Source organism: Streptomyces actinomycinicus (assembly GCF_016741775.1).
GTDB lineage: Bacteria > Actinomycetota > Actinomycetes > Streptomycetales > Streptomycetaceae > Streptomyces > Streptomyces actinomycinicus.
The window spans coordinates 226,496-341,838 of the sequence record NZ_JAERRK010000004.1; the positions used below are offsets into that span (position 1 = coordinate 226,496).

Consider the following 115,343-nt stretch of genomic DNA (forward strand, 5'->3'; position numbering starts at 1 on the left):
ACGCCGCTCGGTGTGACCACGCGCATCGACTCCACCAGGTCGTCGATGTGCGTGTACAGGGTGGCGTAGTGGCCGCCGGCACGCGTGGCGAGCCAGCCGCCGAGCGTGGAGAACTCGAACGACTGCGGGAAATGACGCAAGGTCAGCCCGTGCGGCCTCAGCCGGCTCTCCAGGTGCGGCCCGAACACGCCGGCCTGTACGCGCGCGGCCCGGCTCGTCCGGTCGATCTCCAGGACCCGGTCCATGCGTCCCATGTCCAGGGTGACCGCGCCGGGGCGGCCGTCACAGCGCGGTTCGACACCACCGACCACCGAGCTGCCGCCGCCGTACGGGACCACGGCGATGCCCTCGCGGGTGCACCAGTCCAGGAGGTCGGTCACCTCGCGCTCGTCGCGGGGCCGGGCGACGAGGTCCGGCACATGACGCAGGTCGCCCTGCAGGTTGCGTACGACGTCCCGGTACGCCTTGCCGTGCGCGTGGGCGGCGCGGTCGGCCGGTTCAGCGGAGCACAGTCCGGCGAGCGAGGCCGGTGCGGTCACCCGGGGCTCGGGCAGCCCCAGCGAGGCGATGTCCGGCGGCCGGTGATCGGTCAGCTCGCCCGGCATCAACGCCCGCACGCGCCCCAGCAGTTCATTCAGTTCGGCGCCGCGCACCGCGTCCTCGTCATTGCCCCATCCCCACCACGACCGCGCCATGACTCTCCGCCCTCGCGAATTGACCTTCGGGTAAATTACCTTCGGGTCATATCGTGGGCTACAGTGAACCCATGGGCAAGGCCGGTACCAAGGGCGTCTCCCGCACCGACCGGGAGCGGCAGATCGTCGACGTGGCCGTGGAGGAGTTCGGGCGGCACGGGTACGCGAGTGTGTCCGTCGCCGCGGTCGCGCGGCGCGCGGGCATCTCCAAGCCTCTGGTCTACAGCTACTTCGACTCCAAGGACGGCCTGTTCCTCGCCTGCGTCCACCGGGTCGGCGCGCTGCTGGCCGACGCCGTGGCCGGTGCCGGGTCGCGCCGCGGATCGACCGGTCACGCACTGGACACCCTCTCCGCGATCTTCACCGCGGTCGAGCACTGCCGGCACGCCTGGTCGGTCCTCTACGACCCCGCCCTGCCGCCGTCCGGTGAGGTGCGCGACGCCGTGAGCCTGTACCGCGGGCGGCTCGCCGCCATGGGCGCGGCGGGCGCCGCGGGGCTCCTGACCCGTGCCGGGCACGACGATCCCCTCGACCACGAACTCCTCAACGGCGTCTGGCAGTACGCCGTGACGGCCGTCATGCGCTGGTGGTCCGAGCACCCGGAGCAGAGCGCGGCCGCGATGACGGCCCGCTGTGCCCGCCTCCTCACCGCGCTGGGCACCGGCTGACCCACCCGTCCCGCCTGGCACGCCCGAAGCCTCGGCCACAGGAGTCGGCTGGCCGGATCACCCGGGAGTGTGGCTGGAATTGACATCTGACGGGCCGTCGAACACGGCGATACTCGGCCTGGGCAATTCGCCCCCCACTCGCGTCTTCGGAGGCCACCGATGTCTCAGACCAGCGTTCACACCACCGCAGTCCTCGAAGCCTGGCTGTCCGGTGCGGAGAGTGCGTACGGCCAGCTCAACCCGGCCGGTCCGCTGTACGTCGGCGGTGCCGCCGCGGAGGCCGCGCTCACCGACCCGAGCGACTCCCTGTACGGCTTCTGTTCCAGCCCGAGCGGCTCGCGCGGCAGCTGGTGCTGCTGACCGCTCACTTCCTGAACCGTGCCGCTGATCGTCCGCGGCCCGGCCAGGCCCCGCGGGGAACCGCGCGGCACGCCCGACAGGTCCGCCCCGCACGCCGGACGCGGAACCGGCAGGGCGTGCCCGCGCTGTTCCCCGCGTCTTTTCCGGGCGTGCCCGAGCGGGCGCGCCGTACCGAGGCAGGGAGGGTGAAGGGTGAGCGGGTCGGCGCCGGACGGTGACGAGCAGGTGGAGTGGTTCTCCGAGCCCCTACGCGGCATCGCGAGCCCGTGGCGGGAGGACCTGGCCCGGCGTCTCGCGGCCGTGCGCGCGCTGGACCGGCCGGAGCGGGACGTGCTGCTGGAGGCCGGGCACACCGCGCTGCTCAGGTCGCTGCACGCCAAGCTCTCCCGGCTGTTCCTGCTGGAACTCCACGCCCTGCGCCTGGCGCGGGGCGCCGGCGCTGCGGCCGAACCGGCAGGACCCGAAGGGGACACGCGCACCTGGGCCGCGTTCATCGAGCAGGCCTGCGAGGAGGGCTACCTCGACAAGCTCGCGGACCGCTATCCGACCCTCGGCCGGCGGATCGCCGCGGTGGCCCGCATGTCCGTGGCGGCCACGGCCGGTCTCGCGGAGCGACTCGCCGCCGACCGGCACCTGCTGGCACCGCTGCTCGGTGCGCCCGCCGGCCGGATCCGCGCCGTGACGTTCGGGGCGGGGGACAGCCACGGCGGCGGACTGACCGTCAGCCGGCTCGACCTCGCCGGCGGGACCGTCATGTACAAGCCACGTCCGTCCGAGGCGGACGTCGCCCTCGGCGCGCTGCTGGACGAGCTGTTCGCGGACTTCCCCGGTGCCCCGGCACCGCAGGAACGGATCCGGGTGCCCCGCACCCTGGCCCGCGAAGGCTACGGCTGGGCCGAGTTCGTCCACCACCGCTACTGCTCGGACGGCTCGGAACTCGCCGCCTTCTACCGCAACATGGGCCACTGGCTGGCCGTCCTCCGCTTCGCCGGAGGCACCGACATGCACGCGGAGAACATGATCGCGTCCGGCCCGGTGCCGGTCGTCGTGGACGCCGAGACGCTCTTCGACGCACCCGCCCCCTTCCCGCCCAGTGGCCGGGGGGACGCGGTGGACGTGGCGGCAGCGGCCATCCGCCGTACGGTCCTGCGCACTGGTCTGCTGCCCGTGCGCGGCACCGGATTCGCGCTCGGCGGCGTCGACATCTCCGGTGTGGGCGCGCTCCCCGGCCAGCAGCCGCTGATCCCGAACCCGGTGATCGCGGGCGGCGGCACCGCAGCGGCCCGGTTCGAGGTGGACCTGGTGGCGATGCCGACCGCCGGCAACCACCCCAGCCCCACCCCGGTGCTCAGCGCGTACTGGGACCGGATCCTGGCCGGCTTCCGCGAGATGACCGCGCACCTGCGCCGGCCCGGCACGGACCCCGCGCAGCTGCTGCGCCGTTTCGAAGGGGCCCGCGCCCGGCGGATCCTGCGGCCGACCCAGGCGTACGTCGACATCGGCCGCATGCTCTGGCACCCGGCGTCGCTGCACGACGAGGCCGCGGCCGTGGAGCGGGCCCGGGACATCCTGCGGCGCAACGCGGACGTGCTGCCGGGGGCGCCGACGGACCGCGAGACCATCGACGGCGAGATCGCCGACCTGCTGGCGGGTGACGTGCCGATGTTCGGCTTCACCGTCGACACGGAGGCCGTGCGCAGGACGGTCGAGGACTGGCGCACCGCCGACTTCGCGCTGGAGGAGTCGGTGATCCAGGACGCCCTGGTGGGCGCCTACCTCAACGAACGTTCCCTGCCCGCCCGGGTGCAGGCCGCGGCGGACCGGCCGCACGCCCGGGACCGCGAGCGGCGCCGGCGGCGGCTGGCCGCACAGCTGGTGGGCCGGCTGTGCGCGGGGGCGGTGCGCGGAACGGACGGCACGGCCACGTGGATCAGCCCCGTCTTCACCCCGGCCGGCTGGTCCATCAGGGTCCTGCCCGCCGACCTGTACACCGGGCAGGGCGGGGTGGCCCTGGTGCTCGCGGAGTACGTGCGCGAGGTCCGGGCCGGCCGGGCGGACGAGGTGCCGGGCGTCGCGGAGACCTTCGACGGCGCGCTGCGCGTGCTGACCGGTACCGAGGAGCAGACACCCACACCGTCGGCAGGGGCGTTCAGCGGGGCCGCGTCGCAGGTGTGGACGTGGCTGGCGCTGCACCGGGTGCTCGGGGAGCAGTGGCCGCTCGCCCGGGCCGCCGAGCGGGCCGCGCTGCTCGAAGGCCCGCTCGTGGACGACGACATCGAAGTGGACCTCCTCAACGGGGCGGCCGGTGGCATCGTCCCGCTGCTCGGCCTGGCCGAGGCGACCGGACAGGACCGCTGGCTCGCCGCCGCCGCGCACATCGGCCGCCGGCTGGAACGGCTGGCCACCGTCGACGCACAGGGAGCCCGCTGGACGACCCGGCTCAACCCCGAGGGCATCGGCGGCTTCGCACACGGCGCCACCGGCATCGGCTGGGCACTGGCCCGGCTCGCGCTCAGCGCGGCGGGGACCGCGGCCGAGCGAGACGCCTGGCAGCATCTCGCCGGGCGGGCCTTCGCCTTCCAGGAGTCCCTGTGGCAGCCCGGCCAGGGCAACTGGCTCGACGTCCGCATCGGCGCCGAGGAGGACTTCTTCACCAGCTGGTGCCACGGCAGTACCGGGGTGGGCCTCGGCATGCTGGATCTCCATCGCCGCGCGGGCGATCCCGCCCACCTCGACATGGCCCACCGGGCCGCCCGCGCCTGCGCCGCCGAGGGGTTCGGCTGGAGCCACACGCTGTGCCACGGTGACCTCGGCCTCTGGCAGTTCCTCACCACCCTGGGCTTCGGCGACCGGGACGATCTCGACGGGGAGATCCTCACCGGGCTGGAACAGCGCGGCCCTGTCGGCGGCCTGGCCCGCGAGGCCTTCTCCCCCAGCCTGATGTCCGGGCTCGCGGGCGTCGTCCACACCCTGCTGGGCATGCACCGGTCGGCTTCCCTGCCCGATCCGCTGCTGCTGGGCTGACCGCAGCCCGGACTCCGCCGGGTTCCGGTCGGGGCGCCCCCGTCCCACCGGCCATCGGGGTCGGGACGCCCCCCAGGATCTGCCCCGGCCACCCGGGGCGCGCATCGAGCCAGGACGTGCCTGGATCGCGGCGTGCCTCGGGTCGGGGCGTGCCTCGGGTCGAGGCGTCCCTCGGGTCGGGGGCCTCCCTTGGACCGGGGGCCTCCCTTGGACCGGGGGCCTCCCTAGGACCGGGGGCCTCCCTCGGACCGGGGGCCTCCCTCGGATCGGGGGCCTCCCTCGGATCGGGGCGTGCCCCGGATCGGGGCGCCTCGAATCGGGGGGCGCCCCCGCTCTTCGTCGGCCTTCGCCGGCCTTCGCTTCGCGCGCTGTCCTCAGCCGTCGTTCGGCATGACCTTCCGTACCTTGCCCTTGGGATCCGCCTCCAGGTATCCGGTCTCGCTGTAGGCGTTGCTGAGGTACACGGACATGCCCGCGGGGTCGCCGAAGACCGGGTCCGGCGTGTTCAGCACCAGGTACCGGGTGGTCACGTGGTCGACGTTGAGCTTCTTCTCGGCCTCGCTCAGCAGCGCCGGTACCGCGTTCCAGTCGAACCCGTCCAGGCTGACGGGTGATTCGGTGCTCGGCAGCTTCCCGCTGATGATGCCCTTCTCCACGCCCTGGCCGACGCGGTAGGTGTACGTGTCGTACTTGGTGTCGCTGCCGTCGACCATCATCTCGGCGATGGCGTACTGCGGATACACCGTGAGGCTGCCGAAACGGTCCCGGCCGGACTCCTTCTTCAGGGCCGCCACGGCGGTACGGACCCCGGCCGGGGTGAGCAGGTCTCCCTTGCCCGTCCCGCCCTTGTCGGCCTCCCCGGTGTCCGTCTCCCCGGTGTCCGTCTGCTCCTTGCCCGCGGGTGCGGCGGAGTGAGCCGTCGCGTCGTGCGACGGTGAACGGCTGGAGGTGCCGGCGGACTTCGGGCGCCCGGAGGAGCTGGAGACCTCCGCGTCGCCTTCGGGCCACAGCGTCCCTATGAGCGCGCCGGCGAGAGCCACCCCGGCGATGGGCAGGCCCACCAGCACCCGGCGCCGGCGCGGACCGGGCCGCACGGGCACGGGCGCGGTCATGGCCGGGGGACGCGCGTCCTCGGGCCCCGCCGGCATGGTGTGCGCGGGACGGGCGTCGTACGGTCCCGTGGGCATCGCGGGCGGCGGACCGAAGCCCGGAGCCGTCGCGCCGAGGGCCGGCCCCGGTGCGGCGGAGCCGGGAGCCGGTGCGGCGGGCGGGGGCTGGAGCGGGTAGGAGGTGGGGGTGGTCCCGGCCGCCTGGGCCGCCGTGTCGAGCATCCGCTCGAGTTCCGTCGCACCGGGTCGTGCCGCGGGGTCACGGACGAGGAGCCGCTGCAGCACGTCGGTCAGTGCGCCCGCCCGGACCGGTGGCGGGATCTCTTCGCTCAGAACGGCGGCGAGCGTCGCCAGGGTCGTGCCCCGGCGCAGCGGGTGACGGCCCTCCACGGCGGCGTAGAGCATCATGCCGAGCGACCACAGGTCCGAGGCAGGGCCGCCGTCCTGACCCGAGACCCGTTCCGGAGCCATGTAATCGGCGGTGCCGATGATCGACCCGGTGGCGGTGAGGGCGGTCGACTCGCGGATCGCCGCGATGCCGAAGTCCGTGAGCACCGGACGTCCGTCCGGGCGCAGCAGTACGTTGGCCGGTTTCACGTCACGGTGCTGGATGCCGACCTCGTGCGCCGCACGCAGCGCGGCCAGCACCTCCCGGCCGATCAGCGCGGCTTCCGGCGGATCCATGGGCCCACGGGCGAGCCGGTCGGCCAGGGAGCCCCCGGTGACGAGTTCCATGACGAGCCAGGGGTAGGTGCCGGGGCCGCCGTCCACGATGTGGTGGATGGTCACCACGTTGGGGTGGTCCACCCGGGCCAGGGCGCGGGCCTCCCGCAGGACGCGCTCGCGGAGCATCCGCGCGGCTTCCGGGTCGTACTCGGCGAGGTCCGGATCGGGCGGCCGGACCTCCTTGACGGCCACGTTCCGGTGCAACACCAGATCCCGGGCCAGCCACACCATGCCCATACCGCCACCGCCGAGCCGTTTCTCCAGCTCGAACCGCCCGTCGACAACTCGTCTGCCGCTGTTGTCGCTGCCCGCTTCGCTCATGCGGGGGAGCTTAGTTGCCCCTGCCGACAGCGAGCGCACGGCCTGGGCGCCGGACGGCCCCGGAAGTCGAGGCCCCTTCCGCACGCGAGTCGGGGGACGTGCGCGCGTCGATCGGAAACACCCGTTGCATCCTCTATGTTCGGGTATCTCCCCTCCCCCGTCTCCTCGCCCCTTTCCTCCCTTCGCCTCTCGCCCCTTCTCACCCTTTCTCGCCCCTTCGCTGCCCAGGAGGTCCGGTCATGACCACTTCTCCGCCGCCAGGACGGGCCGCCGGAGACGGCCACTACGGCGAGGACCTGTTCGAACCGGAACGCCCCGGGGAAGCGGGGCGGATCGACGCCGCCGCACTGGTCTACGACCCCGTGACCACCCGCCGTCTGCGGGCTATCGGCGCCGGGCCGGGCAGCCGCTGCCTGGAGGTGGGCGCCGGGACCGGGACCGTGGCACGCTGGCTGCTGGAAGAGGCGGGCGTCGACGAGGTGGTCGCCCTGGACCGGGACACCAGCGGCCTGGAACCCCTCGCGGGCCGGCGCCTGCGCGTGCTCACCGCCGACCTCACCGACGAGTCACTGCGGCCCGGCGGCTTCGACCTCGTCCATGCGAGGTTCGTCCTCATGCACCTCCCCCAGCGCCGCCGGCTCATCACCCGGCTCGCCGGGTGGCTGAATCCCGGAGGGTGGCTGGTGCTGGGCGACGCCCTGGAGGTGCCGAACCCGCTGGACGCCTCCTCCGCGTACCGGCGGACCATGGACGCCATGTGGCAGGCGCTGCGGTCCACGATCGGCACCGACACCTCCTCGGTCCCGGCGTACCCGCACTTCCTGCGGGAGGAAGGCCTGCACGACGTGGGTGCGGAACTCTTCGCGCCACCGCTCGTCGCGGGCAGCCCCCTGGTCCGGTTCTGGTCCGAGACGTGGAGCCGGATGCGCCCCGCCCTGGAGGAAACCGGTCTGGTGGACGCGGCAGCCGTCGACGAAGCACTCGACTACCTGGCCTCGCCCCGATTGGCGGAGCTGGGGCCCGGAATGGTGACGGCCTGGGGGCAGCGGCCTCGGGGCGAGGGCGAGACGGGCCGCTGACCGGCTTTCAGGGGCCGCCGTTCACCTGCGGGCGCCTGGCCTCCGGCATGCCGTGGTGCCGCCGGGGAACCGGCAGCGCGTGCGCTTGCCCGCCCGCGCCGGGCAGGGCCGGGGTTCCGGGTGGGCGCGCTCGTTCCAGCCACCTCCGGTAGACCGGCGCCTCATGGGCCACCGCCCAGTAGGCCTGCTCCAACTCCGGGTAGGCACCGTCCAGTTCGCTTTCCGTGCGGGCCGCGAGCAGCAGGCGTACTCCTATCGGGTCGCCCTGCAGAGGGCGGATCGCGAGGTCGGGGCGGGGGTGGGCGGTGGGCTGGCTGACCGTGACCACCTCGCCGGTGGCGGCCAGTGAGTAAGCGGTGAGGTAGTCGCCGTGCAGCATCTCGGAGTCGAGGCCGGCGGCCCGCAGCACCCGGCACAGTGCGTCCCACTCGCCGTCGACCGTGGCGTCGACCATCCAGCGGTCCCCGGCGAGGTCGGCCAGGCTCACCTCCGTCCGTGCCGCCGCCGGATGGTCCGCGGCGAGCGTGACGAACTGCGGTTCGCGCGCGACGAGCACGCGCAGGCACAGGCCCGCGGGAATGCGCAGCGGGCAGCCCTCCACCTCGTGCACGAACGCCATGTCCAGCCGTCCCGCGGCGACCATGGCCAGCAGGGCGTTGGCGGACACGTTCATCTGCAGCGTCGGTTCGATCCGCGGCACGCGCGTCCTCAGCAGCCGCAGCCAGCCCGGGATGGCCCGGCTCGCGGTGGCGCCGATGCGGAGGTGGAAGCCACCGGCGGCCCGGGCGGCCGCCGCCCTGGTCTCGGTGACGATCGCGGCGAACTCCGCCACCAGCGGCCTGGCCCGGCTCAGCACCGCCAGCCCCAGCGGAGTGGGCCGGCAGCCGGTCCGGTCGCGCAGGAAGAGCTGAGCACCGAGGGCGCGTTCGATGCGCCGCAGCTGAGTGCTCAACGAGGGCTGCGCCAGGCCGAGTCGGCGTGCCGCTTTGTGCAGGCTGCCGGTGTCGGCGATGGCGCAGAGAACGCGCAGATGCCTCACCTCGAGCTCCATGGGGGGAGCGTAAGGCGGTGCCGCATGCCGCACCAGCTGTTCAAGTTCCAACGAATGTGGAGGAGTTGGCCGCCGATAGCTTCGCGTTATCCCCAGTTGCCATCATCCCCGGTCCCGTTGGTCTCCCCGAGACTCACTGGCAACCGATCGTTCAACCCCACAGAACGAGTAGGAGCCCCCACATGGTGTCGTTCCGTACCCGCAACGGATCGAAGAACTCCCGGAGACTCGCGGCCCTGGCGCTCGGCCTCGGCCTGGCCTCCGCCGCGCTGGGCACCGCGAGCCCCGCGAGCGCCGAGAACACCGCAGCAGTACCCTCCCCCGCCACCGCCGCCGGCTACGTGGGCACGGCCGAGAACGCCGGGAACAAGGCGTTCTTCGACGCCGTCCTGAAGTCGGTCGCCGAGCGGCAGGCCGCCCAGCCCTCCCTGAAGGTGGTGACCGTCTACTACAACGCCTCCCAGGCCCCGAGCTTCCGCTCCCAGATATCCAGCGCCGCGTCCATCTGGAACAGCTCCGTGTCGAACGTCAAGCTCCAGGCGACCACGGGCAGCGCCGACTTCGCGTACTACGAGGGCAACGACCCGCGCGGATCGTACGCCTCCACCAACGGCCACGGCAGCGGCTACATCTTCCTGGACTACGCGCAGAACCGGCAGTACGACTCGATACGGGTCGCCGCCCACGAGACCGGCCACGTGCTGGGGCTGCCCGACCACTACAGCGGCCCGTGCAGCGAGCTGATGTCGGGGGGCGGTCCCGGCCCGTCCTGCACCAACCGGTACCCGAACGCCACCGAACGCTCCCGGGTCAACCAGCTCTGGGTCAACGGCCTCGCCAAGGCCGTCGCGCAGCTGAACAGGGCGGGCTCTACCCGCTGACCGAGCCGGGCCGGCCCCCCACGCCGGCCTGACCCGCCCACGACGACGGTACGGACCGCGGCGCCGATCCGCGGTCCGTACCGCTGTCGGGCACGACGGTGAACCCTCGTCCCGGGCCGAGGCTCTGAGCCTCCTCAAGTCGCTTGGCACCGGCAGGACCCGGCAGCCACGATGATCCACATGAGGGGATTCTCAGGGCTGAACAAGAAACTCGACTACGTGCTGGTCATCCGGGACTCGGAGCTGACGACGGCGTCCCTGCGCCGGGCCCTGGCCGAGGCTCCGCCGGAAGAGCGCGCGGGACTGGAGCGTGCCGCCGCGCTCGTCGAGTCCACGGCCGCCGCCAGCGACGTCCAGCTGCGCGCCCATTGGGTCCGTTCCCGGCTGGCCGCCGTCGGCTTCACCGGAGACATCGCCTCCGTGGCGGCGGTGCGGGCCCTGCGTCAGGCGGAGCCCCGGCTGAGTCTCCTGGCGGCGGTCCAGCTGCAGAAGGACGCCGTGGCCGACACGCGGTGACCGCCGGACCCGAGAGGGCCGCGCAGGGGGCTCGCACGTTCCGCGTCAACGGTCCGCGTGCGAGGCGCGCCGTCGGGGGAATCTCCCCGCGCCGGGGACGCCGGCACGCTTGCCGTGTGCCAGGCTGCCGTCGAACGCCCCGGTTCGGTGTCCGGGCCCGGTTCAGCGCAGGAGGCAGCGACCTTGACGGCCCACGAAGACCCCCTCGGCTGGGAGACCTCCGCGGCTGCCGACGCCTACCGGGGCCGTGACATGCGGCTGGCCGAGCAGCTGATCTTCCCGGCGGTGCTGGAACGGCTCGGCGGCGGCTCCGGCCCCAGGCGGCTGGCGCTGGACGTCGGATGCGGCACGGGCGCGGTCGCGGCGCGGCTCGTGGGTACCGGGCAGTGGACGGTCCAGGCTCTCGACCCGTCGGCGGACATGCTCGGCATCGCCCGCGCCGACCGCCCCCACCCTCGCATCGCCTACCGGCAGTTCGACGGCCGCTCCCTGGACTGGCTCGCCGACGGCAGCGTCGATGCCGCCGTGTGCTGCCTGGTGTACTGCACCGACCCCGACGACGGCCGGCTGGCCGGCCTCACCGCCGAGATCCGCCGCGTCCTGCGCCCCGGCGCCCCGTACCTCCTCGCCGACCTCAACCCGGCGGCGACCGGTGTCGCCTTCTCCACCTTGCGGCACGGCGAGCCCGGAGTCGTGTACTCCGACGGCGACACCGTGGCCACGATGCTGCGCCTGCGTGACGGCAGCATGATGGCCGGCGCGACCCACTACCGTTCCCTCGACCGGTACCGGTCCTTCCTGACCGACGCCGGCTTCCCCTCCCCCGCCGTGGACCTGCCCACCCTTCCTGCCGAGGGACCCCCGGGAGAGGCGCCCGCGGAGTGCCGGATCGCGCCCTACATGGTCCTGACGACCCACGCGTGACGCGGCCGCCCCCGGCTTCGCCGGCGCCGCGCGGAACCAGTTCGTCCTGCCCGGCTGAAGTGGGGGTGTGACCGAGGTACGCGCCGAAGGGGCACCGGGATGCTCTTGATCCAGGCTGCCTGAGCCGTGAGGGAACCAGCTGGTGGCGCCCTTCACGGGAGCGGGCCGGTGTACCCCAGAATCCTGCTGCTTCAGTGAAGATCCGGCTGGACCTCGGTCAGTCGATGCCTTCGACGATGCGGAAGTCGCGCTCGACGCCGTCGGAGAGGGCGACCAGCGCCTCCTGGTAGGCCGCACTCTCGTGCGCCGCGACGGCCCGCTCGAAGCTGTCGAACTCGATCAGGACGGTGCGCTCGGCGATTCCGGCGTCATGCGCCACGACCCGACCGCCACGGGCAAGAACCCGACCGCCTCCGGCCCTGACGGCCGGACCGGCCAGCTTGTTGTAAGCAGCCAGCTTCTCAGGGTCTGAAATGGTGCGGTAGACGCTGACCCAGTAGCCCTTGGGCATGGAACCTCCAGTGTCGGGGTGAGTGCATCCGGCTTACGGCTTGGTCTCGGACGAGTGGCGGCGGCCGTCCTTGTTGGTCTGCTGACCACCGCGAGTCGCCTTCGTGTCAGCCGAGCCGGGGAAGGCGGACGGCGCGCGCGATTCCCGCGGCGCCGCCCAGGCGGATCAGGGTGCCGGACGCGCTGCGTCGTGCGTTGGCGATGATCGTGGACGGATGGCCGAGGTGATCGCCCATGTCGACCGCGATGCCGGTGACGCCCTGATCCGCGAGATACGCGGCCAGACATGCGGTGCTGTTGGCGTTGGCGACATCCTCGGGGACGCCGATCGACGGGGCGAACATCCGGGCCGCCGCCCGACCGTCCGCATCGGGGATCGAGTAGGCGTAGCAGCCCAGCAGTCCGTAGCGGTCACAGGCATGGCGCAGTGCCGTGAAGTCCGGACGGAGTCCGGCCAGCACGGTGCGCGATCGCACGGGCAACAGGACCGTGGCCGGCCGGGTGAGGCCACGCAGGCGCCGTCGGGAAGGGCTTCGCTCATCAGGCCGAGGGGGGTCGCGATCGCCCGGAGTTCGGGTTCCCCGGCGTCCCGCGGGCTGATCGGGCCCGGGTCGAAAGTAGCCGTCAGGTCGTCGTGTTCTCGCTGCGCCCTGCCGCCCTGGCCCTGCCGCCGGCACGCGTCGACGATCGTCACCTCGGGCATGGCGCCGCGTCCATCGTGATCAGCATCGTCAGGTCGAGCGCGGGCGCGCTGTGCGTCAGGGCGCCGATCGAGACGAGGTCGACGCCGGCATCGGCAATGGCGCGAACCCGGTCCAGGGTGACGTTGCCGGATGCCTCCAGGAGAATCTCCGAACCGCCGGAACGGCCGGCCGTCATTCGCATCACTTCTTGGATGTCGGCCACCTCCATGTTGTCGAGCATGAGCCAGCCAGCTCCCGCTTCCATGGCTTCGCGGGCCTGAGCGACGGTCTGCACTTCGACGTCGATCGGTACGCTCGTCCCGGAATCGGCCATTCCCTTCCGGACCGCATTGATCGCCGCGGTCACCCCGCCCGCCGCGGTGATGTGGTTCTCCTTCAGCAGGACCATCGCCGCCAGGGTGAGCCGGTGGTTGCTGCCGCCGCCCGCGGTGACGGCGTACTTGTCCAGCGCCCGCAGCCCCGGGGCGGTCTTGCGGGTGTCCAGGATCCGCGCCCGGGTTCCGGCCACGGCTTGGACGAAGCCGTCGGTGACAGTGGCGATGCCGCACAGGCGCTGCAGGAAGTTCAGCGCCGTGCGCTCGGCGGTGATCAGGCTGCGAGCCGATCCGGTCAGCCGCACCAGGACGTCCCCGGCCTGCACCCGCTCGCCGTCCGCGACCAGAGTCTCGACCTCGACCTCCGGGTCGGCCTGGGCGAAGACTTCGTGGACCACGGGGATTCCTGCGGCGACACCGGGCTGGCGGGTGCTGATCTCGGCGGTGGCGATCAGATCGGCCGGGACGCTCCACAAGGTGGTGATGTCGTCGGCGGCCCTGTCCTCCGCCAAGGCGGCGGCCACACTGGCCCGCGCTGCCGCCGCGGGGAAATCGGCGATCTTCATGGGTGGTTCCTCAGCTCTCAGAGATTGGTCAACGGACCGACGAGGCCGTGGACGGCTTCCTGACGGCTTCCCAGAGCGTCGGCCGGGCATGGATGTTCCTGGCGATCTCGTGTGCTGTGAGGCACGCGCCGCCCCAGTACTTGGCCTCGACCACCGCAGTGCGCAGCCGCGGCTGTGTCGCGCGGATGGCCGCGGTACAGCTGCCAGGTCCGGCACCGAGGACGACGACGTCATAGCGGGTAGCGGCGGCAACGATCCCGACGCCGGCGTGGGAAAAGGATTCGTCCACGACGTGTTGCTCCGTTCAACAGGACCGGATCGATGGTTCGGCCCAGTGAAACCTCCGCGATCCGGTCCACGCCAATAGCCCCGCGAGGCCACCCCATAGGCTCGGACCTATAGCGAGAGCAAGGAGCGGACATGCACGACCATCAAGGCGTCGAACTTCGTCATCTTCGCTACTTCGTCGCCGTCGCCGAGGAGGGCACGATGACGGAGGCCGCACGGGTGCTGCGGATCGCGCAGCCCAGCCTGAGCCAGCAGATCAGCGCCCTGGAACGCCGAGTCGGGGCCAAGCTGTTCCACCGCAGGCCCAAGGGGATGGAGTTGACCGAGGGCGGCCGGATCCTGTACGCGAGCGCCAGTCGTACCCTGGCCGAGATCGAGTCTTCGCTGGTGCAGGCGCGCGACGCGCGCTGTCCGGTGCACGTAGGGGTCTGCGGCACCGTTCCGGAGCACCTGCTGGCGCGGGTCGAGCGGGTCCTGGCCGAAGACGGACCCCTGGACGTCGAGTTCACCGAGGCCGACTCCCCGCAGCAGCTCGACCTGTTGCGGACCGGCACCCTGGCCTTCGGGGTGATGCGCGTCTTACACGACATCGACGACCTGGCCACGCTGACCCTGGCCGACGAGCCGCTCGGCGTACTGCTGCGCCCCGACCACCCGCTAGCCGACCACGCGGCCCTGTCCTGGGCCGACCTCGCGGGCCAGGAACTGCTGTGGTTCCCGGCCGAGCGTAACCCCCACTTCACCGAAGGCCTCCTGGCCCACCTCGCCGCCCACGGCTGGTCGCCACGGCTGCGTACCGCCGACGCGCACAGTCGGGCCTTGTACCGCCACCACCTGCGCAACAGCCAGAACCTGGTCACCCTGCGAGCCCGGACCGCCGTCACGGCGGATGCCGGGATGGCATGGCGACCGTTCGTGTCCGACCCGCCGCGCGAACGCTTCGTGCTGGTCACTCTCGGCGACAGCCCTTGGGCGGGGTTGTTGGCTCGCTCGGGCGGCCGGTCATCCGATGACGGCGGCATCGGTGGACCCGGTCAGCGCGCGACGAGCATCCCGAGCGCCGCCACGTCGGCGCTGCCGGGCCCGGCCTGACAGACCGTCATCCGCTGGCCGTCGTCGCCGAACCGCACGACCTCGATGACCAGCGTCAGGTCGCCGGCCTCGGGGCGCCGGAAGTGCCGGGGGCTTCAAGATCATCTCGTTGCCCCTTTGGCGGGTATCTCGGTCACACCCCGAGTGGCGGCAGGTCTCGCGTCACGGCAGTGTCCGGTGGAGGAAGCGCCGGACGGTGCTCGCCACGTCGTCCAGGTGGCTCTCCAGGAGGAAGTGCCCGCCGTCGAGGAGGCAGATCTCGGCGCCGGGCGCGTCATCGGCGAAGGCGAGCGCGCCCCCTGGGCGGAAGATCTCGTCGTTGCGGCCCCAGACGGCCAGCACCGGGACCCGGCTGTCGCGCAGGTAGGCGTGCAGCTTCGGGTACAGCGGAACGTTGCCGGCGTAGTCGGCGAACAGGTCCAGCTGCACGAGGTCGTTCCCGGGCCGGGACAGCAGGGCGAAGTCGTGGTGCCAGGTGTCGGGGCTGACCAGGCTCTCGTCCGGTACGCCGTGCAGGTACTGCCACTGCGTGGCCTCCAGGGTCAGCGCCTGGCGCATGGCGGCCTCGGTCCGCGGGTTCCGCTCCTGCCAGTACTCCCGGACCGGCTTCCAGAACTCCTCCCCGAACCCGGCCTCGTAGGCGTTGCCGTTCTGGGTGATGATCGCCGTGACCGCGTCCGGGGCGGCGAGGGCGAGCCGCCAGCCGACCGGCGCCCCGTAGTCCTGGACGTACAGCGCGTACCGGGTGACGCCGAGCCGCGCGAGCAGGTCCGACGTCAGGTCCGCCAGGGCGTCGAAGGTGTAGTCGAACTCGTCCGCCGGCGGTGCGTCCGACAGACCGAAGCCCAGGTGGTCCGGGGCGATCACGTGGTACCGGTCGGCGAGCAGCGGGATCAGGTGGCGGAACATGAACGAGCTGGTGGGGAAGCCGTGCAGCAGGACCACTGCCGGCCCGTCCGCCGGCCCCGCCTCCCGGTAGAACAGCCGCTGCCCGCGGACCGTGGCGTAACGGTGGTGGATCTGCGTCATGTCTGCTCCCTGCGATGCCGGACCGGCCGGCCACGGCCGATCTCTAACCAGCTTGTGCAATTTAAGGGGTTAGCCATGAGTCAAGCACCGCAGGGCTAACCTGTCAATGGCATAACAGTGGTTAGGTGAGAGCGGCGGAGCGCGGACGCTCAGAAGTCCAGGAGGTCGAACAGGGCCGTCGGATCGGGTTCCACCACGCGGTCCAGCGTCTGCTCGGCCCAGATGACCTTTCCCCGCGAGGCGTACCGGACGCCCCACATGTCCGCGAACTGGGAGACGAGGAACAGGCCGCGGCCACCTTCGTCGGTGGTGGCCGCCCGTCGCAGACGGGGCGAGGTGCTGCTGCCGTCCGACACCTCGCACACCAGGGTGCGGCCCAGCAGCAGCCTCACCCGTACGGGCGGAGCACCGTAGCGGAGGGCGTTGGTGAGGAGTTCGCTGAGGATCAGTTCCGTGGCGAAGGCCGCTTCCTCCAGCTGCCAGTCGGCGAGGCGCCGGCTCACCTCGTTGCGCACCCGGGGCACCGCCGTGACGTCGAAGGGGACGTCCCAGGTGGCGACGCACGCAGGGGCCAGCAGCCGGGTCCGGGCGACCAGCAGTGCCACGTCGTCACTGGGGTGCCCGGGCAGCATCGCCTCCACGAGGGCGCGGCAGGTCTCCTCCGGCGTGCGGTCCGCCCCGGCGACGGTCGAGCAGAGCAGGTGCAGGCCCTCGTCGATGTCCCGCGAGCGGTTCTCGATGAGGCCGTCGGTGAACAGGACGAGCCGGCTGCCCTCGGGCAGCTCCAGCTCGCCGGCCTCGAAGGGGTGCCCGCCCACTCCCAGCGGCGGGGACAGGGGGAGGTCGGGCATGGTCACCCTGCCCTCCGGGTCCACCACCGCGGGCGCGAGGTGCCCGGCGCGGGAGAGGGTGCAGTGGCCGCCGACCGGATCGTAGATGGCGTACAGCAGGGTGGCGCCGGTGAGCGGGACACGGTCGTCGTCGGCGGTCGCAGTCTGCGTGTCCAGCCGGGACACCATCTCGTCCAGGTGTCCGAGCAGTTCGTCCGGGGCCAGGTCCAGCGAGGAGAAGTTCAGTACGGCCGTGCGCAGCCGTCCCATGGTCACCGCGGCCTGCATCCCGTGCCCGACGATGTCACCGACGACCAGTGCCACCCGGAAGCCGGGCAGCGGAATGACGTCGAACCAGTCGCCGCCCACACCGGACTGCGCCGGCAGATAGCGGGAGGCGATCTCCAGGGCGTCCTGATCCGGCAGGCCCAGCGGCAGCAGGTTGCGCTGGAGCGTCACGGCCATCGTGTGCTCGCGCGAGTACCGGCGCGCGTTGTCGATCGCGACGGCCGCACGGGCCACCAGTTCCTCGGCGACGGCGACGTCCTCCTCCTCGAAGCGGGGAGCGTCCCCGCCGCGCCAGAAGTTGGCCATGCCGAGGACCACCCCGCGCGCCCGCAGCGGCACCGTGATCAGGGAGTGGAGGCCGTAGGCCAGCGCCTGCCGCGCCCCTTCCGGATCCTGGGCCCGCCAGTCCCCGGCCGCGTGCAGATCGGGTACGAGGGCGGCTTTGCCGCGTCGCAGTGCCGCCACCATCGGGGTGTCGGCCATCACGAACCGGATCACCTCGCCCACGGGCTGCAGGGGGTGCCCGGCCTGCGATGCGCACAGTGCGGTACGGCGCATCTCGTGCACGGCACTCGTGGGCTCCTCACCGCGCAGCACGGCGTCGAGGAGTTCCACCGTGGCGAAGTCGGCCAGGCGCGGGACCGCCATCTCGGACAGTTCCTCGGCCGTGCGCCGTATGTCGAGCGTGGTGCCGATCCGCATGCCCGCCTCGTACAGGAACGACAGCCGGCCCCGTGCCAGCTCGGCCTGGCCGGACAGGGCGCGCAGGTCCGTGGTGTCGCGGAAGGTGGCGACCAGGCCCTGGGCACCGCCGTACGGGGCGGTCGGCCGGATGTTCACGGCCAGCAGCCGGTCCCCCGCCCGGATGACCTCGTCGGACGCCGTCTCGCCCGAGTCCAGCAGCCGCGTGAGCCCCGGGCCGAGCGCCAGTTCCCGCACGTGCCGCTGGTCGGCGTCCTCGGGCAGCTCCAGCAGCCGGTGTGCCTCGTCGTTGGCCAGGAGCACCCGGCCGTCGCCGCCGACGATCAGGACTCCCTCACGGACGGCGTGCAGGACGGCGTCGTGGTGCTCGTACATCCGGGTCATCTCGGCCGGGCCCAGTCCGTGCGTCTGCCGCAGCAGCCGGCGGCTGACCAGGGCCGCGCCGCCGGTCGCCAGCACGAGGGTCCCAGCCGCCGCGCCGAGCAGCAGCGGCAGCTGCCGGTTCAGCACAGCGCCGATGTTGGCGTACTGGATACCGGCGGTGACCATGCCGACCACGCGTCTGCTCGCGTCCGTGACGGGGACGACCGCGCGCACCGCGTCGGTCGGCTGCCCGTGGAAGGTCTCCGTGAACGTCTCACCGGCGGCGGCCCGGCCGACCCCCTCGGCCTTCGTGCCGATCAGGGCGGGGTCGGAGTCGGTCAGCCGGACGCCGTGGGCGTCGAGGACGCTGACGAAATCGACGCCGGAACCTTTCCTCGCCTGCTCCGCCGCCATCTGCAGCCGAGCTGTCGGATCCTGTGAGCGCAGTGCGAGTGCCGTACCGGGTGCGTGCGCGAACGCCTCGGCCGCGGCCAGCGAGCGGTCCCGGGCACTGCGCTCGGCGTCGTACCGGCCCTGGATCAGCAGGGCGGCGGCCGCCACCGCGACCAGCACCAGCATGATCAGCGCCTGCAGCAGAAAGACCTGGGCGGCCAGCGTGCCCACGCTCAGGGACGGTGAGAAACGGCGGAGTCCGCGTGACGGCCAAGGCCTCCGGCGACGGGACGGACCGTCTGACCCGCGGGAGCCGGGCGGCGGCGCCGCTCGCACCCATGGCCAGCGAAAACGTCCGCTCATCTCCCTTTTCTAGCACTGGAACTCCCCGGTCGGCGACCGGTGTGATCGCTGCGCGGGGCGGCTGCGGCACGCCGTGCCCGCCCTCCTCCTCGGGCACCTGCGCGACCTGGGGTTTCCGTTCCGCGCCGGGAACGGCCGGCATCCGGAGCACCCGTGCGGGTGCCGCCCGCGCGGGCGGCACCCGCGCGGGTGGCGGGCGGGCGGCGGGCGGGCGGCGCCGCCGTTCCGGCGAGCCCCGGGACGGCCGCACCGACGCGTAGGTGACCCGCGACAGCGGGCTGTCGGAAACGGTATGACACGCGTCGCTTCCGGCACTGGGAGGGGTGATCCCTGCGGCCTAGATTTCTCGGTGTCCGGACGAGACCCGGTGCCCGGTACCGGCACCGACCCCTTTCTCTTCCACTTCTCTTCCACGAATTCTCTTCCACGAAGAACCACCCACGGGAGTGCGACATGACGAAGCTCGGACTGCTGGCCCGCATCGAGGCGAAGCCCGAGTACGCCGACAAGGTGGAGGCCCTGCTGAGCGACGCGCTGCGGCTCGCGCAGCAGGAGGACCACACGGTCACCTGGTTCGCGTTCCGGCAGAGCGCCACCACCTTCGGCGTCTTCGACACCTTCGACGACGAGCAGGGCCGTCAGGGCCACCTCCAGGGCAGGATCGCCGCCGCGCTGACGGAGGCCGCCACGACCATGCTCAGCGAGGCCCCGGACATCCGTCCGGTCGACCTCCTGGCGGTCAAGCTCCCCTGATCGAACGGGCAGGCCCCCCGTCCCACCGCCGGGCGGCACGCGCATCCCGCGCGGCCGCCCGGCCCCCGCACACACAGGCCCCGAGAGGGCCGTGGCAGAACGGACAGCAGCATGGCGCAGGACTTGACCCTCACCCCCGAAGCAGCCGCGGGTACCCGCACACGCACCCACACCTGGGAACCCCCGGCCGGCTACGCGTCCGCCGGTGGCCGTACGGGCCTCCAGCTGGCCCGCATGAGCCTGGACGGCACCCTGCCCGAAGCACCGATCTGCGGGACCCTCGGCTTCCGGCTCGTGGCGGCCGAGGAGGGAACGGCCGTCTTCGAGGGCGAGCCCGGGGAGCACCTGTTCAACCCCATGGGCACGGTGCACGGAGGCTACATGGCCACCCTCCTCGACTCCGCGCTCGGTACGGCCGTGCTCACCGCCCTGCCGGCCGGCCGCGCCTACACCACCGTCCAGCTCGGCGTGAACCTGGTCCGGCCGGTGTTCGCCGCCACTCCGACGCTGCGCTGCGAGGGGCGGGCCGTCCATGTCGGCCGTACGACGGCGACCGCGGAAGCCCGGATCGTCGGGGCGGCCGACGGCAAGCTGTACGCGCACGGAACGGCCACCTGCGCCGTCTTCGCGCTGCCCGACACGGTCTGAAGCCGCGCACCGGCCTCCCTCACCGGGCCCGTGCCACGTACCGCCCGGCGACACCGAGGGCGGCGGCCATGATGCTGAGCTGCGGGTTCACCTCCGGACAGCTCGGCAGCACGGAGCCGTCGGCGATCAGTACACCGTGCACGCCCCGCAGCTGTCCCTCCGGGTCGGCCGGTGACCTGTCCGGGTCGGTGCCGGCCGCGGCCGTGCCGGTCGGGTGGAACGCGGAGACGTGGAGGTGGCGTGCGCTCACCGTGTCGAGCAGCGCCTCCAGGTGTTCCGGGGTGCGGGCGCGCGGGGCCCGGGGAACTCCCGTCAGGACCTCCTCGGCGCCGGCGGCGAACAGCAGCCGTCCCATGGCGCGTTGGGCGCCGAGCAGCCGGCCGGCGTCCCGTGCCGCGAGGTCGTAGCGCAGGAGCGGGCGCTCGCGGCCGAGGACCCGGCCCGAGGGGCGGTCGGCGATCATGGCACCGAGGGTGGCCAGGTGGTCCGTCCGCTCGAGTTCCATGCGCAGTTCACGGCCGACACCCGGCAGCACGAAGGAACTCATGCCCGGGGGCGCCGCGGTGGCCTCGATCAGGATGCCGTCGGTGTGCAGCTCCTCCACCCCGACGCTCTGCAGGACGCCCTTCCAGCCGGTGACCGGGCGGGCGAAGCGGCCCGCGAGGCTGATGGCGGGGTGCACGCTGAGGTTGCGGCCGAGCCGCGGGTGCCCGCCGAGCCCGGAGCGGCGCAGCAGCGGCGGGGTGTGGAGCGCTCCGGCGGCGACCACGACCAGGGGGCTGAGGATCTCCAGTTCGCTGCCGTCCGGACGGGCGGCCACGACTCCGGCGGCTCGTGGGCCGCCCGGCCGGTCGCGGTCGGTGAGGATCCGCCGTACGCGCGCGCCGGTCACGATACGGGCGCCCGCGGCGCAGGCGTCGGGCAGCACGGACAGCTGGACGCTCTGTTTGGCGCCGGTGGGGCATCCGACGACGCACTGGCAGGACCCCCGGCAGCCGGGGGCGTTGCGGCGCAGGGGCGCCGCGGCCCAGCCGAGTTCCCTGGCGCCGGCCAGTGCGAGCAGCCCGTTGTCGCCGAGGACGTCGAGCGGCTGCCGTGCCACGCGGAGGGCGCGTTCGACCTCGTCGAGATGTGTGGCGAAGCCCTCGGCGGCGGCGAATCCGTGGTGGTTCAGCCAGCGGGCGAGGACGTGGTCCGGAGTGCGGTAGCAGGTGCCGGAGTTGACGACGGTGGTGCCGCCGACGGCGCGGCCCACGGGCAGGACCAGGGGAGGGTTGCCCAGCGCGACCGTCGCGCCGCCGTCACGGTAGAGGTCGGTGAAGCGGTCGAGCGGGGCCCGTCGCCCGAACGACTCGGTGGTGTGGTGCTGTCCTTCTTCGAGTACGACGACGCGCAGCCCCGCGGCGGCGAGCGTCCGGGCGGCCATGGCGCCGCCGGCGCCCGAGCCGACGACGACCGCGTCCGCGGTGGAGCGCGTGGGCCAGTGGGGGGAGGGCGTGCAGTCCAGCGGTGGGTCCGCGGGGGCGGACACCGCGGGCCGGGGCCCGTGGTGCAGCATGCGTTCGGTGCCGGCGGCCAGCAGGAGCGGCATCTTGACCGCGTCCAGCAGCGGCAGCAGGGTTCGGCGGGCGGCGAGCGACGTCAGGACGTGCTCGCGTTCCGCCGTGCCGAGCGCGGCCAGCCGCCTGCCCGTCCGGGCGACGGCGTAGGCGTCGATCGCGGCGGCCGCCCCGCGTACCGCGGTGCGTGCCGGTGCCGGCATGGCGTCGAGCAGCGCGGCGACGCGCCGGGGCACGGCCCCGGTCCACTCGGCCGTCCCGTCGTCGGCGAGGACCGCGGCCACAAGTCCCGTCAGGGCCTGGGGAGATGTGGTCACCGGTCGCCGACCTCCGCGTGTGCCGTGCCGGCCAGTCGCCAGGTCGCCTCCGGACGCCAGCGGCCCCACCAGCGCTCCAGACGCACCTCCGCGTCCGCCCGCTCGCTGTTGCGGCACACCGCCGCGGATCCGTCGGGGTCGGTGTAGTCGAGGGTGAGGGTTCCTTCCGGTGGCTGGGTCACGGTCACCGTGATGCGGCGCAGGCCCGCGCGGCCCTCGACCCGCCACCGCGGCAGACCGATGTCCGCGCGGAACCGGCCGATGCCCGCCCAGCCCACGGCGGTCCGTTCCGGGCGCCGGGGCCATGTGCGGCCCTCGCGGTGCAGGCGCAGGAACACCAGGGGTGGCAGCCGGTCGAGTCCGCGGCGCATCGAGACCGCGGCGACGATCTCCAGGACGTCGCCGCCGCCGAGGTCGGCGTGGAGCCAGGCCCAGCGGCGGGCGTTGCCGTGGCCGTAGATGCGTGCGCTGGCGCCGGGTGCCTCCGCGAGCCGTAGCTCGCCGGTGGCGTGGCGGACGGTCCCGCTGTAGCGGGCGCGGGTGGCGGGCAGCATGTGCGAGGCGGGCAGCCAGGGGCGGCGCCAGGACCAGCGCGGGAAGGTGTGCAGCGGGGGGCCTTGGTCCTTCTCGGTGAGCGCCCAGCCGAACGGCCCGGCCGAGCCGGTGAGCCGGCCGGTGGTGGCACTGGTGTCCGCCGCGGTGAAACCGTCGGGCCCAGCCGTCCAGGGGGCGGGGCCGAAGCGGGCGTGCTCGGCCGGCCCGTCCTTGGGGAACAGGGCGATCCAGCCGTGCGCGTAGGCGGGTGCGCCGTCGCTCGGGGCGACGACCTCGTGGTGCAGCCAGAGGCCGCTGCCCGTCGCCGGATCGGTCAGGGTGGTGTACCAGACCTCCGTCCGCCCCGGTGTGCCGTCCCAGCGGGGCGCGAGGTGCCGGCCGGCGGCGGCCTGCGTCGCCCGCGGGAACCGGAAGCCGGTGAGGAAGGGCAGCAGGCCGGTGGCGAGGGGGAAACGCAGGGTGCCCTCGCCGACTTGTTCGCCGTCCTCGTAGAGGGTGTAGGGCAGTACGGTCATCGAGGTCACGGGACGTTTGAACGAGACCGACTTCCAGCCGTCCAGGTGCAGGCGCCTGCCTTCCAGTTCGAAGGCGAGCCGGTAGCGGATCCTGCGGTGTGCCAGCGGCGAGATCTCCAACTCGCCCTGGGCCCCGGGGTCGTCGGCGCGCCCGGCTATCCGGATGCGTCCCGTCAGCCGCGCCGTGGTCGTGCGGTGGGGCAGCAGCACGCTGTCGGCACGGGCCAGGAGGTCGAGCCGCACCGGGCGGTCGGCCTCGTCGCCGGCCAGGCGGACCCGGCCCAGCATCGTCTCCTTGAACGTCGTTCCGCGTGCGGTCACCGGGCGTCCCCCCGGTGTCCGGCGGAGCGCGCCAGGCCTTCCAGCATGATCCGTTCCGTCACCGACAGGTAGTGTCCGGCGGCAGTGCGTGCGGCTTCCCGGTCGCCGGCCGCCACCGCTTCGACCACGGGTGCCAGACGGTCGTGTGCGGTCCGGGCGTCCTCGAAGGGGCCGGCCAGCGCGGCCCGTACCGGCATGTAGGCGTTGAACAGGGTGTTGGTCAGCAGGACGTACACCCGGTTGCCCGTGGCACGGGCGAGGGCCCGGTGCACCTCGGCGTCAGCGAGCTGGGCCGGGTCGCCGCCGGCGGCCTCGCCGAGTGCCCGGAGCAGCCGGCGCAGTTCGGTCACGTGTGCCGCGGTGGCGTTGGCCGCGGCGCGTTCCGCGATCAGCGCGCCGATGCTGCGCCGGACTTCGAAGATCTCGCCGATCCAGTCGGGGCTGTGGCGCACGAGCATGGGCAGCAGATCGGTGCCGCCCAGGCGCAGGAAGTCCCGTACGCGGGTGCCCACTCCGTGGCGTGTCTCCAGCAGACCGGACTGGACCAGCCGGCCGAAGGCGTGCTTGAGCGTGGTGCGGGTGACCCCGAATCCGTCGGCGAGTTCGCGTTCGGGGGGCAGATAGCTTCCGGCCGGGTGGCGCCCGGCGAGGATGTCCTCGCGCAGCTTCCTCTCCAGTACGTCGACGATCGTCTCGCGTGGCAGTGCTTCCACCCCGGCCTCCAACGACACAGTGGTTCAGTGGCTGAGCCACTCAACCAATCGACGGCCGGGGAGTCAATGGCCTTGCCGGAACATGCCGTTGAGTGGAGCAATGCCGGGCGCGGCGCGGCCCGGCACACCAGGCTGGAAGTCTTGTCGAGTTCCTGTTTCAGGAGTCCGTGTGCGAAGACCACGTATGCCGCAGCCCGGACATACCGGTCGGGATCCGGAGTCCGGCGCCGGTACGCGGACACAGTTGCCGGCGCCGCCGGCGTGGATGCGGTGGCTGCCGGTGTTCTACGTCGTGGCGCTTCTCCTGCTGGAGCCGATGACTCCGGTGGACTGGCCGGTGAGCTTCGCGCTCATCGCGGTGCCGCTGGTGACCGCTTTCGCCCACGGGCCCGTCGTCGTGGCCGGCGCCACGGCGTTCGCCATCCTCCTGGAAGGGATTCTGGCCGGCACCCCGTGCTGTGCCGGCCGTGCGGTCGGCTACCTGTGGGAACGCCACTACGTGGCCTCCTACATCTGCACCGCCCTGGTCGGCGTCCTCGGCACGATCCTGGCCGCACATCGCACCCATCGCGAGCGCACCCTGGCCGACGTGCGCTTCGTGGCCGACATCGCACAGCGGGTCCTGCTGAGGCCGGTCCCCCACCAGATCGGCAGTCTGCTCCTGGAGAGCCTGTACCTATCGGCCGCCGCGGAGGCACGCATCGGAGGTGACCTCTACGAGGCCGTCCCCACCGGCTACGGGGTCCGGCTGCTCATCGGCGACGTGCGGGGCAAGGGGCTGCTGGCGGTGGAGACCGCGGCGGCCCTGCTCGGCGCGTTCCGCGAGGCGGCGCACGACGAGCCGACGCTGCCCGCCCTGGCCGACCGGGTGGAGACGAGCATGAACCGCCGGGCGATGCTGCTGGGCGGAAGCGAGGTGGGCGAACGGTTCGTCACGGCCGTCTTCGCCGAGATCACCACCGAGGCCCGGGTGATCCGCGTCGTCAACTGCGGCCACCCGCCCCCGGTCCTCATCCGCTCCACGGAGGTGCGTGAACTCGACAACGGCCGCTCGGCTCCGCCGTTGAACCTCGGCATGCTGGTCGGGGAGCCGTACCACGTCGACGCCTACGCGTTGCGGCCCGGTGACCAGCTCCTGCTGTACACGGACGGCATCACGGAGACACGCGATGCGGCCGGCGCCTTCTATCCCCTTCTCCAGCGGCTGCGTTCCTGGCGCACCCTGCCGCCCCGGGAACTGCTGCACCAGCTCCACGACGACCTGCTGGCCCACAGCGGCGGCCGGCTGGAGGACGACATCGCGGCACTCGCCGTCTGCCTCCCGGCCGCCAGGCGGTCCGCGCCGCCCGCGTCGCCGGGCGGGTGAGCCCACAGCCGGGCCGGCGGGGCGGCGTCAGAAGGCGGTGTGGGTGAACCAGCGGTCGAGGACCGAGTCGTCCCCGGAGCTGTCGAAGGGGGCCTCATGGCGGGAGCGACGGCCGTAGAGCAGCAGCAGGAGGTCCGCGGCCGGCCCCTGCACCGCCGCCGTGGGCGGCCCGGACTCCGCGTCGCCGCCGGTGGGCGGCAGCACGCGCAGGCCGTCCGGCTCCAGCCGCACCCGCCACTCCTCGCCGGCCGCGCCAGCGACGTCCGTGCACCGGAACGCGACGGTCTCGCCGCCGCCGCGCAGCTTGGTCACACCGGGTGCGAAGAGCCCCGCATAGGGCAGGTTGACCAGGAACTCGTCCACGCCGTCCGCCGCCAGGGCAGGGTCGAGGTCCGATGCCCGGCCGACGGCACGCTCGGCGTCCACGCGGTGGACCAGCGTTTCGAAGAGCATCCGGCGGGCCCAGAACCGGGCGTGCCGGTCCTCGCCCCAGACCCACATGGGCGCGCCGGGATCGGTGTCGCGCAGGACGGCCGCCACGGCGGGGATCCCCGCCACCAGCCAGTCGGCGTAGTCCTGCGCGTGTTCGGGCAGGCCCAGATCCACATCGCGGCTGCGGGGAGGCTCCTGCACCCGCTGGGTCAGCAGAGCGCAGAACCAGCGCTGCAGCGAGCCCACGTGCCGGGTGAGGTCGGCCAGTGTCCAGTCGGGGCAGGAGGGCACGGTGCTCGCGGGGTCGGCGCCCTTCACCACCTCGGCGAAGCGGCGGGTCTCCTGCTCGACCGCCTCACGGTAGGTGTCGTACGGCAGCGGATGCCCCGCCCTGCTCGTCGTCGTCATCTGCTGCCACCGTTTCTGTCCTCGCCGGGGAGTCCGTCGCGATCAGTGTGGACGCTGGAGTCCACTCGAAGGCAAATCGGCGCTGCCCGCCGTCCCGGGCCTCGGCGCCTGTCCCGGTCCGGCGGCCCCTGCCGTACGGGCCGTGCACGGGGCGCCGGGCGCCTACGCTGCGGAGCCCGTGCAGCACGATGTGTGCTCATATCAACAATTTAGGTCGATGACTGTTCCGTGTCCGCGATGCCGGGCATCCGGGCTTCGGAGCGCGCGACGGCCGCCGGCCGGCACTGTCGCCAGGGGTTGCCGTGGCGGGCCGTGAGGTATGTGTTCCCGTGGCCGGCGAGGGAACTTGACTCGCCCTGGTCCGCCAGGAGAGAGGAGTCCGGGTGACAGCGTCGGCGTCGGCCTCAGGGGATCGGGACGCGGGCGCTCAGGAGGCCGGGTACGAGCCGGACCCGAACCGGTGGCGTGCTCTCTGGGTCACCCTGGTGGCCGGCTTCATGAGCCTTCTCGACGTGACGATCGTGGCGGTCGCACTGCCCACCGTCCAGCGCGACCTGCACGCCTCCCCGGCGCAGGTGCAGTGGGTGGTCTCCGGATACGCCCTGACCTTCGCCCTCGCCCTCGTCACCGCCGGCCGCCTCGGCGACGCCCTGGACCGGCGCCGTATCTTCCTGCTGTCCCTCAGCGGCTTCGTGATCTTCAGTGCGGCCTGCGGTGCGGCCCCGGACATCGGGCTGCTGGTGGCGGCCCGGCTCGCGCAGGGCCTGGCGGCCGGGTTCATGGCACCGCAGAACTCCGCGCTCATCCAGCAGCTGTTCCGCGGTGCCGAACGGGGCCGCGCCTTCGGGCTCTTCGGTTCCACGGTCGGCATCAGCTCCGCCGCCGGCCCGATCGCCGGCGGCGCCATCCTCGCCCTCGCCTCCGGTCCCCAGGGCTGGCGGTGGATCTTCTACGTCAACGTCCCCATCGGCATCCTCGCCGTACTGCTCGGCCGCCGTCTGCTGCCCCGCACCGCGACCCGCGGGCGAGGCCAGGTGGACGTGCCCGGCGTGCTGCTCCTCGGGCTCGGCGTCCTCGCCCTGATGTATCCGCTGGTCCAGGCGGAGTCCGGGGGCCTCAGGCGGCTGTGGTGGCTGTTCCCCGCCGGTGCCGTGATCCTCGCCGTCTTCGTCCGGTGGCAACACCGCCTCGTCGCCCGGGGGACCCAGCCGTTGCTCGACCCGCGGCTCTTCACCAGCGTGCGCGGCTATGCCGTCGGCGCCGGCATCGGCACGCTCTACTTCATCGGCTTCAGCGGGATCTGGCTGGTCTTCGCCCTCTTCTACCAACGCGGCCTCGGCTTCTCGCCGCTGCGGTCCGGCCTCGCCGTGACGCCCTTCGCCCTGGGCACGGCGAGCGCGGCGGTGATCGCCGGCCGGCTGGTGGAACGGCTCGGCCGCGTGCTCACCGTGTGCGGTCTCGCGGGGGTGATCGCCGGCCTGGGCGGCACCGCGCTGCTGCTCCGCTTCGCCCCGCTCCCCGTCGCTCCCTGGGTCGCGGCCCCGGCCCTGTTCCTCGGCGGCATCGGCGGCGGCTTCGTGGTCTCCCCCAACATCACGATGACCCTGCGGGACGTGCCGGTGAGCATGGCGGGCGCGGCGGGCGGCGCCCTGCAGACCGGCCAACGGCTCGGGGCGGCACTCGGGACGGCGGCGCTGCCCGGCCTGTTCTACCTGGTCCTGGGCAGGAGCCACGACTACCGCGGCGCACTGGTCACCGCCCTGGTCGCCGGTCTTGTCGGCATGCTCGCGTCCCTGGCGCTCGCGCTGTTCGACTGGCACCGCGACCGCCCGCGGGGCCGCCCCCACCGCAAGTGCCCGGAGGAGGTCGCCAACGACCCGGTGCACTCCCGGCAGACCTGAGCCGCCGGACGCGCGCCGCCGGCACACCGTCCGCAACCGGCCGGGTTCGGCGCCGGTCTCGCCCCGGAGCAGGTCATGTCGTGTCTCCCGACCCGGCCCGCGCGGGCCGGGAACGGTCTGCCGGGAACCGCGGGAGGGCCGCAGGGCCATCAGGGTGGTCCCGGGCCGTGTCGGGCGGGCCGGGGCGGGCGGGGTTGGCCATGCTGGGCCGGGAGCGGCCCCTCAGCGGCGACAAGGAGCATGCATGTCGACGGACCCGGTGGAACGATTCCTGGCGGCGCTGGACCCCGGCCACCGGGAGACCGTCGGCGCGAAGCCGCGCACGGAGCAGGAGCAGCTCGCGGCGGCCTGGGAACGGGAACTGGAATCGGACGACGAACTGGACACCCTGGACGAGCTGTCCCCGCCGGCGGCGGAGGCCGAGGCGGCCCGCCGGGTCCTGGAGCGCGAGACGGACCAGTGACTCGCCGCACGCCTCCGGCCGGGCGTCGGGGCGCCTGACGCGGCCGGCGCGGGCGATCCGCGCCGCCCGCGCTCCGGCCCCGTGGCGCAGCGCACGCGGCGCGGGTCCGGTACGGCTATCCGAGGCAGGTCAGGGAAGGGTGACCGCGAGATCGTCCACCACGGCCTGGAGGCGGCCTCCGTGCTGTGCCGCGACATGTCGCTGGCGCGTGGAGCCGGTCCCGCGATGCTGGACGTCGCTCAGCCAGTCGCTGACGAGCCGGTCGTCGCCGTAGCGGCTGAGCTGCGGTTCGACCCGTTTCCACAGCTCGTCCACCTGGCGTGCCACGGGCGAGGGCGAGCAGTCGCGCGCGTGGGCGGCGGGCAGGGCAGCGGCCGGCCCGTACCGGGCGGCTTGCCAGCAGGCGGCCCTGAGCAGCAGGTCCGGGGTCTCGGGCGCGGGTTCGCCGGCCCGCACCGCCTCCACGGCGTGTGCGACCAGAGCGCGTACGAGCAGCGCGTACGAGGCCGTGACGGTGGGCTCCGGCATCACGTCGGCGATGCGCACCTCGATGGTGGGAACGTGGACCGAGGGCCGGACGTGCCAGTAGATCATGCCCTGGTCCATCGCCGCTCCGGTGGCCACGAGCTGGTCGACGAGCCGGTCGTAGTGGGCAGCGCTGCGCAGGTGGGGCGGGGGTCCCGCCGAGGGCCAGCGGCTCCAGACGGCGGTGCGCCAGCTCTCGTAACCGGTGTCCGACCCGTCGTAGAAGGGGGAGTTGACGGTGAGGGCGAGCAGCAGCGGCATCCAGCTCCGCAGGTGGTTGACCGCCTGTACGGCCTCCTCGCGGTCGGACACTCCGACGTGCACGTGGCAGGCGTTCACGCCCTGGTCGTGGGCGACGGCACCGAAGTGGTGGATGAGAGCGTGGTACCGGGGCTGGTCCAGGACGGGCGGCGGGCCGGGGGTGCCGAGGATCGCGGTGCCGCCGGGCACCAGGAGGCAGTCGTACTCGGCCGCGGCGAGAGCCGCACCGCGGCGCAGCCGCACGATCTCCGCCTCCAGTTCGGCGGCCGTACGGCACACCGCGCTGACGGTCTCGACCTGGCACTGCGAGATCTCCGCCGTGGTGTGCGGCGCGCCCAGCAGACCCCGGGCGGCACGCAGCACGGCCGGTGCGCGATGCACGGCCGTCCGGCTGCGCCGGTCGGCCAGAATGAACTCCTCCTCCACGCCCACGGTCGGCGGTGCGGTCACCTCCGTCGGGTACGCGGGCCTGCCGGCGGCGGCAGGGGTCACCTCTTCAAACGGCTCTGGCACGTCCAGCCCCTTCAGAAGACGAGGGACACCGACATCCTCATGTCCCGGGCTCGGCACGGACACTGCGAGCGGTCACCACGCCACCGGCACGGACGGCGGGGCGAGCCGAAGGCCGCGGCCGGCGGCGTGGCGGGCGGGCGACGAGCAGGCCTCCCGCCCGTTCCGTTCAGGTGGGGGCGCCTCCGGCTCCTTCGACGCCGAGGCACAGCCGAACGCCACCGGTCCGACGGTCACCCTGAGTCCTTCCTCTCCGCGGCGCACACGACGGACCCATGCATGCCTCCTACTCCCCGGCCGTACACCCGGCGCCACCGCTCACCGCATCGTTCAGGCCGGTCGCGTACACCCGGCACACACGGCACAGAGGACCGTCCGGGGGCGCCCCGCCCGCCGTCCCCGAGCGCACCGATCCGGCCGTGACGCAAGGGACGCCGCCCCGAGCGCCGTACCCCGGCCGCGGTGCCCCTCGCGGCACCGGCCAGCCGGAACCTGCCGCGACGCCGGTCCCGCCCGACGCTTCGCGGCAGCGGGCCCGGCCGGGAACAGCTCCGGAGCAACGGCACGCGGACCGGCCGGGGCGTGCACGGCCGGCCGGTCGTCACCCGCCTCGCATCCGTCCGCCCCGCATCCGCCCGCCCCAGCCGCATCCGCCGCCCGGCCGGCGGCCCCGGCTTCTCGCACCGCAGTTCGACTCGATCCCGACCGTCCGCGCCTCCCCCGTGCAGCCCTGCCAGGTGGCAGCCCCGGCGGCGCGCCGCCACCGCAATCTACGGCTACACCGCCGACGGCAGGGTGGTACGGGAACTGACCACGGCCGACCCCGAGGTACGCATCGAGTGGGCGGTGCACGTGGCCAACCGGAAGGCGGCCTGGTACCAGTTCCGGCTCGCGCTGGACATCCCCGCCATGGCCGGCAAGAGCGTCGCCCGCCGCAACAAGGGCGTCGACCGCCGCAAGCTGGTCATCGACCCGGGCCGCAAGGTGCTCGACGCAGCGAGCACCGCGACCGTCGACTTCAGCGGCGGCAGGTTCCTCGATGCCCTCGACGTACCGCTCGGCTCGATGCACACCGACGCGCAGGGCCGGCTGGTCGTCCTCGGCGGCAGGGGGCACTCCGCCGCACCGTTCAACGCCCCGCTGGCCTCGTTCGGCAACAACGACGGCTGGTGCGACGACACTTCCGACGGGCCCGTCACCGCCACACTCACCCTCGCCGGGCACGCCGCCACGGCGAACCGACCGCACGCTGCCACACCAGCAGCCCCAGCCGGTCCGCCCACCAGGAGTTGTCTCGACGGTTCATGGCGACGTGTCACTCGGCCGTGATCCACCGCTGGAGATCATTTGAAGACACCGCCCAGTGGGCGAGAGCTGCTCGCCCGGCGGCGTCCTGAAGCGGTCGCGAGATCCGTTCAGCCGATGGTGAAGCGCTGGTTCTGGGCGCCTCGGTCGCAGCGGGCAGTGCGGTAGTAGCCGTTGTCCTGCTGGTAGAGGCAGCGGCCCGTGCCGACGCTTTGGAGCATGATGGCGCTGCGGGCGGCGGGCTGGGCGGTGCGCCACTTCTGGTATGAGCCGCCGTTACAGCGCAGGGGGTAGACGTCGCCCCGGTCATTGCTGTCGAGGCAACGGCCCCAGAAGTTGTTCTTGAGAGTGGTGCTCGTGTTGAGGCGGCCGTTCCACTGCCACAGGAGGCTGCCGCGTCCGGTGCTGCAGCGGTCGCCCTTGAGGCCGGTCTCGGAGTTCTCGCGCAGGCAGTCACCGTAGCGGTAGTTCGCGAAGCGGCTGGTGGCGGTGGCAGCCGAGGCGGTTGCGGGGGTGAGGAGGGGGAGGGCGAGGCCGGCTGCGGCGACGAGGGCGGCGAAGGCTTTCCGGGTCGGGCGGCGCACTGGGGTCTCCTTGCAGTGGTTTCCACAGGTACGTCGACAGGATCCCCGAACACCATCGCCGACACCTGAAAAATGGGGAAAACCACCGGATCGAGCCGCTCATGCCGGCCGATCCGGTCCGAGGACGGCGCCGAGCCGATCACCGCGGCACGCTCGGGACCATCGCGTCCGGCGGGACCTCCCCGAGGAACTCGGCTCGTTCCTGGACCAGCGCTGCGCCCCACCCTGTCGGCCTTGCCGGCCCTGCTGAAGCCGAGGCCGGTGATCTTGCGCTGGACGCCGGAGGGCGCGGACTCGGGCGCGTACGGCACGCGGGCGTCGAGTCGTGCGGTGCCCGCGTGCCGTTCAGGCGGGGTGCGCGTGCGAGGAGAGCCACCGGAGTCACCGGGTGCGGTGCAGGCGCCGGCCCTCGTCGGGTCGTGCACCGCACCCAGGGGATGGAGCCGGTCTACAGCGCGCGTTCCAGGCGGTCCGCCATCAGCTTGACGAACCGGGCCGGTTCCTTCGGCTGTCCGCCCTCGGCGAGCACCGCCAGGCCGTGCAGGACTTCGGCGGTCTCGGCGAGTTCCGTGTGGTCCTCGCGCTCCTTGTACGCCTGGTTGAGGCCCTTCACGAGCTGGTGGTCCGGGTTGAGTTCCAGGATCCGCTTGGCCCTGGGCACTTCCTGGCCCATCGCGCGATACATGTTCTCCAGGGCCGGGGTCAGGTCGTGCGCGTCGGAGACGACGCAGGCCGGGGAGACGGTGAGGCGGGAGGACAGGCGTACTTCCTTGATGTCCTCGTCCAGCTGTTCCTTCATCCAGCCGAGCAGCCCGGCGTACTCCTCGTTCTGCTTCTCGCGTTCGCCGTCGGAGGTGTCCTCGTCCTCGGCGCCGAGGTCGATCCGGCCCTTGGCGACGGAGCGCAGCGTCTTGCCCTCGTACTCACCGACGGCGTCGGCCCACACCTCGTCGACGGCGTCGGTGAGCAGCAGCACCTCGATGCCCCGTTCCCGGAACGCCTCCATGTGCGGCGAGTTCTCGATGCTCTGCCGGGACTCGCCGGTCAGGTAGTAGATGTCCTCCTGACCGTCCTTCATCCGCTCGACGTAGCTCTTCAGCGTGGTCGGCTCGGTGTCGTGGTGCGTGCTGGCGAACGAGGCGACGGCGAGGATGGCGTCGCGGTTCTCGGAGTCGGTGACCAGCCCCTCCTTCAGGACGGTGCCGAACTCCCGCCAGAACGTGCCGTACCGCTCCTGGTCCTTGGCCATCATCTCCTTGACCGTGGACAGCACCTTCTTCGTCAGCCGTCGGCGCATCATCTCGATGTGGCGGTCCTGCTGGAGGATCTCGCGCGAGACGTTGAGCGACAGATCCGCCGCGTCCACGACACCCTTGACGAAGCGGAGGTACGGCGGCAGCAGCGCCTCGCAGTCGTCCATGATGAACACGCGCTTGACGTACAGCTGCACACCCCGCTTGAAGTCCCGCGTGAACAGGTCGTGGGGGGCGTGCGCGGGCAGGAACAGCAGGGCCTGGTACTCGAAGGTGCCCTCGGCCTGGAGCCTGATGGTCTCCAGCGGGTCGCGCCAGTCGTGGCCGATGTGCTTGTACAGCTCGTGGTACTCGTCCTCGGACACCTCGTCACGCGCCCGCGCCCAGAGCGCCTTCATGGAGTTGAGCGTCTCGGGCGCGGGCGCCTCGTCGCTCTCGCCGGCAGCGGCGGGCCCTTCCGGCAGCATCCGGATGGGCCAGGTGATGAAGTCCGAGTACCGCTTGACGATCTCCTTGATCTTCCACGGGGAGGTGTAGTCGTGGAGCTGGTTCTCGGGGTCGGCCGGCTTCAGGTGCAGCGTGACCGACGTCCCCTGCGGCGCGTCGTCCGCCGTCTCCAGCGTGTACGTGCCCTCGCCGCGCGACGACCAGCGCGTGCCGTGCGACTCACCGGCCCGGCGGGTCAGCAGGGTGACCTCGTCCGCGACCATGAAGCCGGAGTAGAAGCCCACGCCGAACTGGCCGATGAGCCCCTCTTCCCCGGCCGCGTCCTTGGCCTCCCGCAGCTCCTGGAGGAACTTCGCCGTGCCCGAGTTGGCGATCGTGCCGATGAGCCGGCCCACCTCGTCGTACGACATCCCGATGCCGTTGTCCCGCACGGTCAGGGTGCGGGCCTCCTTGTCGACGTCGATCTCGATGTGCAGATCGGAGACATCGGCGTCGAGCGAGTCGTCCCACAGCTTCTCCAGGCGCAGCTTGTCCAGTGCGTCGGATGCGTTGGAGACGAGCTCCCGCAGGAAGACATCCTTGTTCGAGTAGACGGAGTGGATCATCAGCTGAAGCAGCTGACGGGCCTCTACTTGAAACTCAAACGTCTCGGTCGGCATGTTCGCGAACACCTCACAGGTCCTGTCGCCGGAACTGATGGCAGACACAGTAAAACACCACGTCAGGGCGGTGGCCGGATTGTGAGGCAGGTGGCTGGATCTGACTCTCGACGCGGCTTGCGTGGTCCAGTGGTCATGACCATCCGCTGCCCGGGTACTCGGCGGTTCCGGGTCCCGGCCCGCCGGACGGGCCGACGGGCCTTCGGACAGTCGAACGTGACAACGGAGGCACACAGATGAGCAAGGTCAAGGAAGCGGTGGACGTCGACGTTCCGCTGCACACCGCCTACAACCAGTGGACGCAGTTCGAGCAGTTCCCGAACTTCATGGAAGGCGTCGAGGAGGTCATCCAGCTGGACGACCGGCACAACCACTGGACGACGAAGATCGGCGGAGTACGGCGCGAGTTCGACACCGAGATCGTCGACCAGCTCCCCGACGAGCGCATCACCTGGCGCACCACCAGCGGCGACACCGACCAGAAGGGCACGGTCCGCTTCGAGCCCCTGGACGAGACCCACACGAGGGTGGAGCTGGTGATGGACATCGAGCCCAGGGGGGCGGCGGAGAAGGTCGCCGACGTGATCGGCACCATCGACCGGCGTGTCAAGGGCGACATGAAGCGGTTCAAGCAGTTCATCGAGGAACGCGGCGCGGAGTCCGGCAGCTGGCGCGGCCGCATCCGTCCCGGGGGCGCGGGACCGGCCGTGTGACCGGCCCGGCTCCTGATGCGTAGGGTCGCGGCGGGCGACTCCCGAAGCCCCCGCAGCACCGTCCGTGCCCGCCGGGGCCGGCCGGTGCTGCGGGCGCGCTCGCGGCGGTTCAGGGTCGGTCACGACACGGTACTGCGCACCTGGACCGGCACCGCCCACCACTGGTCCGGGCGGTCCACGACCGGAGCGCTCGGGCCGGTGCCGAGGACGCGGGTGAGGCGGAGGAGGTAGGCGGCGATGCCGGCGGCGCCTTGCATCCAGGTGGTGGCCGGCGGGAGCAGCGGTGGGTTCCTGCGGTGCTCCAGGAAGCGCCAGCGGGCGCCCGCCTCGTCCCTGACCGCCCGTGCGACCAGTGCGTCGCCCATCGTGCGCGCCGCCTGCCGGAAGGTCTCCGCTCGTGCCGAGCCGGCGCAGTCCTGCGCAGCGTCCAGGAAGACGTCGCCCACGCCCGCCGTGCCGCAGCAGCGGCCGTCGTTGTCCCAGAAGCCGGGGCGCAGCCGCTGCGGGACTCCCGAGGCCAGGATCGAGGCCAGGCTGCGGTCCCGCAGATCGCCGACCGGGATGCCCGACACCTCGGACACACCCGCGTGGGACAGCGCCGTGAACAGGTGCGAGGTGCCTGCCGGGCCGTGGCACCAGGTGTACGTCACCGGTTCCACGTCCCGTGTCGACGGCGGGATCGTGTGCGGGACGGTGAAGCCGCCGTCCGCCAGGGAGCCCACGGACAGGACGTGCCGGGCTCCCTGGACCGCGGCCTCGACGAAGTCCTCGCGGCCGAGCGCCGCACCCGTCACGGCCAGCGCCGCGGCGACCCCGGCCGTGCCGTGCGAGTAGTTCGGGCTCCGCGACTCGGAGCCGGGCACGATCCCCCAGTCCAGGCCCGCCGTGGTCCGGTCCGCCACCCCGAGCAGGGCCTCGCAGCCCGTCGTGGCGATCTGCTCCGCCAACTCGCCGCCCGCCCAGATCGCCGTGAGCACCACGCCGGCCGTGCCCATGACGAGGTCGTTGATCGGCCTGTCGGAACCCGCTTCGAACTCGAGGGTGGTCTTCCAGCCTTCGGGGGTCGCCAGCTCGGCCAGTCGTCGCAGAGGGACCGACTCCTGGCCCGGGGCGAGCAGCTTCAGCGCCGTGGCGTCGCCCGCCAGACCGTCGTACAGGGACGGTTCGACCCGGCGTTCCGCCTGCGTCGAGAGCCTGGCCACGATCCCCGCCGCCAGCGCCTGTTCGCCCTCGCTCAGCTCCCGGTACTGTGCGATCTCCGCCAGCACCGGAGCCAGGCCCGCGATCCCCGCGTACAGCGTGTCGCGGTCCTCCGCGGGTGATGTGCCGGGGCCGTCCTCAGGAACCTCCACCGGCAGCCAGGGGCCTTCGTCCTCACGGACCTGGTCCATTACCCATGACCAGGCGGCCTCGCCCAGTTCCCGGTACACGTCGTCAGCCGTCACTCCGACACGCTACAGCGGCCCGATGGGCACGGACATGTGATTTCGGCTCCGCGAACCGGTCCTCGACGATGGCCCGGCAACTTCGGGCACTGGGCCAGGAAACAGCGATGGCAAGGAGTTCATCCGCTCCTTGCCACTATCAACTTATAGCGCACCCGGGGGCTTGCGGCAAGGCCCCCGTCGTCCCGCAGAATTGCCGGCCGAGGCCAGGAAGCTGTGGAAACGGGGTGTTCGAACCATGCGTGCGCTTTTGTCGACATATGGGTCACGCGGGGATGTGGAACCGCCGGCGGGACTCGCCGTGCGGCTGCGGGAGCTGGGCGCGGAGGTCCGCGTCTGTGCGCCGCCCGACGAGGACTTCGCACAGCGGCTGGCCGGGGTCGGCGTGGCGCTGGTGCCGGCCGGCCCGTCGGCGCGCGCCCTGACCGAAGCGGCGCCGGCAGGTCGTCCTTCCGCGTGAACCGCCCCGCCGCACCCGACGGTCGCACGTCACCCCACTACGGAGCCGCCTTCATGAACACCTTGACCACCAGTGCATTCGACCTTCCCGGCCGACTCGCCGCGAAGGCCGACCCGGCGCTGATCGCCGGCGACGAGCAGCATTTCGCGGCCGTCGCGGCATGCCTGCAGCAGGCGATCGCGGACGTGTCCGAACGCCTCGAGGCCCAGCTCAGGGCGCCCGGTGGGGTCGGCCGGGCCGCGATGGACCGGGACGTGGAGGTGCACCGGCTGACCGGCCGGCTGCGCACGCTGCGCCGGCACGGACTGGACCTGTGCCTGGGCCGCATGGTCGGCGTGGACGACGCCGAGCCCGTGTACGTGGGACGGCTGGGCCTGACCGACAGTACGGGGCGCCGGCTGCTGATCGACTGGCGCTCCCCCGCCGCCGAGCCGTTCTTCGGCGCCACCCACGCCGATCCGATGGGGCTGGCGAGCCGCCGCAGGTACCGCTGGATCGGCGGCCGGATCAGCGACTACTGGGACGAGGTGTTCACCGCGGACGGGTTCGCCGGGCACGCCGCGCTCGATGACCAGTCCGCCTTCATCGCCGGCCTGAACAGCAGCCGGTCGCCGCGGATGCGTGACGTGCTCGGCACCATCCAGGCCGACCAGGACGCCATCATCCGCGCCGGATCCCGTGGGGCGCTCGTGGTCGACGGCGGTCCGGGCACGGGCAAGACCGTCGTAGCACTGCACCGCACCGCCTACCTGCTGTACGCGGACCCGCGTCTCGGTCACCGCCGGGGCGGTGTGCTGTTCGTCGGTCCGCACCGGCCCTACCTGGCCTACGTCGCCGACGTCCTGCCCAGCCTCGGCGAGGAGGGCGTGCAGACCTGCACCCTGCGGGACCTGGTCGCCGAGGGGGCCGGCGCGGCGGCCGAGGCCGATCCCGAGGTGGCCCGGCTGAAGTCGTCCGCGCGGATGGTGAAGGCGATCGAGACCGCCGTACGGTTCTACGAGGAGCCGCCCGCCGAGGGGTTGACGGTCACCGTCGACTGGACCGACGTCCGGCTGACCGCCGACGACTGGGCGGAGGCGTTCGAGGCGCCGGAACCAGGCACTCCGCACAACGAGGCGCGTGACCAGATCTGGGAGAAGCTGGTCGCGATCGTGCGGGACAGGTACGACGGCGACGACATCCCGCCCGAGCAGTTCCGCAGGACGCTGCGGCAGGACAAGGAGCTGGTCGGGACCCTCAACCGGGCCTGGCCGCTACTCGAAGCGGCCGACCTCGTCTCGGACCTGTGGTCGGTCCCCGCCTACCTGCGGATGTGTGCCCCCTGGCTCGGTCCCGACGAGGTCCGCAGACTGCAGCGCGCGGACGCGCAGGCCTGGACGGTGTCGGACCTGCCGCTGCTGGACGCGGCCCGGCACCGGCTCGGCGATCCGACGGCGGAGGCGCGTGAGCGGCGGCGCAGGGCGTCCGTCGCCGCCGAACGCGCGCGCATGGCGAGGGTGATCGACGACGTGCTCGCGGCCGACGACGACGGGGAGGGAGCGGTGACCATGCTGCTCGGGCAGGATCTGAAGGACACCCTGGTCGACGAGGCCGCGCTGCCCGGCGCGGAACCGGACCTGCTCGCCGGGCCGTTCGCGCACATCGTCGTGGACGAGGCCCAGGAACTGACCGACGCGGAGTGGCAGATGCTGCTGCTGCGCTGCCCGTCCCGGAGCTTCACCATCGTCGGGGACCGGGCCCAGGCCCGGCACGGGTTCACGGAGTCCTGGCGGGAAAGGCTCGGGCGAGCAGGGTTCGGCCGGATCGACCAGGCCTCGCTGACGGTCAACTACCGCACGCCGGAGGAGATCATGGCGGAGGCCGAGCCGGTCATCCGCGCCGTGCTCCCGGACGCCAACGTGCCGGCCTCCATCCGCAGCAACGGCGTGCCCGTGGTCCACGGCTCCGTCTCCGACCTCCGCGCGGTCGTCGACGGCTGGCTCGCCACGCATGCCGACGGTACCGCCTGCGTCATCGGCGACCCCGCCTTCCGGGCCGTGCCCCGTGTCCGGTCACTGCCCCCGGAACTGTGCAAGGGCCTCGAGTTCGACCTGGTCGTCCTCGTCGATCCGCAGAAGTTCGGCGAGGGCGTCGAAGGGGCGGTGGACCGCTATGTCGCGATGACCCGGGCGACCCGGCAACTGGTCGTCCTCACCAGCTGCTGACGGCGGCCTCCCTGCCCGGTCCTCCTCCGGTCCCGGGCGGGAGGGTGCTCGTCACTCGGACGTGCAGGTCGGGACGCCGTCCAGCCAGGCCGGGCCCTGGATGTAGATGTTGGTGACCCAGGCGTGGTAGTCGGGGAGGTAGGACCAGGCGTCGTTGGTGTAGCCCTCGGCGGTGACGACCTCGGCGTGCTTCTGGCAGGCGACGCGGATGGTGGTCGGACCGGGGAAGGCGTAGACGCGGGCGGCCCGCAGGGAGGGCTCCGCCTTGGTCCAGACACCGGTGCCCCAGGTGCGGAAGACCGGGCCTTCCACGGTCGCGGTGTTGATGCGGACGGCCCCGAAGTAGTCTCCGCCGAGGCGGACGTCACTGACCATCAGCTTGGTTCCGGACTGCCGGGCCTCCACCATCTTGCCGGCGCCGAGGTAGAGGGCGATGTGGTGCAGGTCCGCGGAGGTGCCGTAGGCGAGCAGGTCGCCGGGGCGCAGCGGGGCGAGGCCGTCCGCCGCGGTGAAGCGGTCGGCGGTGCGGTAGGTGTAGTACTGGGTGCTCGCGTCCCCGTTGAGGATGTCGGCGCCGGTGGCCTGGGCGTAGGCGTACCGGACCAGGCCGGAGCAGTCGAAGCCGAGGCGTTCGGGGTCGTGTTCGCTTGCCGGGTCGGTGGGGTCCACCGTGCCGTAGGTGGGGCCGGGCCGGGCCCCGTGGCCGCCGCCCCAGGTGTACCAGGTACCGGCTGCGACCTGTGCGCAGGCTGCGTCGACGGCCCGTTCGGCCGCCGTGGAGGCGCCCGGCGCGAGGACGCCGCAGTCGCCGGCCGCCGTCCTGGCCGGCCCGTGTGCGGCGATCGCGGACGGGGTGAGGAACAGCGCGGTGAGCAGGGTGATGAGTGTGGCGATGGCTCCGGTTCGCCTGAGCATGCCGGGACCCCCGTTTCCTGGTCTGGTCGTTGCGGTCGGGGTGGGTCGAGACGGTCTGGTGCACAGGCTTCCCGGCCGGGGTGCGCCGGTCGAGACCGCCGGGCGGACCTCCCGGGACGGGCAACGGGAAACCCTCGGGAAACCCCGGCCCGGCAGGGCGGCCGTCCGGCGGCAGGGGCGTGCGGAGACCGCCGGCGGGACGCCCGGCGGTGCGTACGTGCGTACGTGCGCAGGACGTTCAGTGGCGCGGACGTGCCGACGCAGCGCGGTCGTTCAGTGGCGCTGACGTGCCGACGCAGCACGGTCGTTCAGTGGCGCTGACGTGCCGACGCAGCACGGTCGTTCAGTGGCGCTGACGTGCCGACGCAGCACGGTCGTTCAGTGGCGCTGACGTGCCGACGCAGCACGGTCGTTCAGTGGCGCGGGCATGCGGAGGTGTGGAGGGCCGGCTCGCCGGGGAGCAGGGTGTGGCGGGTGGCCGGGTCCATGGTTCTGTCCATGCGGCAGACGTCCGCCAGCCGCGCCCCGACGTCCAGGCTCCACATGCGGACCGTGCCGTCGTTGCTGCTGCTCGCCACGGTCCGGCCGTCGGGTGCGAAGGCCACGCCCCACACCGCGTTGGTGTGACCGGTGAGCGTGGCCCAGGGCCGCCGGCCGGGCACGTCCCACAGGCGTACCGTCCGGTCGTTGCCGCTGCTGGCGAGAAGCCGTCCGTCCGGGGAGAAGGCGAGTCCGCGCACCGAGCCGGTGTGGCCGGTCAGCGAGCCGAGGGGGCGGTGCCGTGGGACGTCCCACAGGCGTACGGTGCCGTCGTTGCCGCAGCTGGCCAGGGTGCGGCCGCCGGGGTCGAAGGCGACGCCCCGGACCGCGCCGGTGTGGCCGGTCAGCGTGGCCAGCGGCCGGTGCGTCCGCGCGTCCCACAGACGCACCGTCAGGTCGTCGCCGGCGCTGGCCAGTGTCCGGCCGTCGGGGCTGAAGGCGACGGCGTTGACGTAGTCGGCGTGGCCGGTGAGGACGGCGAGCGGGTGGTGGCCGGTGACGTCCCAGAGGCGAAGGGTGCGGTCGGCACCGGCGGAGGCGAGGGTGCGGCCGTCCGGCGCGAACGCCACCGCGAACACGGCTCCGTGGTGGCCGTGCAGCACGGCGCTCGGACGATGGGCCGCGAGGTCCCAGAGGACCACCGTCCCGTCGGAGCCGGCCGAGGCGAGGGTGCGACCGTCCGGCGCGAAGGCGACCGTGGTGACGCTTCCCTGCCGGCTCTCCAGGGTCGTCGTAGTGTCGCGCCGGGCGGGGTCCCACAGGCGTACGGTGTGGTCGGCGTCGGCGGTGGCCAGCAGCCGCCCGTCCGGGCGGTAGGTGACGGCGGAGACCTCGGTGAACGGGTGTGCGGCCAGGCTCCTGCCGCGCAGGTCCCACAGGACCACGGACTGGTCGAACCCGCCGGTGGCCAGGAGCGTGCCGGTGGGGTCGACGGCGACGGACATCACGTAGTCGGTGTGTCCGGTGAGGGTGGTGACGAGCCGTCCGCTGCGGACGTCCCAGAGTCTGGTCGTACTGTCGCCGCTCGAGCTGATCACGGTGGTGCCGTCGGGGGTGTAGGCCACGGCGTTGACGTCGTCGCTGTGCCCGGTGAGCACGGCGGCCGCCCGCCGCCCGTCGACGTCCCACAGTCGTACCGTACGGTCCACTCCCCCGCTGGCCAGGCTCCGGCCGTCGGGCGCGAACGCCAGGCCGAGCACCTCGTCGGTGTGACCGTGCAGGACGGCCACCTGCTCGGCCCGGCGCGGGTCCCACAGCCGTACGGTCCGGTCGGCGCCGGCCGAGGCCAGCAGCTTGCCGTCGGGGGCGAACGCGAGTGCGTCGACCTGACCGGAGTGGCCGGTGAGGCGGGCCTTCCGCCGGGGGGTGCCGGCCGTGTCCCAGAGCTGGACGGCTCCGTCGGTGGTGGCGACGGCGAGGGTGTGGCCGTGGGGGGTGAAGGCGACGGCGCGGGCGCCACCGGTGTCCGCCGCCGGCAGGGGGGTGGCGCGGGCGGAGCGGCCGGGGGACCACAGCCGTACGGGTCCCAGGGACGAGGTGACGGCGAGGGTACGGCCGTCCGGGCTGAAGGCGACGGCGCGGATCCGGCCGGGGACGGTGAGCGTCGCGGTGGTCCGGTGGTCGGTCAGCCGGCGCAGCCGGACCGTGCCGTCCGAGCTGCCGGTGGCCAGCAGCCGGCCGCCCGGCGCGAAGGCGACCGCGTTGACCGGCCCGCGGTGTCCGCCGAGCCGGGCCGCGAAGGGCTCCGCCTGGGTGCTGAGCAGGGCGCCGCGGGCCGTGGCGGTCGGTTCGGTGCGGTAGGCCGCGGCGGCGAGCAGCATGGATGCCTCGGGGCGGCCCCCGGCCAGCAGGGTCGACCGGACGGCGAGTGCCTGGGAGCGGGCGAGGCGCTCCTGGGCGAGCGCGTCGGCCCGCTGCCGGTAGGCGAGAGCGCCGGCGGCCAGGGCGCAGCCGAGCAGAACGACGAGGGTGGCCACCATCGCCTGTCGCAGCCGGGACTGACGACGGGCCAGGCGCTGCCGGGTCTCCTCCTCCGCCTGGCTGGCGCGCAGGAACGCGTCCTCGACGGGACCGAGCGGGCCGAGGCCGTCCGCGTCCCCGGCCCAGGTGCGCACGGTGTCCAGCCGGGCGCCCCGGTAGAGCGCCGACGGGTCGCGGCCCTCGCGTTCCCAGGCGGCTGCCGCGTGGGCGAGCTGCTGACGGGCGAGGAGGCCCGCCCGGTCGGCGCTGATCCAGGTGCGCAGGCGGGGCCAGCTGTGCAGCAGGGCCTCATGGGTGATCTCGACGCTGTCGCTGTCGACGGTGACGAGCCGGGCGCGGACCAAGACGTCGAGCGCGGTGCCGGCGCCCTCCGCGTCGGCGAGCTGTGTCATGAGGGCGGTACGGCCGACCCGGCGCCGGGTCGCGCCGGCTCCGTCGGAGACCTGCACGAGCCGGGACAGGATGCGCCGGATGGTCTGCTGCTCGGCGGGGTACAGCTGGGCGAAGGCGTCCTCGGCGGTGCGTGCCACGGCGCCCTGGATGCCGCCGGTGCTCTCGTACCCCGCGACGGTCAGCGCCCCGGACTCGCGGTGGCGCCAGGTGGCCAGCAGTGCGTGGGAGACCAGCGGGAGCGCGCCGGAGGGAACGGTCTGCGCGCCGGGTTCCGCGGTCAGCCCGGCGTCCCGCAGCAGCACCGGGAGCAGGCCGGGGTCGAGGGTGACGCCGGCCAGTTCGGCCGGCCGGGTGACGGATTCCCGTAGCTCCGCGGTGGTCATCGGGGGCAGTACGTAGAGGCCGTCGGTGAAGACGGGGGCGAGTTCCGGCAGTTCGAGACAGCGGCCGGAGAAGTCCGCGCGTACGCCGAGGACGACCGCCGCGGGGTCGTGGGCGGGTGACGGCGGTGGGGCGGCCAGGGTGCACAGCACGCGGGCGAAGGTGCGCCGTTCGGTGTCGTCGGCGCAGAGGGTGAAGAGTTCCTCGAACTGGTCGACGAGCAGGACGAGCCGGGGCGGTGGTGGTGGCCGCTGCCCGGCCGGCGTCGGCTCCGTGCGGGTCCGTACGGCCGTCAGGAGGGCCTCGGGCTGTTCGCCCAGCTGGGCGGCGGTGAGATCCAGGTCGCCGCCGAGGGCCTTGGCGGTGCGTTCCAGCAGCTCGTCCAGCGGGTGCGCGGTCGGTGTGAGGGTGACGACCGGCCACCGGCCGGCGCCGGCCATCGGGAAGCCGCCGGGGCGCCGGAGTGCGGGCACGAGACCGGCGTTGAGCAGGGACGACTTGCCTGCGCCCGAGGGGCCGACGAGCAGCAGCGGCCCTTCGCCGATCCGGCCGAAGAGCCGTTCCACGAGCGCGGCCGTGGCCCGTTCCCGGCCGAAGAACCGGCCGGCGTCCTGTGTGGTGAACGCGGACAGTCCCGGATACGGGCAGGCGGGGCCGGTGACATCGTTGCCGTCGTCCGGTTCGGCCGGGCGCGGCGGTGCGACCAGCCGCAGCAACGCGCCCTCGGCCCGCAGGATCTGGTCGCAGCGGCGGGCCACGTCGAGGGTGGCCCGTTTCGCACCGGTCTCGATCTTGCTCAGATAGCCCTTGCTGTAGTGGGTCTGTCTGGCCAGGTCGGCGAGCGACAGGCCGCGCTGCTGCCTCAGTCGTCGTAGTTGTGCGGGGAAGGACGGCGTGGTCGGCGCCGTCCGTTCCCCGTCGTTCTCGTTGCGGTCGCCGGTGTCGGCTCCCTGTTGCGGCTCCCCCAAGGCGTCCCCCATGGCAAAGCGTTGCCCAGGCCGTGAGACGGCGGGAGCCCAGGTTACTGCCGGGGTGGGACACGTGGCCCAGCCAAGGGTGGGGAGTGACCGAAAACGAGCTTCCGGAACCGCGGCTGCGGTTCCGGAAGCTCCCCCCGTGGCCCCTCCGCCGGCCGAAGGTGGGGTTACGGCCGGTTGAGGGTGATGGAGTTGATCGGAGTGAGGTCGGCGTAGACGCCCGTGCCCTCGGCGATGGGGGCGCCGCAGCCGGCACCGTTGTAGCCCGTGCACAGGCTCGCGGTGGCACCGCCGTACTGGTTGTTCAGGACCCAGTGGCGGCCGAACTGGTTGCTGAGGTTGTGCGGGCCGTAGCTGTAGAAGACCAGGCTCGGCGACTGGGCCGGGTTCTGGTTCTGCGGGTAGACGCACACGGCGCCGTCCGGGCAGCCGGCCCACGGGTCGGCCGCCGGCTTGGCGTGCGCCGCGCCGGTCATGGCCATCACGGCGGCAGCGGCGGTGGCGAACGCGGCAGCCCCGCGAATCGTCTTGCGCATGGTTCCCCCTTGCAGTTCTTCTGCGTCGTCGCAGGTCGTGCTCGGTGCTGACGGCACCAGCGTTGCGGCCGCGCCCCGCCGCGGTCGACGGGTTTCCCGTCGCCCATCGCCCTGCCCGGGTGGGAAACCGTGGCTGAGCAGGAGGAGCGGGAGGGCGTGGGCAACCGGCCGGGGGCCGCGGCGGGCATGGGGACGGTGGCGGGCCCTGTGGCCGGCACCTGGCGGTGAGGGTCGGTGCCTGGCGGTGGGGGCTGCGGAGCCGCGGAACGGCGGTGGGGTCGGTGCCTCGTCCGGGGCGGGCCCGAACGGCCCAGCGGTGCCGCGCCGTTCGCGGGTTCGGCGGGCCCGGCGGTCAGACTTGTCGGGCCGTGGCATCCGCTTGCGCTCGAAGGGAACCAGCCCGCCCATGCACATCGATCTGACAGGACGCACCGCACTGGTCACCGGCTCCACGCAGGGCATCGGCGCGGCCATCGCCGTCGCCCTCGCCCGGGCCGGGGCCCGCGTGGGCGTCAACGGGCGTGACGAGAAGCGGGTGGCCGAGAGTGTCGCGGCGCTGGCCCGCGAGGCTCCCGGCGGGCAACTGGTGCCGGTGGCCGCCGACGTGGCGGGCGACGAGGGCGTGGCCCGGGTGGCGGAGGCGCTGCCGCAGGTGGACATCCTCGTCAACAACCTGGGCGTCTTCGGCGCCGCCGACCCGTTGGAGATCACCGACGAGGAGTGGCGGCGCTACTTCGAGGTGAACGTCCTCGCCGCCGTACGGCTGACCCGGCTGTACCTGCCGCGGATGACGGAGCGGGGCTGGGGGCGGGTGCAGTACGTCGCCAGCGACTCGGCGGTCGCCATCCCCGCGGAGATGATCCACTACGGGATGTCGAAGACGGCGCTGCTGGCGGTGAGCCGGGGGTTCGCCAAGAAGGCGGCGGGCACGGGCGTGACGGTGAACTCCGTCATCGCGGGGCCCACGCACACCGGTGGCGTCGAGGACTTCGTGTACGGCCTCGTGGACCGGGAGCTGCCCTGGGAGGAGGCGCAGCGGGTGTTCATGCGGGAACACCGCCCGCAGTCGCTGCTGCAGCGGCTGATCGAGCCGGAGGAGATCGCGCACATGGTGGTCTACCTCAGCTCCGAGCAGGCATCCGCCACGACCGGCGGTGCGCTTCGGGTCGACGGCGGTTACATCGACTCGATCCTTCCCTGACCGTGTTCACGTCCCCGCACGCTTCGTCAGCCGGAACACGATCCCGGTGGCCGTCCGTTCGCGGCCCCCGGCTGTGCATGCGTCGAGCCGGCCGTCGAGCGCGCGCATCCACTGGTGGGCCTCAGCCCCCGCGCCTGGCCGGGCGTGCCGAGGGGCCGGGCGCGTGTGGTGCGGGCCGGGCCCCTCGGCGTGCGGGTCAGGTCAAGTGGTGGGTGTCGTTGAGGGTCTGCACCGTGGCGGTGCCGTCCTCGTCGTACGTCACCGTCGACAGGGAGGCCGCCGCGACTTCCATGCGGAACAAGCTGTGCGCCGGGGCCTGGAGGGCGAGGCGGATCAGGGTTCTGAGCGGTCCGACGTGGGAGACGACCAGAACCGTGGCGCCGGCGTACCGGGCCATGAGGCCGTCTCTCACCGCGGTGACCCGGCGGGTGACCTGTCGCATGGTCTCGCCCCCGCCCGAGGGGGGACTGTCGGGCGAGGCGAACCATGCGTTCAGGTCGTCCGGGTGGCGTTCGCGGACTTCGGCGAAGGTCAGGCCCTCCCAGCCGCCGAAGTCCGCTTCCCGCAGGTCCCGGTCGACCTGGACGCCCAGGCCGAGGCGCGCGGCCACGGAACCGGCGGTCTCCCGGCAGCGCCGCATCGGTGACGTGACGACCGCGTCGATGCCGCCGCGGCGGGCGAGGGCGTCCGCTGCCGCCCGGGCCTGGTCGCGTCCGACCGGGGAGAGTCCCGGGTCGGATCCTCCGCTGCCGGAGAGCCGCCGTTGCGGGGTGAGCAGGGTTTCGCCGTGCCGCAGCAGTACGAGCGTCGTCACGTCCCTCACTTCGCGTTCTTCGCGAAGTGGTCCCGGACGGCGTCGGTCTGCTTCTCCATCACGTCGATGATGGCCTCGACCACGTTCAGGTCGGCGTCCTCGGCGATCTCCAGGATCCGGGACCACTCGAAGAAGCTGCGGGCCGGGTCGTTGGTGATGGGGCGCACGCGGATGGTGGCCTCGTAGCTCTGGACCCCGCTGGTGGGGGCGACGGCCCGGTAGGACTGGGTCTTGTTGATCTCGTCCCGGGCGGCGATCTCCTGCTGGACCAGGCCGCCGTTGAGCGTGAGCCTGAAGTCGTAGCGGGCCGGGACGGTGTCGACCGAGCCGCCCTCCGTCCAGGTGACGTCGGTGTGGATGTCCAGGTCGCCCGGGGAGACGATCTCGAGAATCTGCATGGCGTCACGGACCGTCCCCCACACGGTGTCCGGGTCGGCCTCGAGGATGGTGGAGTGGTACATGGTGTGCTTGCGCTGGATCGGCACGGGGTGTTCCTTCTTCTGGTAGGTGACGCGGTCGGTCCGGGTGACCCACGCGTCGGACGGTTCGGTGCGGCCGCCCTCGCGGCTATCGCGTGGGCCGCGGGGACTCGCTCTTGGCGATCAGGTGGTTTCCGAGGACCAGGTAGTCGATCTCGGTGCCCATGAAGCAGTTCAGGGCGTCGGTGGGGGTGCAGACGATGGGTTCGCCGGCGACGTTGAACGAGGTGTTGATCAGGCAGGGGGTGCCGGTGAGTTCGATGAACTTCCGCAGCAGTGCCGTGAGCCGTGGGGTGCCCTCGTCCGTCAGAGTCTGGATGCGGGAGGTGCCGTCCACGTGTACGGCACCCGGGATGCGGTCCTTGTACTCGTCACGGACGGGGAAGACGAACGTCATGTAGGGGGAGCTGGTCTTGCGCCCCATGTCGAAGATCTGCGGCGCCTGCTCCTCGAGGACGAGGGGAGCGAACGGGCGGAAGGGTTCGCGGTGCTTGACCCGGGTGTTGATGATGTCCTTGATGTCGGTGAATCCGGGGTTGGCGAGGATGCTGCGGTGCCCCAGTGCGCGTGGCCCGTGCTCGATGCGGCCCTCGAACCAGCCGATGACGACCTTCTCCGTCAGCAGCTTCGCCACGTGCTCGACGACCTCGTCGTCGTCGAGGCGCGTGACGACGACGCGGCCGGTGAAGCCCTCGACGGCCTGCTCGATCGCGGCGTCGTCGTAGGCCGGGCCCAGGTAGGGGGTGACGGGCGCGGAGGCGGCGAGGATGTCCGCCGGATCGGTGCCGGGGTGGTTGAGCCAGGCGTGGGCTGCCGCTCCGATGGTGATGCCGGTGTCGGAGGCGCCGAAGCTGACCTGCATGTCCTCGAAGCGGGAGCCTTCGAACAACGGGGTGTTGTTCAGGCAGTTCAGGGCGACGCCGCCTTCGAAGAGCAGCCGGCCGAGATCCGTCCTCCTCTCCAGGTGGCTGACCTGGTGGGCGGTGGCGACGTTCAGCATCTGCTGCGCGGCGGCGGCGACGCGGGCCTTGTAGGCGAGGGTGTCCTCGAAGGGGCCGAAGTACTCCTCGAACAGGGCGTCGTGGCTGTGGGGGTCGTCGGTCCGAAGCGGCTCGGTGAAGGTGTAGCGGCCGTCGTCGTGCAGCGTCAGCAGGCGCTCGACGAACGGGTTCGGAGCCGGGGGCGCGGTGTATCCGGCCAGGCCCATCACCTTGTACTCGTCATTGTTGGGGACGAAGCCGAGGAAACGGGTGAGGGCGGAGAACAGGGTGCCCATGGAGTACTCGGAGCCGGTGACCGTGTCGTCGAAGACGGTGATCCGGCCGCCGCGGATCTCGCCCGCCAAGGTCGAGAAGCGTTCGGCGCGGCCGTCACTGACGAGGAAGGCGGCGTCCTTCATGCCGGCGAGGTAGTAGCCGGTCGTGGCGTGGGCCAGGTGGTGCGGAACGAAGCGGACCTTCGCCGGGTCGGGGCGGTGTCCGGTGCGGGCCTCGAAGTCCGCGAGGATCGCTTCGTGGCTGACGACCTGGTCGAACAGGTCGGCCATGTCGGCCATGAGGCCGGACTTGGCCGGCTGGGGCATCGGCGAGGTGCGGATGCCGTCGAGGATCTCGTTCAGGATCCCGGTGGACCAGTTCCAGGGGAAGGCGAACAGGTCCACGTCGTCGAACGTGATCCCGGCTTCCTCCAGGCACCAGTCGATCGCGTTCGCGGGGAAGTCGGTGGTCTTCTTCTCCCGGTTGAGGCGTTCTTCCTCCACCGCGGCGACCAGGCGGCCGTCGATCAGGAGCGCGGCGGCGGCGTCGTGGCCCAGGAGGTAGTGCTTGTTGATGCCGGTCGCACCGAAGCGTTCGGAGAAGAACTCCGACACCCGGCTGAAACCATTACATCCGAGAACAATCACAGCATTCTTTCCGGTCATGGGGCTACTTGGCGATCAGCAGGTCGCGGAGCTGTTCGCCGGCCGCGGGTGCCTGGCACAGGCCCGCGCCGGTGAATCCGGCCGCGTACAGGAAGCGGCGGGTGGGGTGTTCGCCGATCAGGGCACGGTTGTCGGGGCCGGCGTCGAAGTCGCCGGCCCACGCGTGATGGAGGCCGGTGCCCTCCAGTGCGGGGAACAGGGTGCCGAGCTGGCCGGCGATGCGGCCGAGCCAGGCCTCGCGCGATTCGCCGGCCTTGGGCACGCCCATGGCGAGGAGAATGCGGTCCTTCCACGATCGGATCCGCAGGCCGGATGTGGCGTGCATCGTCATGGGCATCTCGCGGTGCGGCGACTGCGGGACGTCGGTGAACAGCATCTCGATCCCACGGGGAGCCATCGGCAGGTCGAGCGACGCCATGGATGCCACCTCGCCGGACCAGGGGCCGGCCGTGCACACGATGCTCTCCGCCTTGATGCTGCCCTGCGGGGTGTGGAGGGTGTTGTCGTCGTCGATGTGTGTGACGGGTGTGTGGGTGAACAGCCGGGCGCCGTGCCTGCGGGCGCCGGCGGCGTAGCCGCGGACGATGTCGAGGCCGTCCACGTGGTAGGCCTCGGGGGACCAGGCGGCGGCCAGGACGGCGCGCTCGTCGATCAACGGGTTGAGTCCCCACGCTTCGCGGGCACTGATCAGGCCGACCTGGACACCGGCGGCCTGCTGGGCCTCGAGGCCGGCCTCGAATGCGGCGATCTGCTGTTCGTCGGTGAACAGCACCATGAGCCCGAGCCGCTTCAGGGCGAGGGGGGCCGCGGTGTGGCGGGCCAGGTCGTGATAGGCGTTCAGGCTGCGTACGGCCATCCGGCCGGTGCCGGGGTCGCCGGGGAAGTAGGTGCGGATCATGCCCGCCGTGTGCGCGGATGCACCGCCGCCGAGGCTTCCGCGTTCCAGCAGGACGGTGTCCACGCCGGCTTCGGCGAGGTGGTAGGCGGCGGAGGTTCCGATCACTCCCCCGCCGATGACGACGGCGTCAGCGCGGGCAGGCAGGGCGCTCAAGGTCTTCCTTCTCCTGTGGTGCGGGATTCATGGCGGGGATGAGCACCGGTGTCGTCATCTCCTCGGCGGGCTCCGCTCGGGGCATGGCTACGCGCATTCCGCGGCGCCCTGCTGGCGCAGGTGGTCGCCGGTCTCCCACGGGTACAGCTGGAGGTTCCAGCCGCCGAGACAGTTGATGTAGAGGGCCATCTGGCTGGTGACGGCGTAGAAGTCGTCACGGTCGAGGGCGTCGAGGACGTCGAGGAAGCGCTGGGTGAACGCCCACAGCTGCTCCAGGCCGCAGTACCCCAGGAACTCGGCGGGGACCCCGACCAGGAGGCGGGTCATGTGGACCAGGGAGGGCATGGGCATGTCCTGGACGGCGGCGCGGACGAGTCCCCCGTAGGCGGCGTAACCCAGGGGCCGGGTCTCGCCGTTGACGAACAGCAGGGTGGGGAGGACCGTGCCGAAGTTGCCGGCCCGGGAGGGGATGACGCCCTGGTGGAGGTCTTCCAGCTCGGCCGGCGGCACGAGCCAGGTCTTCTCGGTCTCTGCGGCGATGTCGGCGATCAGGCGGCGGGCGTCCGTGTTGGTGGCGTGGAGCACCGGGATGCGGTGGCCGCCCGGCTCGCCCGCGCGGCGGACCTCGGCGAGGATCTGCTTCTTCGTGGAGTAGACGGCGTCCCATATCGCCGCCCCGGCTTCCAGCAGGGCAGGCATGTCCGCCTCCCGGATCCGGCCGACGGGGGTGGCGGGCATCGGCTCGGTCAGGGTGCCGTACTTGATGCCCAGGTGCTGCAAGCCGGAGCAGAACACGGTGCCGTCGGGCGCCTCGCGCCGGTCGGGGATACGGGTGGCGTGGGGGGTGTGCAGCAGGGCGGGTATCGGAGCCACGTGGTAGAGGTGCTCGCCCGCGATGAGGGCGTGTCCCTGGAGGCTCTGGTAGGGCAGGGACTCCCACAGGGCGTCGGCGAGTGCCGGGTTGCGGTCGTCGAGGTCGGCGGCGACCGTGATGCCGAGGTCGGGCCAGGAGATCTCGATCTGACGGCCAGGCAGCTTCTCGGACAAGACTTTCCCCGTTCGTTGGTTCGTGCTTGCCCGAGGAGTAGATCGTCAACAGGCTTGTTTCAGACAGGCGTTGAAACCATGAAACCTGGGCGGCCCGAGTGATCCGGAGTTTGTGCATTCCTACAAGGACCGCAGCTCAGGTGGACTGGTACGCGGGCGGCTTCATGGTTCCCGGGCCACTGCGGACGCAGCGGCCATGGCCGGCGGTGTCCTTCGGGCCGGCAGCAGGCACCACCTGCGGCGAACGGCTCCCCCCTCCCGGGCCGGCGGAGCCCGGCGAGGTGGCGGCATTCCGGAAAGAGCCCGAAGATTGAGAAGCGCGCGGGGCAATGACGGTTGCCCGAACGGGCACCGGAAGCGCTTTCCCGTGACCGATGTCACGATTCGCGATGCCCGGTCCCTTCCTTTAACCGTCCGGTAAATCAACAGACTGTAAAAGGACGCCTCGGCGGACCGTCCGGAGAGTAGGCAAGAGGCGTGAACAGGACGGCAGTTGACAGCGTTGGCCTGGACAGATAGCCTTTCTGTCTGCTATGCGCATCTAATCTTTATTCGGCACCCGACCGACTAACCCGCGGACGATCTAATCGAAGTCGGCCAGAAAATGGCCGAAACCCTTCGCTCCATGGATTTCGAGCCACCTCGTGGTTGAACCAGCGGTAAGAATCGACGCATCAATGAGGACGTAGCATTGAGGTCCACCCGTGGTACGCGACAGATGCACATCGGGGGACCGGAGGATGCCACATCCCTTGCGCGGTGCAGGTCCGGATCACATCGGTGGACGGACGCAGAGCATGCGGGACGCCGGCCGGACGCCATGGCCGTGCACCCTCCCCCGGCGCGCCGCCTTTGCGGCGGTGCGGTCGCCCTCGCAGAATTCCCACGCACCGTTGTACGACGCAGCCTCGTCTCGGGGGAACGGGGCACCACCTCACTCGGAAAGATATTCAAGGGGGGAGCCACGATGCACTTTTTCGGCCGAACGAGAGAACTTCAGATCCTGGGTGAAGCGTTCACCGAAAGCGCCCGGGGACACGGCCGGCTCGTGATCATCACGGGCGGCCCCGGTTCCGGCAAGACGCAGCTTGTACATGAATTTCTCATGACGCTGAACAACACCGGCGCCCGCATACTGACCGGTACCGCCTGCCCGTCCGAAAGAAATCAGCCAATGAGTCTGGCGGGGCAATTACTACGCAACGCCGATACGGAGTTCACCGTCTCGTACCACGCCCCGCCCGTGAACTCGCCGGCGGAGAACCGCCCGTCCACGGAGCCGGGGCACCGAGCCGCCCACACATCCAGCGGGCACGCCACGGCCGACGCCCTTCTGCGCCTCGCCCGCGACGAGCGCCCCCTGGTCATCGCCGTGGACGACGCCCACGCCATGGACCGGGCCTCCCTGCGCACGATCGTCAGCCTGCTGCACCGCAGCCGCTCCCGGCGGCTGCTCGTGGTGTGCGCGACTTCGGGCCACCTCGGCGCGATGCGCTCGCCGGCCCACACCGATCTGCTCCGCCAGCCGCACCGACGCGTACGCCTGGCTCCGCTGTCGGAGGCGAGCATCGGCGAACTCCTGGCCGCGCAGGCCGGACAGGCCCTGTCCGGCAGCGTTCGCAGCGCCTACCACGGGGCGACCGCGGGCAGCCCCCTCCTGGTGCACGCCCTGCTGGACGACAGCACCCGCTTCGGCGCCGAGATAGGCAGCCCCGTCGCCGGCGCCGCCTATCGCCAGGCCGTGCTGTCGCTGCTGCACCGCGGCGAAGCGGACCACGTCCGGGTGGCCCGGGCCCTGGCCGCGCTCGGCGCCCTCGCCGAAACGGTACCCGTCGGAGAGCTGACCGGGACCACACCGGCCGGCACCCAGGAAGCCGTCGACGTGCTCAACTCCTCGGGACTGCTGGACGGTCACGCCTTCCGGCACCCGACCGCCGCCGACGCGGTCCTGGAGGACATGGACGCCGCCGCACGATCCCGTCTGCACGGCCGGATCGCCCACATGCTGTATCGTTCCGGCGCCCCCGCCGTCGAGGTGGCACGGCACCTCCGTGCCGCGGACCTCGTCCCGGAGGGATGGGGCGCGGGGATCCTGCGCGCCGCCGCCGAACAGGCCCTCGCGGCGGACGACATGGAGCGCTGCACCGACTACCTCGGCCTGGTCCTGCGCGACTGCTCCGACGAGCACGAACGGCACGCCCTCTCGGTGGCGCTCGCCCGCGTGGAGTGGCGCACCAATCCGGCGGCGGCCGCTCCGCACCTGGAACCGCTGCGCGCGTCCGCGCTGGCCGGCGAGCTGACCATGCGGGACACCGCCACCGTCCTGCGGTACATGCTGTGGCGTGGCGACACCGAACTGGCCGCCCAGGCCGTGGCCACGCTCGTCCGCGCCCAGTCGACCGCCGACGCCCAGATCATCGCCGAGGTGGAGTTCGTACGGCAGTGGTTCTACGGCGTCGCGCTGCCCGGCAAGGGCGCCCCGCCGAGCGGCCTCGACCCGCGCCGCCGGCAGGCGCTCGCCGCGACCTGCGGCCTGGCCGCCCGGGTGGCGGCCCTCATCGGCGGTGAGGCCACCGACGAGTCCGCCGCGGCCGTCGCGCAGGCTCTGCAAGGGCATCAACTGGACCACCTCAACCTTGAGTTGGTCGCCATGTCGCTGCTGGCCATCGCCCACGCGGACCGGCCCGCGGTCGCCGCCGAGGCCTGTGATGCGCTGCTGGAGTGCGCGGTGCAACGCCGGGCGACGACCTGGCAGGCCCTGCTCGGCGGCATCCGGGCGGAGATCGCCCTGCTCCAGGGGGACGTGACCGCCGCCGCGCAGGGCGCCCTCGCCGCGCTCGGCACACTGCGCGCCCAGAGCTGGGGGGTGCTCATCGGCCTCCCGCTGTCGACGGCGATCTCCGCGCTCACCGCGATGGGCTCCTACCCGGAGGCCGAGGAACTGCTCAAGCACGACGTGCCCGAGCCGATGTTCCGTACCGTGTTCGGCATCCAGTATCTGCGTGCGCGTGGGCATCACTACCTCGTCACCGACCGGCCCTTCGCCGCGCTCAACGACTTCGAGGCCTGCGGGCGGCTGCTGCGGGAAGGCAACCCCAGCCTGCAGAAGGGCATACCGTGGCGGTCCGACCTGGCCCTGGCCAACCTGCGGATCGGCAAGGCCCGGACGGCCCGGGAGTGGGCGGAGGAGCAGCTGCGGCTGCCGGGCGGCCACAGTTCCCGGGCCCGGGCCATGGCGCTGCGCCTGCTGGCGGCCACCAGCAAGCCGCACCGCCGGGCCTCGCTGCTGCGCGAGTCGATCGACCTGCTCAAGGCGTGCGGGGACCGGTACGCGCTGGCCCAGGCGTACGCCGATCTGTCCGCGGCGCACTACGAACTGGGCGAGTACGCCCGGGCCCGGCTGGTGGCGCGGCAGGCGGCGCGGGAGGCCGAGGCCTGCCGCATCGAGTCGCCGGTCGACGCGCACCTGCTGGAGGATCCGGTACGGTCCGACAGCGCCGAGACGGAGGCCGGCCCCGCCATCCTGAGCGACGCGGAGTGCCGGGTCGCCGGACTGGCCGCGCTCGGGTACACCAATCGTGAGATCAGCACCCGGCTGCACGTCACGATCAGCACGGTCGAGCAGCACCTCACCCGTGTCTACCGCAAGCTGAACGTGGCCAGCCGTTCCGAACTGCCGTCGAAGATGCTGGAGCACCGCATCCCGAAGCTGTCGGACCGCTGGGCCAGCACCCACTCGTCCACGGGCTGAGAGCACCCACCCCTCCTTTTTGCGCACGCTCTGAGAGCGCTCCCTCTCCTCCTGCACGGTCTGAGAGCGCTCCCTCTCCTCCTTCTCGCGCACGGCCGCAGAGCGCTTCCGCCCGTCCCTCCCGTGCACGGGCCAAGGGCCCCTCCCTGTCGTCCGTGCGGGCAGCGGGCCGCGGCCCCACCGGTGACACCACCGGTGGGGCCGCGGAGCACGGCGCCGGGACACGGTCCTCAGCTGAAGCTGCCGAGTTCGTCGTCCAGGATGCCGAACAGCTCGTCGGCGGTGGCGGTCTCCAGTCCCGCGCCGCCTGTGGGACCGGCCCCCTCGTCCCGCCATTCCCCGGTGCCGTCCCAGCGTGCGCTGAGGGCGCGGAGCCGGGCGGCCACCCGGGCCCGCTGCTCCTGGTCCGGCGCGGCAGCAGCCAGCGCGTCGCCCAGTACCGCCTCCAGCCGCACCACTTCGGCCTCGATGTCGACGAGGTCGCCGGAGGGGTCCCCGCCGAGTTCCTCGAAGAGGTACCGGGCGAGGGCGTCGGAGGTCGGGTGGTCGAAGGTGAGCGTGGTGGACAGCCGCAGACCGGTGTCGGCGCCGAGCCGGTTGCGCAGTTCCAGGGCGGCGAGCGAGTCCACGCCCAGGTCGCCCAGGGAGCGCTGGGGGTCGACGGCGCCGCCGGAGCCGTGTCCGAGGACGTCGGCGACATGACCGCACACCGTCTCCACCAGCAGCCGCAGCGCGTCGGCGGACGCCAGCCGGGCCAGCCGCTCGGGCAGCGACTCGGCGGGGGCCGGTGCCCCGGTGGCCGCCGCCCGGGCGGTGCGGCGTACGGCCGCCGGGGCGAGGCCCCGGACCAGGGCGGGAGCGTCCTCGGTGACCTGGACGTGGACCGGCAGCAGTAGAGCGGGGCCGGCGTCCGGGCTGCCGGCAGCGGTCAGCGCACGGTCGAACAGGGCCAGTGCCCGGTCCGCGGGCAGCGGCAGGATTCCGTCGCGGGCCAGCCGGCGCAGCTCGGTCTCACCGAGCCCGGCCGCCATGCCGTCCCCGGTGTCCCACAGCCCCCAGCCGAGCGAGAGGGCAGGGAGCCCCTCGGTGCGGCGCAGCGCGGCGAGGGCGTCCAGGAAGGCGTTCCCCGCCGCGTAGTTGGCCTGACCCGCGGCGCCCAGGGTGCCGGCCGCGGAGGAGAACAGGACGAAGGCGGCGAGGCCGAGGTCCCGGGTCAGCTCGTGCAGGTGCCAGGCGGCGTCGGCCTTGGGCCGCATCACCGCCTCCAGCCGCTGTGGCGTGAGGTCGGTGAGCAGTCCGTCGTCCAAGACGCCCGCGGCGTGCACCACGGCGGTCAGCGGGTGCTCGGCCGGCACGGAGGCGAGCAGTGCGGCGAGCGCTGCCCGGTCGGTGACGTCGCAGGCGGCGACGGTCACCGTCGCGCCCAGGGCGGCCAGGTCGTCCAGGGCGCCGGGCTCGGGGAGGCGTCCGCCGCGGGCGGCCAGCAGCAGACGGCGTACGCCGTGCCGGGTGACCAGGTGCCGGGCGAGGAGCCGGCCGAGGCTGCCGGTGCCTCCGGTGACGAGGACGGTGCCGCCCGGGTCCAGGCCGGGCGATCCGTCCTGCTCCGCGTCGGGCGTCCGGGCGAGTTCGGGCACGTACACCGTGCCCGCCCGCAGGGCGAGTTCGGGTGCGCCGGTGGCGACGGCCGCCGGAAGCACGGCGGCCGAGGCCGGGTCGTCGTCGGTGTCGACGAGCACGAAGCGGCCGGGGTGCTCGACCGCCGCCGCCCGCACCAGGCCCCAGAGCACGGCCTGGGCGGGGTCGGGCGCGGCGCCGGCGTGGACCGCGACCGCGGACCGGGTGAGGACCACCAGCGGCTCTGTGTCCGGGGCGTCGGCGAGGTGCCGGCGCAGTGCGGTGAGTGCCTGAACGGCGGTACGGCGGGCCACCGCGGGCGGTTCGGTGCCGTCGCCGGTGCCGGCGGGCACGGTGAGGGTGCCGGGCCCGGGCGCCGTGTCGTCTGCGCTGTCGGCGGTCACGGTCAGGGTGCGGGGTTCGGGCCCCGTGCCGTCGCCGGCGTCGGCGGTCACGGCGCCGGGTTCAGGCGCCGTGCCGGTGTCGGCGGGCACGGTCAAGGTGCGGGGTTCGGGTGCCGTGGCGTCGGCGCTGACCGCCTGCGCGGTCCAGCGCACCCCGAACAGGTCGCCGGGTGCGGGCGTCGCCGCGTCGAGCTGCTCGGCGGTCACCTGGCGGATGCGCAGGGACGTCACCTCGGCCACGGGTTCCCCGGCGCCGTCGTACAGGCGCAGGGTCATGTGGTCGGTACCGTGCGGGGTCAGGCGCAGCCGTACCGCCGTGGCCCCGGTCGCGTACAGGGTGACGCCTTCCCAGGAGAAGGGCAGGGTCATCACCGTCGGGTCCTGGCCGTCGAGCAGGTCGATGGCGTGCAGGGTGGAGTCGAGCAGCGCCGGGTGCAGTCCGAAGCCGTCGGCCGCGTCCGGGTCCGGCAGGGCGAGTTCGGCGCAGATCTCCTCGCCGAGCCGCCAGGCGCCGCGCAGGCAACGGAACGACGGGCCGTAGTGGTAGCCCTGTCCGGCCAGGTGGCCGTAGGTGCCGGTGACGTCGACGGGGACGGCTCCGGCGGGGGGCCAGGCGGTCTCGGCGGGCGGTTCGGGTGCGGTGCGCGGGGCGAGAACGCCGGTGGCGTGCCGGGTCCACTCGCCGTCCGCGCTCTCCGGGCGGGCGTGCACGGTCAGTTGCCGGCGGCCGTCGGCGTCGGGGGCCCCGGCGGCCACCTGGAGGTGGACGGCGCCGTGCTCGGGCAGGGCGAGTGGCCGTTCGAGGGTGAGTTCGTCGACCTGCGGGCATCCGGTGCGGTCGCCGGCCCGGACGGCCAGTTCCACGAAGGCGCTGCCCGGGACGAGGACGACGCCCGCCACGGCGTGGTCGGCGAGCCAGGGGTGGGTGGCCAGGGACAGTCGTCCGGTCAGGGCCGTCCGGTCGTCTCCGGCCAGCTCCACGGCGGCGCCGAGCATGGGGTGCCCGGCCGGGGCCTGGCCGAGACCGGCCGCGTCGGTGGCGGCGCCGGGCTCGTCGTCCAGCCACAGCCGCCGGCGCTGGAAGGCGTAGGTCGGCAGGTCGGTGCGGCGGGCGCCGGTGCCGGCGAACACCTGCTGCCAGGCGACGCCCAGCCCGCGGACGTAGGCGGTGCCGAGCAGCGTCGCGAAGGTCTGCTGCTCGTCGCGGTCGCGGCGCAGGGCGGGGACGAACGCCGTCCGGTCGGTGTCGATGACGGCGTGTGCGCCCAGGGCGGTCAGGACGGCGTCGGGGCCGAGTTCGAGGAAGGTGCGCACGCCGTCGGCCTCCAGTGTGCGGACGCCGTCGCCGAAGCGGACGGCCTCGCGGACGTGCCGGACCCAGTACGCGGGGTCGCACACCTGGTCCGCGCCGGCCCGCGCTCCGGTCACGTTGGAGACGAGGGCGATCGCGGGCGGCGCGTACCGCAGTTCACGGGCCGTCTTCTCGAACTCCGTCAGCATCGGGTCCATCAGCGGGGAGTGGAAGGCGTGGCTGACCCGCAGCCGCTTGGTACGGCGTCCGGGGAAGGCCTTGGCCACGGCGTCCACGGCGGTCCCGGTGCCGGAGACGACGACGGCGCGGGGGCCGTTGACGGCGGCGACGGACACGTCGGGGCCGAGGTGGGGCAGCACCTCGTCCTCGGTGGCGTCGAGGGCGAGCATCGCTCCCCCGGCGGGCAGCGCCTGCATCAGCCGGCCGCGCGCGGCGACCAGCCGGGCGGCGTCCGCCAGGTCCCAGACGCCGGCGACGTGCGCGGCGGTGAGTTCGCCGATGGAGTGGCCTGCCAGCCAGTCCGGGCGGACGCCGTGGAACTCGAGCAGCCGGTACAGGGCGGTCTCCACGGCGAACAGGGCGCACTGCGTGTAGAGGGTCCGGTCGAGCAGGCCGGCCTCCTCGGTGCCGGGCCCGGCCCACATCACGTCCTTCAGCGGGCGGTCGAGGTGGGTGTCGAGTGCCTGGCAGGCGGCGTCGAGGGCCTGCCGGAAGGCGGGGTGGGCGGCGTACAGGCCGCGGCCCATGCCCGCGCGCTGGGCACCCTGGCCGGTGAAGAGGAAGGCGGCCTTTCCGTCGGCGGGCCGGCCACGGAGCACGCCGTCGGCGGCGGATCCGTCGGCCAGCGCGGTGAGACCCGCGAGGAGTTCGTCCCGGTCGCGGGCGACGACGGCGCCGCGGTGGGTGAGGGCGGCCCGGCCGGTGGCCAGGGAGTGGGCGAGGTCGGGCAGGGGCCGGTCGGAGACCGTACGCAGCCGTGCGGCCTGGGCGGCAAGCGCCTCCTCGCTCGCGCCGGAGAGCACGAGGGGCAGGACGGGGGTCCGCACCGGTTCCCCGGCCGGTGCGGGGACCTCGGCCGGTGCGGGGACCTCGGCCGGTGCGGGGACCCCGGCCGGTGCGGGGACCCCGGCCGGTGCGGGGACCCCGGCCGGTGCGGAGACCCCGGCCGGTGCGGGGACCCCGGCCGGTGCGGGGACCCCGGCCGGTGCGGGGACCCCGGCCGGTGCCTCCTCGAGGATCGCGTGCACGTTGGTGCCGCTGATGCCGAAGGACGACACGCCGGCGCGGCGCGGGCGGTCCGTCGCCGGCCAGTCACGCTCCTCGGTCAGCAGGCGCACGTCGCCGGCGTCCCAGTCGACCTTGGTGGACGGCTGGTCGACGTGCAGGGTCCGCGGCAGCACGCCGTGACGCATCGCCAGCACCATCTTGATGACGCCCGCGACACCGGCCGCGGCCTGGGTGTGCCCGATGTTGGACTTCACCGACCCCAGCCACAGCGGGACACCGGCGGGCCGGTCCTGGCCGTAGGTCGCCAGCAGCGCCTGTGCCTCGATCGGGTCGCCCAGCGTCGTACCGGTACCGTGCGCCTCCACCACGTCCACATCGGCGGCCGACAGCCGGGCCGCCGCCAGCGCCTGCCGGATCACCCGCTGCTGCGAAGGCCCGTTCGGTGCCGTCAGCCCGTTCGAGGCACCGTCCTGGTTCACCGCGGAACCACGCACGACGGCCAGCACCTCGTGCCCGTTGCGCCGGGCATCCGACAACCGCTCCAGCACGAGCACCCCGGCGCCCTCGGACAGGGCCGTGCCGTCCGCGGCGTCGGCGAAGGACTTGGCGTGGCCGTCGGCGGCGAGGTTGCGCTGCCTGCTGAAGTCCACGAACGTGTCGACGGTCGACATCACGGACACACCGCCGGCCAGCGCCAGGGTGCACTCGCCCTGCCGCAGCGCCTGGGCGGCCAGGTGCAGCGCCACCAGGGACGAGGAGCAGGCCGTGTCGACGGTGAGCGTCGGGCCCTCCAGGCCCAGGGCGTAGGCGACCCGGCCGGAGGCCACGCTGCCGAGGCTGCCGTTGCCGAGGTAGTCGCGCACGGAGTCGGGGACGCGCCGCAGGCGGCTGCCGTAGTCGTGGTACATGACGCCCGCGAAGACGCCGGTGCGACTGCCGCGCACGGAGTGGGGGTCGATGCCGGCCCGCTCCAGCGCCTCCCAGGACGTCTCCAGCAGCAGCCGCTGCTGCGGATCCATGGCCAGGGCCTCACGGGGTCCGATGCCGAAGAACTCGGGGTCGAAGTCGGCGGCGTCGTACAGGAATCCGCCCGCCCGGGTGGAGGAGTGGCCGGCCTTGCCGGGCTCCGGGTCGTACAGGCCGTCCAGGTCCCAGCCGCGGTCGGCGGGGAAGGCGCCGATGCCGTCGCCGCCGTCGGCCAGCAGCCGCCACAGTTCCTCGGGGGTGCTGACGCCGCCCGGGTAACGGCAGGCCATGGCGACGATGGCGACCGGCTCGTCCGGCCCCTGGACGGTGACTTCGGCGACGGACTCGGCCTGCGTGCCGAGGAGTTCCGTCCGCAGGTGGGCCACGAGCGCGCCGGCGTCGGGGTAGTCGAAGACGAGGGTGGCGGGCAGGCGCAGGCCGACGGCCTCGCCGAGGCGGTTGCGCAGTTCCACCGCGGTCAGCGAGTCGAAGCCCACCTCGCGGAAGGAGCGGCGCGGGTCGAGCGTCATGTCGCTGCCGTGGCCGAGCACGGCGGCGACCTGCGTGCGGATCAGTTCCATGAGGGCCGCGTCGCGTTCGGCGGGACCGAGGGCCGCCAGCCGGTCGGCGAGCGACGAGGAGTCCGTGCGGGAGGCCGCCGTACGGCGAACGGGGGCCGGTACCAGGCCGCGCAGCACCGGCGGAACACCGGTGGCGCGGCGCAGCGCGGTCAGGTCCAGGCCGACGGGGAGCAGCAGCGGCTCGTCGGCGGCCAGGGCGGCGTCGAGCAGGCGCAGGCCCTGTTCGGTGGGGAGGGGGCGGATGCCGGCGCGCCCCATGCGGGCCACGTCGGCGTCGGTGAGGTGGGCGGTCATGCCGGTCCGCTGCTCCCAGAAGCCCCAGGCCAGGGAGTGGGCGGGGAGGCCGTGGTGCCTGCGGTGGGCGGCCAGGGCGTCGAGGTAGGCGTTGGCGGCGGCGTAGCCGGACTGTCCGGCGCCGTCGACCGTTCCGGCGGCGGAGGAGAACAGGACGAACGCGGCGAGGCCGAGGTCGCGGGTCAGCTCGTGCAGGTGCCGGGCGGCGTCCGCCTTGGGGCGCAGCACGGCGTCCAGGCGTTCGGGCGTCTGGTCGGTCACCAGCCCGTCGTCGAGGACGCCGGCGAGGTGGACGACCGCGGTCAGCGGGCGGTCGGGCGGTGTCTCGGCGAGGAGCCGGGCCAGCTGGTCCCGGTCGGCGGCGTCGCAGCGGGCCACGACGGTCTCCGCGTCCAGGTCGGCGAAGTCGTCGGCGGCGGTGCCGCTGCGCCCGGCCAGCACCAGGCGGCGGACTCCGTGCTCGCGGACCAGGTGGCGGGCGACCAGGGCGCCCAGCACTCCGGTGCCGCCGGTGATCAGTACGGTGCCGTCCGGGTCGAGGGCCGGCGCCAGGCCCTGCGGGGTGGTGCGGGCCAGCCGGGGCACGTGCACGGTGCCCTCGCGCAGGGCGAGTTGGGGCTCGTCGCTCGCCGCGGCGGCGGCCACCGCGGCAGCGGCGTCGTCGCCGTCGGCGTCCACGAGCACGAACCGCCCGGGGTGCTCGCCCTGCGCGGCCCGGACCAGGCCCCACACGGCGGCACCCGCCAGGTCGGTGACGTCCTCCTCCCCCACGGCCGCGGCGCCCCGGGTGAGCACCAGCAGCGTGGCGGAGGCGGTGCGTTCGTCGGCCAGCCATGCCTGTACGGCGGCCAGGGCCCGCCGGGCCGCCGGGCGCGGGTCGGGGCCGTCGCCGCCGGCCCGCAGCACCGCCCACGCGGGCAGGGTGGCGAGCGCCGCCGGGCCCCGTTCGTCCAGGACGGCGTGTCCGGGTGCGGGCGCCTCGGGCACCGGCAGCACCGGCCAGTCCAGGTGGTACAGGTCGTCGGTGCGGACGCTCGCGGTGAGGGCGGCGGGGTCGACGGGCCGTGAGACCAGGGCCTCGACCTCGGCGACGGGGGCGCCCGTGGGGTCGGCCAGCTGGAGGGCCGGCGTTCCCCCGTCGTGCAGCCGGACCCGCAGGGCGGTGGCCCCGGCCGCGTAGAGCGAGACGCCGGTCCAGGCGAACGGCAGCCGGGCGGTGTCCTGGCCGTCGGTACCGGCTCCGTCCGTGACCGGCCCGTCCGTGGCGGCCCCGTCCGTGACCGCCCCGTCTGTGGCGGCCCCGCGCGTGCCGAGGCCGTCGGCGTGCAGGGCGGCGTCGAACAGGGCCGGGTGCAGGGCGAAGGCACCGGCGTCGGTGCCTGCGGGGAGTTCGACCTCGGCGAAGGTCTCGTCGCCGCGCCGCCAGACCGCGCGCAGCCCCTGGAAAGCGGGCCCGTAGTCGTAGCCGAGGCCGGCCAGGTGGGCGTAGGCGTCGTCGGCCGGTACGGGTTCGGAGCCCGGGGGCGGCCAGGCCGACAGGTCGAAGGCGGGCGGTGCGGTCTGCGGGGCGAGCAGGCCGGTGGCGTGCAGGATCCAGGGGGTGTCGTCGGCACCCTCGGGGCGGGAGTGGACGGTCAGCGCGCGGTGGCCGGTGTCGTCGGGGGCGGCCACGTGCAGTTGCAGCTGGACCGCGCCCCGGTCCGGGAGCACCAGCGGCACCTGGAGGGTGAGTTCGGCGAGGTGCCCGCAGCCGAGGTCGTGACCGGCGCCGAGCGCCAGCTCCACGAGGGCGGTGCCGGGCAGCAGGGTGGTGCCGGACACGGCGTGGTCGGCGAGCCAGGGGGCGGTGACGGTGGTGAGGCGGCCGGTGAACAGGGTGCCGCCCTCGGCGACCGGGACGGCGGCCCCCAGCAGCGGGTGGCCGGTGGCCCGCAGCCCGGCGGCGGTGACGTCGCCGGTGGAGCCGGACCGGCCGAGCCAGTACCGCTCGCGCTGGAAGGCGTAGGTGGGCAGGTCGGCGGAGCGTACCGGCATGCCGTCGAACACGGCCGACCAGTCGACCGGGACGCCGGCGACGAAGGCTTCGCCCAGGGCGGCCAGGACGCGTTCCGGGCCGCCGTCGTCGCGCTGCAGCGAGCCGAGGCCCGTGATGTCGGCGTCCGCCGCGTCGGCGGTCTCCGCGATGCTGTGCAGGAGCACGGGGTGCGGACTGCACTCGACGAAGACCCCGTACCGGGCGTCGAGCAGGGTGCGCGTGGTCTGCTCGAACAGCACGCTCTGCCGCAGGTTGGTGTACCAGTAGCCGGCGTCGAGGCCGGTGGTGTCGAGCCGGGCGCCGGTGACGGTGGAGTAGAACGGCACCTCGGCGGGCCGGGCCCGAACCCCTGCCAGGTCGTTGAGCAGGCGTTCCCGGATCGACTCGACGTGCGCGCTGTGCGAGGCGTAGTCCACCGGGAGCCGCTTGGCACGGTCGCCGCCGGCCACCACGGTCTCGCGGATCTCGTCCAGTGCGTCGGCGTCACCGGACAGCACCACGGAGGAGGTGCCGTTGACCGCGGCCACCGAGACGCGGCCGTCGTACGCGGCGACGAGGTCGCGCACCCGGGCCTCGGGCAGGGCCACGGACATCATGCCGCCGCGGCCGGACAGTTCGCGTGCGATGGCCCGGCTGCGCAGGGCCACGACGCGGGCGCCGTCGGCGAGGGAGAGCGCGCCGGCCACGCAGGCGGCGGCGATCTCGCCCTGGGAGTGGCCGATCACGGCCGCCGGCCGGACCCCGTGGGCGCGCCACACCTCGGCGAGCGACACCATGATCGCCCACAGCACGGGCTGGACGACGTCCACCCGCTCCAGCGGCTGCCGGGCCCGTACGGCCTCGAGGAGGTCCCAGTCGGTGACGGGCCCGAGGGCCGCGGCGCAGTCGGCCATGCGCGCGGCGAACACCGGTGAGGTCTCGAGGAGTTCGGCGGCCATGCCGGTCCACTGGGAGCCCTGGCCGGGGAAGACGAAGGCGATCCGGGACTCACCCGCCGGCCGTCCGCGGACCGTGTTCGGCGCGGTGGCGCCCTCGGCGAGTGCGGTCAGTCCGGCGGTGAGGGCGGGCAGGTCGGCGCCGGTGACGACCGCCCGCTCGTCGAGTGCGGCACGCCCGGTGGCCAGGGTGTGGGCGACGTCGGGGACGGGGTCGGTGCCGGTGGCGAGGTGGTCGAGGAGGCGGCGCGCCTGGGCGGCGAGGCCCTGCTCGGTCCTGCCGGACAGCACCAGCGGCAGCGGGCCGGTCCAGGACGGCTCCTGCGCGCGGGGGTCCTCCTCGGGCGCGGCCTCGACGATGACGTGGGCGTTGGTGCCGCTGATGCCGAACGACGACACGGCGGCGCGGCGGGGCTCGCCGTCGGCCGGCCAGTCGCGGGCCTCGGCGAGCAGCTCGACGGCGCCGGCCGTCCAGTCGACCTGGGAGGTCGGCCGCTCTGCGTGCAGGGTCCTGGGCAGCCGGCCGTGCCGCATGGCCATCACCGTCTTGATGACGCCCGCGACACCGGCGGCGGCCTGCGTGTGCCCGATGTTGGACTTCACCGAGCCCAGCCACAGCGGGGCACCCGGGGCCCGGTCCTGGCCGTAGGTGGCCAGCAGCGCCTGTGCCTCGATCGGGTCGCCGAGCGGCGTGCCGGTGCCGTGGGCCTCGACGGCGTGCACCTGGCGGGGTTCCAGGCGGGCGTTGGCGAGGGCCGCGCGGATGACACGCTGCTGGGAGGGGCCGTTGGGGGCGGTGAGCCCGTTCGAGGCGCCGTCCTGGTTGACGGCGGTGCCGCGCACCACGGCCAGCACCTTGTGGCCGTTGCGCCGGGCGTCGGAGAGCCGTTCCAGCAGGAGCAGGCCGGCGCCCTCGCCCCAGCCGGTGCCGTCGGCGCCCTCCGCGAAGGACTTGCAGCGGCCGTCCTCGGCGAGGCCCCGCTGGCGGGAGAAGTCGATGAACGTGTCGGGCGTGGACATCACGGTCACACCGCCCGCGAGGGCGAGGCTGCACTCGCCGGTGCGCAGCGCCTGCACGGCGAGGTGGAGGGCGACGAGCGAGGAGGAGCAGGCGGTGTCGACGGTGACGGCCGGCCCCTCCAGGCCGAGGATGTAGGACACGCGCCCGGAGGCGACGCTGCCCAGGTTGCCGTTGCCGAGGTAGCCCTCGACGCCCTCCGGTGCCTCGGTGAGCCAGCTGCCGTAGTCGTGGTACATCACGCCCGCGTAGATACCGGTGCGGCTGCCCTTGAGGGTGTGCGGGTCGATGCCGGCGCGTTCGAACGCCTCCCAGGCGGTCTCCAGCAGCAGCCGCTGCTGGGGGTCCATGGCGAGTGCCTCGCGCGGGCTGATGCCGAAGAAGCCGGGGTCGAACTGCGCCGCGTCGTACAGGAACCCGCCCTCGCGGACGTGGGTCCTGCCGGGGGCGTCGGGGTCGGGGTCGTAGATGCCCTCGACGTCCCAGCCGCGGTCCTCCGGGAAGTCCCCGACGGCGTCCGTGCCGGAGTCGACCAGGTGCCACAGCTGCTCGGGGGTGGTGACGCCGCCGGGGTAGCGGCAGCTCATCGCGACGATCGCTACGGGTTCGAGCGCCGCCTCGGTGATCCGGTCGTTCTGCCGGCGCAGCCGCTCGTTCTCGAGCAATGACTCGCGCAGCGCCTCGACGATCTGCTCGACGGATGTGTCCACGGTCGGTGTCGCTCCCTGCTGGCTCGGCGGCGCTGGTGACGCGGCGGAGGGCGCGCCGGGAACAGTGGCCCGGTGCCGGACGCGGCGCGTCGTCCGGCACGGGAGGGGTTCAGTGGGTGCTGCTGCGGTCGAGCGCGGCGCGCACGAGGTCGGCCACGGCCATGGACTTGATGTCCAGGGCCCGGTCGGCGGAGGCGGGGGCGGCGGCCGGCTCGGACAGCTTCAGCAGGCCGTCGAGCAGGCCGGCTTCCCGGATGCGGTCGACGGGGATGCGGGAGATCAGGGCCCGCAGTTCGTCGTCGCCGTGCGGGGTCCCGGCGGGCCCGGGGTCCGCCGCGTCCGGGAGGAGCCGTTCGAGGAGGTGGCCCGCGAGGGCCGCCGGGGTGGCGTAGTCGAAGATCAGCGTGGACGGCAGCCGCACTCCGCAGACCGCGCCCAGGCGGTTGCGCAGTTCGACCGCGGCCAGCGAGTCGAAGCCCAGCTCGGTGAAGGCGCGGCGGGGTTCGACGGCGGCCGGGCCGGCGTGGCCGAGGACGGCGGCGACCTCGGTGCGGACCGCTTCCAGCACGGTGTGCTCGTGGTCGGCGGCCGGGAGTCCGGCCAGGCGCTCGCCCAGGGTGCGCGCCCGGTCGCCGTGGTCCGCGCGGAGGGTGAGACCGGCGAGGGTCCGCAGCACGGCCGGGACGTCGTCGCCCCGGCGGCGCAGGGCCGCGGTGTCCAGTCGTACGGGCACCAGGGCGGGGCTGCCGGAGGCCACGGCGGTGTCGAACAGGCCCAGTGCCTCGTCCGGTTCGAGCGCACCGATGCCGGAGCGTTCGATGCGCTGGACCTCGGCCGCGTCGAGCCCGGCGCCCATGCCGCCGCCGGACCACAGGCCCCAGGCGAGGGAGGTGGCGGGCAGGCCGTGGGCGGCGCGGTGGGCGGCCAGCGCGTCGAGGAAGACGTTGGCGGCGGCGTAGTTGCCCTGGCCCGAGGCGTCGAGGGTGCCTGCGGCCGAGGAGAACAGCACGAAGTGGGACAGCTCCCGTTGCGAGGTGAGTTCGTGCAGGTGCCAGGCGGCGTCCGCCTTGGGCCGCAGCACGGTGTCCAGCCGTGCCGGGGTGAGGGAGGCGACCAGGCCGTCGTCCAGGACGCCCGCGGTGTGCACGACGCTGTCGACGGGGTGCGCGGTGAGCAGGGCGGCGAGCGCGGCCCGGTCGGACACGTCGCAGGCGACGATCTCCGCCTCGGCGCCCGAGTCCGTCAGATCCGCCAGCAGTCCGGCGGCGCCGGGCGCGTCGGGTCCGCGGCGGCTGGTGAGCACCAGGCGGGTGACGCCGTGCCGCTCGGCGAGGTGGCGGGCCACCAGGGCGCCGAGTCCGCCGGTGCCACCGGTGACGAGGACGGTGCCCCACGGGCGGTCCGGCGCCGGGGAGTCGTCGGCGCGTACCAGGCGTGGCGCGTGCGCCCGGCCGTCCCGCCACCGCACCTCCGGTTCACCGGAGTCGAGCAGGGCGGCCAGCGCGGCCCGGTCCGGTACGGGTCCGTCGGAGCCGGTCCGTGCGACGAGGAGGATCCGGCCGGGGTCCTCGGCCTGCGCGGCCCGTACCAGGCCGTGCACCGCGGCATCGGCGAGGCCGCCGCCGGTGAGGACCACGAGCGCCGAACCGGCGTAGCGGTCGTCGGCCGCCCAGGCCCGCAGGGTCTCCAGGATGCGGCCCAGGACGGCGCGCACGGCGCCGGGCAGCTGTTCGCCCTCGGCGTGCGGGGCGGTGACCGGGAGGATCACCACGTCCGGCACGGTGGCGCCGAGTGTGTGCAGGCCGGCGTGCACCGGGGCGCCGAGGCCGAGGCCCTCGTCGCCGAGGACCGCCCAGGTACGGCGGTCGGGGCGCCCGGCGGCCTCGGGCAGCGGTGTGTCGGTGACGGCGTACAGGTGCCGCTGCCGGCGGGCGAGCCGGTCGGCGGTGACGGGCCGGGTGGCGTACGCCTCGACAGTGGCGAGGGCCCCGCCGTCGGCGTCCGTCAGTTCGATGCGGGTGCCGTCGGCGCCGCGGGTGACGCGGACACGGGCGGTGAGGGAGGCCTGGGCGTGCAGGGTGACGCCGGTCCAGGAGAAGGGCAGGGCGAGGGTGCCCGGTGCGCCGGGCTCGGGCTCGCCGTCCAGCAGGGAGGTGACGTGCAGGGCGGAGTCGAGCAGTGCCGGGTGCAGGGCGTACCGGGCGGCGTCCTGCCGGGCGTCGGCGGGCAGTTCCAGTTCGGCGAGGAGGGTGTCGCCGTGCCGCCAGGCGGCCCGTACGCCGCGGAAGACGGGGCCGTAGTCGTAGCCCTCGGCGTGCAGACGCGGGTAGAGGCCGGTGACGTCGAGCGGGGTCGCGCCGGGCGGCGGCCAGGCACCGGTCGCGGGCGGCGCCGCGGGGGCGGGCCCGGTGAGGGTGCCGGTGGCGTGCCGGGTCCAGGCTTCGTCGGCGGGGGCGTTCTCGGCACGCGAGTGGATCTCGACGGTTCCGTCGGAGCGGGCGGCGACCTGGAGGCGTACGGCGGTGTCCGCGGGCAGCACCAGCGGGGTCTGCAGGGTGAGTTCGTCCAGGACGGGGCGTCCGGTGAGGCGTCCGGCGTGCAGGGCGAGGTCGGCCAGTGCGGCGCCGGGCACCAGGACCGTGCCCAGCACCGCGTGCTCGGCGAGGACCGGGTGGGTGGCGGTGGAGATCCGTCCGGTGAGCAGCAGTCCGCCGTCGCCGGGCAGGTCGAGGCGGGCGCTGACCAGTGGGTGGTCTGCGGCGGCGAGCCCGTGCCCGGTGGCGTCGCCGGCGGTGACGGCGGGCGTGGGCAGCCAGTACCGGCGGTGGTCGAAGGCGTAGGTGGGCAGCTCGACGCGGCTCCCCTGGTAGGTCTCGTACAGCACCGCCCAGTCGACGTCCGAGCCGCGGGTGTGGACGGCGGCCAGGGCGGCGAGCAGGCCCGGCAGGGGGGCGGTGTCCTTGCGGGCGGTGGGGACGAAGACGGTGTCCTCGGCGTCCGGCAGGCAGTCGGGGCCCATGGCGGTGAGGACGGGTGCGGCGCCGAGTTCGAGGAAGGTGTCGGCGCCCTGTGCGGCCAGCGTGGTGACGGCGTCGGCGAAGCGTACGGTCTCCCGCACGTGCCGTACCCAGTAGTCGGCGGAGCCCAGTTCGGCGGCGCCGGCCGGGGCGCCGGTGAGGGTGGAGACGATCGGCACGGTCGGTTCCGCCGTCTCGACGGACCGCATGACCGCGCGGAAGCCGGCCAGCATGGGCTCCATGCGGGGCGAGTGGAAGGCGTGCGACACGCGCAGCCTGCGAGTGGTCGTGAAGTGGGCGGCGACCTCGGCCACGGCGTCCTCGTCGCCGGAGACGGCCACGGCACGGGGGCCGTTGACGGCGGCGATCGAGCACCGCTCCGTGTCCACCAGCGGTGTGACCTCCTCCTCGGACGCCTGTACGGCGATCATGGCGCCGCCTTCGGGCAGCGCCTGCATGAGCCGGCCCCGGGCGGCGACCGCGGTGACGGCGTCCTGCAGCGACCACACGCCGGCCACGTGCGCGGCGGCGAACTCGCCGACGGAGTGGCCGGCCAGCAGGTCCGGGCGCAGTCCGAAGGACTCCAGCAGCCGGTAGAGCGCGACCTGGGTGGTGAACAGGGCGGCCTGGGTGTACTCGGTCCGCTCCAGGGTCTCGGCGTCGTCGCCGAAGACGACGCCGGCGAGGGGCCTCTCCAGGTGTTTGTCGAAGAGCGCGGCGGCGCGGTCGAAGTGCTCGGCGTAGACGGGGAAGGCGTCGTACCAGTCGCGGCCCATGCCGGGGCGTTGGGCCCCCTGGCCGGAGAACAGGTAGGCCAGTGAACCGTCCGTGGCGGAGCCGGTCACGAGCAGCCCGGGCGCGTCGGTGCCGCGTGCCAGGGCGTCCAGTGCGGCGGCGATCTGCCCGCGGTGGTCCGGGCCGTCACCGGTCGTGAGGAGCACGGCGCGGTGGGGGTGGGTGCCGCGGGTGGTGGCCAGGGCCAGGCCGAGGTCGGCGGGGGCGGCGGCGCCGGCCGGCTCCAGCAGGCGGCGGGCCTGGCCGCGCAGGGCCTCGGGCGAGCGGGCGGAGACCGGGAGGGCGAGCACCGGCGGGGCCGTGGCGGGGTCCGGCCGCGTGGGCTCGGGCTCGGTGAACTCCTCCAGGATCACATGGGCGTTGGTGCCGCTGATCCCGAACGAGGACACCCCGGCGCGGCGCGGCCGGTCCGGGGTCCGCCACGGACGCTGCTCGGTGAGGAGCGCCACGGCGCCGGTGCTCCAGTCGACCTGGTGGGACGGCGCGTCGACGTGCAGCGTCTGCGGCAGCACCCCGTGGCGCATCGCCATCACCATCTTGATGACACCGGCGACACCGGCCGCGGCCTGGGTGTGCCCCATGTTGGACTTGACGGAGCCCAGCCACAGCGGCGCGTCCAGGGGCCGGTCCTGGCCGTAGGTGGCGAGCAGCGCCTGCGCCTCGATCGGGTCGCCGAGGGTGGTCCCGGTGCCGTGCGCCTCGACGGCGTCTACGTCGGCCGGGGTGAGCCCGGCGGCGGCGAGGGCGGCGCGTATGACGCGTTGCTGGGAGGGGCCGTTGGGGGCGGTCAGGCCGTTGGAGGCGCCGTCGGAGTTGACGGCGGAGCCGCGGACCAGCGCGAGCACGCGGTGGCCGTTGCGGCGCGCGTCGGAGAGGCGTTCGACGACGAGCACGCCGGCACCCTCGCCCCAGCCGGTGCCGTCGGCCGCGGCGGCGAAGGACTTGCAGCGGCCGTCGGCGGCCAGGCCGCGCTGCCGGGCGAAGTCGATGAAGGTGTCCGGTGTCGACATGACGGTGACACCGCCCACCAGGGCGAGGTCGCACTCGCCCTGCCGCAGGGCCTGGGCCGCGAGGTGCAGGGTGACCAGCGAGGAGGAGCAGGCGGTGTCGACGGTGACGGCCGGCCCCTCCAGACCGAGGGCGTAGGCGACGCGGCCGGAGACGACGCTGCCGAGGCTGCCGTTGCCGAGGTAGGCGGCGAGGTCCTCGGGCACGTCGGCCAGCCAGGTGCCGTAGTCGTGGTACATGACGCCCGCGAACACACCGGTACGGGAGCCGCGCAGGCGGTGCGGGTCGATCGCGGAGCGCTCCAGCGCCTCCCAGGACACCTCGAGCAGCAGCCGCTGCTGCGGGTCCATGGCGGTGGCCTCGCGCGGGCTGATGCCGAAGAAGCCCGGGTCGAACTCGGCGGCGCCGTAGAGGAAGGAGCCCTCGCGGGTGTAGGTGCGGCCGGGGGTGCCCGGCTCGGGGTCGTACAGCGCCTCGGTGTCCCAGCCGCGGTCCTCCGGGAACCCGCCCACCGCGTCGGCACCGTCGGCGACGAGCCGCCAGAGGTCCTCCGGGGAGCGGACCCCGCCGGGGTAGCGGCAGCTCATGCCGACGATGACGATCGGGTCGTCGCCGGCGGCAGCGGTGGTGCGGGCGGAGGGGTCTGCGGTCCGCTGATCGCCGACTCCGGTGCCAGGGCCAGAGCCTGCGCCCGTGCCTGTACTGGTGCCGAACAGCGTGTCGCGGATGTGGTCGGCGAGGATGCGCGAGGTGGGGTGGTCGAAGACGAGGGTGGCGGGCAGCCGCAGGCCCGTGGCGCCGTTGAGCCGGTTGCGCAGCTCGACGGAGGCCAGCGAGTCGAAGCCGAGGTCCGTGAAGGCCCGGCCGGGGTCGATGGCGGACGGCCCCTCGTGCCGGAGCACCGCCGCCACCTCGGTGCGCACCAGGTCCAGCAGCGCGCGGTCGCGGTCGGCGGCGGGCAGCGCGGCCAGCCGGCCGTCCGTGGCCGTGGCGGGGGCACCGCTGTTCGCCGCGGCCCGGTGGGTGACCGGGCGGACGAGGCCGGACAGCAGGGGCGGTATGCCGTCGGGGCGGCGGCGTACCGCGGTGGCGTCGATCTCCACGGGCACCGTACGGGGCGCCCGGGAGCGGACGGCGGCGTCGAACAGCTCCAGGGAGCGTTCGGCGGACAGGCCGGGGATGCCGTAGGCGGCGATGCGCTCCCGGGCGGTGTCGTCCAGTGCGGCGCCCATGCCCCGGTCGGTGTCCCACAGGCCCCACGCGAGGGCGGTGGCCGGCAGGCCGAGGGCGGCGCGGTGCTCGGCGAGGGCGTCGAGATAGGCGTTGGCCGCGGCGTAGTTGCCCTGGCCCGGGCCGTCCAGGACGGCGGCGAGCGAGGAGAAGAGCACGAAGTGGGCGAGGTCGCGGTCCCGGGTCAGCTCGTGCAGGTGCCAGGCGCCGAGTGCCTTGGCGTGGAAGACCTCGTCCACCATCTCGTCGGTGAGGGTGTCCACGACGCCGTCGCGGACGGTGCCGGCCGCGTGGACCACGGAGTCGACGGGGTGTTCGGTGAGGAGGCGGCGCAGGGCCTCCCGGTCGCCGGCGTCGCAGGCGGTGACGGTCACCTCGGCGCCGAGGGCGGTGAGTTCGGCGCTCAGTTCCGGTGCCGTACCGCGGCGGCCGGCGAGCACCAGACGGTGTACGCCGTGCGCGCGGACCAGGTGCCGGGCGAGCAGCGCGCCGAGGCCGCCGGTGCCGCCGGTGACGAGGACGGTGCCCCAGTCGGCGCCGGTCTCCTCGCCGGCGGGCTGGACGGCCAGCCGCGGCACGCTGAACCGGCCCTCGGCCAGGGAGAGTTCGGGTTCCCCGGTGGCCAGGACTTGTCGCAGGTCCGTGTCGGAGGGCAGCGTGTCGTGCTCGACCAGGACGTACCGGCCGGGGTTCTCCGCCTGGGCGGAGCGGACCAGTCCGCGGACGGCCGCGTGGGCGGGGCTCGCGGGCGGGGTGACGAGGACGAGCCGGGTCCCGGCGAGGCGCTCGTCGGCCTGCCAGGTGTGCAGCAGCCGCAGTACGTGGTGGACGTGGCCGCGCGCCTCGGCGGCGTCGGCGCCCGCCGGGCCGGGCACGAGGTGCACGACGGCGTCCGGGGCGGGTCCGTCGAGCAAGGCGTCCAGGGGGTCCGGGACGCGGCCCTCACCCAGCGCGGTCAGGGGGTCCGGGACGGGGCCCTCACGCAGGGCGGCCAGGGGGTCCGGGGCGGGACCCTCACGCAGGGCGTCCACCGCAGCCCGCACAGGAGCGGCACGCACAGCATCCACCCGGTCCGGGCCTGGAGCGGCGCGCTGGGCTTCGAGGGGGATCTCGAGGACGGCGGTGCGGAGGGGTGCGGTGGTCGCCGGCCGGGGGTACGGCGACCACCGCACGGCGTACAGGACGTCGTTGTCCGGTACGGGGCGGGAGGTGAGGGCCTCGATGTCGGCCACCGGGGCGCCGGTGGCGTCGGCGAGGTGCAGGGCAAGGGTGTCGGCGCCACTACGGGTGATCTTCACGCGGAGGGCGGCTGCGCCGGCGGCGTGCAGGGTGACGCCGGTCCAGGCGAACGGCACCAGTACCGCGGAGCGCGGCGGGGCGTCGAGGTCGGCTGCGTGCAGCGCGGCGTCCAGCAGCGCGGGGTGCAGGCCGAACCCGGGTGCGTCGGCGGCGGCTTCCGCGGGCAGGGCCACTTCGGCGTAGACGTCGTCGCCGTGCCGCCAGGCGGCGCGCAGCCCCTGGAAGGCGGGCCCGTAGCCGTAGCCCTGCCCGGCGAGGTCCGCGTAGACACCGGCCGTGTCGAGCGGCCGGGCATCCGGCGGCGGCCAGACGGTCAGGTCGGTCGTGGCGGCCGCCGCGGCCGTGGTGAGGACACCGGTTGCGTGGGGGGTCCAGGGCGCCGCGTCGTCGGCGCGCGTGTGGACCGTGACGCCGCGGCGCCCGGCGTCGTCGGGCTCCCCCACGGCGACCTGGACCGCGACGTCCTCGTCGGCACGCAGCACGAGCGGTGTGCCGAGGGTCAGCTCCTCCAGGCCGGCCGCGCCGACGTGGTCACCCGCGCGCAGGGCGAGTTCCACGAAGGCGGTGCCGGGGAACAGCACCCGGCCGGCGATGACGTGGTCGGCGAGCCAGGGCTGGGTGCGGGTGGACAGCCGTCCGGTCAGTACGACGCCCTCGGCGCCGACGGCGACCACCGCCGCCAGCAGCGGGTGGCCGGCGGGAAGCTGGCCGAGGCCGGCGGCGTCGGTGCCGCTGCTCTGCTCCAGCCAGAACCGCCGCCGCTGGAAGGGGTAGCCGGGCAGGTCGATGCGGCGGCCGCCCAGCCCTGCGAAGTGCCTGGCCCAGTCGACGGGAACGCCCCGGGCGTGGGCGGCGGCGAGGGCGGTGACGGCTTCCCGGGCCTCGGACCGCTCGCGCCGCAGCACCGGGAGGAAGGCGGTGCCCGGTACGTCGGTGCAGTCCGGGCCCATGGCGGAGAGCACGGCGTCGGGTCCGATCTCCAGGAACGTGCGGACCCCGCAGTCGGCGAGCGTGCGGACGGCGTCGTGGAAGCGGACCCGGGCACGGACGTGCTCCACCCAGTACTCGGGGTCGCACAGTTCGGAGGTGACGGGGGCGCCGGTGACGGTCGAGACGACCGCCAGCTTCGGCTCGGCGTAGTCCAGGACGTGCACGACGCGCCGGAACTCGGCCAGCATGGGTTCCATCAGCGGCGAGTGGAAGGCGTGGCTGACCCGCAGGCGCTTGGTGTCGTGTCCGCGCGCGGCGAGTTCGGCGGCGATGCGCTCGACGTCGGCGGCGTCGCCGGAGACGACCACGGCGGCGGGTCCGTTGACGGCCGCGATACCGGTGCGCGGGGTGAGCAGCGGCGCCACCTCGTCCTCGGCGGCCCGTACGGCGACCATGGCGCCGCCCTCGGGGAGCCGCTGCATGAGCCGGCCGCGGGCGGCGACCAGGATCGTGGCGTCCTGCAGGGTGAGCACGCCGGCCACGTGGGCGGCGGCGATCTCGCCGACGGAGTGCCCGGCGAGCTGGTCCGGGGCCAGGCCCCAGCTCTCCAGCAGCCGGTGGAGGGCGACCTCGACGGCGAACAGGGCGGGCTGCGCGTACTCGGTACGGTGCAGCAGCTCCGCGTCGGGGGTGCCGGGCTCGGCGAACAGGACGTCCTGCAGCGGCCGGGCGAGCTGGAGGTCGAAGTGCGCGCAGACGTCGTCGAGGGCGGCGGCGAACACCGGGTGGACGGCGGCGAGTTCGCGTCCCATGCCGATGCGCTGGCTGCCCTGCCCGGTGAACAGGAAGCCGAGTTCGCCGTCGGCCCGCTCGCCGGGGGGCGTGGCACCGGAGGCCACGTCGAGCAGGGCGGCGCGCAGTTCGGTGCGGTCGGCGGCGACGATGACGGCCCGGTCGTGCAGGGCGGCCCGGGTGGTGGCCAGCGAGTGGGCGAGGTCGAGCGGGTCCGCCTCGTCCACCAGCGGCAACAGGTCAGCCGCACGGGCGCGGAGCGCGGCTTCGCCGCGGGCGGACAGGGCGAAGGGCAGGGGTGCCGCGGAGGGCTGAGCCGGTCCGGCGTCCCCAGCCGGCTTCCCGGACCCCGACTCGGCCCGCAGCGCGTCCCCAGCCGGCTTCCCGGACTCCGGCCGACCCGAACGAGCAGTTGCCGGGGAGTCTCCGGACTCTGACGGGGCCTGGACGGCGTCCGCCCCGGACTTCCCGGGCTCCGGCCGACCTGAAGGAGCGGCCGTAGGGGGCTTCTCCGGCTTCGGCGCGGCCGGGTGGGCGTTTGTGGGGGATTCCGCGGGCTCCGGCTGCTCCAGGATGACGTGGGCGTTGGTTCCGCTGACGCCGAACGACGACACACCGGCCCGGCGTGCGCGGCCGGTGTCGGGCCACGCCAGGTCTTCGGTGACGAGGCGGACCGCTCCGGAGGACCAGTTGACGTGCGGGGTGGGCGTGTCGACGTGCAGGGTCGCCGGTATCCGTCCGTGCCGCATGGCGAGGATCGTCTTGATCATGCCCGCGGCGCCCGCGGCGGCCTGGGTGTGGCCGAGGTTGGACTTGACTGAGCCGAGCAGCAGCGGCGCGTCGGCGGGGCGGCCCTGGCCGTAGGTGGCGAGGAGCGCGGTGGCCTCGATGGGGTCGCCGAGCCGGGTTCCGGTGCCGTGCGCCTCGACCACGTCGACGTCGGCGGCGGTGAGGCCGGCGTCGGCGAGGGCGCGGCGGATCAGCCGCTGCTGGGAGGTGCCGTTGGGCGCGGTCAGGCCGTTGGAGGCGCCGTCCTGGTTGACGGCGGAGCCGCGGACGACGGCCAGGACGCGGTGGCCGTGGCGGCGGGCGTCGGAGAGCCGCTCCAGGACGAGCACGCCGACGCCCTCGGCGAAGCCGGTGCCGTCCGCGGCGGCGGCGAACGCCTTGCAGCGGCCGTCGGGCGCGAGACCGCGCTGCCTGCTGAAGGCGGTGAACACGCCGGGGCCGCCCATGACGGCCACGCCTCCGGCGAGGGCGAGCGAGGACTCGCCCTGGCGCAGCGAGCGGCACGCGAGGTGGACGGCGACGAGGGAGGCGGAGCAGGCGGTGTCGACGGTGACCGCCGGTCCTTCGGTGCCGAGGACGTAGGCGACGCGACCGGAGATGACGCTGGAGGCGTTGCCGGCGAGCAGGTAGGCGTCGAGGCCGTCCGGGGCGTCGTGCAGGCGCGGCCCGTACTCCTGCACCTCGGCGCCGAAGAAGGTGCCGGCTCGGGTGCCGCGCAGCGCCGTGGGGTCGATGCCGGCGTCCTCCAGGGCTTGCCAGGAGGTCTCCAGGACCAGCCGCTGCTGCGGGTCCATGCCGAGCGCCTCGCGCGGGCTGATGCCGAAGAACTCGGCGTCGAACTCGGTGGCGGTGTCGAGGAATCCGCCGCTGCGGACGTAGGCGCTGCCCGGCACCTCGGGGTCCTCGTCGAAGAGGGCGTCCAGGTCCCAGCCGCGGTCCTGCGGGAAGCCCGAGAGGACTTCGCCGCCCTCGGCCAGCAGACGCCACAGGCCGGCGGGCGAGGAGACGCCGCCGGGGAAGCGGCAGCCGATGCCGACGACCGCGACGGGCTCGTCGGCGGTGCCGTCACCGGCCGCCGGTTCGGCGGGTTCGCCGGTCGTGCCGTGGACCTCGGCGAGCAGCCGGGCGGCCAGGTCGTGCACCGTGGGGCTGTCGTAGGCGAGGCCGACCGGCAGGTCGAGGCCGGTCCGCTCGGTCAGCCGCCGGTGCAGGTCGACCGCGGCGAGCGAGTCCAGTCCCTGCGCGGCGAACGGGGCGGCCGGGTCGAGTGCGTCCGGCGTGCCCGGCCGGGCCGCCTCGATCGCCTCCGTCACGGCCGTGCGCACGAGTTCGGTCACCAGCCGGCGGTGCTGGGACGGTACGGCCGTGGCGAGCCGTCGTGCCAGAGCTGAATCGGATCCGGGCCCGTTCATCCACGCATCTCCACTTTCGGCCGACACCGGTTTTCCTCACCTTTTTCCACACGCTAGTGACGGCCTCCGCAAGGCCACACCCTTAAGCACCCCTAGGGGCGGGCACAGTGACCGGCCGGGCTTCCCCGGGGTCGTACCGGTCGTACGAACGGCGTACGTACGACAGGGAGTCGAGCAGTCCCGCGGAGGTGATGGCCTGCGCCGGGCGCACGTCGGCGATACCTTTCAGCGGCATCTTTCCGATGTCGGCCCAGCCGAGCCGGCCGTCCGCGTCGATGTAACTCCGGCTGCATCCCGCGTTGTCCGGATGCAGACAGTAGGGAACGTCGAGAAAGCCCCTCGTGAACGCCGTCAGGAGCGCTGAGCCGAGGTCGTCGTCCAGCTCCAGCACCCTGTTCACCAGTGCCGACGCCTCGGCGTACAGCTGGGTGCCGGTTCCCTCCAGCGGGGCGCGGGGGGTGCGTGCGGCGATCCGTGCCGCGTGTTCGAGGGCGGTGACGTTCTCTGCCACGGTCGGAATGCGGCGGGATTCCGCGACGGTTTTCACGATCAGCCGTTCCGAGCCGCTGGCGGCGGCCAGTTCGGCCGCTTTTCCGAGCAACCGGTAGGCGCCTTCCTCGGTTTCCGGGAACAGTCCCATGTAGGCGTAGACGACGACGTGCCAATCGGTGTCCGGCAGGAAATGCGCGCACAGGCTGCGCAACGCGGCCACAGCTTCGGCGTCCTGGCGCGGAGCGGTCTGCTGGGCGTAGCTCACCGAAATGCTGCGGATGCCGTGGCGGTGGAAGAACATCGCCTCCAGGACACTGACGGCGACGAGCAGGCTGGGCGGGCAGAGCTGGCCGAGGACGCAGCCGCCGAAGGTCTCCAGGTGCGGTTCCGCGCCCGATGCGCGCAGGCCGGCGAGCAGTTCGCAGGACGCGGCCCAGTGGGCGACGGACTCGCGCAGCGGGACGCGGCCGTAGGGCAGGCAGTAGGAGACCGGTCCGCCCTCGGACGCGTCCAGCCCGACGGCCGTCAGCGCCCGGAAGATGTCCTGGGGGGCGGCCGAGCCGTGCCGGACCTGGACGGGGAAGTCGGGGCCGTGGATCCCGTCGAGCACCTTCAGGGTGGTGGCCCTGTCGTGACTGACGATGGGGTAGCCGTTGAGGGCGACGTCCTCCAGGACGGCCAGCTCGGCCGACTCCAGGTCTCCGACCCGGGTGTAGCTGTCCAGGGTGATCGTGCCGACGGTCGTCGCCGCGGCGTTCCGGGTGGCGAGCAGCCCGGCCCGCATCCGGTGCGGGCTGCTCATTCCCATCCGGGGCTGGACCACCAGGTGGCCGGCGTCGTGAGCCCGGCGCACGAACGCGCCGAACCCGACGCCGGTCACACCAGGGCCCGCTGTGGCAGCGCCTGGAGCATCCGCCGGAAGTCGGCGACGCCTTCGGCACTGTCGTCGAACACCGCGTCGTAGCCGGCGGCCCGCAGCGCGGCCACCTCCTCGCCGCCGCAGGGTCCGGCGATGCCGAGCTTGCCGCCGATGACGGCGGGCACGCCGGTGAGTCCGGGGTGTTCGCGCAGCCGGGTGACGGTGCGCATGCCGTCGTGGTAGCCGTGGCCGTTGACGCTGCTGACCACGATGAGGGCCGGGCGGTGGGCGAGTGCCTCGGCGATCAGCAGGTCCTCGGGGACGCAGGGTCCGAGGTTGACCACGCGGTGCCCGTGCTCCTCGAGGAGGAGCTGGAGGTAGACGAGGTTCCAGGTGTGGGAGTCGGATATGCCGCCCGCCACGAGCACGGGCTGCTCGCCCGGGGTGGGGGTGGTCGGGTAGGGGCTCATCGCAGGGCCTGTCCGTGGGTGAGGGGTTCGAAGGTGCGGCTGTGCTCGATGCGGGAGACGGAGACGAGGTCGTCGCCGCGGACGACGATCTCGGCCGGGGCGGGCCTGCCGAGGAACATCAGCAGGCTGGCGGTGGGGCCGTAGGAGCCGGCGTTGGGCACGGTCAGCAGGTCGCCCGGTGCCGGGTCGGGCAGCGGGACGTTCCGGCCGAGCAGGTCTCCGGGGGTGCACAGTGGTCCGGCGAGGTTGGCGGGGGTGCCGTCCGTGCCCACCGACTCGTGCGGTTCGACGCGGACGGGCAGGATGCGGCCGAGGCCGGACATGCCGCCGAAGGTGTTGATGCCGGCGTCGAGGACGACGTAGCGCTGCCCGCGGCTGTCCTTGACGTTGACGACGGAGGTGAGCAGGGTGCCGCTGTCGGCGACCAGGTAGCGGCCCGACTCGCACGCGATCCGCGGGGCGCCCGCACGCCAGCCGGGGAAGTGTTCGTCCAGCGTCTCGGTGAGGGCCTCGCGCAGTGCGCGGTAGACCGGCCGCCGTCCCTGCACGGCGTAGGGCGCGGCGAAGCCGCCGCCGATGTCGACGATGCGGAACGTGACGCCGAGGGCGTCCTGGAGGGCGGCGGCGGTGGCGACGGTGTGGCGGAACTCGGCGATCAGGCTCGCCTCGTCCTTGGCGTTGCTCAGCGGGAAGAAGTGCAGTCCGGCGATGCGGGTGCCGGGCACCTCGCGCAGGTCGGCGGCGAGGCCTGGCAGGGTCTCGCTGTCGAAGCCGAACTGCGAGGGCACGCCCGTCATCCGGATGCTGGTGGCCGCGGCGCCGGTGGCGTTGTTGACCCGGATCAGGCAGTCGGCGGTGACGCCGAGCTTCTGGGCGGTCTCGCCGACGCGGCGCAGGTCGCCGTGGGACTCGGTGGAGAAGAGGCGTACGCCGCGGGTCAGGGCCTCGGTCAGTTCCCCGGTGGTCTTGCCGGGGCCCGTGTAGAGGATCCGGTCGCCGGGGAAGCCGGCCTGCAGGGCGGCGTCGAGTTCGCCGACGGAGCTGATCTCGGCGCGGCAGCCGCGGGTGCCGCCGGAGCGCAGCTCGCGCAGCAGTTCCGGGTGGGGGTTGGCCTTGGCGGCGTAGAACACCTCGACCTCGTCGGGCAGGGCGGCGAACAGGTCGTCGCGGGCCGCCGCCACCCGGTCCAGGTCGTAGATGTAGGACGGGGTGCCGAAGCGTTCGGCCAGCTCGGTGGGGCCGGTCACGGGGTGGTTCCTTCCAGGAGGCGGGCGAGCTGCTTGCGGTCGTGCTTGCCGTGGGGGGTCAGCGGCAGCTCGGCGACGATGCGGCCGACGGCGGGCACCTTGGCGGGTTCCAGCCGCAGCGACAGCTCCTTGAGCAGGGCGTGCGGGTCGATGTCACCCTCGGCGAACACCGCGAGCGCGCGGCCGTCGGCGGGGGGCAGGACGGCGGCGGCACGGACGCCGGGGATGTCGGTGGCGGCGCTCTCGATCTCGGTGGTGCTCATGCGGACGCCCTTGTGCTTGAACATGTCGTCGCGGCGGCCCTCGTAGTAGAGGTAGCCGTCCTCGTCGACGTGGCCGAAGTCGCCGGTGTGCAGGCGCAGTCCGCCGTCGGGGGCGGGGCGGAAGGCGCGTGCGGTCTGTTCGGGTGCGCGCCAGTAGCCGGGCATGACGTGCGGTCCCTCGACGACGATCTCGCCGGTCTCCCAGGGCGGCAGTGCGTTGCCGTCGTCGTCGACGACGAACGCGCGGGTGCCGGGCAGCGGGCGGCCGACCGAGTCGGGCTTGGCGTTCTGGTCGGCGGCCGGCAGCACGGACACGCGCTTGCACTCCGTCTGCCCGAACTGGATGATCACCTCGGCGCCGGGGAACGCCGAACGCAGCCCGTCGGCGGTGGACTTGGGCAGTGCGGCGCCGGTGTTGGTGAACATGCGCACCCGTGACTCGCGGCTCGGTTCGCGTTCGGCCAGGGCGACGATCATGGTGGCCAGGGACGGCACGATCGGGACGACGGTGGCGCCGGTCTCCCGGATGCGGCGCAGCAGCACCAGGTCCGACTCGCCGTCGGCCAGCACGAGTTCGCTGCGGCCGGCCGCGGTGAGGAGCACCTTGTACAGGCCGTAGTCCCAGGAGATGGGGAAACGGCAGAACACCACGTCGTCGGCGCGGTAGCCGAGTTCCTGGTTGATCGCCTCGGTGGCGAAGACCATGCGGCCGTGCGGGCAGATCACCGCCTTGGGGGCAGCGGTCGAACCGGAGGTGTAGACGAGGACGGCGAGGTCCTCGGGGCCGACGCCGGCCCCGCCGGACCGGGCCCCCTGCGCACGCAGGGCGGTGATCGCCTGCCAGACCCCGCCGAGGCCGAGGACGGGCACGCCCTGGGCGAGGGCGGCGATCCGGTGCACGGCGGGGTCGGTGACCACGATCAGTGCGGGCCCGGCGTTCTCGACGACCGCCCGCAGGTGGAAGTCCTTCATGCCGGTGTTGACGGGGACCAGGACGGCGCCGCGGCGCGCGGCGCCGTACATCAGGGCGACCAGTTCGCGGGTGCTGGGCAGTTGGACCAGGACCCGGTCGCCGTGGCCGATGCCGCGCCCTTCCAGCCAGGCGTCGGCGGCGTGGCTGTGGGCGGCCAGTTCCCGGTACGTCCAGCGACCCGTGCCGTCGGTGACCGCCGGGGCGTCGGGGTGCTCGGCGGTGGCCTCGTCCAGCAGGTCGTGCACGCGGGCGCCGGTGCGGGCGCCGCGCACCCGGGCGGCGGCACGGGTGTCGTGCGCGGCGGCGGTGCGGGCCTGCGCTGTCGGTTGACCGTTCACTGCGACTCCTGCCGCCTTTCGTGTGTGGTCCCCGCCCCGGTGGGCTGCCGCATGACCGTGGCCCGGGAGGCGAGCTTCCTGCGGTCGGTCTTGCGGTTGGAGTTGAGCGGGAGCGCGTCCAGGTGGTGGTAGGCGCGCGGGACGACCGGGGCCGGCAGCAGTTCGCGCAGGTGCCGGGCGAGCCGGGCGGGCGGTACGGGTTCGCCGGTGTGGAAGACGGCCAGCTCCACCGTGCCGTCCACCGGCACCGCCACGGTGACGGCGTCCTCGACGCCGGGGCAGGTGCGTGCGGCGGCGTCCACCTCGGCCAGTTCCACGCGGATCCCGTGCACCTGGACCTGCGCGTCCTGGCGGCCCAGGTAGAGCCAGCCGCCGTCGCCGGCGCGCCGGACGCGGTCGCCGGTGCGGTAGAAGCGCCGGCCGTCGTGTTCCAGGAACCGTCCGGTGTCGTCGGCCGGGTCGAGGTAGCCGGGCGTCGACTGGGGCCCGGCGATGCAGAGTTCGCCCTCGTCACCGTCGGTGGGCGTGCCGGAGGTGTCCAGCAGCAGCGTCTCGTGGCCGGGGTGCACGGCGCCGATGGGCACCATGTCGTTGAGGTACCGTCCCGGTGCCCAGCGCTGCGCGGTGACGGTGATGGTCAGCTCGGTCGGGCCGTACAGGTTCTCCAGGGTCGCGCCCGGCGCGGCGGCGGCCCAGTCCTCGGCGTCCTTGCAGCTGAGCGCCTCCCCCGCGAAGAAGCTCCACCGCAGCGACGGCAGCGCGCCCGGGGCGAGCCCGCCGGTGCGGCGCACCAGGGTGATCGCGCTGGGCGTGGAGAACCACACGGACATGTTCTGCTCGGCCACGAACTCCGGCAGGCGTGCGTAGGCCCGGGCCGGCACCGGTACGACCGCGGCGCCGGCGCCCCAGGCGCAGAACAGGTCGAACATCGCGCAGTCGAAGTTGAGGTCGAAGGTCTGCGAGAAGACGTCGTGCGGGCCGAAGTCGTAGCGCCCGTCGAGCAGGTGGAAGTAGTGCGCGGTGTTGGCGTGGGTGACCGGTACGCCTTTGGGCCGGCCGGTGGAGCCGGAGGTGAACAGCACGTAGGCGGTGTCGGAGGGCCGGGCCGGCATGGGCGCCTTCAGGGCGCTGTCCGCGTCGACGGCGAGCGCCGGCATCGGCTGCCCGCCGGGCGCGAACAGCGTCGGCAGGGTGACGCCGGCGGCGTGCAGCGCGGTCAGGGCGGGCAGGGCGTCGTCGTCGGCGAGCAGCGCGCCGACGCCGGCGGCCTCGATCATCTGCCGGGTACGGGCGGCGGGGAAGGCTGGCTGGAGGGGTACGACGGTGACGCCGCTGTACAGTCCGGCCAGCAGGGCCGCGTACGCCGTGGGTCCCTTGCCGGCCGGCACGCCCACGGCGTGGGTGCGGCCGGGCAGCCCGGCGAGCAGGGAGCCGGCCAGGACCAGGGCGCGTTCGTGCAGTTCGCGGTAGGTGACGTCGACGCCGTCGGCGCGTACCGCGGGCCGGTCCGGGGCGAGGGCCAGGCCGCGCAGGAACCGGCCGGACAGCGTGCCGTCCATGGTGGGATCCACGGTGGCCGCTCCGTCAGCTCGCGGCGGGGTGCAGCATGCTCTGCACGGTGTCCCACAGCACCCCGGCGGTGCGGAAGGTGTCCATGGTCAGCGCGCTGTCGCGGAAGCGGACCTGGTAGTCCTCCTCCAGGGTGCCGAGGAGCTGGACGGTGCCGAGCGAGTCCAGGCCGAGGTCCTTCAGGTCGGATCCGGGTGTCAGTTCCTCCTGGGGCGGCAGGAACGGCAGGTAGGGGCGGAGTATCTGTTCGAACCGGTCGTCAAACACGTGGGCCTCCAACGGGTCGGTCGGGGTCGGTCGGGGTCAGGCGGCGCGCGAGCGGCGTCGCGGGGTCATCGCCAGCCGCGGGTGTGCGGCGACGACGTCGAAGTTGCGGGTGGCGCAGGGCACCCGGCCGAAGAGGCTGTCGGGCCCGGCGACGCACAGGCGGCGGGCGCCGGCGTCCTTCAGGGCCGTGGTGACGCTCGGCCAGTTCATCGGGTGGTCGAAGCCGTCGAGCAGCATGGTGCGCAGCTCCTCGCCGGTGCGCAGCAGCCGGCCGTCCTGGTCGGCGACGACGGGCAGGGCGGGGTCGGCGAAGGAGTAGCGGGAGACCACTTCGCGTTCGGCCTTCTCGCGCAGCGGGCGGAACGCCGAGGCGTGCATGGGGGGCCGCATGGTGTAGAGCGGGAGGCTGCCGATGGCGCGCAGTCGCTCCTGCGTCCACTGCACGCGGTGCTCGGGGAGGGAGATCATGTAGAAGCCGTCGTCGATGTGGCAGGAGATCTCGTGCCACTCCCCCGCCTCGTCCAGGTCGGCGAGGATCGCGTCGAGCCCGTCGCGCGGGGCACGGACGAAGGACAGCGTGACGATGTCCTTGTGCTCCCCGGCGAAGTACTCCTCCAGGCAGCGGGCGATCTCGGCGGTCAGGCGGACCGCGTCGGGCAGTTCCAGGGCGCCGGTGTAGGCGAGGGCGGCCTTCTCGCCGAAGCTGGGGCCGGCGACGATGTCCGGTTCCACGCCGAGGTGGTCACGGGCCCAGTGGGCGCAGGCCAGGCAGTTGACGAAGAAGGCGACCTGGGCGGCTTCCGAGTAGTCGCCCGGGGAGGTCCGGAAGGCGTCCACGAGCGAGTAGCCGAGCGCCTCGTCGGCGACGGCGACCAGGTCCCGGGCGATGGGGTCGGCCACCATGAACCTGCCCACCTCGGCGAAGGGGACGGGGCCCATGCCGGGGAAGACGAGAGCGGTGTCGTGTGCCATGGCGGGGTCCCCGCCCCCTTCCAGAGGATCTCGGACGTCGGCGGCTGGTGCCCGGCGCGGGTTCCCGCGCGTCACAGGCTCTTGAGGAAATCGGTCATCACCTCGCGGAACCGCTCGGGTTCCTCCAGGTGGGGAAGGTGGCTGGAGTCCTCGAAGATCTCCCAGCGGGCCCCGGGGATCCTGTCGTGGTAGGGCTGGACGACGGCCGGGGTGGCCTCGTCGTGACGGCCGCTGACGATCAGGGTCGGGGTGCGGATCCGGTGCAGTTCGCCGACGATCGACCAGTCCTTCAGGGAGCCGACGACATGGAACTCGTTGGGCCCGTTCATCGCGTAGTAGACGGTCGGGTCGTTGTAGATCTCCATGAAGGAGGAGAGGAAGTCGCGCGGCCAGGGCGTCATCCGGCACACGTGGCGGTCGTAGAAGACCCGCATCGCGGCCAGGTACTCCTCGCTGTCGTACGTGCCCGCCGCCTCGTGGCGCCGTAGCGTCTCGTCCACGCCAGGCGGCAGCTCGGCGCGCAGCCGTGACATCTCCTTGAGCCACAGCGGGTAGGAGGCCGGCGCGTTGGCGAGAACCAGTCCGCGCAGTCCGGCCGGGCGGGTCATGGCGTGCCGGGCGCACAGCGGGCCGCCCCAGGACTGGCCGAACAGCACGTAGTCGTCGGCGATCCCCAGCTGCCGGACGAGGTTGTCCAGTTCGGCCTCGAACAGCTCGACGGTCCAGAACCCGGCGTCCTTGCCGGGCAGGTGGGTGGAGCCGCCGTTGCCGAGCTGGTCGTAGTGGACGACGGGCCAGCCGTCCTCCGCGAGGCGGGCGAGCGGCAGCAGGTAGTCGTGGGTGCTGCCGGGCCCTCCGTGCACGGCGACGACCGCGGGCCGTCCCGCGCGCAGTTCACCGGTCACCCGGTACCAGGTCCGGTACTCCCCGAAGGGGACGGTGCCCTTCGCACTGGCTTCCGGGGACACGCTGATCACCTCTGCTCGGCTGCGGAACGCGGCGGCGGCCGGGGAAGAGACGCCGGCCGGGACCGGCGAGCCGGGGCCGAGAGCACTCCGCACATCTGCCGTGGTCCGCTGCCGACGCTAACCGGGCCCGCGCCGCCACCAGACCCCTAACCGCCCCTAGGCGCTGTGCGGGCGGACTGGGGGCCCCGGGGGCCGGTGGCGGTCCGGCGACGTGCCCCGAAGCCCTAGGGGCGCCTAGGGGTTGGGGCTCCCGGCCGGGCCTGCCTAGCGTGCGGGAGACGGCCGACAGCGCCGCACCGGCGCCGAGACCGGACCCGCTCCGGCACCGGCGCGTCCCGTTCCCTCCCGTGCGAAGAGGACATGATGACTGCACCTGCCGAACCGGCCGACGACGCCGCGCTGCCGGAGTTCCCGATGCGGCGGGCCTGTCCCTTCAGCCCGCCGGCCGCCTACGCCGAGCTGCGCGGGACCGAGCCGGTCTCCCGGGCGCGGCTCAAGGTCAACGGCAAGCGGACCTGGCTGGTCACCCGGCACGACCTGTACAAGAGGCTGCTGGGGGACGCGCGGGTCAGCGCGAACCTGAAGCTGCCCGGGTATCCCCTGCAGGTGCCGGTGCCGGACGAGGTCCTCCAGTCGGTGCCGCTCACCTTCCTGTCCATGGACCCGCCGGACCACACCGTCCAGCGGCGCATGCTGGCACCGGAGTTCAGCGTCCGCCGGATGCGGGAGCTGCGCGGCCGGGTGCAGCAGATCGTGGACCAGCAGACCGACCTGATGCTCGCCATGGGCACCGAGTCCCCGGTGGACCTGGTCACCGCCCTCGCGCTGCCGGTGCCCTCGCTGGTGATCTGCGAACTGCTCGGCGTCCCCTACGAAGACCACGGCCGGTTCGAGGAGTGGGCGTGGGCCATCATGAACCACGACATCAGCGACGAGGACCGGGGCCGCGCGCACTACGAACTCGACCGGTACGTGGACGGCCTGGTCACCGCCAAGGAGAGCGAGCCGGGCGACGACATGATCAGCCGGCTGATCGAGTTCAACCGGCACGCGCCCGCGGTGGAGCACTCCGACATCGTCAGCATGGCCAAGCTGATGCTGGTGACCGGGCACGAGACCACCGCGAACATGATCGCGCTGGGTGTGCTGGCCCTGCTGGAGCACCCCGGGCAGCTCGCCGCCGTCCGCGCGGAGCCGGAGCTGATGCCGAAGGCGGTCGAGGAACTGCTGCGCTTCTTCTCCATCTCCGACGCGGGCACCGCCCGGGTCGCCCTGGAGGACATCGAACTGGGCGGGGTCACCATCCGGGCCGGCGACGGCATCCTGCCGCTCAACAACGCCGCCAACCACGACGAGCGGGTCTTCCCCGACCCCGACCGCCTGGACGTGCGGCGCGAGGCCCGCAGCCACCTCGCCTTCGGCTACGGCGTCCACCAGTGCATCGGCCAGAACCTGGCGCGCATGGAGCTGGACGTCGTCTACACGACGCTGCTGCGGCGCGTCCCGACCCTGCGCCTGGCCACCCCGGTGCAGGAGCTGCGGTTCAAGGACGACGCCATCGTCTACGGCCTGTACGAGCTGCCCGTCACCTGGTGACGGCGGACACCCCGCACCGCACCGTTCCGTCACCGCCCCCTTCCCGAAAGGCAGCCATGACCCAGTCCGCCGACGCCGTGCCCGAGGCCGGGCCGCCGCTTCCGCAGTTCCCGATGCGGCGCACCTGTCCGTTCAGCGAGCCGCGCGAGTACGCCGCGATGCGTGCCGAGGACCCCGTCTCGCGCGCCGCGCTGAAGGTCAACGGCAAGCCGACCTGGCTGGTCACCCGGCACGAGCACGTCCGGCAGGTGCTGGGCGACGGCCGGGTCAGTTCCAACCTGAAGCTGCCGGGCTACCCGCACCAGTTCCACATCCCGGAGGAGATGCTGGCGCAGGTCCGGCTGATGATGCTGAACATGGACCCGCCCGAGCACTCGGCGCACCGGCGCATGCTGATCCCGGAGTTCACCGCCCGGCGGGTCAGGGAGATGCGCCCGCGCATCCAGGAGATCGTCGACGAGCGTGTGGACGCCATGCTGGCCGCGGGCGGCCCGGTGGACCTGGTCACCGCGCTCGCGCTGCCGGTGCCCTCGCTGGTGATCTGCGAGCTGCTCGGGGTGCCGTACGAGGACCACGCCCGGTTCGAGGAGTGGTCGGCGGCGATGATGAACCACGAGCTGAGCCCGGCGGAGTACGGGGCGGCGGTGCAGGCCCTGGACATGTACCTGGACAAGCTCGTCACCCTCAAGGAGAAGGAGCCGGGCGACGACCTCATCAGCCGTTTCCTGGAGAAGAACCGCACCGAGCAGGTCGCCGACCACGTCGACGTGGTGACGATGGCGCGCCTGATGCTGGTCGGCGGCCACGAGACGACGGCCAACATGATCGCCCTGGGTGTGCTGGCGCTGCTGCGGCACCCGGAGCAGCTGGCCGAGCTGCGGGCGGACCCCGCTCTCCTCCCGAACGCCGTCGAGGAGTTGCTCCGCGTCTTCTCCATCTCCGACTCCGGCACGGCGCGGGTGGCGGTGGCGGACATCGAGGTCGGTGACGTGACCATCCGGGCAGGTGAGGGCATCCTCGCCCTGAACAACGCCGCCGACCACGACGAGTCGGTCTTCCCGGACCCGGGCACCCTCGACATCCATCGCAAGGAGGCCCGCAGTCACCTCGCGTTCGGCTACGGCATCCACCAGTGCATCGGCGCCAACCTGGCGCGGGTGGAGCTGGAGGCCGTCTACGGCACGCTGCTGCGCCGTATCCCCGGTCTGCGTCTGGCGGCCGAGCCGGACGAACTGCGCTTCAAGGACGACGCCATGGTGTACGGCGTCTACGCACTCCCCGTCACCTGGTGACGGCCGAACCGAAGGAGTCCCTCCCATGCGTGTCAGCACCGATCGCGACCGGTGCGTGGGCTCCGGCCAGTGCGCGCTGCTCAGCCCCGAGGTGTTCGACCAGGACGCCGACGGACTCGTCGTCGTGCTGCGGGAGAGTCCGGCCGAGGAACTGCGCGGGGAGGTCCTCCAGGCCGTCGACCTGTGCCCGTCCCGCACCATCCGCGTGCACGACTGAGAACCTGGAGAAGGTGTGCGGGTGACCGCGTCAGGAAGCGGGTCCTCGTCGCCTACCGCACCGGCGACCGGATCACCGGCGTGCTCGCCGCGGGCGTGCCTCCCCGGGGCCTGCGTGCCCGGCGGGCCCTCATGGCGGCCGGCAGCCCCTGGGAGGCGGCGCGCGCCGGTCCCCGTGCCGCCTGGTGCCGCACCGGCCGTCGCCCGCCGGCCGGCCGGTCTACGCCCAGGCACCGCGCCGGGCGAGATCGAGGACGAGGGCGGCGATGTTCCACGCGTCGTCCTCACCGCGGTGGTGCCGGCCTTCCAGCGGCAGACCGGCGATGCACAGTGCGCCGTCCATGCCGGGGCGCTTGCGGAGCCCGTACGCCTCGGTGAACACCACCTTGGCGTTGGTGTGCCCCGCCTCCGCCGGACGCCCGAACGGATAGGCCACCGCGGCGGCCCGGCACTGGCGCTCGAACTGACGCCGGTCGTAGTCGCCCCAGCTCGCCCAGGGGCGGCGGCGGGCGTCGTACTCCTCGACGAGCGTCCGGCATGCCTCGGCGAACGGGACCCCGCCCGCCACCTCGGCCTGCGTCAGCCCGGTCAGCCGGGCGCAGAAGGCGCTGACCCGGGAGCGCGCCGGCCGCACCAGGATGCGGTGCCTCGGTGCGTTCCGGGCACGCTGCTCGTCCGGCTCACCGCGCGGGGCGGTCCGTCGCCCAGGGGCCGAGGGTGAACCCGTCGGCCCCGCGCCGGACTTCCACCGCACCCGCGCCACCGAAGTGCGCGGGCACGACCAGCTCCCGGTCGTCGGCGGCCCGCCCGAGGATCCGCCGGCGACTGGCGGCCGCCTGTTCCGGGGCCATGCAGAAGCAGCTGTTGCAGGAGGGCCGCAGGATCTGCACCGGGCTGTGCAGCAGGTCTCCGACGAAGACGGCCCGGTCGGTCCCCGAGGCGAGTCTCAGCACGGACGAGCCGGGGGTGTGACCGGGCGCGGACTCCAGCGTGAGGTGCTCGTCGATGCGGTGGAGGCCGTCCCACAGCACCGCCTGGCCGCTGCGGTGGACCGGCGCGATGCTGTCCTCGTAGATCAGCCGGTCGTCCACCCGGAGCCCGTTGCCGTACGCGTTGTCCGGACCGAAGTGGAAGTCGTCGGCCGCCGGGAGGAGGTACTCGGCGTGCGGGAAGGTCGGCACCCATTCCCCGTCGACGTCCATGGTGTTCCAGCCGACGTGATCTCCGTGGATGTGGGTGTTGACGACGACGTCGACATCCTGCGGGCGGACACCCGTCTTCGCCAGGAGGCCGAGGAAGTCCCCTTGCCAGTGGTGGAATCCCGGGGAACCGGGTCGCTCGCGCCCGTTGCCCACGCCGGTGTCGACCAGGACGGTGCGCCCACCGCTGCGCAGGACCCAGGTCTGCAGCGCGACCGTCGCACGGTCGCCGACCGGGTCCCAGTGGTCCGGCGCCAGCCAGACCTCGTTGTCCTTCCACACATCGGCAGTGACGTCCGGGACCAGGCCGGACGTGGGCGCGAACGGGCCCTGCCACTCGACGACCCGGATGACCTCGACGTCCCCCAGCACCATGCGCTGCACGTTCTCGTTCGTCATGCGTTCGACCCTAGGCACACCGGACGATCTCCTCAATGCGCATCCGGCTCAACGGAATACGCGTGCGTCTCACCACGGATGTGGTGGATATCCTGCGGGGATGGATGTGGTGAGTGACGCGATCTCCGCCGTGCGCCTGGGGCAGCCCTCGTCCCACCGGGTGCGGGTGACCGGGAGTTGGTGTGCCCGGCTGGCCCCGTACGCCGGCGCGGGCTTCCACGTCGTCCTGAAGGGCAGCTGCTGGCTGCTGCCCGACGGCGCCGAGCCGGTGTCCCTCGGCGTGGGGGACGCGGTGCTGCTGCCCCACGGCGCCGGCCATGTGATCGCCGATTCACCGGCCGACGCGGCCGCTGTGGAGAAGGCGGTGCCGTTCGAGCGCTGGCGGGCGGGGACGGAACCGCGGGCCAGGTCCGATCAGGGCGGGACGGAGCTGCTGTGCGGCAAGTACCGGCTCGACCGCAGCCGGCTGCACCCGCTCATGGCTGAACTGCCCGATGCCGTCCACCTTCCCCAGCGCGTGGGCCGCCACGTGGAACTCCGCGCGGCGATCGACCTGCTCGCCGGCGAACTGGACGCCAGGCGGCCCGGCTCCTGCATCGCGCTCCCCAGCCTGCTCGATCTGCTCCTCGTCTACATGATCCGCTCCTGGATGACCGAGGCCACCAGCGGAACCTGGCCCGGTGTGCTGGGCGATCCGGTGACGGCCGCGGCCCTGCGGGCGCTGCACTCGGACCCGGCCGCCGGGTGGACCAACGACCGCCTGGCCGCGGAGGCGGGCGTGTCCCGCCCCACCCTGGCGCGCCGGTTCACCGCCCTCGTCGGCCGTCCGCCGATGACGTACCTCACGTGGTGGCGTCTGACGCTCGCCGCCGCCCTGCTCCGGGACTCCCAGGAGACGCTGGCCACCATCGCCGGCCGAGTCGGCTACGGCAGCCCCTACGCGCTCTCGCACGCCTTCGAGCGGGAGTTCGGCACGACGCCCGGGCGTTACCGGGCCGCGAACGCGGACCGGTCACCGGCGGCCTGACCGGCGGGGCCGGGCCACGGCCGGCGGAGCGGGCGCCGTTCAGGCCTGTGGAGCGGGAGCTGTTCAGAGCCGCTGGAGCGGGCGCCGTTCAGGCCTGTGGAGCGGGAGCTGTTCAGAGCCGCTGGAGCGGGAGCCGTTCAGGCCCGTGGGGCGGGTGCCGTTCAGGGCCGGTGGGGGCGCGGGCCCGCGAGGGACTCCGCATGCTCCAGGAACCGGGGCAGCCACTGCTCGTGGGAGAGGCCCGTCAGCAACTGCAGCGCCTCCTCCGCGTCCTTGCCGACCACCGTGTGCAGGGGCGTGCCGGGGTCGTCGGCGGCGGCGACGACCGCCCCGGCCGCCTCGCTGCAGTCCGCGGCGCCCTCCGCCACGCGGGCGAGGAACCGGGCCAGCCAGGCGTGGTCCGCGGCGTAGGGGTCGGACGCAGAGGGCTGCGGAGCGGCGGACCTGCGCTGGATGGCGGAGGCGAAGCTGCCCGGCTCGAGGCAGACCACACGGATGCCGAAGGGCTGGACCTCCGCGTGCAGGGCCTCGCTGAGGGCGCCCAGGGCGGCCTTGCTCGCCGCGTAGAAGCCGCCGTGGGGCACGGCGAACGTCCGCCCCGCGAGCGAGGAGACGTTGACGACGACACCGCTGCCGCGGGCGCGCATCCCTGGCAGCACGGCGCGGGCCATGCGCAGCGGGCCCCAGAAGTTGGTCTCCACGAGGTCGCGGGCCCGGTCGAGGGGCAGGGTCTCCACGGGTCCGGTGACGTCGATCCCGGCGTTGTTGACCAGGACGTCGACCGGTCCGTGCCGGTCCTGCACCGCGGCGACGGCGGCGGTGACGGAGGCGTCGTCGGTGACGTCCAGCCGGGGGACGTCGAGGGTGAGGTTCTCGGCGTGGGCACGGCGCAGCAGTTCCCCGGCGCCGGCGGGGTTGCGTACGCAGGCGTGCACGCGGTCTCCCCGCCGTGCGAACGCCAGCGCCGTCTCCAGGCCGATGCCGCTGCTGCAACCGGTGACGAGGACCGCCCTCATGCCCGCACCGCCTGCTTCGCCAGGAGTCCGAGGACCGCGTCCTGGTGGGCCGTCAGGTAGAAGTGCCCGCCCTTGAAGACGTGGAAGCCGAAGGACGCGTCGGTGTGGCGGGACCAGGCGCGTGCCTCGTCCACGGTGACCTTGGGGTCGTCGTCGCCGACCAGGCCGACGACGGGGCAGCGCAGGTTCGGGCCCGGCTCGTAGACGTAGGTCTCGGCGGCCCGGTAGTCGGCACGGATCGCGGGCAGGGCCATCCGGATCAGCTCCTCGTCGTCGAGGATGGCCGAGTCCGTGCCGCTCAGCAGCCGCATCTCCGCGACCAGTCCGTCGTCGTCGCGCAGATGGACGCTCTCGTCGCGGGGGCAGGACGGGGCGCGGCGGGCGGAGGCGAACAGCGCCCGCGGGACGACGCCGTGGTCGCGTTGCAGCCTGCGGGCCACCTCGAAGCCCAGGGTCGCGCCCATGCTGTGGCCGAAGAGGAGCAGGGGGCGGTCGGTCCACGGCAGCAGTACGGAGGTGACCTGCTCGGCGAGTTCGCCGATGCTCGCGGCGCACGGTTCGCCCCGCCGGTCCTGGCGGCCCGGGTACTGCACGGCGAGCACGTCCACGAAAGGCGGCATGCCCGCCGACACCCGGTGGTAGAAGCTCGCCGAGCCGCCCGCGTGCGGCAGGCACACGAGCCTGGCCGCCGCGTCCGGTCGGGGGTGGTAGCGGCGGATCCACAAGCGGTCGTGCTCGGTGAGCGTGGTCATGGGGCGGGTGTTCCCTTCGGGGCGGTGACTGCCGTGCACGGCACGGGAGATGCCCCAGCAGTCTGGTGCGCCCCGGCCCCGGCCGGACACCCCTACCGGCCCCAACGGGTCCGCCCGGGTTCCGGACACCGCCCCCCCCCCCCCCGCGGCCGCCCCGGCGCGCGCGGCTTTGACACCGACCCCCGCCGCCCCGGCGTGCGCCCGGCCCGGACACCGACCCCCGCCGCCCCCGCGCGCGCCCGGTCCCGGACGCCGGAACGCCCCGCCGTCCCCGGCGTGCGTGCTCAGGCGTTGAGGTAGGCCAGCACCGCGAGCACGCGTCGGTTGCTGTCGCTCGACGGCGGCAGCATCAGCTTGGTGAAGATGTTGGAGATGTGCTTGGCCGCGGCGCCCTCGGTGACGGTGAGCCGCTGGGCGATCGCCGTGTTCGAGCAGCCCTCGGCCATGAGTTCCAGTACCTCGCGCTCGCGTGCGGTGAGCGCGGCGAGCGGTTCGTCCCGGGAGTGACTGGTCATCAGCTGGGCGACCACGGCGGCGTCCATGGCCGTTCCGCCGGCGGCGACCCGTCGTACGGCGTCGATGAACTGCTCGTCGTCCAGGACGCTGTCCTTGAGCAGGTAGCCGATGCCGCCGGTGCCGTCGGCGAGCAGCTCGCGGGCGTACATCTGCTCGACGTGCTGGGAGAGCACGAGGATCGGCAGGCCGGGCTGGTCACGGCGGGCGCGCAGGGCCGCCTGGAGGCCCTCGGTGGTGAAGGTGGGGGGCAGCCGTACGTCGACGACGGCCACGTCGGGCCGGTGCTCGGCGATCGCGGCGGCGAGGTCCGTGCCGTTGTCGACGGCGGCTACCACCTCGAACTCGTACGCCTCCAGCAGCTGGATGATCCCCTGCCTCAGGAGGAAGAGGTCTTCGGCGAGGACAACGCGCACGGTAGCTCCATCTTCATCACGGTCGGACCGCCCGGGGGACTGTCGGTCTCCAGGATCCCGTCAAAGGATGCCAGCCGCCGCCGGATGCCCTCCAGACCGCTCCCGGCCGACAGGTCCGCGCCACCCCGGCCGTCGTCGCTGACGCGGGCGTGCAGGGTGCCGTCGGCGTGCCAGGCGACGATCTCCACGCGCTGCGCGTCGGCGTGCTTGAGGGCGTTGGTGAGCAGTTCCGAGACCGCGAAGTAGACCGCGGACTCGACCGGGTCGGGCAGTCCGCCGGGCAGGTCGACCACGGTGGTGACCTGCAGGGGGCTGGCCAGGCCGAGGGCGCGCAGCGCGTCGGCCAGGCCGCGTTCGGCGAGGACCGGCGGGTGGATGCCGTGCACCAGGTCGCGCAGTTCACGCAGGGCCTGCACCGACGAGGTGCGCGCCTGCCGCAGCAGCCGCCGCGCCTCGTCGGGGTCCTGGTTCATCTTCCGGTCGACGGCGCCGAGTTGCAGGCCGAGGCTGACGAGCCGGGCCTGCGCCCCGTCGTGCAGGTCGCGCTCGATGCGGCGCAGCTCGGCGGCCTGGATGTCCAGGGCACCGGACCGGGTCTCGGACAAGTGCTGGACGCGGGAGGCGAGTTGAGCCTGCCGGGTCGGGCCGAGCAGGAGGCGGACGAAGTAGGCGTACCCCTTGAGCACCAGCGGCCCGAGGAAGAGCCAGCCGGTCAGTACGGCGAGTGCCAGCAGACCGGCGGCCGTCGCGGCCGGCCAGCTGTCGACGGTGACGGAGGCGTACCAGCGGCCCTGGCCGTCCTCCGCGAGGGGCTGCCACAGGCCGCCGGCCAGGACCAGCCCCTCCCCCGCGTAGTAGAGCAGGCCGGCCGGCACGAAACCGAGCAGGCCGACGGCACAGTTGAGCAGCAGCCACAGCAGGTCCCGCCAGGTGGCCGGGTCGGCGAGGATCCACTTGCAGCGGCGCATCCAGCCGACGATGTCCTTCTCGATCTCCTCCGGTTCGGGCCGGTAGGGCCGTTCGACCGGGACACCGGAGCGGGCGGCCACGCGCCGGTTGAGGTCGCACAGCCGGCGCACCGCCCGGGTCAGGTAGGGCAGCGCGAGAAAGCCGATACCGATCAGGCACAGGATGATGAAGTAGGCGGTGGTGACGAAGAGGACGACCGAGAGCAGGGCTCCGGTGGCCACCGCCACGCCGACCAGGGTGTCCAGGGCGGCGCGGCCGAGCCGGCCGCGCCAGGGGACCGCCACAGACGTCATGCCCTCATGCTCCCATCCCCGCCCCGCGGTCATGGAGGGGCCGTCCCCGCCCGGGGGGAGCGGGGACGGCCCGGTCAGGGGGTGGGTCACGCGGCCTTCACCGTCTCCACCGCGGGGGTGCGCATCCCCCGCCACGAGGGCAGCAGCGTGGCGCCGAACACCAGCAGCAGTGAGCCGCCGACGATGACGAGGTAGGTGCCGATGGAGCCGGAGGGCAGGTACGAGTCGCTCTTGACGAGGCTGTAGGGGACGATGGTCGTCGCGGAGGCGATGGTGCCGAGGACGGTGGCGATGACGCCGATCAGCACACCCTCGACGGTCAGCATGCCGAGCACCTGGGCGCGGGTGGCGCCGGTGAGCTGCTGGAGTCCGAACTCCGCGCGCCGTTTCCGGGTCACGGACACGAGGGTGTTGACGACGGTGATCGCGGCGTACCCCACGATCATGGCGACGATCGTGTAGTTGGCGGACACCAGGATCTGCTGGATCTGGTTGTTCCGGCCGGCCAGTGAGGAGCTGTCGTCCAGTTCGGTGCCGGGCACCGAGGAGGCCAGCGCCGCCAGGCGGCCGTGGACCCCGGCGCCGGCGCCGGGTGCGGTGCGGACCAGGATCTGGTGCGGCAGCCCGTCCCCGGTGTGCGGGGCGAGCGCCTGCGCGGGCAGCGTCAGGTACTCCTGCTTGGGGTTGTCGGTGTAGAGGGCCACGACGGTGGGGCGCACCGCGGTGCCGTCGCCGAGGTGCATCGGCAGCCGGTCGCCGACCCGCACGCCGTACTCGCGGGCCTTCTTGTCGGACAGGGCCACGGTGTCGCCGCGCAGGCCGGTCAGGGAGCCGGCGATCACGGGCAGGTCGAGGCTCTGCCGCACGCCGTCCGCGGAGACCCCGCGCAGGTCGACGTCGGCCGGGCGGCCGGGGCGGTCCACGAAGCCGCGGCTGGTGACGAACTCCGAGGCCGCGGCCACACCGGGTACGGCGCGCACCCGGTCGACGGTGCCGGGGGCGAATCCGCCCGTCGTGGAGTCGAGTACGTAGTCGGCGAGGATGTTCCGGTCGTAGGAGGTCCGGGAGACGTGGTCCTCGGTGGACTGCATGTACAGGGTGCCGGTGGCGATGCCGATGAGCAGGACGATCGGCGCCACGGCGCCCGCCATGCGGACGTTGGCGGTGGCGGCGTTGCGCAGTGCGAGCTGCCCGGACAGCCCGGACAGGGCGCGCACCGGAAGCCGCAGCAGCGCCACCATGGCCTTGGTGATGCCCGGCGCGAGCAGGGCGACACCGATGCCGAACAGTACGGAGGCGGGTCCGGCGGTGCTGGCCAGGGTGGGGCCGTCCTCCATCACGGTGGCGGTGGCGATCGCCAGGCCGATGCCGTTGGCGAGGAAGAACAGCGCGAGCAGCAGCCGGGGCACGCTGAACCAGCGGGTGCCGGCGGTGGATTCGGCCAGCGCGGCGACCGGTTCGGTGCGGGCGGCCCGCCGTCCGGCGAACCGGGTGGCGCCGGCCGCGGCGAGCACGGTGACGACCGCTCCGACGGCCATCGGGATCCAGCCGGCGTGGTAGACGATCTCCGGTGACACCACTGCGCTGGAGGTCAGCACCCCGAACAGCAGCCGGCCGATGGCGTATCCGGGTGCCAGGGCGAGCAGCACGGATCCCGCCGACAGCACCGCCGTCTCGGTGAGGATCATGCGGCGCAGCTGCTGCGGGGTGGAGCCGACGGCGCGCAGCAGGGCCATCTCGCGGGCGCGCTGCTGGAGGGAGAGGCCGAGCGTGGAGGCGACGCCGAACATGACGATCAGCACCACCGACGAGCCGAAGACGGCGGCGAGGATGACGACGGTGCGCCGGCCGGCGAGGGTGCCGGGCAGTTCGGCCAGGCCTCGGCGCTCGCCGGTGAGCACCTCGGCGCGGTCGCCGACGGCGGTGCGTACGGCGTCCGCGACGGCGGCGGTGCCGGTGCCCGGCTCGGGCAGGACGCCGATGGAGTCGATCCGGCCACCGGCGAGGGCGCGTGCCTCGTCGTCCGTGAAGAACACGGCGGCGTCGGGGTTGCCGTCGCCGTGCTGTTCGGCGACGCCGCTGACCCGGAGCCTGCGGGTGGTGCCCTGGACGACGACGTCGACCGTGGACCCCGCGCGGGCGCCGGCCCGCCGGGCGAGGTCCGCGTCGAGAACTACCTCGCCGCCGGCGACGGGGGGTTTACCGGCGGCGAGTGCATAGGGGGTGAGCCGCGCCGCGGCCCAGCCGTGGCCGTACGAGCCGGACTTGCCGGTCAGCGGCTTGCCGTCCTTGAGGACGGTGGCCGGGAACGACACGTCGCCGACGGCCCTGCGTACGCCGTGGGCCTCGGCCACCTCGCCGACCAGTGCGGGGTCGATGCGGTGACGTTCGGTCAGGGCGGACGACTCGTGGGTCTGCCGTCCGGTGACGACGACCGGGGCGCCCTGGAGGCGCTGCGGGTCGGCGGCCATGCGGACGCCCGTCTCCATCAGGCCGCCGCAGCCGATGACGATCGCGGCGCCGAGGAACATGGCGAGGAAGGTCGCGACGAAGCTCGTCCTGCGGAACTTCAGGGTGCGCAGTGCCAGTCGCCACATCAGTACCGACCCCCGGAGGGCTGGGCCGAGGCCTGCCGGTGGGTGTCGTCCTCCCAGGCGCCGAGCCTGGTCATGCGGGCCGCGACGGCGTCGGCCGTGGGCCGGTGCAGTTCGCCGGCGAAGGTGCCGTCGGCCAGGAAGACGACGCGGTCGGCGTAGGAGGCGGCCACCGGGTCGTGGGTGACCATGACCAGCGTCTGGCGGGTGGTGTCGACGGACTCGCGCAGCAGGGCCAGCACAGTGGCGGCGGTGCGGGTGTCGAGGGCGCCGGTGGGTTCGTCGGCGAAGACGACGGCGGGGCGGGTCACCAGGGCGCGGGCGATGGCGACGCGCTGCTGCTGGCCGCCGGACAGCTGGGACGGCAGGTGGCCGAGCCGCTCGGCCAGGCCGACGCGCTGTACGACGTTGCGGATCAGGGCCTTGTCGGGCCGCTGCCCGGCCAGTTGCAGCGGCAGCGTGATGTTCTGCATGACCGTCAGCGCGGGCAGCAGGTTGAAGGACTGGAAGATGAAGCCGATCCGGTCGCGGCGCAGCTTGGTCAGCCGGGTGTCGTCCAGCCCCGCGAGGTCGGTGCCGCCGACGGTGACCGTGCCGGAGGTGGGCCGGACCAGGCCCGCGGCGCAGTGCAGGAAGGTGCTCTTGCCGGACCCGGAGGGCCCCATGACGGCGGTGAAGGTGCCGTCGGCGAAGCTCATGGTGAGCCCCCGGAGTGCGGCCACCTGGCTGTCTCCTCGGCCGTACGTCTTCGACACGGCGTCCAGCCGTACCGCCTCCGCCCGGCGGAGGTCGTGTGAAGTGTGCACTGGGGCTCCCCTATGAGATATCGCGCTTGTCACGCGGTGTCTGAGGTCAAGATTAGGAACGGTGAGCCGCCGGCACATTGGCATTCTCCGGCCGGTTCGAGGTAGAGGTTTCTCTACCTCGGTACGACAGGTACCGGCAGGCACCCGCCAGCTTTGTGCCGCGGTGTCCGCAGTTTTGTGCCGGGGTGTCACCACCCTGGTCCGCATATCTGGCTGCCCTGGGAAAGGGCCGGTTGATGCCCGTGTCCCGCGGCGCGTCGGCGGGTACCTTCGAAGCCGTCCGCAGAAATCCACGAAAGATGGGAAGTCCCATGGCCAGGAGGCCTGACCACGAGCTGACCGCGCAGGTCCGGCCCGACGGATATCTGGAGCTGCTCTCCCGGCGCACCGGGAAGCGGCACCGGTGCGGCCCACGCGGCACGACGATGTGGCTGGCGCTCCAGCGCAGCGGCTGGCAGCCGGAATTGGCTGCGGATGAAATCGCCGTGCAATTAGGCGTGGACCCGGACAGTATCCGCTGTGATATCGAGGCCTGGCTGGCACATTTCCGCCAAGCCGGCAAGTGAAGAAGCCGCAGGGCGCGGACGACCTTTCGACCATCGCGCCCTTGCGGCATCTCCGGCCTCCGCCGGCCGGGCGGGGCCGTCACCGGTTTCCGGTGGGATACGGGGAGTTGTTTTCCCGTGGGTCCCGGTCAGCCGGTCACCGTGCTCGTCAGCCACTTCTCGACGGCGGCGGCGGTGGCGTCGGCGAAATCCTCCAGGATCGTGAAGTGCGTGCCGGGCACGTCGGCCGGCCGGTGCGCGGCGGGCCAGGTCGCCCGCCAGTCGTCGGTACCGGTGCCGGTGGCGAAGGATTCCTCGGGCCGTACGAAGAGCACCGGCGCCGCCAGGTCGCCCGGCATGCAGTGCTGGATGAGATCGCTGTAGCGGCTCATCGCGGCGAGCCGGGCGGTGCCGAAGCCGCCGAGGGACGACTCGCGGTCCAGCATGCCGTCGAACATCTGCCGCCACAGTTCGTCCTTGCCGTCGTCCCCCGGCAGGTAGGTGTCGAGCAGCACCACGCCGGAGGCCGGGCGTCCGGCCCGCTCCATGAACTCGGCCGCCGCGTGGGCGAACTGGCCGCCGGAGGAGTAGCCGACGAGGACGTACGGCCGCTCGCCGGGGCAGGCCCGGCGGATGCCCTCGACGACCACCTCCACCACCGCGTCCACCGAGCGCGGCAGCGCCTCGCCGGGGGCGAAGCCCGGCACGGTGGGCACCAGGACGTCACGGCGGCCCTGGAAGTGCCGGGCGAAACGCGCGTACTGGTGGGCACCGCCGAGGGCCATCGGCGACGGCAGGCAGACCAGCCGTGTGCCGTCGTCGCCGCCGTCGTCGCCGCCGGCCGGCCGGACCGGGTCGGCGACGGCCAGCCGGACCGGGTCGGCGACGGCCAGCCGGACCGGGTCGGCGACGGCACCGAGTTCGGTCAGGGAGTCGAAGCCGGGCAGGATCTCCGCGACGGTACGCAGCAGTTCGATGGCCTGCGGCATGCGCCCGCCGGCCGCCGCGCGGCGCACCAGCCCGCTGACCGATTCGAGGTCGCCCGCGCCGTCGTCCGGTTCCGGCCCGCCGGCGGCCAGGTGCCCGCGCAGGGCGGCGGCGAGGGCGGCCGGTGTGCGGTGGTCGAAGACCGAGCCGGCGGGCAGGGTGAAGCCGAGGGTGTCGCCGAGGGCGTTGCGCAGCTCGGCCGCGGAGACGGAGTCCATGCCGATCTCCAGGAAGACGGCATCGGGCTCGACGGCCTCCGGTCCCGCGTGGCCGAGGACCGCGGCGGCCAGGGCCCGTACCGTCTCGGTCAGCAGCGCCTCCTGCTCGGCGGCCGGAATGCCGGCCAGCCGCTGCCGCAACGGTGCCACGCTCCGGGCGGCTGCGCCGGGCGCCGGGCCGGCGGAGCGGGCCACGTCCGCGAGCGAGCCGGCGGTCCGGGCCACGTCCGCGAGCGAGCCGGCGGTCCGGGCCACGTCCGCGAGCGAGCCGGCGGTCCGGGCCACGTCCGCGAGCGAGCCGGCGGTCCGAGCCGCGTCCGTCAGTGGGGCGGCGGTCCGGGCCGCGTCCGTCAGTGGGGCGGCGGTCCGAGCCGCGTCCGTCAGTGGGGCGGCGGTCCGAGCCGCGTCCGTCAGTGGGGCGGCGGTCCGGGCCGCGTCCGTCAGTGGGGCGGCGGTCCGGGCCGCGTCCTCGAGCGGGGCTGCGGTGAGGGCCACCTCCGAGTCGAGCCAGTACCGCTCGTGCCGGAAGGCGTACGTGGGCAGGTCGGCGCGTGCCGTGCCGGGGAAGAGCGCCGCCCAGTCGGGGGTGAGACCGTCGGTGTGGAGGCGGGCCAGGCCGGACACGAGGGCCGCCGGCTCGCTCCCGTGGCGCCTGCCGAGGGCGACGAAGACGGTACCGTCGGCTTCCGCGCACTCGCGGGCGAGGCCGGTCAGCACGGCGTCGGGGCCGAGTTCCACGAAGCGGCCGGCCCCCGCGGCGGTGAGCGCGGCCACGGCATCGGCGAACCGTACCGTCTCCCGCACGTGCCGCACCCAGTACCCGGGGTCGCACAGCTCCTCGGGGCCGGCGGGCCGGCCGGTGAGGGCCGACACCACCGGGACGCCCGGCCGGTGATAGGTCAGCTTCTCCGCCACTGCCCGGAACTCGTCGAGCATGCCGTCCATCAGGGGTGAGTGGAAGGCGTGCGACACGGCGAGGCGCTTGGTCCTGGCGAAGCCCCCGGCGGCTGCGAGCACCGCCTTCTCGTCGCCCGAGAGGACCACGGAGTCGGGGCCGTTGACGGCGGCGAGCCCGACGCGGGGGCCGAGCAGCGGCCGTACCTCGTCCTCGGTGGCCTGCACGGCGACCATCGCGCCGCCTTCCGGCAGCGCCTGCATGAGCCGGCCGCGGGCGGCGACCAGGGTGCAGGCGTCGTCCAGGTCGACGACGCCGGCCACATGGGCGGCGGCGAGTTCCCCGACGGAGTGCCCGGCCAGGAGGTCGGGCCGTACGCCGAGGGACTCCAGCAGCCGGAACAGGGCGACCTCGAAGGCGAACAGCGCCGTCTGCGCGTACTGCGTGCGGTGGACGGCGTCGGCGTCGGAGCCCGCCAGCAGCCCGGCGAGGTCCAGGCCGAGCCGGGCGTCGACGGCGTCGAACGCGTCGGCGAACACCGGGTAGTGGGCGCGCAGTTCGAGACCCATTCCGAGGCGCTGGGCGCCCTGTCCGCTGAACAGGAACGCCGTGCGGGTCCCCGTCCGTGCCCTGCCCGTCGCTACCGTCGGGGCGGGCGCACCGGCGGCGAGGGAACGCAGGCCGTTCAGGAGCCGGCCCCGGTCGGCACCGGTGACGGCCGCACGGTGGGCGAACGCGGTGCGCCGGGTGCCGAGCGCCCGGGCAACGGCCGCCGGGTGCAGTCCTGGCCGCTGCTCCAGGAAGGCGTGCAGACGCTCCGCCTGAGCCGGGAGGGCCGCCGCGGAACGGGCGGACAGAGGCCATACGACGGCCGGGGCGTCCGGCTCGGGGTCCGGCTCGGGGTCCGTACGGTCCTCCAGGTCCGGTTCCTCGATGACGGTGTGGGCGTTGGTGCCGCTGATCCCGAACGAGGAGATGCCGGCCCGGCGCGGGCGGTCCGTCCGGGGCCACTGGCGCTGTTCCGTCAGCAGGCGCACGTCGCCGGCGTCCCAGTCGACCTTGGTGGACGGCTGGTCGACGTGCAGGGTCCGCGGCAGCACGCCGTGACGCATCGCCAGCACCATCTTGATGACGCCCGCGACACCGGCCGCGGCCTGGGTGTGCCCGATGTTGGACTTCACCGACCCCAGCCACAGCGGGACACCGGCGGGCCGGTCCTGGCCATAGGTCGCCAGCAGCGCCTGTGCCTCGATCGGGTCACCCAGCGTCGTACCGGTACCGTGCGCCTCCACCACGTCCACATCGGCGGCCGACAGCCGGGCCGCCGCCAGCGCCTGCCGGATCACCCGCTGCTGCGAAGGCCCGTTCGGTGCCGTCAGCCCGTTCGAGGCACCGTCCTGGTTCACCGCGGAACCACGCACGACGGCCAGCACCTCGTGCCCGTTGCGCCGGGCATCCGACAACCGCTCCAGCACCAGGACGCCCAGCCCCTCGGAGAATCCGGTGCCGGACGCGTCGTCGGCGAAGGAGCGGCACCGCCCGTCCGCGGAGAGGGCGCCCTGCCGGCTGAACTCCACGTACGTGCCCGGCGAGGCCATCACCGTCACTCCCCCGGCCAGCGCCAGGGTGCACTCGCCCTGGCGCAGCGCCTGGGCGGCCAGGTGCAGGGTGACCAGCGAGGAGGAGCAGGCCGTGTCGACGGTGAGCGTCGGGCCCTCCAGGCCCAGGGTGTAGGCGACCCGGCCGGAGACGATGCTGCCGGAGCCGAAGCTGCCGAAGTAGTCGTGGTACATGACGCCCGCGAAGACGCCGGTGCGGCTGCCGCGGAGCGTCACGGGGTCGATGCCGGCGTGCTCCAGTGCCTCCCAGGAGCCCTCCAGCAGCAGCCGCTGCTGCGGGTCCATGACGAGGGCCTCGTTCGGGGCGATGCCGAAGAAGGCCGCGTCGAAGTCGCCCGCGTCGTGCAGGAATCCGCCCTCGCGGGTGTAGGAGCGGCCGGGCACGCCCGGTACCGGGTCGTACAGGCCGGGGTCCCAGCCGCGGTCGTCGGGGAACGGGGTGATGCCCTCGCGGCCGTCCGCGACCAGACGCCACAGATCCTCGGGGGACCGGACGCCGCCCGGGTAGCGGCAGGCCATGCCGACGATGGCGACGGGCTCCCGGGCCGCCGCGGTCAGCTCACGGTTGCGTTCCCGCAGCCGCTCGATCTCCTTCAGCGAGGCGCGCAGTGCCTCGACCATCCTGGTGTCCGGCTTCTCGGCCTCGGCCATGGTCCTCTTCCTTGTCGCAGGGTCGCAGGCGTCGTCACAGGGCGTCGTCGTCCCCGACGAGACCGTCGAGCGCCATGCCGATCAGGCTCTCCGCGTCCATCGCGTCGATCGACGCGCGGCTGGGTCCGCCGGTTGCGGCCGGCTCCGGCACGGCCCGCAGTCCGGCCAGTTCGAGCAGGCTGTCCAGCAGGCCGGCCTCGCGTAGCCGTCCCACCGGGATGGCGGCGAGCGCCGCCCGCACGGTGCCCTCCTCGTCGCGCGGGCCGTCCGTGGTGCGCGGGGCCAGCTCGGCTGCGAGGTGGCCGGTGAGCGCGGCCGGGCTGGGGTGGTCGAAGACCAGCGTGGCGGTCAGCCTCAGGCCGGTGGCCTCGTTGAGCCGGTTACGGAACTCCACGGCGGTCAGCGAATCGAAGCCGAGGTCCTTGAAGGGCAGGCCGGCGTCGAACTCCTCGATGCCGAGCACCGCCTGGGCCTCGTCCTGCACCAGCCGCAGCAGCCGTTCGGACCGCTCCTCGGGGGTGAGTCCGGACAGTTCGCGGCGCAGCGCCGACGAGGCGGCCGGCGCCGCGGGGCCGGTCGGGCGCGGTGCCCGGACCAGGGAGCGCAGCAGCGGGGCGACGCGGGCGGCCTCGCGCGGGGCGAGGTCCAGGCGGGCCGGCAGCAGGACCGGTTCGGCGCGGCCCACCGCCGTGTCGAACAGGGCGAGTCCCGCCTGGGCGTCGAGGGCCTGCACACCGCCGGAGGCGATGCGGCGGGCGTCGGTGCCGGCGAGCCGGTCGGCCATGCCGCCGCTGCCCGCCCAGGCACCCCAGGCGAGCGAGACCGCGGGCAGGCCCAGCGAGCGGCGGTGGGCGGCGAGGGCGTCGAGGAAGGTGTTGCCGGCGGCGTAGCCGGACTGGCCGGGGCTGCCCAGCAGGCCGGCCGCGGAGGAGAACAGCACGAACGCCGTCAGCGGCCGCTCCCTGGTCAGCTCGTGCAGGTGCCAGGCGGCGTCCAGCTTCGGCCGCAGCACCGCGTCCAGCCGCTCGGGCGTGAGCGAGGTCAGGACGGCGTCGGCGACGACGCCCGCGGTGTGGACGACCGCGGAGACCGGGTACTCGTCCAGGGCCCGGGCGAGGGCGGCGCGGTCGGCGGCGTCGCAGGCGACGACGGTGACGCGGGCGCCGAGCGCGCCCAGTTCCTCGGCGAGCCCGGCCGCGCCGGGCGCCTCGGGCCCGCCGCGGCTGAGCAGCACCAGCCGCTCCGCGCCGTGCGCGGTCACCAGGTGCCGGGCGACCAGCCGGCCCAGGGCGCCGGTGCCGCCGGTGACGAGGACCCCGCCGGACCAGTCGGCCGGGGCGGGCTGGGCCTGGCGCGGAGCGCGCACCAGCCGGGGCACGCTCAACTCTCCTGATCGCAGGGCCAGTTGGGGTTCGCCGGTCGCGACCGCGGAGGGCAGCAGGCGGCGGGAGGCGTCCGTGTCGTCCAGGTCGGCGAGGACCAGCCGGTCGGGGTGCTCGGCCTGGGCGGAGCGGACGAGGCCCCACGCGGCGGCGGCGCCGGGATCGGTGACGTCCCCGGGGCCGGCGGCTCCGCGCGTCGCCACGACCAGCGTGGTGCCGGCGAAGCGGGCGTCGCCCAGCCAGTCCTGCACCAGGGCGAGCAACTGCCCGGCACCGGCCCTGGTCCCGTCCGGTCCGTGACCCCCGGTGTGGAGCAGGACCAGGGTGTCGGGTGCCTGTCCGGCGGCCTCGGCGAGGCCGTCGGCGACGTCGGCCTCGGCGACCTCCCCGGCCAGCGCGCCGGCCAGTTCGTGCCGGCCGGGGCCGAGCACCGTCCAGTGTCCGGCCTGGGGGGCGGCGGGCACGGGGACGGGCACCCAGTCGAGGGCGAAGAGGTCCTCGTGTCCGCCCGCGGCGGCAGCGGCGATCCGCTCGGGGTCCACCTCGCGCAGCGACAGGGACGCCACCCGCAGCACCGGCCGGCCGGTCTCGTCGGCGGCCTCGATGCGCACCGCGCCCGTGCCGGCCGGGGCGATGCGCACCCGCAGGGCGGTCGCGCCGCGGGCGTACAGCTCGACCCCGTTCCAGGCGAAGGGCAGCGTCATGCGTGCCCCGGCTCCGGCGCGCAGCCCGATCGTGTGCAGGGCGGTGTCGAACAGCGCGGGGTGCAGGCCGAACGCGGCGGTGTCGGCGGGGACGGCGACCTCGGCGTACGCCTCGTCACCACGCCGCCAGGCCGATCGCAGGCCCTGGAAGCGGGGCCCGTAGCCGGCGCCCAGCTCCGCCAGCCGGTCGTAGACGCCGTCCAGGGCGACGGGTTCGGCGCCCGGCGGCGGCCAGGCGGTGAGGCCGTGCGCGGGCTCTACCCCGGCGGGCCGCAGGGTGCCAGTGGCGTGGGTGGTCCACGGGTCGCCGTCTGCCGCGGCGGCGTACACGTGGAAGGGGCGGGCGCCGGTCGCGTCGGGCTCGCCGACCGTGCACTGCAGGCGTACGGCGCCGTCCTCGGGCAGGAGGAGCGGTTCGGTGACGGTCAGGTCCTCCACCGTGCCGCAGCCGACGCGGGCGCCGGCGGCGAGGGCCATCTCGACGAAGGCGGTGCCCGGCAGCAGCGGCACTCCCCCGACGGCGTGGTCCGCCAGCCACGGCTGGTCGGCGAGGGACAGCCGGCCCGTGTACAGGGTGCCGTCGGCGCCGGCGAGTTCGACGGCGGTGCCGAGCAGCGGGTGGTCGGCGGCCGGACGCGGCAGGCCGACGTCACCGGTCATCCAGTAGCGGCTGCGCCGGAAGGCGTAGGTGGGCAGGTCCGAGCCGTCGCGGTGGGGCAGCAGGGCCGCCCAGTCGACGGCGGCGCCGTGCACGTGCAGCGCGGCGAGCCCGGCGAGCAGGGCCTCGGTCTCCTCGCGGTCCTTGCGCAGCAGGGGTACGACGGCCGTCCCGTCGGGCAGGCACTCGCGCGCCGCCGCGGTCAGCGCGCCGCCGGGGCCGACCTCCGCGAAGTGCCGGGCGCCGGCCCCGTGCAGTGCGGTGACGGCGTCGGCGAAGCGTACGGTCTCGCGGGCGTGCCGCACCCAGTGGTCGGGGCCGGCGAGTTCGCCGCCGGACGCCGGTTCGCCGGTGAGGGTGGACACCAGCGGGATGCGCGGCGTGCCGTACGACAGGGACGCGGCGATCTCGCGGAACTCCTCCAGCATCGGGTCCATCAGGGCGGAGTGGAAGGCGTGGCTGACGGTCAGCTCCCTGGTGTGCTCGAAGCGGGCGGCCAGGGCGCGGGCCGGTCCGGCGGGGCCGGAGACGACGACGGACGCGGGCCCGTTGACGGCGGCCATCGCCACGCCGTCGCCCAGCAGGGGCGCGATCTCCTCCTCGGTGGCGCGCACGGCGATCATCGCGCCGCCCTCGGGCAGGGCCTGCATGAGGCGTCCCCGGGCGGCGACGAGCGTGCAGGCGTCCTCGAGGCCGAGCACGCCGGCGGCATGGGCGGCGGCGAACTCGCCGACGGAGTGCCCGGCGAGCAGGTCGGGCCGCACGCCGAACGACTCCAGCAGCCGGTACAGGGCCACTTCCACGGCGAACAGCGCGGGCTGGGTGTACGCGGTGCGTTCCAGCAGCTCGGCGGAGTCCAGGACGTCGGTGAGGGGCCGGTCGAGGAGTGGGTCCAGGTGGGCCCTGACCTCGTCGAACGCGGCGGCGAAGGCGGGGAAGGACGCGGCGAGGCGGGTGCCCATGCCGGGCAGCTGGGAGCCCTGGCCGGAGAAGAGGAAGGCGAGCCGGCCGTCGCCGGCGGTACCGAGGACGCCGGCCTGGGGCGTGCGGCCCTCCGCGACGGCCCGGACGCCGGCGGTCAGTTCGTCCCGGGTGCGGCCGAGGACGGCGGCCCGGTGGCCGAGCCGGGTACGGGTGTGGGCGAGCGCGCCGGCCAGGTGGTGCGGGTCGGCGTCCGGGACGGTGGACAGGTGCTCCAGCAGGCGGCCGGCCTGGGCGCGCAGGGCGTCCGGGGTGTGCCCGGAGAGCAGCCACGGCACGGTGCCGGTGGCCGGGCGGGCGGGCTCCGGGGCCGGCTCCTCGGCTGGTGCGGCCTCGATGATCACGTGGGCGTTGGTGCCGGAGATTCCGAAGGAGGAGACGCCGGCGCGGCGCGGGCGGCCCGGGTCGGGCCAGGGGCGGGACTCGGCGAGCAGCCGGACGTTGCCGCCCTCCCACTCCACGTGCCGCGAGGGCCGGTCGATGCCGAGGCTGGCGGGCAGGGTCTCGTTGCGGATGGCCTCGACCATCTTGATGACGCCGGCGACGCCTGCGGCGGCCTGGGTGTGGCCCAGGTTGGACTTGACTGAGCCGAGCCACAGCGGGCGGTCCTCGGTGTGCTCGGCGCCGTAGGTGGCGATCAGCGCCTGGGCTTCGATGGGGTCGCCGAGGGTGGTGCCGGTGCCGTGGGCCTCGACCACGTCGACCTCGCCCGCCCCGACGCCGGCCGCGTGCAGGGCGCGGCGGATGACGCGCTGCTGGGCGGGGCCGTTGGGGGCGCTGATGCCGTTGGAGGCGCCGTCCTGGTTGACGGCGGTGCCGCGCAGCACGGCGAGGATCCTGCGGCCGTTGCGGCGGGCGTCGGAGAGCCGCTCCAGCAGGAGTACGCCGGCGCCCTCACCGAATCCGGTGCCGTCGGCGGCGTCCGCGAAGGGCTTGCAGCGGCCGTCCCGGGACAGGCCGCGGTGCCGGCTGAACTCCACGAAGGTGCCCGGAGTGGCCATGACGGTCACTCCGCCGGCCAGTGCCAGCGAGCAGTCGCCCTGCCGGAGCGACTGGGCGGCCAGGTGCAGCGCCACCAGCGACGACGAGCAGGCCGTGTCGACGGACAGGGTCGGTCCCTGAAGGCCGAGGGTGTAGGCGACGCGGCCGGAGACCACGCTGCCGGAGCCGAAGCTGCCGAAGTAGTCGTGGTACATCACGCCCGCGAACACGCCGGTGTCGGAGCCGCGCAGGCTCGCGGGGTCGATGGAGGCGCGTTCCAGTGCCTCCCAGGAGGTCTCCAGCAGCAGTCGCTGCTGGGGGTCGGTGACGAGGGCTTCTTCGTCGTCCATGGCGAAGAACGCCGGGTCGAAGTCGGCGGCGTCGTAGAGGAAGGCGCCGTGCCGGGTGTAGCTGGTGCCGGGTCGGTCCAGTGTCGGGTCGTACAGGTTCTCGACGTCCCAGCCGCGGTCGGCAGGGAACTCGCCGACGGCGTCGCGGCCTTCGGCCACCATCCGCCACAGCTCCTCGGGCGAGCCGATGCCGCCGGGGAAGCGGCAGGCCATGCCGATGACGGCGATCGGTTCGCCGGCGGCGGCGTCCCGCGGTGCGGTGCGGGCGGTGACGTCGGCGAGGGTGCCGGTGAGTTCGCCGTGCAGGTGCCTCGCCAGTTCGGCCGGGGTCGGGTGGTCGAAGACGAGGGTGGCGGGCAGGCGGAGGCCGGTGGCCGCGTTGAGCCGGTTGCGCAGTTCCACGGCCGCCAGGGAGTCGAAGCCGAGTTCCCGGAAGGCGAGGGTGCGGCCGATGTCCTGGGCGGAGCGGTAGCCGAGGATGGTCGCGACGTGGCTCTGCACGAGTTCGGTGAGGAACGGTTCGCGTTCGCCTTCCAGCAGCCCGGCGAGCCGCTCCCGCAGGGCGTCGGCGCCGCCGGCCGCGCTCCGGCCGGTGGCCGCACCGGCCCGCCGCACGGGCACGAGGGCGCGGAACAGCGGGGCCAGGCCGTCGCCCTGGGCGCGCAGGGAGGCCAGGTCCAGCTTCACCGGCAGGACGGCGGGGTCGTCGCCGCGCAGGGCGGCGTCGAAGAGGGCGACGCCCTCAGCGGTCTCCAGGGGGGCGACACCGCCGCGGGCGATGCGCGTGAGGTCGGTCTCGCCGAGGGTGCCGGTCATGCCGCCGGCCTGTGCCCACAGCCCCCAGGCCAGGGAGTGCGCGGGCAGTCCGAGGGCCCGGCGGTGCACGGCGAGCGCGTCCAGGTAGGCGTTTGCGGCGGCGTAGTTCGCCTGGCCCGGCGAGCCGAGCGTGGCGGCGGACGAGGAGAACAGCACGAACGCCGACAGGTCCAGGTCCGCGGTGAGTTCGTGCAGGTTCCAGGCGGCGTCGACCTTCGGCCGGAACACGGTGTCGATGCGCTCCGGGGTCAGTGAGCCGAGCACGCCGTCGGCGAGGACGCCGGCCGCGTGGATCACGGCGGTCAGCGGCCGGTCGGCCGGTACGGCGTCCAGCACGGCGGCGAGCGCGGCCCGGTCGGCGACGTCGCAGGCGACGCTCGTCACCTCGGTGCCCAGGGCGGTGAGTTCGGCCACCAGGTCGTCGGTGGCACCGCTGCGGCTGAGCAGCAGCAGGTGCCGGACGTCCCGCTCGGCGACCAGGTGCCGGGCGAGGATCCGGCCGAGGGCACCGGTGGCGCCGGTGAGCAGGACGGTCCCGGCACCTGGTGCTCCGGCGCCGGGGGCCGCATCCGGCTCGTCCGTGGTGGCGCGGGCCAGCCGGGGCGCAAGCCAGCCGCCGTCCCGGTACGCCAGATGCGGCTCGCCGGTGGCCACCGCCTCGGCCAGTTCCTCGGCGTGCAGCTCCTGTGCGGACTCGACCAGCACGATGCGGCCGGGGTTCTCCGACTGGGCCGAGCGGACCAGGCCGCCGACCGCGGCGCCGGCCGGGTCGGTGCCGGTGACGACCACGAGGGCGGTGCCCGGCACCGGGGCTCCCCCCGCCGCGGCGTCGTCCGCGAGCCGGGTGCGCAGCTCGTCCAGGACGGTGCCGACGGCGGCCCGGGTCTCGGCGGCCGTCACACCGGCCGGGGCGCGGACCACCTCCGGTGCCGGCGTGCCCACGGTCGCTGCCGGGGCCGGTGTCCAGTCGACGCGGTACAGCGCGCCGGCGCGGGCCGAACGGGCCGCGGCCTCCAGCGCCTCGGTCCTGAGGGGGCGCAGGGTCAGCGAGTCGACGGTGGCGACGGGTGCGCCCGTGGGGTCGGCGAGGGTGAGCGAGACCGTGCCCTCGCCGGTGGGCCGGACGCGGACGCGCAGCGCGGTCGCGCCGGTGGCGTACAGCCGCACCCCGGACCAGGCGAAGGGCAGCAGGGCCTCGTCGCCCGCTGCGCCGGTGAGGCCGACGGTGTGCAGGGCGGCGTCCGACAGGGCCGGGTGCAGTCCGAAGCCGTCGGGTACGGCGTCGGTGGCGACCTCCGCGTACAGGCCGTCGGCGTCGCGCCAGGCGGCGTGCAGGCCCTGGAACAGCGGGCCGTAGCCGAGACCGAGGGCGGCGAGTTCGTCGTACAGGCCGTCCAGCGGTACGGGTTCGGCGCCCTGCGGGGGCCATGCGGTGGCGGGGTCGCCGGTGGCCGGGGCGCCGGTGTCCGGGAGGGTGCCGGTCGGGGCGAGCAGGCCGTCGGCGTGCCGGGTCCACGGCAGGTCCTCGTCGGGGTCCTCCGGACGCGACCAGATGGCGACCGGGCGGGTCTCGCCCTCGGGCGGGCCGACGACGACCTGGAGCTGGACGGCGCCGTGGTCGGGCAGGACCAGCGGTGCGTGCAGGGTGAGTTCGGCGATGTCGCCGCAGCCGACCTGGTCGCCTGCGCGCAGCGCGAGTTCCAGGTGGCCGGTGCCGGGGAAGAGCAGCCGGCCGCCGACCCGGTGGTCCGCCAGCCACGGCTGGGTGCCCGGGGAGAGGCGGCCGGTGAGGACGGCGCCCTCGCTGTCGGCCCGTACCATCGCGGCGCCGAGCAGGGCGTGGTCGGTGGGGGCGAGGCCGGCGGAGGTGACGTCGGCGCCGCTCGCGGTGCTGTCGAGCCAGTACCGCTCGTGCTGGAAGGCGTACCCGGGCAGCGGGACGCGGCGCGGCCGGCGGCCCTCGGCGACGGCGGTCCAGTCGACCGTGGCGCCCTGGGTGAAGGCCTCGCCCAGGGAGGTCAGCAGCCGGCCCCGGCCGCCCTCGTCGCGGCGCAGGGAGCCGACGGCGGCCACGGCGTCGTCGGTCTCCTGGATGCCGACGGTCAGCACGGGGTGCGGGCTGGACTCGACGAACAGGTGGTGTCCGTCGGCGACGGCGGCCCGTACGGCCTGCTCGAACAGCACGGTTCCGCGCAGGTTGGTGTACCAGTATCCGGCGCCGAGTTCCGCGGTGTCGACCGGGCCGCCGGTGACCGTCGAGTAGAACGGCACCCGGGTGCTGCGCGGCTCGATGCCGTCGAGGACGTCCGCCAGGCGTTCGCGCAGGGTCTCGACGTGGGCGCTGTGGGAGGCGTAGTCCACGGGCAGGCGCTTGGCACGGACCTTCTCCTTACGGAGCCGTGCGAGGAGTTCGTCCAGGGCGTCGGAGTCGCCGGACACCACCGTGGAGGCGGCGCCGTTGACGGCGGCGACCGACAGCCGGCCGTCCCAGGCGGCGAGCCGGGCGCGGACCGCGTCGGCGCCCTCACCGACGGACATCATGCCGCCCGAGCCGGACAGCAGCTCGGCGATGGCCCGGGAGCGCAGGGCGACGACGCGGGCACCGTCCTCCAGCGACAGGGCGCCGACCGCGCAGGCCGCGGCGATCTCGCCCTGCGAGTGGCCGATGACGGCGGCCGGGGTGACGCCGTAGGTGCTCCAGGTGTGCGCCAGGGAGACCATGACGGCCCACAGCAGCGGCTGGACGACGTCGACGCGGTCGAGATCGCCGCGCAGCTCGGTGGGGAAGTCCCAGTCGGTGTGCGGTGCCAGGGCAGTGGCGCACTCGGTCATGCGGGCGGCGAACGCCGGGCACTCTTCGAGGAGTGCGGTGGCCATGCCGGGCCACTGGGAGCCCTGGCCGGGGAAGACGAACACGGGCCGGGCGCGGCCGGGCGCGGTGCCTTCGGCGAGGTTGCGGGCGGTGGTGCCGTCGGCCAGCGCGGCCAGGGCGCCGCGCAGCTCGGCCGGGTCGGCCCCGGTGATCGAGGCGCGGTGCGCGAAGCGGGCCCGGGTGGTGGCCAGGGACCAGCCGATGTCGGACGGGTCGAGTCCGGGGTGCGTGTCGAGGTGGCCGAGGAGTGCGGCGGCCTGGCCGGCGAGCGCGGCGGGCGTCTTGGCGGTGAGCAGCCACGGCACGGCGAGGCCCTGGGGGGCGGTGCCTCCGGGCTCGGCGGGGACGGGCGGGGCGGTGCGTCCGGGCTGGGCGGGGACGGGCGGGGCCTGTTCGAGGATGACGTGGGCGTTGGTGCCGGAGATGCCGAACGAGGAGACACCGGCCCGGCGCGGCCGGCGCTGCTGCGGCCAGTCCCGTTGCTCGGTGAGCAGCCGTACCTCACCGGCCTCCCAGTCGATCTTCGTGGACGGCCTGTCGACGTGCAGGGTCTTGGGGAGGACGCCGTTGCGCATCGCCATCACCATCTTGATGACGCCCGCGACACCGGCGGCGGCCTGTGTGTGTCCGATGTTCGACTTGACCGATCCCAGCCACAGCGGCTGGTCGCGCTCCTGCCCGTAGGTGGCCAGCAGGGCCTGCGCCTCGATCGGGTCGCCCAGCGTCGTGCCCGTGCCGTGGGCCTCCACCACGTCCACGTCGGCGGTGGTGAGGCGGGCGTTCTCCAGGGCTTCGAGGATGACGCGTTCCTGGGAGGGGCCGTTGGGGGCGGTGAGGCCGTTGGAGGCGCCGTCCTGGTTGACGGCCGTCCCGCGGACGAGGGCCAGCACCTCGTGCCCGTTGCGGCGGGCGTCGGAGAGGCGTTCCACGACCAGGACGCCGACGCCCTCGCCCCAGACGGTGCCGCCCGCCGCGTCGGCGAAGGCGCGGGTGCGTGCGTCGGGTGCGAGCGCGCCCTGCCGGCTGAACTCGATGAACGTCTCCGGGGTGGCCATGACGGCGACGCCGCCGACCAGCGCGAGGGCGGACTCGCCCTGCCGGAGCGACTGGGCGGCCAGGTGCAGCGCCACCAGCGAGGAGGAGCAGGCGGTGTCGACGGACAGCGAGGGGCCCTCCAGGCCCAGGGTGTAGGCGATGCGGCCGGAGATGATGCTGCCGGAGCCGAAGCTGCCGAAGTAGTCGTGGTACTGGACGCCGGCGAACACGCCGGTGCGGCTGCCCTTGAGGGTGTGCGGGTCGATGCCCGCACTCTCCAGGGCCTCCCAGGAGGTCTCCAGCAGCAGCCGCTGCTGCGGGTCCATGACGAGGGCTTCCTTGGGGCTGATGCCGAAGAAGGCGGCGTCGAACTCGCCCGCGCCGTGCAGGAATCCGCCCTCGCCGACGTAGGAGGTGTCGGGCCGCCGGCGGGTGGGGTCGACGACACGGTCCACGTCCCAGCCCCGGTCGGCGGGGAACGGGCTGATCGCATCGGTGCCGTCGGCGACGAGCCGCCACAGGTCCTCGGGGGTGCGGACGTCGCCCGGGTAGCGGCAGGCCAGACCCACGATCGCCAGCGGCTCGTCGGCGCGGCCCGTGCCGCCGCGCCGGCTGCCCCGGCGGACCCCGGTCCGGGCGCCGCCGACCAGGGTGCCGAGGTGGGCGGCGAGCGCCTCGGGCGAGGGGTGGTCGAAGACGAGGGTGGCGGCGAGCCGCTGGTCCAGTTCGGCGGAGAGGGAGTTACGCAGTTCGATCGCGGCCAGCGAGTCGAACCCGAGGTCCCTGAAGGCCCGGTCGGTCTCCACTCCGGCCGGGTCCGTGTGCCCGAGCACGGCGGCGACGTGGGCGCGGACCGTGTGCAGCAGTGCCTCGGCGCGCTCCTCGTCCCCGAGTGCGGCCATCCGCTCGGCGAAGGTGCCGTCGGCGCCCTCGGCCGCCGCGGCCCGGCGTACCGGCCGGCCGGCCAGCGCGCGGAGGACGGGCGCGAGTCCGCTGCCCTGGGCGCGCAGCGCGGGCGGGCTGAGCCGCACCGGCGCCAGGGCGGGGCGGCCGGCCCGCACCGCCCGGTCGAACAGCGCGGTGCCCTCCGCGGCGGACAGGGCGGTCATGCCCGCGCGCGCCATCCTGGCCCGGTCGGCCTCGTCCAGGGAGCCGGTCATGCCGCCGGACGGGGCCCACGGCCCCCAGGCCAGCGACAGTGCCGGGCTGCCGTGGGCGTGGCGGTGGGCGGCGAGGGCGTCCAGGAAGGCGTTGGCGGCGGCGTAGTTGCCCTGGCCGGGGGCGCCGACGGTGCCGGCGACGGACGAGAACAGCACGAACGCCGCGAGGCCGGCGGTCAGCTCGTGCAGGTGCAGGGCGCCCAGCGCCTTGGGCGCGAGGACCGCGTCGATCCGCTCGGGGGTGAGCGAGGAGACCACGCCGTCGTCCAGGACGCCTGCGGCGTGGACGACGGCGGTGAGCGGGTGCTCGGCGGGGATGCCGGCCAGGACGGCGGCGAGCGCGTCCCGGTCGGCGACGTCGCAGGCGTGGGCGGTCGCGGTCGCGCCGAGCCGGGCGAGTTCGGCGATCAGGTCGTCCGCCCGGCCCGAGCGGCTGAGCAGCGCGAGGTGCCGGACGCCGTACGCGGTGACCAGGTGCCGGGCGAACACCGGGCCGAGGCCGCCGGTGGCACC

65 protein-coding genes and 5 pseudogenes (2 of these 70 running past the window's edge) are annotated in these 115,343 nt (G+C 73.8%); 25 read left to right on the plus strand and 45 right to left on the minus strand.

Translation table 11 applies throughout. The features are described 5' to 3' along the window. Positions 1-695 carry the start of an FAD-binding oxidoreductase gene (locus JK359_RS10600; protein WP_201834295.1) on the minus strand. 910 nt of this gene lie to the left of the window's left edge, so 695 of the gene's 1,605 nt are visible here — the first part of the coding sequence; its start codon is at positions 693-695; its stop codon lies off the left edge, out of view. 71 nt (positions 696-766) lie between these two features. Between JK359_RS10600 and JK359_RS10605 the strand changes: the two genes are divergently transcribed. The 3 genes from JK359_RS10605 (at position 767) to JK359_RS10615 (ending at position 4,747) form a co-directional block, all read left to right on the plus strand. Then, positions 767-1,363: a TetR/AcrR family transcriptional regulator gene (locus JK359_RS10605; protein WP_201834297.1), complete on the plus strand. Its 597-nt coding sequence runs from the start codon at positions 767-769 to the stop codon at positions 1,361-1,363. Positions 1,364-1,522: 159 nt separating this feature from the next. Then, the gene (locus JK359_RS10610) at positions 1,523-1,723 is read left to right on the plus strand and encodes a DUF6229 family protein (protein WP_201834299.1); all 201 of its coding nucleotides are present in this window, start codon (positions 1,523-1,525) and stop codon (positions 1,721-1,723) included. Positions 1,724-1,915: 192 nt separating this feature from the next. Next, positions 1,916-4,747 carry a type 2 lanthipeptide synthetase LanM family protein gene (locus JK359_RS10615; protein ID WP_201834301.1) on the plus strand — a complete coding sequence of 944 codons (2,832 nt, stop codon included), beginning with the start codon at positions 1,916-1,918 and terminating at the stop codon, positions 4,745-4,747. 374 nt (positions 4,748-5,121) lie between these two features. Here the strand turns inward: JK359_RS10615 and JK359_RS10620 are convergent, their stop codons facing one another. Continuing rightward, positions 5,122-6,903, minus strand: coding sequence for a serine/threonine-protein kinase (locus JK359_RS10620; RefSeq protein ID WP_201834302.1), 1,782 nt, complete (start codon positions 6,901-6,903; stop codon positions 5,122-5,124). Positions 6,904-7,142: 239 nt separating this feature from the next. Here JK359_RS10620 and JK359_RS10625 point away from each other — a divergent pair, with 239 nt between their 5' ends. Then, complete coding sequence (locus tag JK359_RS10625) at positions 7,143-7,982, plus strand: class I SAM-dependent methyltransferase (RefSeq protein WP_201834304.1); 840 nt, start codon at positions 7,143-7,145, stop codon at positions 7,980-7,982. 7 nt (positions 7,983-7,989) lie between these two features. Here the strand turns inward: JK359_RS10625 and JK359_RS10630 are convergent, their stop codons facing one another. Continuing rightward, entirely contained in the window at positions 7,990-9,033 is a 1,044-nt protein-coding gene (locus tag JK359_RS10630) for a LysR family transcriptional regulator (RefSeq protein ID WP_201834306.1), read from the minus strand. A 182-nt stretch (positions 9,034-9,215) separates the two neighbouring features. Between JK359_RS10630 and snpA the strand changes: the two genes are divergently transcribed. The 3 genes from snpA to JK359_RS10645 all read left to right on the plus strand — a co-directional run bounded on the left by snpA (position 9,216) and on the right by JK359_RS10645 (position 11,354). Continuing rightward, on the plus strand, positions 9,216-9,914 hold the full coding sequence (gene snpA, locus JK359_RS10635) for a snapalysin (RefSeq protein WP_201834308.1): 699 nt from the start codon (positions 9,216-9,218) through the stop codon (positions 9,912-9,914). Positions 9,915-10,094: 180 nt separating this feature from the next. After that, positions 10,095-10,430, plus strand: coding sequence for a hypothetical protein (locus JK359_RS10640; RefSeq protein WP_201834310.1), 336 nt, complete (start codon positions 10,095-10,097; stop codon positions 10,428-10,430). 183 nt (positions 10,431-10,613) lie between these two features. Continuing rightward, positions 10,614-11,354 carry a class I SAM-dependent methyltransferase gene (locus JK359_RS10645; protein ID WP_201834311.1) on the plus strand — a complete coding sequence of 247 codons (741 nt, stop codon included), beginning with the start codon at positions 10,614-10,616 and terminating at the stop codon, positions 11,352-11,354. 217 nt (positions 11,355-11,571) lie between these two features. Here the strand turns inward: JK359_RS10645 and JK359_RS10650 are convergent, their stop codons facing one another. The 4 genes and pseudogenes from JK359_RS10650 to JK359_RS10665 all read right to left on the minus strand — a co-directional run. After that, positions 11,572-11,865: a DUF1330 domain-containing protein gene (locus JK359_RS10650; protein WP_201834312.1), complete on the minus strand. Its 294-nt coding sequence runs from the start codon at positions 11,863-11,865 to the stop codon at positions 11,572-11,574. Between the two features lie 106 nt (positions 11,866-11,971). Then, on the minus strand, positions 11,972-12,340 hold the full coding sequence (locus JK359_RS38905) for a PhzF family phenazine biosynthesis protein (RefSeq protein ID WP_307788050.1): 369 nt from the start codon (positions 12,338-12,340) through the stop codon (positions 11,972-11,974). A gap of 214 nt (positions 12,341-12,554) precedes the next feature. Next, positions 12,555-13,448: a carboxylating nicotinate-nucleotide diphosphorylase gene (gene nadC, locus JK359_RS10660; protein WP_236677611.1), complete on the minus strand. Its 894-nt coding sequence runs from the start codon at positions 13,446-13,448 to the stop codon at positions 12,555-12,557. Between the two features lie 118 nt (positions 13,449-13,566). Continuing rightward, positions 13,567-13,704, minus strand: a pseudogene (locus JK359_RS10665) (FAD-binding protein); the annotation flags it as partial. A 164-nt stretch (positions 13,705-13,868) separates the two neighbouring features. Between JK359_RS10665 and JK359_RS10670 the strand changes: the two are divergent. After that, positions 13,869-14,828: a LysR family transcriptional regulator gene (locus JK359_RS10670; protein ID WP_201834313.1), complete on the plus strand. Its 960-nt coding sequence runs from the start codon at positions 13,869-13,871 to the stop codon at positions 14,826-14,828. 162 nt (positions 14,829-14,990) lie between these two features. Here the strand turns inward: JK359_RS10670 and JK359_RS10675 are convergent, their stop codons facing one another. Together JK359_RS10675 and JK359_RS10680 are read right to left on the minus strand one after the other, a co-directional pair. Then, a complete protein-coding gene (locus tag JK359_RS10675) occupies positions 14,991-15,857 on the minus strand; it encodes an alpha/beta fold hydrolase (RefSeq protein ID WP_201834314.1) in 867 nt (288 codons plus the stop codon). Between the two features lie 149 nt (positions 15,858-16,006). Further along, entirely contained in the window at positions 16,007-18,796 is a 2,790-nt protein-coding gene (locus JK359_RS10680) for a SpoIIE family protein phosphatase (protein ID WP_201834315.1), read from the minus strand. A 453-nt stretch (positions 18,797-19,249) separates the two neighbouring features. Between JK359_RS10680 and JK359_RS10685 the strand changes: the two genes are divergently transcribed. Both JK359_RS10685 and JK359_RS10690 read left to right on the plus strand, forming a co-directional pair. Then, positions 19,250-19,549: a putative quinol monooxygenase gene (locus JK359_RS10685; protein ID WP_201834317.1), complete on the plus strand. Its 300-nt coding sequence runs from the start codon at positions 19,250-19,252 to the stop codon at positions 19,547-19,549. 111 nt (positions 19,550-19,660) lie between these two features. Next, a complete protein-coding gene (locus tag JK359_RS10690; protein WP_201834319.1) occupies positions 19,661-20,197 on the plus strand; it encodes a PaaI family thioesterase in 537 nt (178 codons plus the stop codon). Positions 20,198-20,216: 19 nt separating this feature from the next. Here JK359_RS10690 and JK359_RS10695 read toward each other — a convergent pair whose 3' ends face one another. Genes JK359_RS10695 through JK359_RS10705 form a run of 3 tightly spaced genes read right to left on the minus strand, consistent with a single transcriptional unit; the run spans position 20,217 to position 24,177 of the window. After that, positions 20,217-22,073 carry a GMC family oxidoreductase gene (locus JK359_RS10695; protein WP_307788051.1) on the minus strand — a complete coding sequence of 619 codons (1,857 nt, stop codon included), beginning with the start codon at positions 22,071-22,073 and terminating at the stop codon, positions 20,217-20,219. Beyond that, positions 22,070-23,464, minus strand: coding sequence for a tocopherol cyclase family protein (locus JK359_RS10700; protein WP_201834321.1), 1,395 nt, complete (start codon positions 23,462-23,464; stop codon positions 22,070-22,072). Before JK359_RS10700 ends, JK359_RS10695 begins: the two co-directional genes overlap by 4 nt. Then, the gene (locus JK359_RS10705; protein WP_201834323.1) at positions 23,461-24,177 is read right to left on the minus strand and encodes a FadR/GntR family transcriptional regulator; all 717 of its coding nucleotides are present in this window, start codon (positions 24,175-24,177) and stop codon (positions 23,461-23,463) included. Before JK359_RS10705 ends, JK359_RS10700 begins: the two co-directional genes overlap by 4 nt. Before the next feature lie 244 nt (positions 24,178-24,421). Here JK359_RS10705 and JK359_RS10710 point away from each other — a divergent pair, with 244 nt between their 5' ends. Further along, positions 24,422-25,543: a PP2C family protein-serine/threonine phosphatase gene (locus tag JK359_RS10710; protein ID WP_236677612.1), complete on the plus strand. Its 1,122-nt coding sequence runs from the start codon at positions 24,422-24,424 to the stop codon at positions 25,541-25,543. A 27-nt stretch (positions 25,544-25,570) separates the two neighbouring features. Here the strand turns inward: JK359_RS10710 and JK359_RS10715 are convergent, their stop codons facing one another. Further along, complete coding sequence (locus JK359_RS10715) at positions 25,571-26,383, minus strand: maleylpyruvate isomerase family mycothiol-dependent enzyme (protein WP_201834325.1); 813 nt, start codon at positions 26,381-26,383, stop codon at positions 25,571-25,573. A 383-nt stretch (positions 26,384-26,766) separates the two neighbouring features. On the opposite strand from JK359_RS10715, the gene JK359_RS10720 reads away from it, so the two are divergent. Together JK359_RS10720 and JK359_RS10725 are read left to right on the plus strand one after the other, a co-directional pair. Continuing rightward, on the plus strand, positions 26,767-28,284 hold the full coding sequence (locus JK359_RS10720) for an MFS transporter (RefSeq protein ID WP_201834327.1): 1,518 nt from the start codon (positions 26,767-26,769) through the stop codon (positions 28,282-28,284). A 244-nt stretch (positions 28,285-28,528) separates the two neighbouring features. Further along, complete coding sequence (locus tag JK359_RS10725; protein ID WP_201834329.1) at positions 28,529-28,747, plus strand: hypothetical protein; 219 nt, start codon at positions 28,529-28,531, stop codon at positions 28,745-28,747. 129 nt (positions 28,748-28,876) lie between these two features. Here the strand turns inward: JK359_RS10725 and JK359_RS10730 are convergent, their stop codons facing one another. Beyond that, positions 28,877-30,046, minus strand: coding sequence for a carboxylate-amine ligase (locus JK359_RS10730; RefSeq protein WP_201834331.1), 1,170 nt, complete (start codon positions 30,044-30,046; stop codon positions 28,877-28,879). A 579-nt stretch (positions 30,047-30,625) separates the two neighbouring features. Between JK359_RS10730 and JK359_RS39820 the strand changes: the two genes are divergently transcribed. Continuing rightward, the gene (locus JK359_RS39820; protein ID WP_307788052.1) at positions 30,626-31,372 is read left to right on the plus strand and encodes a LodA/GoxA family CTQ-dependent oxidase; all 747 of its coding nucleotides are present in this window, start codon (positions 30,626-30,628) and stop codon (positions 31,370-31,372) included. Positions 31,373-31,458: 86 nt separating this feature from the next. Here JK359_RS39820 and JK359_RS10740 read toward each other — a convergent pair whose 3' ends face one another. Next, positions 31,459-31,932 (minus strand): RICIN domain-containing protein, encoded by a 474-nt coding sequence (locus tag JK359_RS10740; protein WP_201834333.1) that lies wholly within the window; start codon positions 31,930-31,932, stop codon positions 31,459-31,461. Between the two features lie 101 nt (positions 31,933-32,033). On the opposite strand from JK359_RS10740, the pseudogene JK359_RS40355 reads away from it, so the two are divergent. Next, positions 32,034-32,134: pseudogene (locus JK359_RS40355) on the plus strand (IS5/IS1182 family transposase); the annotation flags it as partial. 246 nt (positions 32,135-32,380) lie between these two features. Here JK359_RS40355 and htpG read toward each other — a convergent pair. Beyond that, a complete protein-coding gene (htpG, locus tag JK359_RS10745) occupies positions 32,381-34,291 on the minus strand; it encodes a molecular chaperone HtpG (RefSeq protein WP_201834335.1) in 1,911 nt (636 codons plus the stop codon). Positions 34,292-34,527: 236 nt separating this feature from the next. Between htpG and JK359_RS10750 the strand changes: the two genes are divergently transcribed. After that, positions 34,528-35,004 (plus strand): SRPBCC family protein, encoded by a 477-nt coding sequence (locus JK359_RS10750; protein WP_201834337.1) that lies wholly within the window; start codon positions 34,528-34,530, stop codon positions 35,002-35,004. Between the two features lie 119 nt (positions 35,005-35,123). Here JK359_RS10750 and JK359_RS10755 read toward each other — a convergent pair whose 3' ends face one another. After that, positions 35,124-36,449 (minus strand): lanthionine synthetase LanC family protein, encoded by a 1,326-nt coding sequence (locus JK359_RS10755; protein WP_307788053.1) that lies wholly within the window; start codon positions 36,447-36,449, stop codon positions 35,124-35,126. A gap of 238 nt (positions 36,450-36,687) precedes the next feature. Between JK359_RS10755 and JK359_RS10760 the strand changes: the two are divergent. Then, positions 36,688-36,888 (plus strand): annotated as a pseudogene (locus tag JK359_RS10760) (glycosyltransferase); the annotation flags it as partial. A 74-nt stretch (positions 36,889-36,962) separates the two neighbouring features. Further along, positions 36,963-39,113 carry an RNA polymerase recycling motor ATPase HelR gene (gene helR, locus JK359_RS10765; protein WP_201834339.1) on the plus strand — a complete coding sequence of 717 codons (2,151 nt, stop codon included), beginning with the start codon at positions 36,963-36,965 and terminating at the stop codon, positions 39,111-39,113. A 51-nt stretch (positions 39,114-39,164) separates the two neighbouring features. On the opposite strand, the gene JK359_RS10770 is transcribed toward helR, so the two are convergent. The 3 genes from JK359_RS10770 to JK359_RS10780 all read right to left on the minus strand — a co-directional run bounded on the left by JK359_RS10770 (position 39,165) and on the right by JK359_RS10780 (position 44,835). Continuing rightward, positions 39,165-40,028, minus strand: a complete 864-nt coding sequence (locus JK359_RS10770) for a C40 family peptidase (RefSeq protein WP_201834341.1) — start codon at positions 40,026-40,028, stop codon at positions 39,165-39,167. Positions 40,029-40,441: 413 nt separating this feature from the next. Continuing rightward, a complete protein-coding gene (locus JK359_RS10775) occupies positions 40,442-44,290 on the minus strand; it encodes an nSTAND1 domain-containing NTPase (RefSeq protein ID WP_201834343.1) in 3,849 nt (1,282 codons plus the stop codon). A gap of 176 nt (positions 44,291-44,466) precedes the next feature. Then, entirely contained in the window at positions 44,467-44,835 is a 369-nt protein-coding gene (locus tag JK359_RS10780; RefSeq protein ID WP_201834345.1) for a hypothetical protein, read from the minus strand. A 406-nt stretch (positions 44,836-45,241) separates the two neighbouring features. On the opposite strand from JK359_RS10780, the gene JK359_RS10785 reads away from it, so the two are divergent. Continuing rightward, positions 45,242-46,036, plus strand: coding sequence for an SDR family NAD(P)-dependent oxidoreductase (locus tag JK359_RS10785; RefSeq protein WP_201834347.1), 795 nt, complete (start codon positions 45,242-45,244; stop codon positions 46,034-46,036). Positions 46,037-46,232: 196 nt separating this feature from the next. On the opposite strand, the pseudogene JK359_RS10790 reads toward JK359_RS10785, so the two are convergent. The 5 genes and pseudogenes from JK359_RS10790 to JK359_RS10805 form a co-directional block, all read right to left on the minus strand. Further along, a pseudogene (locus JK359_RS10790) lies at positions 46,233-46,844 on the minus strand (histidine phosphatase family protein); the annotation flags it as partial. 11 nt (positions 46,845-46,855) lie between these two features. Continuing rightward, positions 46,856-47,335 (minus strand): SRPBCC family protein, encoded by a 480-nt coding sequence (locus JK359_RS38910; protein WP_307788054.1) that lies wholly within the window; start codon positions 47,333-47,335, stop codon positions 46,856-46,858. Between the two features lie 82 nt (positions 47,336-47,417). Then, complete coding sequence (locus tag JK359_RS10795; RefSeq protein WP_236677614.1) at positions 47,418-49,250, minus strand: carbamoyltransferase family protein; 1,833 nt, start codon at positions 49,248-49,250, stop codon at positions 47,418-47,420. A gap of 4 nt (positions 49,251-49,254) precedes the next feature. Further along, positions 49,255-50,301, minus strand: coding sequence for an NAD(P)/FAD-dependent oxidoreductase (locus tag JK359_RS10800; RefSeq protein ID WP_201834351.1), 1,047 nt, complete (start codon positions 50,299-50,301; stop codon positions 49,255-49,257). Positions 50,302-50,388: 87 nt separating this feature from the next. Beyond that, positions 50,389-51,348 (minus strand): cucumopine synthase-related protein, encoded by a 960-nt coding sequence (locus tag JK359_RS10805; protein ID WP_201834353.1) that lies wholly within the window; start codon positions 51,346-51,348, stop codon positions 50,389-50,391. Between the two features lie 967 nt (positions 51,349-52,315). Here JK359_RS10805 and JK359_RS10810 point away from each other — a divergent pair. Continuing rightward, positions 52,316-55,099 carry an AAA family ATPase gene (locus JK359_RS10810; protein ID WP_201834355.1) on the plus strand — a complete coding sequence of 928 codons (2,784 nt, stop codon included), beginning with the start codon at positions 52,316-52,318 and terminating at the stop codon, positions 55,097-55,099. A gap of 230 nt (positions 55,100-55,329) precedes the next feature. Here JK359_RS10810 and JK359_RS10815 read toward each other — a convergent pair whose 3' ends face one another. From JK359_RS10815 to JK359_RS10860, 10 genes are all read right to left on the minus strand, one after another. Continuing rightward, positions 55,330-66,198 (minus strand): type I polyketide synthase, encoded by a 10,869-nt coding sequence (locus JK359_RS10815; protein WP_201834357.1) that lies wholly within the window; start codon positions 66,196-66,198, stop codon positions 55,330-55,332. Between the two features lie 109 nt (positions 66,199-66,307). Next, positions 66,308-77,497: an SDR family NAD(P)-dependent oxidoreductase gene (locus tag JK359_RS10820; protein WP_443729080.1), complete on the minus strand. Its 11,190-nt coding sequence runs from the start codon at positions 77,495-77,497 to the stop codon at positions 66,308-66,310. Positions 77,498-77,552: 55 nt separating this feature from the next. Continuing rightward, on the minus strand, positions 77,553-78,842 hold the full coding sequence (locus JK359_RS10825) for a methylaspartate mutase (RefSeq protein ID WP_201834361.1): 1,290 nt from the start codon (positions 78,840-78,842) through the stop codon (positions 77,553-77,555). Next, the gene (locus tag JK359_RS10830; RefSeq protein ID WP_201834363.1) at positions 78,839-79,291 is read right to left on the minus strand and encodes a cobalamin B12-binding domain-containing protein; all 453 of its coding nucleotides are present in this window, start codon (positions 79,289-79,291) and stop codon (positions 78,839-78,841) included. The genes JK359_RS10825 and JK359_RS10830 overlap by 4 nt, the downstream gene beginning before the upstream one ends. Then, positions 79,288-80,538: a type III PLP-dependent enzyme domain-containing protein gene (locus tag JK359_RS10835; protein ID WP_201834365.1), complete on the minus strand. Its 1,251-nt coding sequence runs from the start codon at positions 80,536-80,538 to the stop codon at positions 79,288-79,290. The genes JK359_RS10830 and JK359_RS10835 overlap by 4 nt, the downstream gene beginning before the upstream one ends. Further along, complete coding sequence (locus JK359_RS10840; protein ID WP_372445388.1) at positions 80,535-82,112, minus strand: AMP-binding protein; 1,578 nt, start codon at positions 82,110-82,112, stop codon at positions 80,535-80,537. Before JK359_RS10840 ends, JK359_RS10835 begins: the two co-directional genes overlap by 4 nt. Next, a complete protein-coding gene (locus JK359_RS10845) occupies positions 82,109-83,671 on the minus strand; it encodes an AMP-binding protein (RefSeq protein WP_201834734.1) in 1,563 nt (520 codons plus the stop codon). The genes JK359_RS10840 and JK359_RS10845 overlap by 4 nt, the downstream gene beginning before the upstream one ends. A gap of 25 nt (positions 83,672-83,696) precedes the next feature. Beyond that, positions 83,697-83,948 (minus strand): phosphopantetheine-binding protein, encoded by a 252-nt coding sequence (locus tag JK359_RS10850; protein WP_201834367.1) that lies wholly within the window; start codon positions 83,946-83,948, stop codon positions 83,697-83,699. Between the two features lie 36 nt (positions 83,949-83,984). Further along, complete coding sequence (locus JK359_RS10855; RefSeq protein ID WP_201834369.1) at positions 83,985-84,920, minus strand: ACP S-malonyltransferase; 936 nt, start codon at positions 84,918-84,920, stop codon at positions 83,985-83,987. 71 nt (positions 84,921-84,991) lie between these two features. Next, on the minus strand, positions 84,992-85,888 hold the full coding sequence (locus tag JK359_RS10860; protein WP_201834371.1) for a proline iminopeptidase-family hydrolase: 897 nt from the start codon (positions 85,886-85,888) through the stop codon (positions 84,992-84,994). 363 nt (positions 85,889-86,251) lie between these two features. Here JK359_RS10860 and JK359_RS10865 point away from each other — a divergent pair, with 363 nt between their 5' ends. The 3 genes from JK359_RS10865 to JK359_RS10875 are packed head-to-tail and all read left to right on the plus strand — an operon-like array spanning position 86,252 to position 88,993. Next, the gene (locus JK359_RS10865; RefSeq protein WP_201834736.1) at positions 86,252-87,484 is read left to right on the plus strand and encodes a cytochrome P450; all 1,233 of its coding nucleotides are present in this window, start codon (positions 86,252-86,254) and stop codon (positions 87,482-87,484) included. A 56-nt stretch (positions 87,485-87,540) separates the two neighbouring features. Further along, positions 87,541-88,776: a cytochrome P450 gene (locus tag JK359_RS10870; protein WP_201834373.1), complete on the plus strand. Its 1,236-nt coding sequence runs from the start codon at positions 87,541-87,543 to the stop codon at positions 88,774-88,776. A gap of 25 nt (positions 88,777-88,801) precedes the next feature. Then, positions 88,802-88,993 carry a ferredoxin gene (locus JK359_RS10875; protein WP_201834375.1) on the plus strand — a complete coding sequence of 64 codons (192 nt, stop codon included), beginning with the start codon at positions 88,802-88,804 and terminating at the stop codon, positions 88,991-88,993. 219 nt (positions 88,994-89,212) lie between these two features. Here the strand turns inward: JK359_RS10875 and JK359_RS10880 are convergent. Together JK359_RS10880 and JK359_RS10885 are read right to left on the minus strand one after the other, a co-directional pair. Beyond that, positions 89,213-89,644: pseudogene (locus JK359_RS10880) on the minus strand (3'-5' exonuclease); the annotation flags it as partial. A 28-nt stretch (positions 89,645-89,672) separates the two neighbouring features. Beyond that, on the minus strand, positions 89,673-90,590 hold the full coding sequence (locus JK359_RS10885; protein ID WP_201834378.1) for an MBL fold metallo-hydrolase: 918 nt from the start codon (positions 90,588-90,590) through the stop codon (positions 89,673-89,675). 100 nt (positions 90,591-90,690) lie between these two features. On the opposite strand from JK359_RS10885, the gene JK359_RS10890 reads away from it, so the two are divergent. Beyond that, entirely contained in the window at positions 90,691-91,617 is a 927-nt protein-coding gene (locus JK359_RS10890; protein ID WP_201834380.1) for an AraC family transcriptional regulator, read from the plus strand. 161 nt (positions 91,618-91,778) lie between these two features. Here JK359_RS10890 and JK359_RS10895 read toward each other — a convergent pair whose 3' ends face one another. The 6 genes from JK359_RS10895 to JK359_RS10920 form a co-directional block, all read right to left on the minus strand. Further along, positions 91,779-92,633, minus strand: a complete 855-nt coding sequence (locus JK359_RS10895) for an SDR family oxidoreductase (RefSeq protein ID WP_201834382.1) — start codon at positions 92,631-92,633, stop codon at positions 91,779-91,781. Further along, on the minus strand, positions 92,630-93,385 hold the full coding sequence (locus tag JK359_RS10900; RefSeq protein WP_201834384.1) for a thioesterase II family protein: 756 nt from the start codon (positions 93,383-93,385) through the stop codon (positions 92,630-92,632). The genes JK359_RS10895 and JK359_RS10900 overlap by 4 nt, the downstream gene beginning before the upstream one ends. 284 nt (positions 93,386-93,669) lie before the next feature. Then, positions 93,670-94,314 carry a response regulator gene (locus tag JK359_RS10905; protein ID WP_201834386.1) on the minus strand — a complete coding sequence of 215 codons (645 nt, stop codon included), beginning with the start codon at positions 94,312-94,314 and terminating at the stop codon, positions 93,670-93,672. Then, positions 94,278-95,576, minus strand: a complete 1,299-nt coding sequence (locus tag JK359_RS10910) for a sensor histidine kinase (protein WP_201834388.1) — start codon at positions 95,574-95,576, stop codon at positions 94,278-94,280. The genes JK359_RS10905 and JK359_RS10910 overlap by 37 nt, the downstream gene beginning before the upstream one ends. Positions 95,577-95,662: 86 nt before the next feature. Further along, positions 95,663-98,173, minus strand: a complete 2,511-nt coding sequence (locus tag JK359_RS39825; protein WP_201834390.1) for an FtsX-like permease family protein — start codon at positions 98,171-98,173, stop codon at positions 95,663-95,665. Then, on the minus strand, positions 98,173-98,976 hold the full coding sequence (locus JK359_RS10920) for an ABC transporter ATP-binding protein (protein WP_201834392.1): 804 nt from the start codon (positions 98,974-98,976) through the stop codon (positions 98,173-98,175). Before JK359_RS10920 ends, JK359_RS39825 begins: the two co-directional genes overlap by 1 nt. A 311-nt stretch (positions 98,977-99,287) precedes the next feature. On the opposite strand from JK359_RS10920, the gene JK359_RS10925 reads away from it, so the two are divergent. Continuing rightward, on the plus strand, positions 99,288-99,542 hold the full coding sequence (locus JK359_RS10925) for a hypothetical protein (protein WP_201834394.1): 255 nt from the start codon (positions 99,288-99,290) through the stop codon (positions 99,540-99,542). Positions 99,543-99,670: 128 nt separating this feature from the next. Here JK359_RS10925 and JK359_RS10930 read toward each other — a convergent pair whose 3' ends face one another. Together JK359_RS10930 and JK359_RS10935 are read right to left on the minus strand one after the other, a co-directional pair. Further along, positions 99,671-103,891, minus strand: a complete 4,221-nt coding sequence (locus JK359_RS10930; RefSeq protein ID WP_201834396.1) for a type I polyketide synthase — start codon at positions 103,889-103,891, stop codon at positions 99,671-99,673. A gap of 34 nt (positions 103,892-103,925) precedes the next feature. Next, a protein-coding gene (locus tag JK359_RS10935; RefSeq protein ID WP_201834398.1) for a type I polyketide synthase crosses the window boundary here: on the minus strand, positions 103,926-115,343 show its 3' portion. Its footprint extends 4,041 nt past the window's final position; only the last 11,418 of its 15,459 coding nucleotides appear in the window; its start codon lies off the right edge, out of view; its stop codon occupies positions 103,926-103,928.

Coding starts and splice junctions, on each gene's coding strand:
- JK359_RS10830 (WP_201834363.1), bottom strand. CDS start 79,291: ATGAGCCCCTACCCGACCACCCCCACCCCGGGCGAGCAGCCCGTGCTC.
- JK359_RS10875 (WP_201834375.1), top strand. CDS start 88,802: ATGCGTGTCAGCACCGATCGCGACCGGTGCGTGGGCTCCGGCCAGTGC.
- JK359_RS10630 (WP_201834306.1), bottom strand. CDS start 9,033: ATGGAGCTCGAGGTGAGGCATCTGCGCGTTCTCTGCGCCATCGCCGAC.
- JK359_RS10855 (WP_201834369.1), bottom strand. CDS start 84,920: ATGGCACACGACACCGCTCTCGTCTTCCCCGGCATGGGCCCCGTCCCC.
- JK359_RS10930 (WP_201834396.1), bottom strand. CDS start 103,891: ATGGCCGAGGCCGAGAAGCCGGACACCAGGATGGTCGAGGCACTGCGC.
- JK359_RS10785 (WP_201834347.1), top strand. CDS start 45,242: ATGCACATCGATCTGACAGGACGCACCGCACTGGTCACCGGCTCCACG.
- snpA (WP_201834308.1), top strand. CDS start 9,216: ATGGTGTCGTTCCGTACCCGCAACGGATCGAAGAACTCCCGGAGACTC.
- JK359_RS10885 (WP_201834378.1), bottom strand. CDS start 90,590: ATGACGAACGAGAACGTGCAGCGCATGGTGCTGGGGGACGTCGAGGTC.
- JK359_RS10795 (WP_236677614.1), bottom strand. CDS start 49,250: ATGACCGGAAAGAATGCTGTGATTGTTCTCGGATGTAATGGTTTCAGC.
- JK359_RS10895 (WP_201834382.1), bottom strand. CDS start 92,633: ATGAGGGCGGTCCTCGTCACCGGTTGCAGCAGCGGCATCGGCCTGGAG.
- JK359_RS10670 (WP_201834313.1), top strand. CDS start 13,869: ATGCACGACCATCAAGGCGTCGAACTTCGTCATCTTCGCTACTTCGTC.
- JK359_RS10690 (WP_201834319.1), top strand. CDS start 19,661: ATGGCGCAGGACTTGACCCTCACCCCCGAAGCAGCCGCGGGTACCCGC.
- JK359_RS10810 (WP_201834355.1), top strand. CDS start 52,316: ATGCACTTTTTCGGCCGAACGAGAGAACTTCAGATCCTGGGTGAAGCG.
- JK359_RS10865 (WP_201834736.1), top strand. CDS start 86,252: ATGACTGCACCTGCCGAACCGGCCGACGACGCCGCGCTGCCGGAGTTC.
- nadC (WP_236677611.1), bottom strand. CDS start 13,448: ATGAAGATCGCCGATTTCCCCGCGGCGGCAGCGCGGGCCAGTGTGGCC.
- JK359_RS39825 (WP_201834390.1), bottom strand. CDS start 98,173: ATGTGGCGACTGGCACTGCGCACCCTGAAGTTCCGCAGGACGAGCTTC.
- JK359_RS10890 (WP_201834380.1), top strand. CDS start 90,691: ATGGATGTGGTGAGTGACGCGATCTCCGCCGTGCGCCTGGGGCAGCCC.
- JK359_RS10640 (WP_201834310.1), top strand. CDS start 10,095: ATGAGGGGATTCTCAGGGCTGAACAAGAAACTCGACTACGTGCTGGTC.
- JK359_RS10680 (WP_201834315.1), bottom strand. CDS start 18,796: ATGAGCGGACGTTTTCGCTGGCCATGGGTGCGAGCGGCGCCGCCGCCC.
- JK359_RS10685 (WP_201834317.1), top strand. CDS start 19,250: ATGACGAAGCTCGGACTGCTGGCCCGCATCGAGGCGAAGCCCGAGTAC.
- htpG (WP_201834335.1), bottom strand. CDS start 34,291: ATGCCGACCGAGACGTTTGAGTTTCAAGTAGAGGCCCGTCAGCTGCTT.
- JK359_RS10625 (WP_201834304.1), top strand. CDS start 7,143: ATGACCACTTCTCCGCCGCCAGGACGGGCCGCCGGAGACGGCCACTAC.
- JK359_RS10750 (WP_201834337.1), top strand. CDS start 34,528: ATGAGCAAGGTCAAGGAAGCGGTGGACGTCGACGTTCCGCTGCACACC.
- JK359_RS10610 (WP_201834299.1), top strand. CDS start 1,523: ATGTCTCAGACCAGCGTTCACACCACCGCAGTCCTCGAAGCCTGGCTG.
- JK359_RS10910 (WP_201834388.1), bottom strand. CDS start 95,576: ATGACGTCTGTGGCGGTCCCCTGGCGCGGCCGGCTCGGCCGCGCCGCC.
- JK359_RS10870 (WP_201834373.1), top strand. CDS start 87,541: ATGACCCAGTCCGCCGACGCCGTGCCCGAGGCCGGGCCGCCGCTTCCG.
- JK359_RS10900 (WP_201834384.1), bottom strand. CDS start 93,385: ATGACCACGCTCACCGAGCACGACCGCTTGTGGATCCGCCGCTACCAC.
- JK359_RS10770 (WP_201834341.1), bottom strand. CDS start 40,028: ATGCTCAGGCGAACCGGAGCCATCGCCACACTCATCACCCTGCTCACC.
- JK359_RS10620 (WP_201834302.1), bottom strand. CDS start 6,903: ATGAGCGAAGCGGGCAGCGACAACAGCGGCAGACGAGTTGTCGACGGG.
- JK359_RS10650 (WP_201834312.1), bottom strand. CDS start 11,865: ATGCCCAAGGGCTACTGGGTCAGCGTCTACCGCACCATTTCAGACCCT.
- JK359_RS10715 (WP_201834325.1), bottom strand. CDS start 26,383: ATGACGACGACGAGCAGGGCGGGGCATCCGCTGCCGTACGACACCTAC.
- JK359_RS10845 (WP_201834734.1), bottom strand. CDS start 83,671: ATGGACGGCACGCTGTCCGGCCGGTTCCTGCGCGGCCTGGCCCTCGCC.
- helR (WP_201834339.1), top strand. CDS start 36,963: ATGAACACCTTGACCACCAGTGCATTCGACCTTCCCGGCCGACTCGCC.
- JK359_RS10605 (WP_201834297.1), top strand. CDS start 767: ATGGGCAAGGCCGGTACCAAGGGCGTCTCCCGCACCGACCGGGAGCGG.
- JK359_RS10925 (WP_201834394.1), top strand. CDS start 99,288: ATGGCCAGGAGGCCTGACCACGAGCTGACCGCGCAGGTCCGGCCCGAC.
- JK359_RS10780 (WP_201834345.1), bottom strand. CDS start 44,835: ATGCGCAAGACGATTCGCGGGGCTGCCGCGTTCGCCACCGCCGCTGCC.
- JK359_RS10725 (WP_201834329.1), top strand. CDS start 28,529: ATGTCGACGGACCCGGTGGAACGATTCCTGGCGGCGCTGGACCCCGGC.
- JK359_RS10675 (WP_201834314.1), bottom strand. CDS start 15,857: ATGACGCAGATCCACCACCGTTACGCCACGGTCCGCGGGCAGCGGCTG.